This window comes from Geothermobacter hydrogeniphilus, assembly GCF_002898515.1.
GTDB lineage: Bacteria > Desulfobacterota > Desulfuromonadia > Desulfuromonadales > Geothermobacteraceae > Geothermobacter_A.
The window spans coordinates 1-115343 of the sequence record NZ_PPFX01000006.1 but is presented as its reverse complement, the minus strand read 5'-3'; the positions used below and the strand labels follow the sequence as shown (position 1 = coordinate 115343).

The window sequence follows — 115343 nt, the reverse complement described above, 5'->3', positions numbered from 1 at the left end:
GATTCCGCTGCCGACGGCGATAGCGATGTAGAGTTTCGGCGGTCCGGGCACAGCATCGAGCAGGAAGGCGGCGAGAAAGACCGCCACACCGACCTGGTGGGCGGCACGAACCAGCAGGGTGGCATTCAGCACCCAGTAGGGGCGCTCACCGATCCGGCCGGTGGGCACGCCGTTCAGGTAACCGTTGCCGGTCTTTTTTCCCTCCGCGCGGCGCAAATCTCTCCTCAGCTCCCACCCGGTTCCGCCGGGAAGACCGATCCGCTCTCCTCCCGCTCGACGCGCATCCGGGCGCTGTTGAGAGCCGTCTCCAGGGTGATGGTGTCCAGCACCGCCTTGGTGAGATCGTCAATCTCGCGGGTGATGCTCTGCAGCTCCTCGACCACCGCCTCCCCGGCCCGCCCCCGCGGGCTCGGGATGTCGAGTTCCGATTCCAGGGTTTCGAACAGCTCGATGACATCGAGCAGCGTGGTGCGGTTGGGCACCCCGGTGAAGCGATAGCCGCCGCCGGCGCCACGCACCGCCTGCACCAGGCCCGAACGCACCAGGGTACGCAGCACCTTGGCCAGGTGATGAGTGGAAATGGCATATTTGTCGGCAATGTCGGTCGCTGAAAGCTGCCGTTCGGGGTCGCCGGCCAGTTCCAGTACGGCATAGAGCGCAAACAGGCTCGCCTTGTGCAGTTTCATAAGGGCTTCTCGAGTTCGATATAGCGCCCGGTCCGCAGCCCCTGGCTGCGGAAGAAGGACAGGGTCAGCTTGTTCTCCCGGTCGACCATGGTCCGCACGGTGGTGACGCCGGCTTTTTTCAGCCGCCGGCAGATCTCATCGAACATCAGCTGTCCGACCCCCAGCTCCCGGGTGCGGGGCGAAACGCTGAGGGCGAAGACCCAGCCGCAGGGAGGCGAACCGAACTCCCAGGCCCGCACCTCGCCGATGATGAAGCCGACGGCCTCGCCCTCCCGTTCGGCGACGAGAAAGGTCCGGTCATCCCGCTCAGCGACCACGTAGCGGTCGAAGACGCCGCGCCAGTAGGCCGGCTTTTCCTCCGCCGCCCCCACCAGGTCGAGCGCCACCACGGCCTCGAAGTCGGACGGCCTGGCGTTGCGGATGGTGATCTGATCTGCCATGTTCATGGTCTGCTCACCGGTTTCGGAAACAGCTGCAAAAACTCGGTATTGTGGTACCACAAATGCCACTTGTGCGACAAGCGATTTCCTGCCACCCGGCCTCCGGTCCGGCCTCCAACCGGAAAAACACGAAAATGCGGCGTCTCCGATAACGCTGTTATATTTCCTTGACCTTAAATCAGTATTGGAGTACCTTTTTACACGATTCGCCATTCAAGAACCCGACCGACCGCAATCGACGGCCCAAAGGCCGTTCGAGACATTCTCCTGGCTCAGTGGGGTCATGGTGGATGAAGAGTGCTGTTCGCCGGCAATAACCTCGCTGATTCAGGATTTAAAAAGGGGCAAGCGCATGAGGTACGCAGAGACAGGCTACAATCTCGAAATCGATCTCTCCCGCGGGAACATCGAAAAGGTCGCCACCGATCCGAAGGAGACCGAACTCTATCTCGGCGGGCTGGGCACCAACGCCAAACTGATCTGGGACCGGGTTCCGCCCGAAGTGGAGCCCTTTTCCCCCGACAACCTGCTGATCTTCGGCGCCGGCCTGCTCTGCGGCACCCCGGCGACCGGCTGTAACCGCACCATCGTCTCGACCATCTCTCCCCAGACCCGGCTGCTGGCCTTTTCGATGATGGGCGGCTTCTGGGCCCCGGAGCTGAAGTACGCCGGCTACGACAAGGTGGTGCTGCGCGGCAAGTCGCCCGATCTGGTTTACATCTGGATCCACGACGACAAGGTCGAGCTGCGGGACGCCTCCCACCTGCGCGGCAAGGGCGCAGTGGAAACCGCGGAACTGATCAAGCAGGAACTGAACCAGCCCAAGGCCCAGGTGGCGGCGATCGGCATGGCCGGCGAGAACCGGGTCTATTACGCCTCCATCGAGCAGGGCCGTTCCAGTGCCAGCCGCGGCGGCATCGGCGCGGTGATGGGCGACAAGGGCGTCAAGGCGATCGTGGTCCGCGGCACCAGAGATCTCAACATCGCCCGTCCGGAAGAATTTCTCGGGCTGTGTAACGAGGTCCTGGACTATATCAAGTACCGCGAGGAGCACCCGATCCCGGGCGTGATGCCGATCCTGGCCGGGCTCGGCTCGCCGCAGGAGATGAAAGTCCACGACGAGAAGTGGCATACCGAAAACTTCATGTGGGGCAACTCCCGGGAACGGCGCAAGGGCTTCTGGACCGACGAGATCGCCAAAGAGTGGACCGAGACCATGGAGAAGGCCCGCACCCGGCTGATCAGCTGCTTCAACTGCCCGATGAAATGCGGGGCGACCATCTCCATGCCGGGCCTGCCGACCTACATGATGAAATGCTTCACCAAGCTCACCTACACCATGGGCGCCTTCTCCGATCTCGACTTCGGCCTGCGCATCGCCCAGAAGGCCACCGAGTACGGCGTCGACGGCTTCTCCGCCCCGCAGGTGATGGCCTTCGCCATTGAGCTGCTGGAAAACGGCATCCTCAGCAAGGACGATTTCCCCGGCATGCCGGAGGACAACGAGGGCCGCTTCTTCTACCTGCTCGACATGATCGTGCGCCGCGAAGGGATCGGCGACCTGCTCGCCAACGGCACCTACTGGGCGGCGAAGGAAATCGGCAACGGCGCCGAGGAATTCGCCCACAACAACATCAAGAAGACCGAGCAGCTGCCGCTCAAGCTGTCGATGCTCAACCCGATCTACTTCCTGATGTACTCCACCGGCGAGAAGATCAACATCACCCAGATCGAGGGCCAGTTCCCGCAGGCGCCCTTCCCGACCCGGGAGGCCCGCGAGGAGTTCGTCAAGGACTGGATCCAGGTGCCGGACGATCGCTTCAAGCAATATTTCGTCGACTGGGAGCTGCGCGGCGAGAACTCCATGCCCTTCTACCCGACCGTGGAGATGTGCTGCGACATCGTCGACTGGCAGGAGCGGATGCACTACATCGACGACGCCCTCGGCCAGTGCGCCGGGCTGTCCTCCTTCCCGCTGAAACCGCCCTACCACATCCATAACTACCCGAAGTTCATCTCCGCCGGGGCCGGTATCGAAATGGACGAAGAAAAACTGACCGCGGCCGCCAAGCGCTACCGGACCCTGGTGCGGGCGATCAACATCCGCCGCGGCATGCGGCGCAAGGACGAGAAACCGCCGGCAAACCACTGGAAGAAACGCTTCCCCGAACTCGAAGAGCAGCTGCTGGACGCCTACTACAAGCTCAAGGGCTGGAACCGGGACGGCATTCCGACCGCCGAGTCGCTGCGGGAACTGGGGCTCGACTATGTCAGTGAGGACTTCATCCAGCGGGGCATTCTGGGCGACGATGAAGCCGCGGACGCGACCGCGAACCAGCAAGCCGCAACGGCACAGTAAACGGGAGGGCGCAAGCCGTGACCAGCAAAAAGAAGACCATCAAGAACATCAAGATCGACGTCGACAAATGCAACGGCTGCCGGGCCTGCGAGGTGATCTGCTCGTCCTTCCACGCGATGCCGAAATACAGCAGCAACAACCCGGCCCGCTCGCGCATCCGGGTGATCCATGACCCGTTGCGGGACATCTACGTGCCGGTCTACGCCGGAGAATACGCTGTCGCCGAATGCGCCGGACGCGACAAGTACGTCATCGACGGCAAGGAATACGACGAGTGTGCCTTCTGCCGCGCCGCCTGCCCCTCGCGGGAGGAGTTCAAGGAGCCCGACTCCGGCCTGCCGCTGAAGTGCGACATGTGCGAAGGGGAGGACGAACCGCTGTGCGTCAAGTGGTGCCTGGTCGACGCCCTGACCTACGAGGAGCGGGAAGAGGAGGTCATCGTCGAGGAAGAGGAGGCACCGGACGAGATCGAGATCGGCCTCGAGACCCTGATCAACAAACACGGCCTCGACAAGCTCCTCGACACAGTGGAACAGCTGGCGAAGGACAAAAGCTAAGCCGGGAAGGACAAAGGCTCTTTTAACGGAGAGACGGAGAGGTGGAGAGAGAATCTTTTGGGTTTTAAAACTCCCAAAAGGGCCTTATGCTTTTCTCCGCCCCTCTCCCTCTCTGCGCCTCTCCGTTAGAAAACAGGTTTTCCTGGTGCCCTGGTGGCAGCCTTTCCCACAAACAAGACAGGTGACAGCGTGGAAACAGTAGCTCCCGAACAGGAAATCGTCGAGGTCATCAAGGAAAACGGCGGTGACTCATTCAAGTACTGCTATCAGTGCGGTCTGTGCGACGCGGTCTGCCCGTGGAACCGGGTGCGCGATTTCAGCATGCGCAAGATCGTCCGCCAGGCGACCTTCGGCCTGACCGAGATCGACCAGGAGGAAATGTGGCGCTGCACCACCTGCGGCACCTGCCCGCAGCGCTGCCCGCGCGGCGTGAACCAGATCGAGGCGGGGGTCGCCCTGCGCAAACTCGCCGCCGAGTATGATGTCTACCCGGGCAATGTCGCCCCGGTGCAGACCGTCATCGCCAACCTCACCTCCCAGGGCAATTCCCTCGGCGGTGATCGGGAACAGCGCGCCGAATGGGCCAAAGGGCTGCCGGTCAAGCCCTACGCCGAAGGGATGGACATCCTCTATTTCACCGGCTGCTACCTGAGCTACGATCCGCGCATGCGCCAGGTGGCGTCCGCCACCGCCGCCATCCTCAACAAGGCCGGGGTCGATTTCGGCATCCTCGGCGCGGCGGAGAACTGCTGCGGCGAAAGCATCCGCAAGACCGGCAACGAAGACCTGTTCAAGCGCCTGGCCAAGGACAACATCAAGGCCTTCATCGATCATGGCGTCAAGCGGGTACTGGTCTCCTCGCCCCACTGCTACCACACCTTCAAGAACGAATATCCCGAGTTCATGGTCAACTTCGAGGTGGTGTTCATCTCCGAACTGATCGCCGAACTGATCAACGACGGGCGGCTCAAGCTCAACGGCGAGTACCCGAAAAAGATCACCTACCACGACCCCTGCTACCTCGGCCGCCACAACGGCATCTTTGACGCCCCGCGCGAGGTGCTGGGCAAGATCCCCGGCCTGGAGCTGAACGAGATGGCCGACTCCCGCGAAAACAGCCTCTGCTGCGGGGGAGGCGGCGGCCATATCTGGATGGAGACCCCCAAGGAGGACCGCTTCTCCGATCTGCGCGTCAGGCAGGCGGTCGAGGTCGGCGCCGAGGTACTGGTCACCTCCTGCCCCTACTGCATCACCAACTTTACCGACAGCAGCCTGGACCTGGATGAGAGCGAGGCCCTGGAAATCAAGGATCTCACCGAAATCATTCAGGCGGTGCTCTGAGATAAAGGAAGAATCATGGCAAACACTGCAGTCGAAAGACCGGCGTTGAATCATTCCGCAGACAGAAACCGGGGCGACGTGCTGATCGTCGGCGGCGGCATCAGCGGTATCCAGGCCTCCCTCGACCTCGCCGAATCGGGATTCCGGGTTTTCCTGGTCGACAAGTCGCCGGCCCTCGGCGGCAAGATGTCGCAGCTGGACAAGACCTTCCCCACCAATGACTGCTCGATGTGCATCGAGTCGCCCAAGTTCATCGAATGCTCGCGCAATCCCAACATCGAGATCATGACCTACACCGAGGTCGACCGGGTCGACGGCGAGGCGGGCGATTTCCGGGTCACGCTGACCAAGAAACCGCGCTACATCGTCGAGGAGAAATGCACCGGCTGCAACATCTGCGTCGACTACTGCCCGGTCGAAATCCCCGATCCCTTCAACCAGGGGTTGTCGAACAACAAGGCGGTACACATCCACTTCTCCCAGGCGGTGCCGCTGGTCACCTACGTCGACCCCGAGACCTGCCTCTACCTCAAGGAAGACAAGTGCCAGATCTGCGTCGGCGCCTGCAAGACCAACGCCATTGACCTGCACCAGCGGCCGGAACAGTTCGAGGTCGAAGTCGGGGCGATCCTGCTCTCACCCGGCTACGACATCTTCGATCCGAAACTGCGTAACGACTTCGGCTACGGGCGGATGGAGAACGTCGTCACCAGTCTCGATTTCGAGCGGCTGCTCTGCTCCACCGGCCCCTTCGAAGGCGAGGTGCTGCGACCGTCCGACCATACCCACCCGAAGAAGATCGCCTGGATCCAGTGCGTCGGCTCGCGGCAGGTGGTCCCCGGCGGCAACAGCTACTGCTCGGCGGTCTGCTGCACCTACACCCAGAAGCAGGTGATCCTCGCCAAGGACCATGACAGCGGGCTCGACGCCACCATCTTCCACAATGATATCCGCGCCTACGGCAAGGATTTCGAACGCTTCTACCAGCGCGCCGCGAAGCTCGACGACGTGCGCTTCATCCGCAGCTATGTCACGGTCGGCCGGGAGATCCCGGAGAGCAAGAACGTCACCATCCGCTACGCGACCTTCGACGACGGGGTCAAGGAGGAGGAGTTCGACCTGGTGGTACTCTCGGTCGGGCTCAATCCACCGGCCGACGCCGAGCGCCTGGCGCGGACTTTCGACATCGAACTGAACGAGCACGGCTTCTGCAAGACCGACCCGGCCAACCCGATCCTGACCAGCCGCAAGGGGGTGTTCGTCAGCGGCGCCTTCCAGGGACCGATGGACATCCCCGAGGCGGTGGTCACCGCCAGCGGCGCCGACGCCCTCTGCGGCCAGCTGCTCAACTACCGCCGCGACAAACTGAGCCGCGAACGGGTCTACCCGCCGGAACGGGATGTCTCCGAGGAAGAACTGAAGATCGGGGTGGTGGTCTGTCACTGCGGCGCCAACATCGGCCGGGTGGTCGACATCCCAGCGGTGGTCGAGTACGCCTCGACCCTGAAGAACGTCTCCTGGGCGGGCGAGAACCTGTTCGCCTGCTCCACCGAGAACGCCAAGCAGATCTCCGACGCCATCGTTGAAAAGGGCCTCAACCGGGTGGTGCTGGCGGCCTGCACCCCCCGCACCCATGAGCCGCTGTTCCGCGACACCTGCCGCGAAGCCGGCCTCAACCAGTACTTCTTCGAGTTCGCCAACATCCGCGAGCACTGTTCCTGGGTCCACTCCAAGGAGAAGGAGAACGCCACCCAGAAGGCCAAGGACATCATCCGCATGTCGGTGGCGCGGGCCGCGCACCTGGAACCGCTGCAGGAATTCGACCTGCCGGTCAACAAGGCGGCACTGGTCATCGGCGGCGGCCTGGCCGGCATGACCAGCGCCCTGAACATGGCCGACCAGGGTTTCGAGGTCTACCTGGTGGAGAAGGACTCCGACCTCGGCGGCATGGCCCGCCGGCTCCACTACACCCTCGAAGGAATGGATGTCCAGGCCCACCTGCAGCAGCTGATCGGCAAGGTCTACCGCAATCCGCTGATCCACGTCGCCACCGACGCCGAGATCCGCGAGGTCTCCGGCTATATCGGCAACTTCGTCACCACCGTCGATCGCGGCGGGCGACTGCAGAAGATCGCCCACGGCATTGCCGTCGTCGCCACCGGGGCCGACCAGCATCGCCCCGACGAATACCTCTACGGCGAGAACGAACGGGTACTGACCCAGCTGGAACTGGAAGGAGAGATCGTCGCCGACAGCGAGCGGGTGACCAACGCCGGCAGCCTGGTGATGATTCAGTGCGTCGGCTGCCGCGAAGAGGGCCGCAACTACTGCAGCCGGGTCTGCTGCGGCCAGGCGGTCAAGAACGCCCTCAAGCTCAAGGAACGCAACCCGGAGATGGATATCCACATCCTCTACCGCGACATGCGCACCTACGGCTTCAAGGAGGATTACTACCGCCAGGCCGCCGAGCGGGACATCAAGTTCATCCGCTTCGAGCCGGAACAGAAACCGCGGGTCGAAGCGGCCGGCAACGGGCTGAAGATTACCGTCCCCGACCCGGTGCTGGGTCAGCAGCTGGAGCTGGAAGCCGATCTGCTGGCCCTGTCGGCAGCCGTGATACCGGCCGAAAGCAGCCAGGACCTGGGACGGATGTTCAAGGTTTCGATGAATCCCGACGGTTTCTTCCAGGAGGCCCACGTCAAGCTGCGGCCGGTCGACTTCGCCGCCGACGGCGTCTTCCTCTGCGGCACCGCGCAGTACCCGAAACACATCCACGAGACCATCAACCAGGCCTACGGCGCGGCCGGGCGGGCGGTCGGCATCCTCTCGGGAGATACGGTCACCGCCTCGGGCGCGGTCTGCGATGTCAATGAATACGCCTGCATCTCCTGCGGCGCCTGCATCAGCGCCTGCAACTACGACGCGATCAGCTTCTACCAGACCCCAAAGGGCCGCAAGGCCCGGGTCGAGGCAGTCCTCTGCAAGGGCGACGGGCTCTGCAACGCCAAGTGCCCGACCGGGGCAATCTACCTGAAGCACTACACCGACGATGAAATCTTCGCCCAGATCGACGAGGCGATTTCGTAAACAGGCACAAAAGCAATATCAGTAACCAGGATGCCAGGAGTGCAAAAAATCTTTCAACGGAGAGCCGCAGAGAAGCAAAGAAGGAGAGAAAATCTTTTGGATTTCAAAACTCCAAAAAGGTCTTATGCCTTCTCAGCATCCCCTCCATCTCCGCGCCTCTCCGTTAAGGAAAGGTTTTCCTGGCGAATCTGGCGCATAGGTAGCGACACTAACAATTTTCTCGGTGTCCTTCGTGGCTCGAGTGAGCGAAGCGAACGGGTGGTGACAAGGACTTTCACCACCTTCCAAACGACTGACAAGGGCTGAGTAAAAATGTACAGATGCAAGGCGGCCGAAATCCCGAGGAATAAGGCGTACCGGAAGGTACGTCGTTGACGAGGGATGAGGCCAGCGCCGCAGATGAGCGTTTTTCCTCAGCCCCAAAAGAAAGGAGGAAACCATGGCAGGATTTGAATACAAGCCCAGCGTCATCGGATTCTTGTGCACTTGGTGAGCGTACGGGGCTGCGGACCTGTCTGGAGTTTCCAGACAACAATATAGTACCGAAACCAAGATTATCCGGGTCATGTGTACCGGCCGGGTCGACATCTCCTTTGTCCTGCGCGCTTTTTCCAGGGGCGCGGACGGGGTCTTCATCGGTGGCTGCTGGCCGGGCGAATGCCACTACGTGACCGAGGGCAATTACGATGCCCTGTTCAACATGCACCTCTGCCGCAAGCTGCTGGAGCGGATCGGCATCAACCCGCTGCGCCTGCGCCTGGAGTGGATCGCCGCCTCGGAAGGGGCCCGCTACGCCGAGGTGATGAACGACTTCGGCAAGCAGCTCAAGGGCTTCGGCCCGCTCGGCAAGGGCGAGGGGATCGAGCCCGAGACCCTGAAGCTGAAGCTGGAGGCCCTCAACAAGATGGTTCCCTACATCAAGCTGGTGGAGCGAGAACGGCTGCGGGCACGGTTTGCCACCGAAGAGGAGTACGCCGACTATTTCGCCGGCGAGGATTTTGCGCGGCTGTTCGACCAGCTGCTGGTCGACAAGCTGGCCATCAGCCAGCTGACCCTGCTGCTGCGGCAGAAGCCGCTCAGCAGCGCGGAGATCGCCCGGGCCCTGGACCTGGAGCCGGGTGACGTCTCGCGGCACCTCAAGGAGTCGACCACCCAGGGGCTGGTGCGTTTCGACGCCGAACAGAAGTGCTTCGCGCTGGCGTAAAGAGACGCTGCCGCCAAGACGCCAGGAGCGCCAAGAGAGTCAAAAGCTTTAAGGGAGAGCCGGAAAGAAGAGCCAAGATCCTTTTGGGGCATGAAATCACAACCGGATATTGGCTCGGTCAGTGTTCTAACCTCAGCATCTCTGCATTACAAAGCCTTTTTTGGCGTCCTTGGCGTCTTGGCGGCACAAGATCTCACGGGTAGAAATTACATACAGCAAGCAAGAGGAACTCCATGGATATCGGAACCATCGATCAGATCATTGACAATCACCAGAGCGAGGCCGGATCGCTGATCCAGGTGCTGCTGGAAATCCAGAGCCAGAACAACTGGCTGCCCAAAGAGGCACTGACGCGGGTCAGCGAGCGGCTCAAGGTGCCGATGAGCCGCATCCGGCACATCACAACCTTCTACAAGACCTTCAGCCTGGTGCCCAAGGGGCGCCACGAGGTTCACGTCTGCATGGGCACCGCCTGTCACGTGCGTGGCGCCGAGCGGGTGCTCGACACGGTCAGGGAAGTGACCGGAGTCGGCCCCGGCGAAACCGACCCCGAGCTGAATTTCAGCGTCGAAACCGTCAACTGCCTCGGCTGTTGCGCCCTGGGACCGGTGATGGTGGTCGATGGTGAATATCACGGCAACGTGGAAACCGCCGAAACCGCAGAAGTGTTGAAGAAATGCACCTGCAGCAGTGAATGATGGTTTTGCAAATTTATCTTGCGATGCCATCAGTGAATAAGGAAAGACTATGCCAAGGATGAAATCAGCTGCCGAGCTGGAGGAATTCCGCCAGCAGATTCTCGCGCAAAGGGATGCCGACCAGCCCTGCTTCACCCTCTGTTCCGGCAGTGCCTGCCATGCCACCGGCTGCGGCCCGGTGGCCGCGGCGGTCGAGCAGGAGCTGGAAAAGCAGGGACTGACCGGCAAGGTCCGTTTCCGGCGCACCGGCTGTCACGGCTTCTGCGAACAGGGACCGGTCGCCGTCATCTACCCGGAAGGGATCTGCTATCTCAAGGTCAAGCCGGAGGATGTCGCCGAAATCATCACCGAAACCATCGTCAACAAGAAGGTGGTCGACCGGCTGCTCTATGTCGACCCGACCACCGGCGAGAAGGCGACCCTGGAAAACGAGATCCCCTTCTACAAGCACCAGCAGCGCCTGATCCTCGGCCTGAACCTGGAAATCGATCCGCAGAGCCTGGAGGATTACCTCGCCGCCGGCGGCTACCAGGCGCTGGTCAAGGCGCTCTTCGAGATGACCCCGGAACAGGTGGTCGGCGAAGTGAAGGAGGCCGGACTGCGCGGCCGCGGCGGCGCGGGTTTCCCCTCCGGCGTCAAGTGGGATTTCGCCCGCAACGCGCCGGGCGAGCAGAAATACGTGGTCGTCAACTGCGACGAGGGCGACCCGGGCGCCTACATGGACCGCTCGCTGATGGAGGGCAATCCCTACGCCGTCCTCGAAGGCTTGATGATCGGCGCCTACGCCATCGGCGCCAGTGAGGGCTATGTCTATATCCGCCAGGAATACCCGCTGGCGGTGGAAAACCTCGAGGTCGCCATCGCCAGGGCGGAAGAGCACGGCCTGCTCGGCCAGGATATTCTCGGTTCCGGTTTCGATTTCACCGTCAAGGTCCATCGCGGCGCCGGGGCCTTCATCTGCGGCGAGGAGACCTCGCTGCTCAAGTCCCTCGAAGGCATGCCGGGCGAACCGAATGCCCGTCCCCCCTTCCCGGCGATCAAGGGCCTGTGGAACAAGCCGACCAATATCAACAATGTCGAAACCTGGTCCAACATCCCCCTGATCATCAACCGCGGCGCCGAATTCTTCAACGCCATCGGCACCGAGGGCAGCAAGGGCACCAAGATCTTCTCCCTGGTCGGCAAGGTCAACAACACCGGGCTGGTGGAAGTGCCGATGGGCGCCACCCTGCGCGACATCATCTTCAAGATCGGCGGCGGCATCCCCGGTGACAAGGCGTTCAAGGCGGTGCAGACCGGCGGCCCCTCGGGCGGCTGCCTCCCGGCCGACCTGCTGGACACCCAGGTCGACTTCGACGAACTGACCCGGGCCGGCGCCATGATGGGCTCCGGCGGCATGATCGTCATGGACGAAGACACCTGCCTGGTCGATCTCGCCCGCTACTTCCTCGGCTTTCTCAGCGATGAATCCTGCGGCAAGTGCACCCCCTGTCGCGAGGGCATCCGCCAGATGCTGAAGATTCTCACCAGGATCACCAACGGCCAGGGCAAAGAGGGTGACATCGAGCGACTGCAGGACCTGGCCGAGACCACCCGCGGAGCCTCGCTCTGCGCCCTCGGCAAAACCGCCCCCAACCCGGTCCTCAGCACCCTGAAGCATTTCCGCGACGAGTACGAGGCCCACATCCATGACCAGCGCTGCCCGTCGCTCTCCTGCAAGCAGCTGATCGCCTTCCATATCGATCCGGAGAAGTGCCGGGCCTGCGGGGCCTGCCTGAGGAAATGCCCCGCCGAGGCCATCGACGGCGGCAAGAAGCGCATTCACGTCATCGATCAGGACAAATGCACCCGATGCGGCTCCTGCCTTGATGCCTGTCCCGCGGCCTTTGGCGCGGTCGGCAAGCTGTCCGGCGAACCCGTCCCCGCGCCTGTTCCCGAAGAACAGCGGGCCATAGGATGATGACGTCACAAAAACTCCCCAGTAGCTGCGTTGCTGCGTTTATCTCGCTGCTTCGACGTACGTAAGTACGTCTCATTGCTCAACAAACGCGCGCCTTGCTGCTGGCGTTTTTTGCTTAGCCAACATCATTGTTGTTTTCTTGCGAAAACACAAAGGAAGACCGACCATGAGTGATATTATTCTGCAGATCGACGGCAAAGAGGTTGCCGCCAAGCCCGGCATGACCGTTTTCGAGGCGGCCCAGAGCGCCGGGATCGCCATCCCCACCCTCTGCCATCATGAAAAGCTGGCCCCCTACGGTGCCTGCCGGATCTGCACCGTGGAAGCCGATGCCGGCGGCCGAACCAGTTTCGTCGCCGCCTGCCTCTACCCGGCGGAGAAGGGCCTGGTGGTCAGGACCCGGACCGAGCAGGTGAACCGGATGCGCAAGGTGCTGCTGGAGCAGATGCTGTCCCACGCCCCCGACTCGGAGGACCTGCTGGAACTGGCCGGGGAGTACGGCGCCGACCCCCATCGCTTTGAAAAGGAACCATCCTTCTGTATCCTCTGCGGGCTTTGTGTGCGATACTGCGCCGAGGTCAAGCAGAAGCACGCGGTCAGCTTTTTCGACCGGGGGGCGAAGCGGGAGATCAACTTCATCCCGGAGATCGCCGTCAAGGAATGCTGGGATTGCAAGGAATGCTTCCCCCTCTGCCCGACCTCGGCGCTGCAGGCCGCCTATGTGCTGACCGAATCGCTGCTGACCCCGCCGGAGGAACCGAGCAGTTGCGGAGGCTGCTCAAGCCGCGGATAACCGGGACACGCGCACCGAAACGGGTGACTGATGGAACGACCCTCCAACCGAAACATAGTCCGAATCATCCAGGGCCGGAGGGAAGAAGCGGCACGCCGGGTGGTGGAGGAATTCCCCCTGCGGCTGCGGGTCAACGACCATGACCTGGCGACCCTGGTCTGCTCACCCCACCAGCTCAATTACCTGGTCGCCGGCTTCCTGCGCCTGCAGGGCTTCATCGACAGTCTCGACGATATCATCATCATGGGCGTCTGCCAGGCGGACGCCCAGGCCGAGCTGCGGCTCAAACGTGAAATCCCCGGGCAGCTGCGGCCGATCCTGACCTCCGGCTGCGGCACCGGCATCACCTTCAACCTGCCGCAAAGCATCCTCCGTTCTTCCGCCGCCCTTTCCCGCAGCTACCGAACCGCGGACGTCTTCCACGTCATGCGGGAGTTGAACGACCGCGCCGAGCACTACCGCAACCACGGCGGCATCCATTCGGCGGCCATCGGCGACAGCGACGGCCTGCGACTCTACGCCGAGGATATCGGCCGCCACAACACCCTCGACCGACTGGCCGGCGAAGCCCTGTTCCGCAACCTCGACCTGCAGAACAAGCTGCTGGTAACCTCGGGACGGATCTCCACCGAGATGGTCGCCAAGGCGGCCCGCCTCGGCGTCGGCCTGCTGGCCTCGCGTACCTCACCGACCGACAAAGCGATCGACCTCTGCGAACAGGCCGGCATCACTCTGATCGGCTACCTGCGCGGCGACAGGATGGAAATCTTCAGTCATCCGCAGCAGCTGACGGTCTCCCTGAATCAGTGAGCTCCTTGTCGGCGGATAGCACACGTCATTGATCTGCCTGAGCTTCCCAAAAATCACCAGCGAACCTATGGGTGCGCTTAAGATTTCTGGAAATCTCTTGCAGACCAAGCACGTGCACTCTCCATCCAACAGAAACTCACTGATTCAGGGTCTCCTGAACGACCATCCCGCACATCCGTAGTAGGGGCGACCGGCCGGTCGCCCCTGGCCCATGGCGCTTGGAGAAGACAGGGGTCGTCCCCTTACGTTGACGTATGACCATATAAGGACTATATTTAGTTCTGTCAGCGAAGGGAGCGAACCGATGAAACTATCCGACCAGATCAAACCGATCAGTTATCTCAAGTCACATACCGCGGAGATTTTTCGCAACCTGGAAAAACAGGGGAGTCCGTTGATCATCACCCAGAATGGTGAAGCGAAAGCCGTGGTGCAGAATATTCACAGCTACGAACGGGACCAGGAGAGGCTGGCCCTGCTGAAAATCCTGGCCCTCGGCAATCGCCAGATCGAAGAGGGCCGGGTCCAGGCGGCTGAAGATGTTGTCGCCCGACTGAGATCCAAGGGGCTTGAGAGGTAATGGCCGGCAAGGTTTTTTTGACCGACGATGCCGCACACGACCTTGAAGAACTCTACGCCTACGTTGCCCGACACGACATGCCGGAAAAAGCCGATGACCTGCTCCGCCGGATAGAATCGGTTTTTTCCTGCCTGGCCGAGATGCCTCAGCGCGGTGCTTATCCCCGGGAATTGCAGGAACTCGGAATCCGGGAATTTCGCGAGGTCTTTTACAAACCCTATCGCATTATCTACCGAATCACCGGCGAGGACATCTACGTCATGCTGATAACCGACGGCCGCCGGGACATGCAGACCCTTTTGCAGAACCGCCTGCTGTAGAGGCGACCGGCCGATCGCCCTGCCCCGTACCTGAATCCGTGAGTTCCTGTTGGATGGAGAGTGCAAGTGCTTGGTCTGAATGAGATTTCCAAAAATCTGAAGCGCACCCATAGGTTCGCTGGTGATTTTTGGGAAGCTCAGGCAGGGCAATGACTTGTGCTATCCGCCGACAAGGGACTCACGGATTCAGGCCGTAATCACCCCGTAGATTTTTTCGTTGACATTAAATTGGTATTGAAGCACCATAATACCATAATGTTTCACAGAAACACTCCGGGAAGGCTGCGAAACCCGCCTCGCCTGCTATGCTTGAACCTGCAGCAGCGAGCGGTCACGAGCCGTCCCGAACCGTAGAGACACACCTAGAACCCGCCGGGAGAACCTGTATGGCTACCAAGTCCGTCAAGCAGATCGTCGACTTCTGCCAGGAGATCTACGCCGACCTGGATTTCACCCGGGCGCGGCAATGGAAGGAGGCCGAGCCGGGGCGCAAGGTGATCGGCTACATGCCGGTCTATGTCCCGCGGGAGATCATCCATGCCGCCGGCATGCTGCCGCTAGGCATCCTCGGCGGCGGCGCCGACATGGAAGTGATCCACGGCGACGCCTACTACCAGAGCTACATCTGCCGCATCCCCCGCTCGACCATCGACCTGGCGATCACCGGCAAGCTCGACTTCGTCGACGGCATGCTGTTCCCCTCGATCTGCGACGTGATCCGCAACCTGACCGGCATCTGGCAACTGATGTTCAAGGAGAAGTACGTCCGCTACTTCGACACCCCGCAGAATTTCCGCGACGAGATCGGCGGCCGCTTCTACGCCCACGAGCTGGGCGAGCTGCGCGCCGACCTGGAAGAGCTTGCCGGGCGGAAAATCAGCGACGCGCAGCTGAACCGCTCGATCGCCGTCTACAACGAGAACCGCGAATGGGTGAACCGAGTCTACGACTACCGGTCCGCGACCCCGTGGAAGGCCCCGGCCTTCGAGGTCTACCTGCTGATGCGGGCCGGGATGGTGCTGCCGCCGGAGGAGCACAGCGCGCTGCTGCGCGACTACCTGGCGGCGGCCGAGGCCGAGGACCGGCCGCTGCGCGACAACTGCCGGGTGGTGATGACCGGGTCCTTCTGCGAACAACCGCCGCTGAACCTGATCAAGTCGATCGAGCTGGCCGGCTGCTACATCGTCGACGACGATTTCATGCTGGTCAACCGCTGGCTGCTGGAAGAGGTGCCGACCGACGGCGATCCGCTCGCCAACCTCTGCCGGGCCTTTCTGCACCACAGTGCCGAAACCGCCGCCAAGTACGAGGCCGACATGGAGAAGAAGGGCAGCTACCTGCTCGGCCTGATCGAGAAGCGCGGCGCCGAGGGCGTGATCTTCGCCGCGCCGAGCTTCTGCGACCCGGCCCTGCTCGACCAGCCGATGATCGTCAGGCGGGTGGCGGAACGCAACATCCCCTACATCACCATGCAGTACGCCGAGAATTCGGGGCAGATGCAGCCGATCCGCGAACAGGCCGGTACCTTCGCCGATTCGATCAAGTTATGGAGCGCCTCATGAGTCAGGACGTCGTCAAATCCCCCTCGCAGCTCAAGCAGAAGGAGATGATCCGCCGCAACTACGACAAGATCACCAGCGGCGAGGTCAAGGTCTCCTCGACCTTCGTGCCGGGCAACCTCAACGAGCTGCTGATGTGTTTCGATATCGCCAACAACCTGCCGGAGATCAACGCCATCCAGAACGGCATGCGCAAGAAGTCGGGCGAGATGATCGTCGAGGCCGAGCGCAGCGGCCACTCCGAGGATGTCTGCACCTACGTCAAGGCCGACATCGGCATGATGGCCAGGGGCAACATCGCCCCCAACGGCAAGCCGATGCCCGATCCCGACCTGCTGCTGCTCTCCTACACCGGCTGCTTCACCTTCATGAAGTGGTTCGAGCTGCTGCGCGAGGAGTACCGGTGCCCGACGGTGATGCTGCATGTCCCCTACGCCGCCGACGGCCGGCCGACCCAAAACATGCGCGACTACATCGTCAAGCAGCTCAAGGAAGAGGTCATCCCGACCCTGGAACAGGTCTCCGGGATCAAGTTCGACATCGACCGGCTGCGCGAGTACCTGCGCAAGTCGGCCCGGGCCGAAGACGACCTGGTGTGGATGCTGGAGCAGGCCAAGCGCAAGCCCTCCCCCATCGACTGCTACTTCGGCGGGGTCTACTACATGGGCCCGATCTTCACCGCCTTCCGCGGCACCGACGACGCCATCGAGTACTACCGGCTGCTGCGTGCCGAGATCGAGCAGCGGATCGAACAGGGCCTGGGCGCCATGACCCCGGAGGGGGACATGCCGGAGGAGAAGTACCGGCTGGTGGTCGAGGGCCCGCCCAACTGGACCTCCTTCCGCGACTTCTGGAAGATGTTCTACGAGGAGGGCGCGGTGGTGGTGGCCAGCTCCTACACCAAGGTCGGCGGGGTCTACGACTACGACGGCTTCCGCCACGACCCGGAGCATCCCCTCGAAAGCCTGGCCGACTACTGCCTGGGGGTCTACACCAACCGTAACCTGCCGACCCGGGTCGACATGCTGGCCCGCAACGTCATCGAGTACGAGGCCGACGGGCTGCTGATCAACTCGATCAAGAGCTGCAACAGCTTCTCCGCCGGGCAGCTGGTGATGATGCGCGAGGTCGAGAAGCTGACCGGCAAGCCGGCCGCCTTCATCGAGACCGACCTGGTCGATCCGCGCTACTTCTCCGCGGCCAACGTCAAGAACCGCCTGGAGAGCTATTTCCAGATGATCGACCAGAAGCGCCGGGCCGGCGGCTCCGGACCCGCGGCTCCGGCAACCATGAATAAAAGGTCCTGAAGAACAGGACTGAAACCTGAAGCGTTAGGCACCAAGAGCACCAAGAGAGTCAAAACACATTTCAACGGAGAGGCGCAGAGAATGCAGAGATGGAGAGAAACCCAAAGATCTTTGGTTTTCGTTTTACCCTGAAAAGCCCCTGCTTCTCTCTGCGCGCTCTCCCTCTCTGCGCCTCTGCGTTAAAAGGATTTTTTTGGCGACTTGGCGGCAAGCAGTTTTTGTCGGGGTTACGGAACCGGCATTGACCGGGGTGCATCAATAAAGGACAGCTTATGCGGACATTTATCGGAATTGATTTGGGTTCGACCACCACCAAGGCGGTGCTGATGGACGAGAACCGCGAGATCCTCGGCCGCGGCATCACCAACTCCCGCTCCAACTACGATGTTGCCGCCGCGGTCACCAAGCAGGAGGCGAAGATCGCCGCCCGCTTCACCCTCTTCAAACAGCAGCTCGGCACGGCCGGCGGAGTGGAAGCGCTGCTCGAAGACCTGGAGCGGAGTTTCCGCCTGGAACAGTTTCTCACCGAACTGAAGCAGCTCGAAGAGACCTGCGACGGCTATCTCGACCAGCCGCGCTTCAAGGAGAACAAAGCCGCCCTGCGTGAAGCCCTGGCGCCGATCTTCCGCGCCATCGAGGCGGAGGCCCCGCAGATCTACGCCCGCGGCGCCGAACGCAAGTCGGACTTCTTCCGCGACCTGGCCGGGGCGCGTTTCATGAACATCGCCGGCAAGGTGGCCAAGGAGTCCGACATCAGCTTCGAAACCCTGCTCAACATCTACGACAAGTCGATCATTGATGTCGAGAGCCTGGTCCCCGCCGACGAGGAGGTCGGCCGGCAGATGCTCAAGGGACTGGCGCGGGCACTGCAGGACGCGAGCGACGTGGCGATCAGCGAAACCGAGGCCCGGGCGGCACTCACCAGGGTGCTGGCCATCGAGCTGGAGGAGACCTACGTGGTCGGCACCGGCTACGGCCGCATCCGTCTGCCTTTCCCCAAGGAGCATATCCGCTCCGAGATTCTCTGCCACGGCCTCGGCGCCCACATGATGTTCCCGGAAACCCGCACGGTGCTCGACATCGGCGGCCAGGACACCAAAGGGATCCAGGTGGATGAGAACGGCATCGTCACCAACTTCCAGATGAACGACCGCTGCGCGGCCGGCTGCGGCCGCTATCTCGGCTACATCGCCGACGAGATGAACATCGGCCTGCACGAACTCGGCCCGATGGCCATGAAGGCGACCCGGGCACTGCGGATCAACTCCACCTGCACCGTCTTCGCCGGCGCCGAGCTGCGCGACCGCCTGTCCCTCGGCGAGGACCGCGCCGAGATCCTCGCCGGTCTGCACCGCTCGATCATCCTCCGCGCCATGTCGATCCTCTCCCGCGCCGGCGGGGTGCACGACCAGTTCACCTTCACCGGCGGGGTGGCCAAGAACCAGGCCGCGGTGCGGGAACTGCGCAAGCTGGTGCAGGAGAATTACGGCGACGTCACCATCAACATCAGCGCCGCCTCGATTTACACCGGCGCCCTCGGCGGAGCGAGCTTCGCCCACCGGGCGGTGAATTGAACAGAAAAGAGCTTTGCCGCCAAGGCGCCAAGAGCGTCAAGGAAATCACAATCTTTTGGCTTTTCTTGGCGTCCTTGGCGTCTTGGCGGCAAAAGATTTCTTCAAGGCAGTTCCGGAAGGAGAACCGGCATGACCACCAGCATCGGCATCGACGTCGGCTCCGGCGTCATCAAAACCGTTCTTTTCCAGACGGAAGGCGACACCCACCGCTGGCTCGCCCGTCGCGACCTACGCATCCGCCAGAACGACCGCTTCGAGCTGATCGCGGAATCGGTCGAGGCGGTACTCGCCGAAACCGGCCTGCGCCGCGAAGCCGTCGACTACATCGCCACCACCGGCGAGGGGGAGAACGTCAGGGATGCGACCGGGCACTTCTACTCCATGACCACCCACGCCCGGGGCGCTATCTACCTCAACCCCGAGGCCCGGGCGGTGCTCGACATCGGCGCCCTCAACGGCCGGGCGATCCGCATCGACGCCCAGGGCAAGGTGCTCAACTACCGGATGACCAGCCAGTGCGCCTCCGGCTCCGGGCAATTCCTGGAAAACATCTCCCGCTACCTGGGCATCTCGCAGGATGAAATCGGCGAGCTGTCGCGGCAGTCGACCAACCCGGAGAAGGTCAGCGGCATCTGCGCGGTGCTGGCCGAAACCGATGTCATCAACATGGTCTCCCGCTCGATTCCGCCGAGCGACATCCTGCGCGGCATCCACGAATCGATGGCCGGGCGGTTGATCAAGCTGCTCAAGGCGATCGGCGTGGTCCAGGGGGTGGTGATGATGACCGGCGGCCTGGCCCTCGACTCCGGGCTGGTCAAGGCAATGCAGGACGGTATGGACGAACAGAAGATGGCCACCCGCATCGCCACCCACCCCGATTCGCTCTACGCCGGCGCCATCGGCGCGGCGATCTGGGGGGCCTTCCGCTACCACAAGCTGAAGGAGAAGGGGCAGCTGCCGAAGGCGTCCTGAGCCGCGATACTATTTATGAAAATCTCCCGCCGCCAAGACGCCAAGAGCGCCAAAAGATTCAAAACCGATTTAACGGAGAGGCGGGGAGGAGCAGAGCCAGAGAGAGAATCTTATGGGTTCAAAACCAAAAACTGCTTTTGGTTTTCTCTGCGTTCTCTCCCCCTCTGCGGCTCTCCGTTAAAAAAGGTTTTCTTGGCGTTCCTGGCGCCTTGGCGGCCAACCCTGGCCTGAAAAACCGGAGGAACGACAGATGAGCCAGCTGACATTTCGATCACTCCATCCTGATGACCTGGAAGCTGTCTGCGACATCGACAGCCGCATCGTCGGTCGCTCCCGGCGCGGATTTTACGAAAAGCGCCTGACCGTCGCCACGGCGTCACCGGAGACCTTCATCACCAGCGCGGCCCTGCAGAGCGGTCACTTGCGCGGATTCGCCTTCGTCCGGTTGCAGGAAGGGGAATACGGACAGGCCGGCAGGCTGGCGATCTTCGATGTCATCGGCGTTGATCCCGACGTCCAGGGGAAAGGTATCGGCAGCGCGGTTTTGGCCGCGATCGAACAGCGGATGCGAAAGCGGGACGTGGCACAGCTGCGCACCGAGGTCGACTGGAACGATCACGGCATGACCCGCTTCTTCTCCACCTCCGGGTTCAGCCTGACGGCGGGCCGGATCCTGGAACGCGACACCTCGCCGCTGGCCGAACCGGTCGCCGAGATGACCAGCGTCCGGATGGACGGCCAGTGGCGGGTCCACAGCGGTCCCGGAGGCAACGACTACGACACCCTCAGTCGCGACCGGGTGCTGACCCGCTCGCTGCAGGAGGCCGACCTGGATGACGTGGTACGCATCGACCGCAAGCTGACCGGCCGTGAACGCGGCGACTATTATCAGACCAAATTTCGTGAAATGCTGGTAGAATCGGGAATCCGGGTCTCCCTGGTCGCCGAGCGCGACGGGATCATCACCGGGTTCATCATGGCCCGAGTCGATTACGGTGAATTCGGCCGCGCCAGCCAGACGGCGACCCTCGACACCATCGGCGTGCATCCGGCGGAGCAGGGCACCGGCGTCGGCCGGGCCCTGCTCTCCCAGCTGCTGAACAACCTCGCCACCCTGCAGGTCGAGGCGCTGCGGACCCAGGTCGCCTGGGAGGAGTACGAGCTGCGGCGGTTCCTGCAGCGTTGCGGGTTTAACCCGTCCCAGCGTCTGCTGCTGGGCAAGACGATCATTTGAATCAGCTCGCCGCTGATCTGTTATTTCAACAGGGAGAAATCATGCTAACTCAGAAGATACTGGTTCCGCTGGATCAATCCTCCATTTCGGCCCGCACGGTTGAAGGGCTGATCGCCCTCAGGCAACACCTCACCCCGCCTCTGGTCCTGCTGCACGTCCTTGACCTGGAGCGGCTGGCGGTCAGAGGCTTCCCGGAAAAAAGCTACGCGGAATTCGCCGCCCGCGCCCGCCGGGAAGCCGAACAGTTCATCGCCGAACAGAAACAGCGTTTTATACAGGCCGGACTCGCCGTTGAAACCCTGCTCAAGGAAGGGGAAGTGCTGGAAACCATCTGCAAGCTCGCCGACAGCGGCGGCTATGAACTGCTCGCCATCGGCCGCAATCCGGTGAGCGAATTGCGTGATCTGCTGTTCGGCCAGGTTGCAAACAGTGTTATTCATAAGGTAAAGTGTCCGGTACTGGTTCTTTGAGCCTGTGACCGGCAACCGATCGACGGAGGGGTTAGCCCCCCTGGCATCCGTTCCCACCTGACACGGGTGAACAGACCCGGTTCGACCGGTACCCTGCAATGGGTGCGCCTCGGAATCCGGCAGATTCTTTCGGCGCCTCCTTGTCCATCCCGAAGGGAGGACCCTGATGTCAACACTCCCCGCCGGAGGCGAGTTCCTGCTCCGCCCTCCCGCTATCGCCCCTTTCGTTCCGGAGGATTTCACCACGGAACAACGGCAGATCGCCGCCACCACCAAAGCCTTCATCAACAACGAGATCCTCCCCGACCTCGACCGGCTGGAGCAGCAGGACTTCACCCTGTTGCGCGAGAAGCTGCGCCGCTGCGCCGAACTCGGTCTGTTCCTGGTCGACATCCCGGAAGAGTACGACGGCCTGGAACTCGACAAGGCGACCAGCATGCTGGTGGCGGAAACCATCGGTCCGAGCGGCTCCTTTGCCATCACCTCCAGCGGCCAGACCGGGATCGGCTCGCTGCCGCTGGTCTATTACGGCACCGCGGAGCAGAAACAGAAATACCTGGAGAAGCTGACCAGCGGCGCATGGATCGGCGCCTACTGCCTGACCGAGCCCGACTGCGGCAGCGACCCCTTAAGCGCCCGCGCCACCGCCACCCTGTCCAAAGACGGCTCCTGCTACATCCTCAACGGCGTCAAGCAGTTCATCACCAATGCCGCCTTCGCCGACCTGTTCACCGTCTTCGCCAAGATCTACGGCCGACAGTTTTCGGCCTTCCTGGTTGAACGACAGATGGACGGACTCTCCATCGGCCGGGAAGAACAGAAGATGGGGTTGAAAGGAACCTCGACCGCCCAGGTCATCCTGGAGAATGTCCGGGTTCCGGTTGACAACCTGCTCGGCGAGGCCGGCAAGGGACACAAGATCGCCTTCAACGTGCTCAACATCGGTCGCCTGAAACTGGCCGCCACCGTGGTCGGCGCCGCCAAGGGCGCCCTGGCCGAAGCCGCCGGCTACGCCGGGGAGCGCAAGCAGTTCGGCCGGCGGCTGATCGAATTCGGCGCCATCGGCGAGAAACTGGCCGACATGAGCGCCGCCCTGTTTGCCGCCGAATCGGTCCTCTACCGGGTCGCCGGCCTGCTGGACGCGCGTATCGCGGCCCTCGACCGCGGCGGTGACGACTATTACCAACACTACCAGCAGGCGATCGAGGAATATGCCGGGGAATGCGCCATCGCCAAGGTCCTCTGCAGCGAGACCCTGGCCCAGGTCGCCGATGAGGCACTACAGATTCACGGCGGCTACGGCTATATCCGCGACTACCCGGTGGAACGTTTCTACCGGGATCAGCGCATCAACCGGATTTTTGAAGGCACCAACGAAATCAACCGAATGCTGATTCCGACCCTGCTGCTGCGGCGGGCGGACGAGGGAAGGCTGGACCTCTGGCCGCGGGCGCAGGCCGTCAAGGACGCATGGGATTCCGACAAACGGGAGGAAACCGGACAGGAACTCCTCGCGAACGTCAAGACACTCTATCTGCTGTTGCTCGCATCGGTTCAACAGCGGCGCGGGGAACAGGAGATCCTGCTGGCGCTGGGGGACATGGCGGTCGACATTTTCGCCCTCGAAAGTTCCCTGCTCCGGGTTCACCGGGCCGTCTCGGGCGCCAGCGCGCAAAAGCGCTCACTGCTGGAAGCGGCCGCCGGCATCAACAGCTTCGAAATTACCGGCCGCCTCCGCCAGAGCGCCCTGCGCCTCAACGCCTACGGCAGCAACGACCCGGAACTGTTGCCGGGACAGATCGAACGGCTCTGCCGCTACCCGGGCACGGGCCTGCTGGCCGCCAAACGGAGCCTCGCCGCGGCAACCGGCGAAGCGGGGGGGTACCCATTCTGAGTTGAAAAAGTATGATTCCAAGATACCGTGAAAACCTTTTTAACGGAGAGACGCTGAGGAGGAGAGAACGCGGAGTCAAATCTTTAACCTGAATCAAGGTTTAACCCCAAAAAGATTTTCTCTCTGTCTCTGCCCCTCTCCGCCTCAGCGTTAAATCGTTTTTGACCCTTTTGGCGTCTTTTATATTTTTACCCCGCAGGAGGTCCGCCATGAGTTCCGCCGAATTCGCCGCCGTCGATTTTGCCCCGCCGCATGTCGCTCTCGAAGGATCCCCGGAGACCGGGTTCATCTTCTCCTCCGCGCTCCCGCTGCAGCCCTACCGGGAAAACCTCGGCCAGATGCTGCGCCACTGGGCCGAGAAAACTCCGGAGCGGCTCTTCCTCGCCGAGCGCGACAGCAACGGCGGCTGGCGGCGGCTGAACTACGCCGAGGTCAACCGGCAGGCGGATGCCATCGCCCAGGCCCTGCTCGACCGGAAACTGGGGCCCTACCGGCCGGTGATGATTCTCTCCGGCAACGCCGTTGACCACGCCCTGCTGATGCTCGGCTGCTTCATCGCCGGGGTGCCGGCGGTGCCGGTCTCGGTCCCCTACTCCCTGCTGAGCAGAGATCATCTCAAGCTGCGCTTCATCTGCGAAGAAATCTGTCCGGGGATGATCTACGTCGCCGACGCCGAACAGTTCGCGACGCCGCTTGCCGCTCTCAACCTGGACGGAATCGAGATTGTCGCCAGCCGGGGGTCCCTGCCGGAGCAGGCGACCACCCCCTTCGCCGACCTGCTGGCGACCCCGGTCAGCGTCGAGGTCGACAAGGCGCTGGCCCAGGTCGGCAGCAAAACGGTCGCCAAGATTCTCTACACCTCGGGCTCGACCGGGCAGCCCAAGGGGGTCATCAACACCCACGGCATGCTGTGCGCCAACCAGCAGATGCTGGCGCAGATCTGGCCCTTCACCGATCGGACCCCGCCGGTGCTGGTCGACTGGCTGCCCTGGAACCACACCTTCGGCGGCAACCACAACTTCAACCTGGTGCTCAACCAGGGCGGCAGCCTCTACATCGACGACGGCAAGCCGGCGCCGGGGCTGGTGGAGAAGACGGTCCGCAATCTCGCCGAGATCTCGCCGACCATCTATTTCAACGTCCCGGTCGGCTACGCCATGCTGCTGCCGTTCCTCGAGCAGGATGAAAAGCTGCGCAACAGCTTTTTCAAGGACCTGCAGCTGATCTTCTACGCCGGCGCGGCCCTGCCGCAGGATCTCTGGGAACGGCTGGAGAAAGCGGCCGTCCAGGCGACCGGCAGGAAGGTGATGATGACCTCCTCCTGGGGCTCGACCGAAACTTCGCCGCTGGCCACCGCCGCCCACTTCCCGCTGGAGAAGGCCGGGGTGATCGGCATCCCCTGCCCCGGCGTGGCCCTGAAGATGGTGCCCAACGGCGACAGTTTCGAGCTGCGCGTCAAGGGGCCGAACGTGACCCCGGGCTATTTCCGCCGACCGGACCTGACCACGGCCGCCTTCGACGAGGACGGCTATTACCTGATCGGCGACGCCGGCCGCTTCGTCGATCCGGATGAGCCGGCCAGGGGCATCTCCTTCGCCGGACGGGTGGCCGAAGACTTCAAGCTGATGAGCGGCACCTGGGTGCGGGCCGGCCTGCTGCGGGTGGCGGTGCTGGAGGCGGCCGCACCGGTGCTGCAGTTCGCCCTGGTCACCGGTCACGACCGGGAGGAGGTCGGCATCCTCGGCTGGCCGAACCTGGCGGCGTGCAAAAAATTGTGCGACGGCATCGCCGAGGAGATTCCGGCCGCGGAGCTGATCCGCCGACCGGAAATCATCGGGCACCTGCGCCGCGCTCTGGCCCGTTTCAACGCCGCGCAGCAGGGCTCGGCAACCCGCATCGGCCGCGTCATGCTGATGAGCGAACCGCCCGACAGCGACGCCGGAGAAATCACCGACAAGGGCTACATCAACCAGCGCGCCGCCCTGCAGCGGCGTCAGGCGCTGGTCGAGCAGCTCTACGCCAACCCGCCCGGGGCGGCGGTGATGCTCCTTTCCTGAAGGAGAGACAGGTCCATTGCAACAATTACAGGGGTTTTTCAACATTGACGGCGTTTCGCTGGAATACCGGCTGTTCCAGCCCCGGCAGGCAACTGACCCGACCCTGGTTTTCCTCCACGAGGGTCTCGGGTGCGTCGCCATGTGGAAAGATTTTCCTCTCCAGGTCGCGCGGCTGACCGGATGCCGGGTTCTGGTTTACAGCCGGGCGGGCTACGGCCGATCGGACTCCTGTCCCCTGCCGCGTCCGCTGTCCTTCATGCACGACGAAGGGTTGCGCGTGCTGCCGAAAGTCCTGACGGCAGCTGAAATCGAAAGGGCCGTCCTGGTGGGACACAGCGACGGCGCCTCGATCGCCCTGATCCACGCCGGCGGCCTTGCCGACCCGCGCCTGCGGGGACTGATCCTGATGGCCCCGCACGTGTTTGTCGAGGATCTCACCCTGGCCGGCATCCGCGCCGCGCAGGCCGCCTGGCAGACAACTGACCTGCGCGAAAAACTGGCCCGCTACCACGGCGATAATGTTGACTGCGCCTTCCTCGGCTGGAACCGGGCCTGGCTGGATCCCGATTTTGCAGACTGGAACCTGGAAAACTATCTGCCGGCAATCGACATCCCGGTCCTGCTGATTCAGGGCGAACAGGATGATTATGGGACGATCCGACAGCTGGAAAAAATCGTCACGCGGCTGCCACAACAGGCGAAAATGGTCATGCTGCCGGAATGCGGTCATTCGCCCTTTCGTGACAAGCCCACCGAGATCCTGCAGCTGATCGCCGAGTTCCTGCAGCAGCATTTTCTTTCTGCAGCAGCAAGTCCGTCACAGCCGGACGTCCTGATTTATTGACCGGCACGCTGCCCTCGGCATGAACACGCCGACCCCGAATGTTCCGCCTGGCGGAATCTCCTGTCGCCCCACCACTCACGCCTAACAGAACGCTGTTTTTTTACCGATATTTTCTTGACGCGAATATCTTCTTTAAAAATAACAATTTGCTCTCCCCCCAATAGTCAACACCCCCCTTGTCTCCCTGGTTATCGCACTAAATTGGCAAATCAACTGAAGCAAATTCTCCGACCCCCATCCAGGCGGGTTTTGCAATGCGAAACTTAGTTTTGAGTAACATTGTTTTATTTATTTGACATCGCCCCTCTTTCCTATAGATATTAGATATCAGTACCCCCTGCCCAACAATCAAAACTGCAAATGTTCATCATCCTGTCCTGACCGCAGAGCCGGGAGTTCATTTTCGACCCTGCCCGGCCGAACAAGGAGAAGGTTAAAATGAAGGACCATACCGTTGAAGTGGTCTCATCACCTGGCGGAGAGGTGTTGAAGTTCGCCCCGGTCTTCAATGTCGCGGTTCCCTTTATTGACCGCCACCTGGAGGAAGGCCGCGCCGACAAGGTCGTGATGCGCACCAACCGGGGTGTCGAGGTCAGCTATGCCGCGCTGGCCGAAAACGTCAACCGCTGCGGCAACGCCCTGCTTGACCTGGGGATCGCTCGGGGCGAGCGGGTGATCATGATCGTCAAGGACTGCGCCGAGTTTTTCTACTGCTTCTGGGGAGCGATCAAGGCGGGCCTGATCCCGGTGCCGGTCAACACCCTGCTGCGGACAAAGGACTACGCCTACATCATCGCCGACTCCGGCTGCAGCGCGGTCATCTATTCCCCGGAGTTCGCGGCGGAGGTCGAAACGGCCCTGGATCAGCTTGAATCCCGCCCTTCCCATTGCCTTCGGGTCGAGGGGACAGACAACAGCCTGCAGGCCCTGATCGCATCCGCGTCCGCCGATCTGCAGCCGGCGCCGGCCACGGCGGAGGACGACTGTTTCTGGCTTTACTCCTCGGGATCGACCGGCAATCCCAAGGGCGCCGTGCATCGTCATCGGGACATGGTGGTCACCAGTGAGTTTTACGGTGTCCAGGTCCTCGGCATCAGGGAGAATGATGTCTGCTTCTCCGCCGCCAAGCTCTTCTTTGCCTACGGCCTCGGCAACGGCATGACCTTTCCGTTATGGGTCGGTGCCGGCAGCGTCCTTTACGACGCCCGCCCCACGCCGCAAACCGTTTTTGAAACCATCGAGCAGTTCAAACCCAGCCTCTATTTCGGGGTCCCGACCCTCTATGCCGCCCAGCTGCAGGCCCTCGAAAACAGGTCCAGCGACCTGTCCTCGGTCAGGCTCTGCGTCTCCGCCGGCGAAGCCCTGCCGTCCGATCTCTTCAAGCGCTGGCAGCAGAAAACCGGGCTGGTCATCCTCGACGGCATCGGCTCGACCGAACTGCTGCACATTTTTATCTCGAATCGGGAAGAGGACATCAATCCCGGCTCCAGCGGCCGGCTGGTCCCCGGATATGAGGCCCGGATCCTTGATGAGAACGGCAACCCGGTGCCGCAGGGGGAAAGCGGTCGTCTCTGGGTCAGGGGCGACTCCACGGCCCGCTGCTACTGGAACAATCCGGAAAAAACCGCACTGACCATGGTCGACGGCTGGCTCGACACCGGCGACACCTATATCCGGGATCGCCAGGGCTACTACCACTATTGCGGCCGTAACGACGATATGCTGAAAGTCGGCGGCATCTGGTGCTCGCCGTTCGAGATCGAGGCCAAGCTGATCGAGCATCCCCGGGTCCTCGAAGTCGCGGTGGTCGGCAGGGCGGACGACGCCGGGCTGGTCAAGCCTGAAGCCCACATCGTCCTGCACAATCCCGACGACGCGGGCGAGAACCTGGTGACCGAGCTGCTGGCCCATTGCAAGTCCGGCCTGGCTCCCTACAAGTACCCGCGCTGGTTCCAGTTTGTCGCCGAGCTGCCGAAAACCGCCACCGGCAAGATTCAGCGCTTCAAGTTGCGTTCCTGAGCATCACCAGTGACCGGAGTCACAGCCGGGCAGCCGGCCTGCCTGTGACTCCGGATTGACGATCTGCGGAGGACACAAGATGAGCGAAAAGAACGAGACGGGAATCTCCAGACGTGATTTTGTCATCAAGGGGTCGGTCGCGACCGCCGGACTGGCCGCGGCCTCCGTGCTGGGCCCGGCAAGCTTTGCCATCGGCGGCCAGGCCAGGGTCAAGGTCGGCATCCTGCTGCCCTACACCGGCACCTATGCCAAGCTGGGCACCAACATCCGCGATGCCATGAAGCTGCGCTTTGCCGAAGCGGGCAACAAGCTCGGCGGACGGGAGATTGAATTTGTCGATATTGACAGCGAGGCCAAGCCGGCCAAGGCCCAGCAGCTGACCGACAAGCTGATCCGGAAGGAAAATGTTGATTTTCTGGTCGGCCCCGTTCATTCGGTGGTCGGCATGGCGATGGTCAAGATGGCGCGGGGCAAGGGCCCGATTACCGTCATCCCCAACGCCGGCGCCGACCAGTTGACCGGGGTCCTCTGTGCTCCCAATGTCTTCCGCACCTCCTTCTCCAGTTACCAGATGGGCTTCCCCGGGGGACCGGCGGTCCTGGATGACGGCCACAAGCGGGTGGTGCTGATGTACTGGAATTACGGTTTCGGCAAGCAGGTCGCCGCGGCCTTCAAGAAGTCCTTCCTGCCCGCCGGGGGCACCATCGTCAAGGAGATCCCCACCCCCTTCCCGAAGGTCGATTTCCAGGCCTACCTGACCGAACTGGCGGCGCTGAAACCGGACGCGGTCTACACCTTTTACGCCGGCGGCGGCGCGGTCAAGTTCGTCAAGGACTTTGCCGCCGCGGGACTGAAAAAATCGATCAAGCTCTATGGCGCCGGCTTCCTGACCGAAGGCCTGGGCGCGGCGCAGGGCGACGCCGCCGAAGGGGTGCGCACCATCCTGCACTATGCCGACACCCTGGACAATCCGGCCAACCACCGCTTCAGAAAGGCCTTCAAGGATGCCACCGGAGCCCGGGCCGATGTCTACGCGGTGCAGGGCTATGATGCCGGCGAACTGATCCTGCGAGGGATGGCCGCGGTGAAGGGCGATACCGGGGCCCGCGCCGAAATGATCCGGGCGATGGAAAGTGCTGAAATCGACAGCCCCCGCGGCAAGCTGCGTTTCTCTAAGTCGCACAACCCGATTCACGATATCTACCTGCGGGAAGTTGTCCAGGGTGAAAATCGTGTTGTCCGGGTCGCTGCCAGGGACCAGGACGATCCCGCCACCGGGTGTTCCAACGCGTAAAGTTGCACCCTTCACCCGGCACGGCTTGCTGAGCCGGGTGAAGGGTGCAGCTCCAGGACAGGCTGACAATGGAACTCTCTTTTTACCTGGTCCAGCTCCTCAACGCCATCCAGTACGGATTCCTGCTGTTCCTGGTCGCCAGCGGCCTGACCCTGCTGTTCGGCATCATGGGAATCATCAACCTGGCCCATGGTTCCTTTTACATGATCGGCGCCTACCTGGCCTACGGGTTGACGGAGATGACCGGCAGCCTCTGGCTCGGCATCCTGCTCGGGTTGCCGATTGCGCTGCTGGTGGGCTACCTGGTGGAGCGGTTCGCCATCTCCTTTCTCTACAAGCGTGACCACCTCTACCAGGTGCTGCTGACCTTTGCCCTGATTCTCATTTTCAATGAACTGCAGCAGATCCTCTGGGGCACCGATGTTCACGGCGTGGCGATTCCAGCTCCCCTGGCCGGATCGATTCCGCTGACCGAGAACCAGAGCTACCCAGTCTATCGCCTGTTTATCTCGGCCGTCTGCATCGCCATCGCCGGCGGCATGTCCTGGGTGATTCAGAAAACCCGCCTGGGGATGATGATCCGCGCCGGAGCGAGCAACCGCGAGATGGTCCAGGCCCTCGGCATCGACGTCAACCGGCTGTTCGCCCTGGTCTTCAGCCTCGGTGTGGCGCTGGCGGCGTTCGCCGGGATGCTGGCGGCACCGGTCGATTCGGTCTACCCGGGGATGGGAGAGAATGTGCTGATCATCTCCTTCGTCGTGGTGGTGATCGGCGGCACCGGCTCGATCAAGGGAGCCTTCATCGGCGCCATGCTGATCGGCCTGGTGAGCACCTTCGGCAAGGTGCTGCTGCCCGAGATGGCCAGTATCATGGCCTATGCGCTGATGGCATTGATTCTGCTGTGGCGGCCGCAGGGGCTGTTCGGGAGGGCCCACTGAGATGGCCGTAACCACCCGCTCCCTGACGCTGCCGGCAGCGCTGCTGATCCTGGTCCTGTTTCCGCTGTTCGGCTCAAGCTTCTACGTCGGGCTGTTGACCCGGATTCTCATCCTGGCCATTTTCGCCATGAGCCTCGACCTGCTGATCGGCTATACCGGCCTGGTCAGTTTCGGCCACGCCGCTTTTTTCGGCATCGGCGGCTACGCCCTGGCCATCGCCTTTCAGGATGCCACGACAATCCATCTCTGGCAGGCCCTGCCTCTCTCGCTGGCGGCGGCACTGGCCGCCCTGGTAGTCGGCTGGATCAGCATCCGCACCAGCGGCATCTATTTCATCATGATCACCCTGGCCTTCGGTCAGATGTTTTTCTACTACTTCTTCGAGTCACCCCGCTACGGCGGCGATGACGGCATCTTCCTGTTCTTCAAACCGGTGCTGATGATCGGCACCGAGAGCATTCTCAACCTGGAAAACGAGAACACTTTCTACTATTTCGCGCTGGGCTGCCTGGTGACCGGCTATCTGCTGCTGGCGATGATCCTGCGGGCTCCCTTCGGCAAGGTCATCACCGCCATCAAGGCCAACGAACACCGGGTCCGGGCCCTCGGCTACTCCATCAACCGCTACAAGCTGGTGAGCTTCGTGATCGCCGGAACCCTGGCCGGGCTGGCCGGTTTTCTCGAAGGAGCCCACAGCGGCTACGTCAACCCCTCCTACATGAGCTGGCACTCGTCCGGAATTGCCATTGCCATCGCCATCGTCGTCCTCGGCGGCATGGGAACCCTCTACGGCCCGATCGTCGGCGCCTTTATTGTCGTGCTGCTGCAGGATTTTCTGCCCTCGCTGACCGAACACTGGCAACTGCTGTTCGGCGGCATCGTCATCTCGGTGGCTCTGTTTCTGCCCCGGGGGGCGACCAGCCTGCTGCCGCGAATTCTCTCCCGGCGACAGACAACACGGCCCGACTCTCCGCCTCCGGAAGACGGCCCGCGGGAGCCTGCCGATGGCTGACACGATTCTGCGCACCGATCATTTGAGCAAGAGCTTCGGCGGCCTGGTTGCAGCCAGCAACGTCTCCCTCGATTTTGAACGGGGACAGGTCCACGCCGTCATCGGCCCGAACGGAGCGGGGAAAACCACCCTGATCAACCTGCTCTCGGGAGATCTGCAGCCCGATGACGGGTCCATCCTGTTCAACGGCAAACATATAACCCATCTGCCACCTGACCGGATTTCACAGCTCGGGATCGGCCGCAGCTACCAGAAAACCAATATTTTCAATGAGTTCAGCTGCTATGAAAACTGCTGGGTCGCCGCCCAGTCGCGCCTGAAGACATCGATGCGCTTTTTCAGGCCGGCGAGCCGCCTGAAAACGGTACGGGAACGGGCCGAGAAGGCGCTGGAACTCTGCGGCCTCAGCCGCCGCTGTGATACACGGGCGGCAGCGATGAGCTACGGTGAGCAGCGCCAGCTCGAAATCGGCATGATGCTGGCGACCGAACCGGAACTGCTGCTGCTCGACGAACCGCTGGCGGGGATGGGCAGTGAAGAATCACGCCGGGTGATCGAACTGCTGCGGCGTCTGGCTGAAAACCATACCCTGATCCTGATCGAACACGACATGGATGCCGTCTTCGCGATTGCCGAAAAACTCACCGTGATGGTGAACGGCCGGGTCCTGGAAACCGGAACCGTAGAGCAGATCCGCAACAGCCGGGCGGTGCAGGATGTCTATCTCGGCGAAGAGGAGGCCGACGGATGACGCGACCCGCGGAGGTGCCGATCCTTGAAGCCGAAGAGCTGCACACCTATTACGGCGCCAGCCACATCCTGCACGGCATCAGCCTCAGCATCCGGACGGGAGAAACCCTGTCCCTGATGGGTCGCAACGGCATGGGCAAGACCACCTTGCTGCGCTCGCTGCTGGGCCTGACACCGCCGCGCCGGGGAACGGTGAAGGTCCATGGCCGCGACATGACCGGCGCCCCGCCGCAGAAAATCGTCCGCCGGGGTATCGCCTTCGTCCCCGAGGACCGCGGCATTTTCCCCAACCTGACGGTCAGGGAAAACCTGGTCATGGCGGCCCGCCCCGGCCCCACCGGCCGCAGGGACTGGGATCTTACCCGGATACTCGACACCTTCCCCCGCCTGGCGGAACGCACGAGCAACATGGGCAACCATCTCTCCGGAGGGGAACAGCAGATGCTCACCGTCGGTCGGGCGCTGATGACCAATCCGGACCTGCTGATCCTGGATGAGGCCACCGAAGGGCTGGCCCCGCTGATCCGCAAGGAAATCTGGTCGGTGGTCCGGACAATCAAGCAGAGCGGCATCGCCGTCGTTATCGTCGACAAGGACATCAAGTCGCTGCTGAAATTGGCCGACCGGAACATCATTATCAGCAAAGGCCGGATTGTTTACGAAGGTGACTCGGCAGATTTAGCTGCGAAGCCCGAAATCCATACCCGGTACCTGGGAGTCTAGTACCCAGTAACCCATAAACTTTCGTATCTTGCTGGTTATTTGCCGCGCCAGCTACGTTGCACTTTACAGTTACATAGCTACGGCTATGCAACTGAAAGTACGCCTTGCCGGCTCGCCAAATCCCGGCGCAATCTTACGAAGTTTTATGGGGTACAGGGTACTAGGAAGTTGTCGGACTCCGGCAGCATGGAGGAGAGGTCTTATGTCCAGGAAAAAGAAGACGACTGAAGAACTCGGTTCGGCCCGCTGGGTGAAAAATCTGATCCATGAATTCTGGGCGACCAGCCCGCAGAACACCCTCGCAAACGGCACCGGCGAGAAGGCCTGGGACGAGCCGCTGGTCGGCTTCGCGCGTGCCAACCACCCCCTCTTCCGGCAATATGCCGCGGATTTCTCGCCCTTCTACTGGACTCCGGAGCAGGCTTTTCAACTGGCCTTCCCGGAGGATCCGGCAACCGCGGAGGAACTGAGCGTCATCAGCTGGGTGCTGCCGCAAACGGCCGCCACCCGGTCCGACCAGGGCCAGGCCGACAAGGTTCCCGCTGAGCGCTGGGCCCGGTCACGGGATTTCGGCGAACGCTTCAACTGCGCCCTGCGCCTGCACCTGGCCGCCACCCTGACCGCGGCGGGCTATCCGGCCGTCGCCCCGGAACGTCTCCCCGGTTTCGGATTCCAGCGCTCCGAACGTTTCGGGCTGGCCTCGAACTGGTCCGAGCGTCACACCGCCCACGCCGCCGGGCTCGGCACCTTCGGCCTCAGCGACGGGCTGATCACGCCGCGCGGCAAGGCGATACGCGTCGGTTCGGTCGTCGCCCGCATCGACCTGCCCGGCACCCCGCACCCCTACGACCATCATCAGGCCTGGTGCCTGTGGCACGCCCGGGGAACCTGCCGGGAATGCGTCCGTCGCTGCCCGGCTGACGCCATCAGCGACGCCGGACACGACAAGGACAAATGTTTCACCTACATCCAGCAGGTGACCGCCCCCTACGCCCAGCAGACCTTCGGCACCGAGGCCACCCCCTGCGGCCTGTGCCAGGTCGGCATCCCCTGCGAAGCGCGGATCCCGGCCTGACGTAGGGGCGGGTTTCGTGCCGGGCGGGTTTGAAACCCGCCCCTACGCCCCTACGGTTGTTCCGGATACAATTGGTCCATCTCCCATCGAACGGGATTGGTGCGGATGTATTCACGAATCCGGTTCAATTCGTCTTCATCGCGTACAACACGTTCCCAATAATTGCGTTGCCATAATTTCACACCGGGGGTGTTGCGGATTTCGTTGATACAACGTGCCGAAAATGTTTTGAACCCACGGACAATTTCCGATAACCCATGCCGTTTGATATCTGTAGGGGCGGGTTCTGTACGGGCGGGTTCTGTACGGGCGGGTTTCAAACCCGCCCCTACGGGTATGGGATCGATGGGCATCAATATGATAATCCCGTGAAAATGGTTGGGCATGATCACCGATTCATCCAATGTCACATGACAATAATGATTCGGCAAACCATGCCAGCAGTCTTTCACCACCCGGCCGAAATCATTCAACACCATCACCCCGTCCACAATATCCCCGAACAGACATTCCCGATTTTGCGCGCAGATAGTCACGAAATAGGCCCCAGGACGTGAATAATCGTAGCCGCGCAAACGAATCGAACGACGGTGATGGATATCAGGATTGTAATTCATGTCCCCCCCCCTTTCCGTACGGGCGGGTTTCAAACCCGCCCCTACACCCCGGGCGGCACCATTGTACGGGCGGGTTTCAAACCCGCCCCTACACCCCGGGCGGCACCATTGTACGGGCGGGTTTCAAACCCGCCCCTACACCCCGGGCGGCACCATTGTACGGGCGGGTTTCAAACCCGCCCCTACACCCCGGGCGGCACCATTGTACGGGCGGGTTTCAAACCCGCCCCTACACCCCGGGCGGCACCATGTACGGGCGGGTTTCAAACCCGCCCCTACACCCCGGGCGGCACCATGTACGGGCGGCACCATGTACGGGCGGCACCATGTACGGGCGGGTTTCAAACCCGCCCCTACGCGTTACGCGCACATCCTATCCAAAATAACTCCAATCTTCCAGCATAGGACAACCCTCGCGGGCCACCAATTCCACTCTGCGGAATCCAATTCCAAAATAGTTGACATCTCCTCCCGGCTCATGGCAGGATACGAACATTGTTTTAAGAACCTCCGCCCGCATCCTGTCCCGGCGAAGGAAAATGGACCATGAGCAACGAAACCGGCACCGAAAAATCTCCCCAGATCATCACCGCCCTGGCACGCGGGCTGAGCGTCCTGCGCTGCTTCGGCAAGGGGGACCGCTTCCTCGGCAACCAGGAAATCGCCGCGCGAACCGGCCTGCCGAAAGCGACCGTCTCGCGCCTGACCCAGACCCTGACGGCCCTCGGCTACCTGAACCACTCCAAACGCTTCAACCAGTACAGCCTCGGCGTCGCCGTCCTGTCACTGGGTTATTCCCTGCTCGGCAACTCCGACATCCTCAAGGCGGCCAGACCGCTGATGCAGGAGCTGGCCGACCATGCCGAGGCCTCGGTCTCGCTGGCGGCCCGCGACGGCCTGCACATGGTCTACCTGGAAAACTGCGTCGCCCACGCCAACATGATCACCCTGCGCATCGATGTCGGGGCACGTACCCGCATCGCCAACACCGCCATGGGCCGGGCCCTGCTGTGCGGCCTGCCGGAGCAGGAACGAAGCGAACTCATCGCCGAGATCCGCCAGGCCACCGCCAGAGAGGAGTGGCCGGCGATCAAGGCGGGCATCGAGCAGGGCGCCGTCGACTACCGGGAAAAGGGCTTCTGCTTTTCCCTCGGCGACTGGCGGGAAAACGTCAACTCCATCGCCGTGCCGCTGATCCACGCCGACGGCACGGTCCAGGCGATCAACTGCGGGGGACCGTCCTGGCAGCTCAGCGCCGAAAAGCTCGAACACGAAATCGGCCCGCGACTGATCGAAATCTCACGACGACTGGCAAATCTATAGGAGGCAAAGATGCAGTTTGGACTCACCGACGAACAGAAGATGATGCAGGACCTGGCCCGGGATTTCGCCCTCAAGGAGATCCAGCCCACCCTCAAGGAGGATGAGGCGAATCACCGCTACCGCCCCGAGCGGGTCAAGCAGATGGCCGAACTCGGCTTCTTCGGCTGCGCCCTGCCGGAAGAGTACGGCGGCAACGGCTTCGGCTTCCTGGAATCGGTACTGCTGGCCGAGCAGATCGCCAAGGTCAGCGGCTCGTGGCGCCTGCCCTTCAACATGCAGAACATCGGCCCGGCGGTGACGGTCAACAAGTTCGGCACCAAAGAGCAGAAGGAACGCTTCATCCCCAACTGGGTCAATGCCGACGCCTGCGGTTTCTTCGCCATCACCGAGCCCAACTCCGGCTCCGACGTCGCCAGCATGCGAACCACGGCAACCGACTGTGGTGACCACTGGGAACTCAACGGCCAGAAGATGTGGATTTCCAACGCCCACGTCGGTGACTGGGGCCTGGTTTACGCCTTCACCGACCGCGAGAAGAAATACAAGGGCATGACCTGCTTCATCGTCAACCTCAAGGACAACGAGGGGATCGTCACCGCCCCGATCGACACCAAGCTCGGCCTGCACTGCGCCCCGACCGGCGAAATCGCCTTCACCAAAGCGAAAATCCCCAAGGATTCGGTCCTCGGCGAGGTCGGCCAGGGCTTCCAGATCTGCATGTGGCAGCTCAACAACACCCGCATCAGCTGCGCCGCCGGGGCCTTGGGGATTGCCGGCGGCGCCATCGACGCCGCCATCGAATACGCCAACGAGCGCACCCAGTTCGGCAAGAAGATCGGCGCCTACCAGATGATCCAGGCCCAGATCGCCGACATGGTCGCCGAGCATGACGCCGCCAAGATGCTGGTCTACCGGGCCGCCTGGCTCAAGGACCAGGGACTGCCCAACCAGCAGCAGACCTCCATCGCCAAGCTCTTCGCCTCCGAGGCCGCGGTGCACGCCGCCAGCGCGACGATGAAAATCTTCGGCAGCTACGGCTTCTCGACCGAGTACCCGGCCGAGCGATTCCTGCGCGACGCCCAGTCGCTGCGGGTGGTCGAAGGAACCAGCAACATCCAGAAAACCATCATCGCCGGCATCGCCATGGGTGATGTACCCAATCGCTGACAGGCGACGAGTCAACAAAGGAGTCAACCATGGAAACCAACTGGTCCAAGGTTGTGGAAGTTTTTACCAGCGGTATCGTCGGCGTCTTCCTGGTGATGGTGCTGCTGCAGATCCTGACCCAGCTCAACACCAGGATCATCGACCTGATTGAACGCTGGAACAAGAACGAAGACGCGGGAGAATAAGCCATGCTGGACATCCTCAAGGACCTTATTTTTTCCAGCGGCGCGGTCAGCCTGACCGGCGGCAACATCGTCATGTGGCTGGTGGCCTTTGTCCTGTTCTACCTGGCCATCAAGAAACAGTACGAGCCGCTGCTGCTGCTGCCGATCGCCTTCGGCATCCTGGTCGTCAACCTGCCGCTGACCTTTCTGATGCAACCCGAACACGGCCTGATCTGGTTCTTCTATCATTACGGAATCCAGTTCGACATCATTCCGCCACTGATCTTCCTCGGGCTCGGGGCGATGATCGATTTCGGCCCGCTGATCGCCAACCCCAAGACCCTGCTGCTGGGCGCCGGGGCCCAGGCCGGACTTTACGTCACCTTCTTCGCCGCGATCCTGTTCGGCTTTGATCTGCAAGAGGCCGGTTCCATCGCCATCATCGGCGGGGCCGACGGCCCGACCACCATCTACCTGACCTCCAAGCTCGCGCCCCATCTGCTCGGTGCCACGGCGGTCTCGGCCTACGCCTACATGGCGCTGGTGCCGATCATCCAGCCGCCGATGATGAAGCTGCTGACCACCGAAAAGGAGCGCAAGATCGTCATGACCAAGCTGCGGCCGGTGAGCCGCCTGCAGAAGGTCTGCTTTCCGATCGTCACCGCCATGACCATCATGCTGGTGGTGCCGCCGGCCGCCCCGCTGATCTCGATGCTGATGCTCGGCAACCTGTTCAAGGAATCGGGCGTCGTCGAACGGCTGACCAATGCCTCCGCCAACGAGCTGATGAACATCGTCACCATCTTCCTCGGCCTGTCGATCGGCGCCACCATGACCGCTTCGACCTTTCTCAACCCCAAGGTGCTGTTCATCTTTTTCCTCGGGCTGTTCGCTTTTGTGGTCAGCACCGCAGCCGGGCTGCTGATGGCCAAGCTGATGAACCTGTTCCTCAGGGACAAGATCAACCCGCTGATCGGCGCGGCCGGGGTCTCGGCGGTACCGATGGCGGCCCGCTGCGTCCACAAGGTCGGCTCCGAGGCCAACCGGCGCAACTACCTGCTGATGTACGCCATGGGGCCGAACGTGGCCGGCGTCATCGGCACGGTGGTCGCGGCAGCCATTTTACTGAAAAACCTTGGTTAAAGGTCAGCCTCACGCTCGTTCGCTCTGCTCACTCAAGACGCAGAGGCACAGAGAAAGGCCCTGACGTCTCTGCGTGAGATAAAGGTTTTACAAGATCTTTCCCAACCAACGTAAAAAAGGAGAAAAACCATGGCTGAACTGATTGCTCCCATCGCCGGAAACGTCTGGAAAATCCTCGTGGCCGAAGGCGACAAAGTGGAACTGGATGACGAGATGATCATCCTCGAAGCCCTGAAGATGGAAACTCCCATCTACTGCGACGAAGGCGGTACCGTCACCGCCATCAAGGTCAAGGAAGGGGACGCGGTCAACGAAGGGGATGTTCTGGCCGTGATTGACTGAACCTGGCTGCAGGGGCGCCGCTTGCTGCGCCCTTCCCGGGATCGTCTTTTTGATGCTTTCGCAAAAAGCATCAATAGTGTTGGCTAAGCAAAAAGCGCCAGCAGCAAGGCGTGCGATTGTCGAGCAATGAAGCGTACTTACGTACGTTGAAGCAGCGAGACAAACGCAGCAACGCAGCTGCTGGTGAGTTTTTGCGACGCCATCCTTTTTGATCATCATCTGATCTCGGCCGTGGGCGCGGCAAGCAGCGCCCCTACCACGAAAGGGATTCATCATGTCACGCAAACAGACGCCATTACGCCCGTACTTTGAGAAAATGCCCGAGATCGGCAAGCCGCTCAGGGAAGGAGAGGTGCGCCGCTCCCAGGCCAACGTTGAACTGATCCGCGAGCAGGAAGAGATCATCGCCCGGGAACTTGAACGGGTGAAAAACGCCGGCATCCCCGCCGAGAAGGTTCACAGCCGCGGCGGGATGACCATCTACGACCGCCTCGACTACCTGGTCGACGAGGGCACCTGGTGCCCCCTGCACAGCCTCTACAACCCGGCAAACAATGAGGAGGGCTGTACCGGGGTTGTCAACGGCATCGGCAAGATCGAGGGCAAATGGGCGGTGATCATCGGCTTCGACAACAAGGTCATGGCCGGCGCCTGGATCGCCGGGCAGTCCGAGAACATCCTGATGGTCACCGACATGGCCAAGCGGCTCAACGTGCCGCTGGTCTGGCTGACCAACTGCAGCGGCGTCAAGCTGATGGAGCAGGAGACCGTCTACGCCGGCCGCCGCTCCAGCGGCGCGCCCTTCTATCGCCACGCCGACCTCAACCATCTGGGTATCCCGATCCTCAACGGCATCTACGGCACCAACCCGGCCGGCGGCGGCTACCAGGGCATCAGCCCGACCATCCTGCTGGCCCACGAGGGGGCGAATATCGCCGTCGGCGGCGCCGGCATCGTCGGCGGCATGAATCCCAAGGGTTACATCGACGAGGAGGCCGCCCGGGCGCTGATCGAAGGCACCCGGAACTTCAAGGGCAAGGTGCCGGGGCGGGTGGAAACCCACTTCGACCAGACCGCCTACTTCCGCGAAGTCCACGATACCGAGCAGGGCGTCCTCGACGGCATCAAGGACTACATGCGCAAGATGCCCGCCTATGACCCGACCGTGTTCCGGGTGGCGGAACCGGCCGCGCCGAAGCTGCCGGTCGAGGATCTCAACCTGATCCTGCCGGCCAACCAGAAGCGGCCCTATGACGCGATCCAGATCCTGGCGCGGCTGACCGACAACAGCGAGTTCATGGAATACCGTCCCGATTACGGCCGCGAGGTCTTTACCGGCATCGCCAAGATCGACGGTTTCCCGGTCGCCTTCATCGGCAACCGCCAGGGGATCTTCCCCGGCTATCCCGACTACGCCGAGGGCGCCTATCCCGGCGTCGGCGGCAAGCACTATCGCGAGGGACTGATCAAGCAGGGTGAGTTCGTCACCCTCTGCGGCCGCGACAACCTGCCGATCATCTGGCTGCAGGACACCACCGGTATCGATGTCGGCGACCTGGCCGAAGAAGCCGAGCTACTCGCCCTCGGGCAGTCGCTGGTCTATTCCATCGAACAGACCGAGCTGTCGATGATGTGCGTGGTACTGCGCAAGGGCACCGCCGCGGCGCACTACATCATGTGCGGTCCCCAGGCCAACAACAACAACGCCTTCACCCTCGGCACGCCGCTGACCGAGATCTACGTCATGCACGGCGAAACCGCCGCCGCGGCCTCCTACGCCCGGCGCCTGGTCAAGGAAGAGGATGCCGGCAACGACCTGGCCCCGACCCTGGAGAAGATGAACCGGATGATCCAGGACTACCAGGAGAAGTCGCGGCCGGCCTACTGCGCCATCAGCGGTTTCGTCGACGAGATCGTCTCGCTGCCGGAACTGCGCCGCTACATCCAGGCCTTCACCGGGGCCAACTACCAGAACCCGAAATCGATCACCCCGATCCACCAGATGCTGCTGCCCCGCATCATCAGGGGCTGAGCCCTGCTGACGGCTGGAGCCGCGGCAAACGCCGGCACGACGTCCCCCCTTTTCCCGGACCTCCTCTCCCGGGGAAAGGGGGGATTTAACTCCCGTCGATCTGGCCCGGCCCCGAAAGGAGTCGTAATTTGACCGCCAACCGTATCGCCGCCCATTACGCCCGCCAGAATCTCGAAGCGACGATCATGGCCGCCATCGAGAGCGCCGGCGTCGATCTGCGACACCTCTCCCCGCAAGACCTGGCCCCGCTGGACGAGTTTCATGTCGGCGGCCGCAGGGCGACCCTCGAACTGGCCCGGCGCCTGGACCTCGAAGCAGATACCCGGGTACTGGATGTCGGTTGCGGACTCGGCGGCCCTTCCCGCTGCCTGGCCCTTGAATTCGGCTGCCGGGTCACCGGCATCGATCTGTGCGCGGGCTACTGCCGCCTCGCCGAAACCTTTGCCCGTCATCTCGGACTGGATGAACGCGTCTGCTACCGACAGGGGAACGCCCTTGAGCTGCCCTTTGCCGACGGCAGCTTCGATCTGCTCTGGACCCAGCACGCGGCGATGAACATCGCCGACAAGGCCGGACTCTACGCCGAAATGTGGCGGGTTCTGAAACCGGGCGGGAAACTGGCCATCTATGATATCCTCAGCGGCAAGAGCGGGCCGGTGCACTTCCCGGTCCCCTGGGCGCGCGAGGCGTCCATCAGCCACCTGGCAACCGCCGGGCAGCTGCGGACGCACCTCGAAACCGCCGGTTTTCAGATCCTCGATTGGCGGGATACCACCGCACAGGGCCGCGACTGGTTCCGACGCCAGGGTGAACGGATCAGAAAGAACGGTCTGCCGCCCCTCGGCATCCACCTGCTGCTGGGCAACGATTTTCAGCAGATGGCCCGCAACCAGGTGCGCAACCTCGAAGAGGGGCGCATCGCCCTGATCGAAGCCATCGTTAAACGACCATAAAAGGATACTTTCATGTCCGAGGATCTCGCGAAAAAGACTGCCGGTACGGCCGCCCTTTACTTCAACGGCGTGGAGGGTGAAAAACCTTACGAATTGTGGAAATCCTTTGATCGCGGCCTGGCCCGTGACCTTTCGCTGTTTATCACCGGGCAAATGTACGCTCGCGAGGTGCTTCCGCACCCGACCCGGCAGCTGGTGGCCGTCGCCACCCTGACGGCACTGGAAAAGAGCGAAGAGCTGGAACTGCACCTCAAGGCGGCGCTCAACGTCGGCTGCAAACCGCGGGAACTGGCCGAAGTGATCTTCCAGACCGCGGTCTACGCTGGCGTCCCGGCCATGAACCAGGGGCTCAAGGTGCTGCGCGCGGTCCTGCAGCAGGCGGACCTCTGGCCGATCCCATGACTTAAACCTGATTCAGGTTAAACAACCCACAGGAACATCATGAAATTTACCGGAACCGATTCCTACGTTGCCACCGATGATCTCAACCTGGCGGTCAACGCCGCCATCACCCTCGGCCGCCCCCTGCTGATCAAGGGCGAGCCGGGCACCGGCAAGACCATGCTCGCCGAAGAGGTCGCCCGCGCCCTCGGCATGCCGCTCTTCCAGTGGCACATCAAGTCGACCACCAAAGCCCACCAGGGGCTCTACGAATACGATGCCGTCTCCCGGCTGCGCGACTCGCAGCTCGGCGACGAGCGGGTCCACGACATCAGCAACTACATCGTCAAGGGCAAGCTCTGGGAAGCCTTCGAATCGGAACAGCGGGCGGTGCTGCTGATCGACGAGGTCGACAAGGCCGACATCGAGTTTCCCAACGACCTGCTGCAGGAACTCGACCGGATGGAGTTCTACGTCTACGAGACCCGGCAGCTGATCCGGGCGAAGCACCGCCCGGTGATCATCATCACCAGCAACAACGAGAAAGAGCTGCCGGACGCTTTTCTGCGCCGCTGCTTCTTCCACTACATCCGCTTCCCCGACGCCGGGACCATGGCGCAGATCGTCGAGGTTCACTACCCGGGCATCAAGCAGAACCTGCTGCGGGCCGCCCTGGAAACCTTCTTCGGCATCCGTGAGGTGCCCGGTCTGAAGAAGAAGCCCTCCACCTCCGAGCTGCTCGACTGGCTCAAGCTGCTGGTGGCCGAGGATATTCCCCCCGAGGCCCTGCACAGCAAACAACCCGGCAAGGCGATCCCGCCGCTGCACGGCGCGCTGCTGAAGAATGAGCAGGATCTGGGGCTGTTTGAGAAGTTCGCGAGAAAGGCACGAAGCGCTTTTTAACGCCTGAATCAGTGAGTTCCTGTTGGATGGAGAGTGCAAGTGCTTGGCCTGAATGAGGTTTCCAAAAATCTGAAGCGCACCCATAGGTTCGCTGGTGATTTTTGGGAAGCTCAGGCAGATCAATGACTTGTGCTGTCCGCCGACAAGGGACTCACGGATTCAGGCAACGGAGAGCCGCGGAGAAGGAGGGACGCAGAGAGAAACAAAAGCCTCTTCTTTGATTTTAAAATCCAAAAAAGATTTCTCTCCGCCTCTGCGTTAAATGTTTTTTGCCTTTGAAAGATTCTACCCATGCTGGTCGACTTTTTTCTGCAACTGAAACAGGCCAAGATCCCGGTCACCATCCGCGAATACCTGGGACTGCTCGAAGCCCTCGACAAGCAGGTGGTCTGGGGCAACGTCGAGGATTTCTACTACCTGGCGCGGCTCTGCCTGGTCAAGGACGAGACCCACTTCGACAAGTTCGACCGGGTCTTCGCCCAATATTTCGACGGGATCGAGAACCTCGGCGAGGAGCTGGAGGCTGAAATCCCCGAGGAATGGTTGCGCAGGCTGAGCGAACTGATCCTCTCCGAGGAAGAAAAAGCACAGATCGAAGCCCTCGGCGGCTTCGAAAAGCTGATGGAGACCCTGAAAAAACGCCTGGCCGAGCAGCAGGAGCGCCACCAGGGCGGCAACCGCTGGATCGGCACCGCCGGCCGCTCTCCGTTCGGCGCCTACGGCTACAATCCGGAGGGTATCCGCATCGGTCAGCATGAGTCCCGCCACCGGCGGGCGGTCAAGGTCTGGGACCGACGGGAATTCAAAAACCTCGACGACTCGGTCGAACTCGGCACCCGCAACATCAAGCTCGCCCTGCGGCGGCTGCGACATTTCACCCGCGACGGGGCGCCGGAGGTCCTCGACCTGCCGGCCACCATCCGCGCCACCGCCGATAACGCCGGCTGTCTCGACCTGCAGTTGGTTCCGGAACGCCACAACAAGGTCAAGGTGCTGCTGTTCTTCGATGTCGGCGGCTCGATGGACGAACACATCCGGGTCTGCGAAGAACTCTTCTCCGCCGCCCGCAGCGAGTTCAAGAACCTCGAATACTTCTACTTCCACAACTTCATCTACGAAAGCGTCTGGCGCGACAACCAGCGCTACCGGGCCGAGCGGATCGACCTGCACGACCTGATCAACACCTACGGCTCCGACTACAAGCTGATCTTCGTCGGCGACGCGGCGATGAGCCCCTACGAAATTTCCATGGTCGGCGGCAGCGTCGAACACTACAACGACGAAGCCGGCTACATCTGGTGCCAACGCCTGCTCGACGCCTACCCCGACGCCATCTGGCTCAACCCCACCCCGCACGGCTGGTGGCACTTCACCCAGTCGATCGGCATGGTCCGGCAGATCATGGACAAGCGGATGTTTCCCCTCACCCTCGAAGGGCTGGAGCAGGGCATCCGGCTGCTGAGCCGGTCGGTGGGGTGAACCCGGTCGCAACAGAACACGTCCCCGACCCTTTTCCCCGAAGAACAGAACCATCCCCCCCGCACAACCCGCATACCGGCATCACCGCCCGTTCGGTTTGCCACCCTCCCCCTTAAATCTGACACCTGAATCAGTGAGCTCCTTGTTGGCGGATAGCCCAAGTCATTGATCTGCCTGAGCTTCCCAAAAATCACCAGCGAACCTAGGGGTGCGCTTCAGATTTTTGGAAACCCCATTCAGACCAAGCACGTGCACTCTCCATCCAACAGAAACTCACTGATTCAGGTGACAGTCCGAAACCAACGGCAATAATTTCAGCCTGTTGAATGTGAGATTTTTTTGAGATTGTATCGTTACAATGGATTGGATTTGGAACAGCGCGAGATGTTGTGAATTATTCTGTCACAATGGTCGGAGAAAATAGAACCCGTATGGGCGACCGTCCGGGCGCCCATACGGAGGCAGCGATAACATCAACGGCGGGATTTTCATTACGACGCATTCTGTCGCATAGCTGGAGAGGATAGGAACAACCATCCATAAATCGGGAGGGGACCATGACAATTCCCAGAAGATCATTCCTGAAAACGCTCTTGCTGTTGTTGCCGGCCGGATTGACCCGCACCGCCGCGGCCACCCCACAACGGCGCTATCGGCTGAACAGGTTTTCCGTCGCCGGGTTTCAATATTACGCCGGGCCGCGCCTGGTCGCCCGCATGGCTGCCGGCGCCGTGCTTGACCTGGTCGCCGAACCGGACAACCCCCATGACCGTTATGCCGTGCGCATCGACTGGCGCAGCCACAAACTCGGCTATGTGCCGCGCAGTGATAACCACCACCTCAGCAGGCTGTTGCGGCAGGGAGCGACATTGAACGCCCGGGTGCTGAAGGTCGACCCGCATACGGCCCCCTGGCAGATGCTGAAGGTCGAGGTGGAGTTGGAGGTTGGATGATGGAATTTTATGCGCATTCGACCGATTCGCCGGATAAGGAGGATTGGCAGCCGCTGGAAGAGCATCTGCGAGGGGTGGCGGAACTGGCGGAGAAATTTTCGGCGGCGTTCGGGGCCGGGGATTGGGGGCGGCTGGCTGGCCTGCTGCATGATGCCGGCAAAGCGACCAGCCGATTTATCGAACGCCTCGAAGGAAGTTCTCGGAGGGTTGATCATTCGACCTTCGGCGCGCGCCTGGCGGCAGAGGAGACCGGTCCGTTCGGCAAACTTTTGGCCTACGCCATAGCCGGACACCACGGTGGTCTGCCGGATGGTGGCACACAGGAATCAGAACTTCACTACCGGCTGAAACTCAGCAAGGTTCCGGATGATGTCGTCCTCCTCCCGGAGATTGAACTCGGCAACAAATTACGTCCGCCATTCAGAGCAGACCGGCAGCACGCCGGTTTCAGTCTGGCATTTTTTACCCGGATGTTGTTCTCCTGTCTGGTGGATGCCGATTTTCTCGATACCGAAAGGTTCTGTTCCCCGGAGAAAAGTGGCGCGCGCCCTGATTCGATTGCATCGCTTACCGACCTGCGGGACAAGCTTGATGCCCACCTGACTGACCTTGCCGTTCACGCCGAGCCGACAGCCGTCAACCGCCTGCGACAGGAGATCCTCGCCCAGTGCCGAAGCAAAGCCCGCTTGAAGCCGCAGATTTTTTCCCTGACCGTACCGACCGGCGGCGGCAAAACCTTGTCATCCCTGGCATTCGCGCTGGATCATGCGGTTGCGAACGGACAGAGCCGGGTCATCTATGCCATTCCCTTCACCTCGATCATCGAACAGAACGCAAAAGTCTTTCAGGATATTCTCGGCCGCGAGCAGGTGCTGGAGCATCACTGCAACTACAAGGAAAGTGACCAGCCGGAGGAAGCCGGGTACAATCGCCGGAGGGGTCTGGCAACAGAGAACTGGGACGCACCGCTGGTCGTGACCACCAACGTCCAGTTCTTCGAATCGCTGTTCAGCAACAAGCCGTCCCGTTGTCGCAAGCTGCACAACATCGCCGGCAGCGTAATCGTTCTGGATGAAGCCCAGACGATTCCCACCGAATACCTCGAATCCTGCCTGGCGGCGCTGCGTGAACTGGTCGAGCATTACCGTTGCACAGTGGTACTCTGCACCGCTACCCAGCCGGCGCTGGATGACAGCACTCTGCGCAACCGACTGCCGGCGATCTGTGAAATCATCGATCAACCACAGCGACTCTACCGTGACTTGTGTCGTACCCGGGTTGAGTTTGTCGGCCAATTGTCAAATGAAGCTCTGGTCGAAAAACTGGCCACAGAGGATCAGGTGCTCTGCATCGTTTCGACCAAGCCGCAGGCACGGGCGCTCTTCGAGCGGCTGCCGGAAACAGAGGGGAACTATCATCTTTCCACCAATATGTATCCGCAACATCGGCGTCGGGTGCTGAACAAAATCCGTCTGAGGCTGAAACAGGAAAAGTCCTGTCGGGTCGTTTCGACCTCCTTGGTTGAGGCGGGAGTCGATCTTGACTTCCCGGTTGTTTACCGGGCCATGGCCGGCCTCGATTCCATCGCCCAGGCCGCCGGGCGCTGTAACCGGGAAGGAAAGCTGAATGAGATTGGTCAACTTGGCCAGGTTTACGTCTACGAACCGGAGCAGCCGCCACGCATGCCCTGGGTCAAGCGTTGTGCCTCGCGGGCGGCCGAGGCGCTGCGCAGCCTGCCGGAGGCCGACCCGATCGGCCTGGAAATGATGCGGCGCTATTTCGCGCTGCTCTACGATGTGCAGGAACTGGATAAAAAGAAGATTTATCCACTGCTGAACCAGCTGACTCCGGAACTCTATTTTCCCTTTCGCGAGACTGCCGAGGCCTTCCGCTTTATCGAGGATGAAACCGTCGGAGTGATCATACCAGGCGAAGCCGAAGCGGAAATGCTTGTTCAGCAACTGCGTTACACAGAGTTTCCACGAGCGGTTCTGCGAAAACTGCAAACCTACACGGTCGCGGTGCGCTCCAGGGAATTTGCCGTACTGAATTCCGCCGGCGCGTTGGAGATGGTGGCGGAACAGTTTCCGGTGTTGAGGAATCTGTCCGCTTATCAGGACAGTGTCGGCCTTTGCATCGATGAAAGCGAAGTCTGGAACCCGGAAGAACTTATCTCATAATCAAGGAGGAAGCCTATGGCCTATGGAATCAAGCTACGGGTGTGGGGGGATTATGCCTGCTTCACCCGTCCCGAAATGAAAGTGGAGCGTGTCTCTTACGATGTGATGACGCCCTCTGCCGCACGTGGAATCCTGGAGGCGGTCCATTGGAAACCCGCGATCCGCTGGGTGATCGACAGGATTCATGTCCTCCGCCCCATCAAGTTCGACAATGTCCGTCGTAACGAAGTCAGTTCCAAGATCCCCAAGCCGAACCCCGTCACCGCCATGCGGGACAAGAAGCAACTCTATTTTCTGGTCGATGACGGCAAGAATCGCCAGCAGCGCGCCTCGACCCTGCTGCGTGACGTCGAGTATGTCATCGAGGCCCATTTCGTGCTGACCGACAAGGCCGGCCCTGACGACAACGAGGGCAAGCATCTCGATATCTTCAACCGGCGCGCGAAGAAGGGGCAGTTCTTCCATCAGCCCTGCCTTGGCTGTCGCGAGTTCCCCGCCTCCTTCGAACTGCTTGATGGCGAAATCCCTGAATCCTGCTATGCCGGCGAATCGAAAGACCTCGGCTACATGCTGCTCGACATCGACTTCGCCAACGAGATGACCCCCCTGTTTTTCCGCGCCACCCTGGAGAACGGTGTCATCTCACCACCGTCGCCCTTCTCCGAGGAGGTGCGAGCATGATTCTGCATGCCTTGAACAGCTATTACCAGCGGATGCAGGATGACCCCGATGCCGCAATGCCTGCCTTCGGCACCAGTATTGAGAATATTTCGTTTGCCCTGGTACTGGGAGAGGATGGTTCGCTGCGAGATATCGAGGATTTGCGGGAAGGAGGCGGAAAGAAGCTCAAACCGCGCAAGTTGCCGGTACCGGCTGCGGTAACGCGAACCTCCGGGGTCAAGGCCAACTTTATCTGGGACAAGGCCGCCTACATTTTTGGAACTGACGGCGATGGCGCAACGACTAAGAATCTTGAGCGCTTTGACGCCTTCCGCGAACTGCTGACCACAGTTTGTGGCGATCTTGAGGACCCTGGTTACCAGGCGGTGCTACGCTTTTTGCGGTCCTGGAATGCCGAGCAGACCGAAGGAGCGGTTTCCCGGTTCCAACCGTGGGAAGAGGTCTGCAACGCCAACCTGGTCTTTCGTCTCGATGGCACTCCGGGCTTTATCCATGATCGCCCGACGGTACATCAATGCTGGATCGAATACGGACAGACCGCATCCGATGCGCCCCTTGGGCAATGCCTGATCAGCGGTGAAGAAAATGCACCGCTGGCGCGGGTACATACGCCGATCAAGGGGGTACGCGGCGGACAGAAATCAGGCGGCTACATCGTTTCGTACAATGCTTCGGCCTTTGTCTCCTACAAACAGGACAAAGCCTCTGTTGCTGAAACCTCAGCCTTTGCCTACACCACCGCCCTCAACGCCCTGCTTGCCAGCGACAGTCGCCAGAAGGTCAGTATCGGCGACACCACCTATATCTTCTGGGCCGAGCGGAAAAATATTGCCGAAGAACTGTTCGCTGACTTCTTCGCCCCGCCGGAAGAAGAGGGAAAATCAGCACCGGCAAGCCGGGACGATCGGCAGACCGCCGCGAATATCAGAGGGCTGCTGAAGGCCGTACGCGATGGCCGCAGACCGGTCGATTTTCTGCCCGAACTCGACGAAAATGTGCGCTTTTATATCCTTGGACTGGCCCCCAACGCCGCACGGTTGTCGATCCGCTTCTGGGCGACCGACAGCCTGGGCAACCTGCTGACCCGGGTCAGTCGGCATTATGAACAGCTGGACATTGTCCGGCAGTACGACAGCGAGCCGGAATTTCCGCCGCTATGGCGCCTGCTGGTACAGACCGCAACCCTCGGCAAGGGAGAGAATATTTCACCCGTACTTGCCGGTGGCCTCACCCGCGCCATGCTTACCGGCAATCCCTATCCGAAAAGTTTATTGCCCGTTGTTCTCGACCGTATCCGTGCCGAGCAGGATGTAACCTATTTTCGCGCTGCATTGCTGAAAGCATTTTTGCTGCGCAATACAAAAATGGAGGAGGTGACCGTGTCTTTAAATCCCGAAAGGACAGATTTGCCCTATCTGTTGGGGCGGTTGTTTGCTGTTATCGAGAAAACCCAGGAGGAGGCGGTTCCCGGCTCCAATGCCACCGTCAAGGATCGTTACCTGGCAGCCGCTTCGGCAACGCCGGGCCTGGTGTTTCATCTGTTGCTGAAGAACCGGACCAATCACATCGCCAAATTGCGTAAAGACCCGGAGAGAAAAGGGCGGGCGGTGTACCTGGAGCGTCTGACCCAGGATATCATCGCCGAGTTCAACGACTACCCGAAAACTCAGGCCCCCGAACAGCAGGGGCTGTTCATGATCGGTTACTACCATCAGCGCAAAGACTTTTACACCAAGAAAACTCAGGAGGGATAAACCATGACCGCAATCGCCAATCGCTACGAGTTCGCACTGCTTTTCGATGTTGAAAACGGCAACCCCAACGGTGACCCCGATGCCGGCAATACACCGCGCGTCGATCCGGAAACCGGGTACGGCTTGGTCACTGATGTCTGTCTGAAGCGGAAAATCCGCAACCATGTCGCCCTCGCCAAGGAAGGGGCCGAGGGGTACAGCATCTATGTGCAGGAAAAGGCCGTTCTCAATCGCACCAACGAGATGGCCTACAAACAGTTTGACCTTAAACCGGAAAAGAAAAAATTGCCGAAAAATATTGAAGACGCGAAAAAAATCACCGGCTGGATGTGCGCCAATTTCTACGACATCCGCAGCTTTGGTGCTGTCATGACCACCGAGATCAACTGTGGTCAGGTGCGTGGCCCGGTGCAATTGGCCTTTGCCAAAAGCGTCGATCCGATCCTGTCACAGGAGGTCAGCATCACCCGCATGGCGGTGACCAACGAAAAAGACCTGGAAAAAGAACGCACCATGGGGCGCAAACATATCGTTCCCTATGGTCTTTACGTCGCCCAAGGCTTTATTTCTGCTCCCCTGGCTGAGAAAACCGGGTTTTCTGATGAAGATCTGGAACTGCTCTGGAATGCGCTGATCAACATGTTTGAGCATGACCGATCCGCTGCCAGAGGCCTGATGAGCAGCCAGAAACTGTTCGTCTTCAAGCATCAGGACAAGCTCGGCAACGCCCCCGCCCACAAGCTGTTCGACCTGATCGAGATCAAGCGCAACAGCCGCACCGAAGGTCCGGCGCGTTCGTTCAAGGATTACGATGTGACAGTCGGGGATGCTCCGAACGGGATCGAGATCATCGAAATGCTGTAATCCAGATCATGCGGGGTACAGCGTGTACCCCGCACCTGATTCAACTTGGGGGAATTGGACAATGACAGAAAAGCTGGCCATTTTCAAAGACAAGGAAATTCGCCGCACACTACACAATGACGAGTGGTGGTTTTCGGTTGTCGATGTCTGTGGCGTTCTGACCGACAGCTCAGATGCCGGTGCCTATTGGCGCAAACTGAAACAGCGGCTCAGGGCAGAGGCAAGTGAAGTCGTGACAAAGTGTCACGGGTTGAAATTAAAGGCAGCAGACGGCAAATACAGAACAACCGATTGCGCCAACACCGAAGGCATCTTCCGCATCATCCAGTCGATCCCCTCCCCCAAGGCCGAACCCTTCAAGCGCTGGCTGGCCAGGGTCGGCTACGAGCGGGTTCAGGAAATCGAAGATCCTGAACTCGGCACCGCCCGCACCCGTGAACTCATAACGGTTGTGACGCCATGGAGGCTCTGTAGAGACGCAATCAGTCGGAGAGGAGCGGCATGAACATTGCCAACGAGAAGCAGTTGGCGGCCCGAGCCACGGAACTGGGTAACAGCGCTGCGGCTTCGGCTTTTACCGAATTGGCAGAACTGGCTCGGTCGACGTCGCCTTTGGTCCGGAGGCTTACGGCTTCGGCACTCGGCAAACTGGCTGGTATTGTACCCACTGATGAAGCAGTGAAGGTGCTGCATCCCCTGCTGAGAGACCAGCATCCGCAAGTACGGCAGTATACCGCCAAGGCTCTGGGTGCGTTCGGCGCGGCAGCCAAGGTAGCCTTGCCGGACCTGCGCGATCTTTACAGTAACCCGGTTGAGCGGGACTATGTAAAACGCAGCGTTCTGGCAGCGGGCAAGTTGATCCGTTCGGCGCTCGATATCGCAGAGCAGCAAGCTGTCCACCTCTGCCAGCGCTGTGGAGTGAAGCTTGAACCGGACGAATACGTTCGCAGCCACAAGGCCTTTCAGAGGCCGTTCTGCAACTACTGTTTCGACGAGGTGTTTCTGGAAAGACGCAATTTCGAAACCAAGGTTGAGTTGCAGAAAAACATCCGCGCCAAGGACGGCACCTGGGTTCAATCGGACGGAGAACGGTTGATCTGCGAGGCGCTGGATGCGGAGGGGATAAACTACCGCTACGACGAACGCTTTCGCATTCTCGACGGCTATGCCATCCGCCCTGACTTCTATCTTCCGGAGTTCGATGTCTACATCGAGTACTGGGGGATGGATACTGCCGACTACAAGATCGGCATGCTCAAAAAACAGCAGCTCTACCAGCAACAGGGCAAGCGTTTGATCTCGCTCTATCCGGCCGACAAACCATGTATGCGCTCGACGTTGCTGGAGAAATTGCGGCAATACCGCTGACTTGCTTTGCCTCCGCGCCGTGACGTCAGCGAGAATACTCGATGCTGCCGAAAGCAACAGACGGCGTTAACGCATCTGTTCAATAACTTGCTGTTGGAGAAAAGGTAATGTACGCCGAATCCGACTACATCATGCTCTCGGCGCTGCAGCACTACCAGTTCTGCCCCCGGCAGTGCGCCCTGATTCACCTGGAGCAGCAATGGAGCGAAAACCGCTTCACCGCCGAGGGACGGGTACTGCATGAGCGGGCCGACAGCGGGACATCCCGGCAGGAGGGAGATATCCGCATTGTCCGTACTCTGCCAATCAGTTCGAAACGCTACGGTTTGAGCGGCCAGGCCGATGTGGTCGAGTTTCATGCCGACGGCAGCGTCTATCCGGTGGAATACAAACGCGGCCGACCGAAAAAGGATCTCTGCGATGAAGTACAGCTCTGCGCCCAGGCCCTCTGCCTGGAAGAGATGCTGCAGATCGCCATCGATCGAGGGGCACTCTTCTACGGACAGAAGCGCCGTCGCCGGGAGGTCGTTTTCAGTGCCGAATTAAGAAACATGACCGAGCAGACCATCCGGGCCACCCATGATCTGCTGGCCTTGGATGAAACCCCGCCGGCCATCCATGACGGCAGGTGCGACAATTGTTCCCTGCGGCAGATCTGCCTGCCTGGCAGTTGCAATGAAACCCGCTCGGTCGCCAAATATCTTGCTCAGATGCTGAGGGATCCGACATGAGAAAGATGCTCAACACCCTCTATGTCACCACCCAGGGGGCCTACCTGAACAAGGAGGGAGAGACGGTCGCGGTCAACATCGAACGCGAAACCCGGCTGCGTCTGCCGATCCACACCCTCAGCTCGATTGTCTGCTTCGGCCAGGTCACCTGTAGCCCGTTTCTGCTCGGGCACTGCGGTGAGCATGGCGTCGCAGTCAGCTTTCTGACTAGTTACGGAAAATACCTCGCCAGTGTTCAGGGCCCCACATCAGGTAATGTCCTGTTGCGCCGAACCCAGTACCGGCAGGCCGACGAGCCCGCCGCCTCGGCCGGACTGGCCAGGATGTTTGTCCTCGGCAAGGTCAACAACTGCCGCACCGTCCTCGGGCGCGCCCTGCGCGACCACGGCGACAAGTTTGATCGGTCGGCGCTGGAACTGGCCCATGCCCAGTTCGGCAGAACCTCCCAAAAGCTGCTGAAGGTGGATAATCTCGATGAAGTACGCGGCATCGAGGGACAGGCCGCCAGCAGCTACTTCGGACATTTCAATCAATTGATCGTCAATCGAAAAACTGACTTTCATTTCAGCGGACGCAGCCGCCGTCCCCCCAGGGACCGGGTCAACTGCCTGCTCTCATTCCTCTATACTCTTCTCTATCATGACACCCGTTCCGCCCTGGAAACAGTAGGTCTCGACCCGGCTGTCGGCTACCTGCACCGTGACCGCCCCGGCAGGCTGAGCCTGGCCCTGGACCTGATGGAAGAGTTCCGTCCGGTCCTTGCCGACCGGCTGGCGCTCTCGCTTATCAATCTGGGACAGGTGAAAAAGAAGGGGTTTCAAATCAAGGAATCAGGCGCGGTGCTGATGGACGACGAAACCCGCAAGCTGGTATTGACTGAATACCAGAAACGCAAACAGGCGGAGATCGAGCATCCCTTCATCAAGGAGAAAGTCCCCATCGGCATGCTGGTCTTTGTCCAGGCGCAGTTGCTGGCACGATATCTACGCGGCGATCTCGACGCCTATCCACCTTTTCTCTGGAGGTAGACCGATGATGGTTCTGGTCAGTTACGATGTCGCGACTTCGGACCGGGCTGGGGCGAGACGATTGCGTCGGGTAGCAAAGATATGCGTGAATCACGGGCAACGTGTTCAGTTCTCGGTTTTTGAATGCCTGGTTGATCCGGCCCAATGGGTTAAATTCAGACAGCAGCTGATTCAGGAAATTGACGAAGAACGGGACAGTCTGCGTTTTTATTTCCTCGGCTCCAACTGGAGGAAGCGGGTAGAACATGTCGGCGCCAAGCCCGGCATCGATCAGGAAGGGCCGCTCATCGTGTAGCGAACCCCAAGTGAGGGCGGTTTGACCGGGAGGTTCGCAAATAATCCAAGGCCTTAATTCTCAGATCTTTTTTAAAAATTCCGGACAAGGCAGTGAACAAATCACCTACCTACTCGGAAGGTTCGCAAAAGCAAGCTTAAAAAGCACCCGATTTTAGCAAGTTAAAGCAACACTGTCGCCCCCCTCGCGGGGGCGTGGATTGAAACAAGTGATCGAGGAATGTCGGGCTGCAGCCGGTTGGTCGCCCCCCTCGCGGGGGCGTGGATTGAAACAGATTGCGACAGGCAGGCCCGCCAGAAACGCGGCCGTCGCCCCCCTCGCGGGGGCGTGGATTGAAACTCCCCCAGCTGTCGGGGTCGGTGAGGTGGTAGGCGTCGCCCCCCTCGCGGGGGCGTGGATTGAAACGACGATGAGGGTCCCGCGCTTGACGCCTCTGAAGGGGTCGCCCCCCTCGCGGGGGCGTGGATTGAAACGCCGGCCACCGTGTCGATCGCCCGATACAGGTCGCGTCGCCCCCCTCGCGGGGGCGTGGATTGAAACCCGGTGGTGGTGTCGATTTTGACGATATTGTCGGGTCGCCCCCCTCGCGGGGGCGTGGATTGAAACGTCCAAGGTGATGCCGGTGACGTTGCCGCTGCCGTGTCGCCCCCCTCGCGGGGGCGTGGATTGAAACGTCCCGCCCGACAATCGGCAGCCCCAACTGGGGCGTCGCCCCCCTCGCGGGGGCGTGGATTGAAACTTGTCCGCCGAACTGAACACGTAAAGCAGGGCCGGTCGCCCCCCTCGCGGGGGCGTGGATTGAAACGCATTCGGTTGCGACGGTGATATGGGCCTGTATCGTCGCCCCCCTCGCGGGGGCGTGGATTGAAACTGGCCCTGGTTGGTCTCGGCGCCGACGATGAGGCGTGTCGCCCCCCTCGCGGGGGCGTGGATTGAAACAGCCGCGATAACCATCCTGATATCCCTGACCGCGGTCGCCCCCCTCGCGGGGGCGTGGATTGAAACAACCGTTTCTCGCTGGCTGTCTGGGAAAACCGTACGTCGCCCCCCTCGCGGGGGCGTGGATTGAAACAGCGCGGCGGCCATCTGTCGCACGTCATACCCCGTCGCCCCCCTCGCGGGGGCGTGGATTGAAACCACGCTCGGCAAAAAGTCGTGGCGTCGCCGGTTCGTCGCCCCCCTCGCGGGGGCGTGGATTGAAACTCGATGGTCACCTGGCCCTTGTCCTCACGCTGCGTCGCCCCCCTCGCGGGGGCGTGGATTGAAACATATCTAACCTGAAAGGATTTAAAACAATGACCAGTCGCCCCCCTCGCGGGGGCGTGGATTGAAACCAAAAGATCGCCAAGGAAGCAGGCCTCACCCAGGCGTCGCCCCCCTCGCGGGGGCGTGGATTGAAACATCTTCGACAACCTGCGCGATCAGGACCTTGCAGGTCGCCCCCCTCGCGGGGGCGTGGATTGAAACATTTTAAGTGCGCGGAAGTCGTCGAAAATGCTTAGTCGCCCCCCTCGCGGGGGCGTGGATTGAAACGCTATTGCTGTAGGCGTGTCCCCTTCAACCGTCTGTCGCCCCCCTCGCGGGGGCGTGGATTGAAACTTATTGACGAAGGCCGTAGTAGCATGAGGAGATCTGTCGCCCCCCTCGCGGGGGCGTGGATTGAAACACACTCGACCGGCATTAATCGTCTCACCGCAGAGTCGCCCCCCTCGCGGGGGCGTGGATTGAAACATGGCTGTTCCGGCTGACACTCACCCGGTCAGAGCGTCGCCCCCCTCGCGGGGGCGTGGATTGAAACACTGAGCAAACCATTTGAAGAACACAACCAAAAATGTCGCCCCCCTCGCGGGGGCGTGGATTGAAACTTGGTCGTTGTAGATCATTTCTCAATGTCCTTTCGTCGCCCCCCTCGCGGGGGCGTGGATTGAAACCACGCTGTCGGCAAATCCTGCGGGCCTGCGCCCTGTCGCCCCCCTCGCGGGGGCGTGGATTGAAACGTGGCAAACAGTCCTGACCATGTCACTGAAGAACGGTCGCCCCCCTCGCGGGGGCGTGGATTGAAACTAGTGGTCACACCTGCCAGCGTGGCAAGGTCCTGCGTCGCCCCCCTCGCGGGGGCGTGGATTGAAACAGCAATAGTGTTCCTTAATAGTTCACGGATTGTGGTCGCCCCCCTCGCGGGGGCGTGGATTGAAACGTGCTGCGGGCTTCAATGACCGCCAGGTTTTCAGTCGCCCCCCTCGCGGGGGCGTGGATTGAAACGAGGCGACACAAAACTATTTTGCTACACAGATAATCGTGTCGCCCCCCTCGCGGGGGCGTGGATTGAAACACGCGATCACCTCCCCGTTGATCTTGCCGTGGTTGGTCGCCCCCCTCGCGGGGGCGTGGATTGAAACCCTAAATCGGCCGGCAGTGGTCGTCTCCAGGGAGGTCGTCGCCCCCCTCGCGGGGGCGTGGATTGAAACCTTGCTTGGCCATACTTTGACGTTGGAGCAGGGGCTGTCGCCCCCCTCGCGGGGGCGTGGATTGAAACAAGCCGACAACCTGATCATCACCCCCAGCGCGCCGGACGATCACCAGAATCGCCCCGACATCAACAGCCACCGTTGAAAGCTTGATTTCTCCCTCAAAACAGCGCACATTCTGCGGATGAATTCTCCCGCGACCACTGCAGCAGACAACCGCTCCCGGCAGGGCGTCATCCTCGGTCTCGCCGCCTACACCGTCTGGGGCTCCTTCCCGATCTTCTTCAAGGCTCTGACCGGCGCCGCGCCGCTGGAGATCGTCTGTCACCGGATCTTCTGGTCGGCGGTTTTCCTCAGCCTGCTGGTTCTCCTCCGCAGTCGGCTCGGCGCCATCCGCCGGGTCTTTGCCGACCGGACGCTGCTGCTGACACTGTGTGGTTCGACGCTGCTGATCGCCTGCAACTGGCTGGTCTTCATCTACGCGGTGCAGGTCGGCGAGGTGCTGCAATCAAGCCTGGGCTATTTCATCACCCCGCTGCTGAGCGTGCTGCTCGGCTTCCTCTTTCTCGGTGAACGGCTCAGCCGCTGGCAGCAGCTGAGCGTGCTGCTCGCCCTGGCCGGGGTCGTCTCCCTGACCGTCCAGTACGGCCGACTGCCCTGGATCGCCCTGGTGCTGGCGGCGTCCTTCGGTCTTTACGGGCTGCTGCGCAAAATCGCCGAGGTTGACGCATTGATCGGCCTGACGGTCGAGACCCTGCTGCTGGCGCCCTTCGCCCTTGGCTTCATACTCTACCTGCTGGCTCAGCACCAGGCCGGGTTCCTGGGCGGCTCGCCGCGTCTCGACCTGCTGCTGCCCCTCTCCGGGGTGGTGACCGCCATCCCCCTGCTCTGTTTCATCGGCGCCGCCCGCCGGCTGCGGCTGGCCACCATCGGTTTTCTGCAGTACATCACTCCCAGCCTGCATTTCCTGCTCGCCGTCGCTCTCTACCGGGAACCCTTCAACCTGGCGGAGTTGGGAAGTTTTCTCTTCATCTGGGCCGGACTGGGGGTCTATTCGGGGGAAGCGCTGTGGAAGAGCCGGAGCAGAGGGGCGGCAGACTGAAGCGTTGAAGCTGACTGCAAACCGACGATAAAACCGACACCTGACAAACAACGGCTTGCCGCAAGTGCCTCCATGGTTTAATCTATACGTTAAACTTAAGTTGATCATTGCAGCCGAACAGGAGCTTGCCATGCCGATCACCAGCAGGGACATTGTCCCCCTCAAGGAAACTCGCGCCCGCCTGACCGAACTGGCCGAAGAGGCCTGCCAGGGCCGGGAAAAGATCATCACCCGCAATGGCAAAGCCTATGTCGCCCTGATCGATGCCCGCCGCCTCGACTATTACCACCGCCTCGAACGGGAAAACATCCACCTGACACTGCTCGAAGAGGCCGGTCGCGGTTGGGACGATGTCGAAGCGGGCAACCTCTGTTCGGTGGCAGAACTGAAAGCCCGCTACGGCCGCTCAAAATGAGCCGCAGACATATCCAGGTCACCCGCAATTTCCGTCGCAACCTGGATGAGATCGAAACCTTTTTGGCCGAGGCCGACGCTGCCTGGGCCTTCGAAGCCCTGCTGGACGATCTGTTTACCGATATCATCCCCCGGCTGGAGGTTCTTCCTGAACTCGGCAAAGACTTCCTGCAACGCCGCACATCCTCCCATGAGGCCACAACCCTCGTCGCAACCCTGCAACAGCGCCCCGGCGACAACGCCAGCGTACGGGAGTTGATCCGCGGCGACTATCTCATCCTCTACGCCCGACAAGGGAACAACCTGTATCTGCTGGCGATCAAACATCATCGCCAGCTTTCCTTCGACTTTCCGGAACGATGGGAAGATTGAGACACCCCTGCCTCCTGGGACATCCAACCTTAACCTTGTCCCCTCTCTGGCCGAAAAGATCCTGCATGCTACACTGTCTGCACAATCATCTCGCACGGAGGCATGAACCATGAAAATCGCGATTTCCACCGGCGGCGGCGACTGCCCGGGACTGAATGCTGTCATCCGCGGCGTGGTGCGCTCCGCCATCTTCCGCTACGGCTGGGAAGTGATCGGCATCCGTGACGGCCTCGACGGCCTGGTCCACGGCTGGGAGCCGATTCCCCTGGGTCTCGGCCAGGTCAAGGGCATCCTGTCGCGCGGCGGCACCATCATCGGCACCACCAACAAGGGCAACCCGTTCCGTTATGAAGTCGAGGAAAACGGGACCCGGGTGGTCCACGACCTCTCGGCCCGGGTCTTGAACAATTTCCGCGAAACCGGGGCCGAGGCGCTGATCATGGTCGGTGGCGACGGCACCCTCGGCATCGGTCGCCAACTGATGGATCTCGGCATCCCCTGTGTCTTTGTCCCCAAGACCATCGACTGTGACGTTGCCGCCACCGATTCGACTTTCGGCTATCACACAGCGGTCGGCATCGTCACCGAAGCCCTCGACCGCCTGCACACCACCGCCGAAAGCCACCGCCGGGCGATGGTGGTCGAGGTGATGGGCCGCTATGCCGGCTGGATCGCGCTGGAGTCGGGCATCGCCGGTTCGGCCGATGTCATCCTGCTGCCGGAAATCCCCTACGATCTCGATGCCGTCTTCAACAAGCTGGAGGGACGCAAAAAACTGGGCCGTAATTTTTCGGTGGTGGTGGTCGCCGAAGGGGCGCTGCCGAAAGAAGGCAGCCGCACCGTCGCCGTGGCGGCCGAAACCGATGGCCGCGCCGAACGGCTCGGCGGGGTCGGACAGGTGGTGGCGCAGCAGATCGAAGAGGGCCTGGGAATAGAAACCCGCACCGTGGTCCTCGGCCACGTGCAGCGCGGCGGCACCCCGTCCCACACCGACCGCATCCTCGGCTCGCGCTTCGGCGTCGAGGCGGTGGAACTGATCCGCCGCGGCGAATTCGGCCGCATGGTGTCACTCAAGGGGCAGCAGATCGTCTCGGTGCCGGTCGCCGAAGCGATCGACAACCTGCGCCTGGTCGACCCGGACGGGCAGCTGGTGGCGACCGCCGAGGCGCTGGGCATCTGCTGCGGGCGCTAGGAGACTGCGGCTCGGACCAGTCCGGCAGCCGCGGGCGCCCTTTCTACTTCACATCCCGCACGCACCGGACGTGATGGCGCGCCCGTTTGTATTTTTCGAGGCGTATCTTGCATTCACCCGGGTCATGCACTCCCGGCTTGTTCCTCAGCAGCCCCGGCTCCACGTACCAGAGATCATTGTAGGATGAATCGTCAACCAGAAAGGAAAGATAGGCGGCAATCTCGCAGGGAAGCCGCTGCAGCATGTCCTCCTTGATCGGCAGATGCCAGTCGTCGTAGCCTCCCAGTTTGAGATTCTTGCAGTATTTGTTAGCGGCGGAAAAGGTTACCTCGGGGTCCCGGTAGAAACACTGATCCGAGGAAATCATGTAGCGATCCTCGACCATGATTTTGTGCCCCTTGAATTTGACCACGCGATATTGGCGGCTGAAATATTTCTCAAACATTTCCGGCGAGTTTCTGCGGACACAAATGATTGCGGCAGACTGCTCATCATAAGATTGCATATCATTGTTACTGACCGCATACAATTGGTTCGCCTGGTAACGAGTGTCCCGACCAGAAAACTCCTGACGACCCCACAGCCACACCTTGAAATGCGCGGGCCAGGGGAGGGACGAATATTTGTTCCCCTTGCCAGCGACGGTGCTGAACTCCTGCATATCCGGCACCCGCCAGTCACTGTGCCCCGCCAGATCGAGATTTTCGCAATAGTTCCGGGCCTCCTGCTTCGTTCCCCACGCTTGGCCCTGGAGGTAAGGGTTGGCCAGGTAGCCCTTGCTAAGCGGGAAAGACCACATCAGCCCGTTATTTGGAGTACCGTAAGCCGGTTCCTGAGCAAACTCCTGAGCCTGTCGTCGCAGAGCCATATCCTTTTCCCGCTCTTCCCGCGCCGCTTTTTCCCGCGCCGCACGTTCCGCTTCCCGCTTTTCCTTCTCGGCATTGTAGGCCTCCTCGGCCTTCACCAGGTAAGCGATCGCCTGTCGATAATACCTGGCGTTTTTGCCGTTGCTCTCCACGTAATTGGTCAGGGTCTCGTAGGCCTCGTACTTCTTTCCTGACTCGAACAGGGCCTTGCCTTCAAAGTAGTCAAGGGAGGCGGGCGTCGCGATTCCCAGGCCACGGATCTCGTGTATGGTTTCCAGGGCCCGGGCATATTGCTGTTCCTTGAGTTGCTGGGTCAGTTTGGTCTTCAGCATGTCAAAACGGATCTCGGGAGAGAGCGCAAACAGGCTCCCGCTGCAGCAGATGACAATAAAGAGCGTGGCGATGACAATCCGTTGTCCTTGCAAAACATCCTCCTCAATCGATGTGAAGCGTGTAGGCCCGCCAGGACCTTTTCCGCGAAAGGTAGTGGTGCTCGGTGGCAACCAGCCGGTTGTCGAGATAAACGTAGAGCGTCACGTTGCCGCCATGCCCGCCGTAATGTTTCACCACCGCCTTGTAGGTGCCGGGATGTCGGCTCAGCTTGACGGAGATATTTTCCGGTCCGTAGCGGGTAGTGTTATCGACATCGAGACGCATGTTGCGGGTCGTCTTGTTGTTGTAGCTGCAATGATCGCCGCCCGGACCGTAGACGTGCAGGTCCATATCGGAACCGGTGCTGTCCCAGACCAGGGTGAAGCGAGCCTTGACCGGCGGCGTGGTGCTGTTCACCACGAAGCTCCGGTGCTCCTCCTTGGCGGCGCTGGTGTAGTCGATGTCGATGCGGTTGGCGCCGTTGAACAGCACCACCTTGTTGCTGAAGGATCCGTCTTGCTGCAGGTAAACAGGCTGCTCAAGACCATTGATCCGGAATACGACGGCAGACGTGTCGATCGACGAGACATTTTCGACCCGACCGCTGACGGTGATGACATTGGCGCGGGTGGTGCGGGGAATATCATGGACGGTTAATTTGATCTTCTCGGTCTCATCGAGCATATCTTCGAAGGATTCCGGTCCGGACGCGGTACCGTCACGCAACAGATCTTCGCCCGCGTCGACCCCGGTCTCGGTTTCCGCGAGGGCGGCATCGAGATCAGCGGCCTGCTGGCGGGCGCGCTGTTTTTTCTGCTCGTCACCCGGCGCTTTTCCGGTCTTGTCTGAATCTGGGGATCGCTTGCGTTGCTTGGCGACGAGCTCTTTTTCCACCCCCTGCAGATATTTGAAAATAAGGTTGTTAATACCATCGGTATCGAGCGTGATTTTGCTGATTTCGGCATCAAAGCAGTTCATCGAGGCGTGTTTGTAGAAGGCGACATAGTCCTTGAACAGTTGGATCGCCCGTGGCTTGCTGTCAACACCGATAAACAGCTTATTCCAGTCAGGACTGATGGGGGCGTTGAAACTCGCGTACTTGTTGAACAGGTCAACATCCTTCACCAGTTCGGCGGAGGTGTGCCCGAAATAGGGGTTCAGACCATAACCGGCATCGAGGAGCATGGCCTCGCCGGAGTCGGTGGCTCTCTGGTTCGGGATATGGGTGTAATAGCGGACCTTCATGTAGAATTCGGTCAGGTGCGCCTTCTTCAGCAGATCACTCTTTCGCTGCTGCATCCAGGCCCACAGTTCAGGGTTGTCTGTCGTGATGCCGGTCGGCTTGAACGCCACCCAGGCCTTGACCACCGGCTCTCCCGCCAGGACCGAAATCCGCCAGACAAAGACGTAGTCGAGGTCGATCCGGTACCCGATTGGCACCGTTCGCGATTTGCGCGTTTTTGCCGGGCGCAGGTTTTCGTCCAGCAGGCGGGTATAGTAATCGTAGGATTTGCTGACGGTCGTCGAGCCGACATGATAGCCATTGATCACCGGCCCGGACTCGGCCGCCCAGGCCGGTGCGCCGCCCGACAGCAGCAGGGACAGGACCAGGAACAGATATCTTAATTTCATGGCGCGGATCTCCAGCTTGCGGTGGTCACCATTTCGTTTCAACCCGGCGTTGAACCAAACCCGGCCCGAGTGCGCAAGGGCATAGTCATCCAATAATATAGATAATAGGGTTTTTGGCCAACAGGGAATTTTCCGGGGGATTCAGCCGCATGGTGTCACTCAAGGGGCAGCAGATCGTCGCCGTGCCGGGCGCCGAGGCGATCGACAACCTGCGCCGGGTCGACCCGGACGGGATGAAATTTGCGGGCAAACTCTTTGGATCCGGATAAGCCAGGTAGCAGTCGAGCAATTCTTCGTTGGCCGGCAGCCGCTGTAGCCGGCCAGAGACAGGCCACGGCAGTAGTTGTCCGCGTAGTGTCAGTTGCCGGACTTCAGGTTTGATCTGTCACCGCTGCATTTTCTGTACTGCTCCTGAAATTGATACTGTAGCCTGAATCGGTGAGTTCCTGTCGGATGGAGAGTGTAAGTGCTTGGTCTGAATGGGATTTCCCAAAATTTAAAGCGCACCCATAGGTTCGCTGGTAATTTTGGGGAAGCCCAGGCAGGTCAATGACTTGCGCTATCCGCCGGCAAGGGGCTCACTGATTCAGGTGTAGATCATCCGAAGTGTATGGCTCGCTTTGCCACATCAGGCCGGTTTGTGAATCAACCCAGACCAGCTGCTGCCGGTCAGCTGCACGTCTGGCAATAGCACGTCGACGCTTCTCGAAGTCCGATCCGCCAGCTCCGGTTCTGCTCGGCGTAGCGTTCAAATTGCTGCTAATTGTCCCTGCTTTTTGTTTCCAGCCGGTTGATTTCTTCCACCCGATCATCCGGCTCTGGAGTTACCGATTTCGGCCGCTCCACTTCACCCAGCAGGTCATCCATCTGGGCGGCAAAGGGCTTCTCGCTGAAGCGGGCGGCTTCCTCCTCTTCCCGTTTTTTGGCCTCCTGCTCCTGTTTTGCTTTTTCCCGCGCCGCACGTTCCGCTTCCCGCTTTTCCTTCTCGGCGTTGTAGGTCTCCTCGGCCTTCACCAGGTAGGCGATCGCCTGTCGATAATACCTGGCGTTTTTGCCGTTGCTCTCCACGTAACTGGCCAGGGTCTCGTAAGCCTCGTACTTCTTCCCTGACTCGAACAGGGCCTTGCCTTCAAAGTAGTCGAGGGAGGCGGGCGTCGCGATTCCCAGGCCGCGGATCTCGTGTATGGTTTCCAGGGCCCGGGCATATTGCTGTTCCTTGAGTTGCTGGGTCAGTTTGGTCTTCAGCATGTCAAAACGAATCTCGGGAGAGAGCGCAAACAGGCTGCCACTGCAGCAGATGACGATAAAGAGCGTGGCGATGATAATCCGTTGTCCTTGCAAAGCATCCTCCTCAATCGATGTGGAGCGTGTAGGCCCGCCAGGACCTTTTCCGCGAGAGGTAGTGGTGCTCGGTGGCAACCAGCCGGTTGTCGAGATAAACGTAGAGCGTCACGTTGCCGCCATGCCCGCCGCAATGTTTCACCACCGCCTTGTAGGTGCCGGGATGTCGGCTCAGCTTGACGGAGATATTTTTTTTCATCGTATGGAATCTTGACTCCATACACAAGTGCCAGGGAAAAAATCCGGGTCGGCTTGTAGGCCACCCAGCCGACGACAACCGGCTCCTGCATCAGCACCGAAACCCGCCAATTGAAGAGGTAGTCCATGTCAATGGTGTATTCGATCTTGATGACATGGGGCTCCGGTTTTGCCAGCGGACGCAGTTGCTCATCCAGCAGGGTCGTATGGTAGCTGTAGGTCTTGGTGATGCTGGTCTTTCCCTGGGCGAGACCAGTGATCTGCTGGGGTTTATCGTCGGCGATAACCTTCCCGGGCCATAGGGCAAGACAGCACAACAGGATAACAACAGTCCATTTCATGGTTTTTTCTCCAATTCCCGCCGCAGCGCCTCGGCCTTGGCAAGGTACTTCGAACCCGAATCCGCGTATTCGAACAGGTAGCGCTCCAGGCTCTGCCGAGCCTCGGCATCACGACCGGCCTTGTGCAGCAATGTCGCCTTGATGAAACCAAGACCGTCGCTCTGGTAGAGGCCCTGCTGCTCAAGCTGATCGATCAGCTTGACCGCCTCTGCGTAGTTCTTGTCGCGGACCATTGTCCGCAGGCGGATCATGGTCTCCTTGTGCTGCCGCTCCCGCTCCTGCCTGAGCTTGGTGGTGCGGACGATCTCCCGCTGATCGCGCTGTGCGACCAGGGTCTTGAACAGCTCGGGACGCCGGTCGATCTCTTCCTTGAGTTTTTTCAGCAGGATCGGAGCGATACCCTCGATACCGGCATCCCCCCGCTGACGAAAAGAAAAGCTGAACAGGTCTTCCCCGTCGGCATAGAGATGGACCTCGTTGCTGACCGCCGACAGGGGGAGAAAGCCCTTTTTCTGCCTGACATAGAGCATCAGGGTCGGTCGCTCCCAGACCTGAAAACGCAGCGGATAGCTGTCGATCTTCTCTGCCAGGGTGGACAGGGCGGCATTGACAACATACTCCTGGCGGCCGCGTACCCTCCCCTTGGCACCGGCGGGGATGAAATAGAGAGTGGTGCGCAACGGCCCCGAGTAGGGTGTCTCGCGCGCCAGGATCTGCTTCCGGTTGCGACTCTGCTCAGCCTTGAACTGCTGCAGGACCTGCCGGCGCTGTTCAAGCTCCTGCCGGCGCTGTTCAAGCTCCTGCCGCCGCCGCTGTTCTTCGACCAGACGCAGCCGTTCTGCCGCAATCTGCTCGACCTTCGCCCTGATCTGATCTGCCAGGTGCTGATGACCAAAGGCCCGAGCGACTTCAGCGGCAGTTTTTCCCCGGCTATCTACCTCGTTGAAATAGCTAGCCCGGGTCGGTGCGGCAGCATCGATGCCGGGTAAGGAGCAGAGCTTGAGGGCGATCTTTTCATTATCGAGGGCGGCGGCGTAAAAGAGGGTTGACGGATCGGCTTCGCTGATAAAGTCAACCATGGCCTCGGCCACAGCAATATGGGGCGGATAGTCCATCGCCTTGCTGAAGATCTCATTGGTCTGCTCCGTGCTCAGGCGGGTCACCCCCTGCGCGATCATGAAGACCCTGGCCACCTTGGGATACCCCAGGCTCATGGCCATCACCACCGGGTCGCCATCATATATTTCTTCCCACTGCAGACCATTGTCGAGCAGTACCTGAACCATCTCGGCAGAGCCTGTCTTCACGGCTTCGACAAGCGGAGAAGGACCAGATAAATCAGAAAGCTGCTCCAGCCCCCAGGACTCAAGCAGCAAGCGGGCCGCCCGAAAACTGCCGTTATGCACCGCCAGGGTGATCGGATAATCAAAAATGAATTCCCCCGCCAGCTGCCTATAGTCGGGATACTTTCCCAGCAACCGCTTCAGCAGGGCGACATGATCGTATTTCACCGCCAGCAGCAACAGGGCCACATCTTTGTTTTGCTGTGGGCGGATCACAATCCTGGTGGTCTCGACATCCCCCCGGGCTAGGGCGATGATTCGTCCCGTATAGCTGGATATATCGGATTGCGGTGAGGCGGCAATCTCATCCAGCAACGCCCAAAGCTGTGGCCTGATCTTGGACCGATCAGCGGTTGATGGCTCTTTTTCAGGGGGAATGGATGGGAGATTTTTGTCGATCTCCGCCGCCAGCGCCTGGCGCGTTTGCTGCGTTTGTTGTTGGGCCTCAACCGCCCAGGGCGCCGAGAACAGCAGGCAGGCAAGCAGAAAACCACAGACGCGTTTTGGATGGCATATTGCAGAAAACATAGCACCTCGATGGCAAGGGGCCGGCTCAGGCGGCAAGGGCATAATCATCAAATAATATAGATAATCGGGTTTTTGGCCAACAGGGAATTTCCGGAGAATTCAGGTGGGTGTTTTCAGGGATGCTGGTGCCACAGGCTGCCGGCGCCGAAGCGTTCCGCCAGATCTTTTGACTGTTCGCGTTTCGCCAGGCGCTCGCGGGCCCGTTCCGGGGCGCCGGCAAAGAGGAACTTTTCCAGCTCGGTTTCCGGGATCACCTCGGGCACCATCTGCTTCTCGCCATTGATGTCGAGGGCGACGAAGGTCAGGAAGGAGGTGGCGCAGACGGTCCGTTCACCGCTCAGCATGTCCTCGGCGACCACCTTGACGAACACCTCGACCGAGGTGCGGTGGGCCCAGCTGGCGAAGGCTTCGAGACAGACCGTCTGGCCGTTGCGGATCGGGTTGAGGAAATCGACCGAATCGGTGGAGGCGGTCACCACCGAGGTGCGGGCGTGGCGGGTGGCGGCGATAGCGGCGATATCGTCGATATGGAACATCACCCGACCGCCGAACATGGTGCCGTAGTTGTTGGTGTCCGGCGGCAGCACCAGCGAGGTCCTGATGGTCCGCGACTCGCGACAGAACTTGGCGGCTTTTCTGCTCATCATCTCGTCTCCTTTTGCGTCCCGGCATCAGCCGTTTCCAGGACCTTCGTCAGTATGGCGTCAAGCTCTTCCGCGACCGTCGCCGCGTCATCATAGGGCAGCAGGGCACTGCCGACCGGCACGACGGCGGAGGCCTCCCCCGGCTGCAGCAGGATGACCGGCTTACCGCACCCGCAGGCCAGCCCCAGGGCCAGCATGGCCTCGGGAGAACAGCCGGCGAGGTCGAGGATCACCAGCCGGCAGGCATGGAGCCGCCGGCAGAGTTCGGCAAAGCCATCGCTGTCCGCCAGAAATCCTTCGGCCCTGAAACAGCGGAATCCCCGCGCCGCCAGCGCCGGTTGAATGCCCCGGCGGAAAAGCGGGTCCCCGGCCGTCCCGGCGGGAACGACGACCAGGGCCAGGTCGTCTTCGGCCGGCGGCTCGATGGGACGGCCCTCCCGGTCGCGCGGGAAAAACCGTTCCAGCGGCCGCGGCACAACAGCTGCTTTCTCCAGCTCTTCAAGTTTCTCCTCCAGGCGCACAAGCTGCTGCCGGATGGTCCGGACCAGCCTGTCGACCGCCTCCGGCCGGATCGACTTGCCGCTGGGGGAAAAATCCACGTCCTTCAGCTTGAACAGCGGGACGGAAAGGAGTCGCTGCGCTTTCAGCGTCTCGGCGACCTGATTGTAGTCCTTGTTCCAGCTCGCAAACGGCCGCAGGTAGACGTACTGGTTCTGTTTGCGGTACAGGCGGATTTTGCCGAGGATATAATTAAGCTGTTCAATAACCCCGGAGAGTTGTTGAAGATCTGTCATGCGGCTCCTCCATCTGTCTCCTTCCGGCCGAACGGGCCGGGCTGCCGGAGTGCATATACAGCATATCGGGATTCCAGGCAAGGCGCGACTTTCGACCTCTTTTTCACCCCCGGCAAAATAAATTTGACAACAACAGTCTATTTGGCTATTTTGCCAAATATGAACACAATGCGCCGCCAACAACTCGAAGCCCGTGCCCGGGTCCTCAAGGCTCTGGCCCACCCCTCCCGCCTGCTGATGGTCGAAGAACTGGAAGCCGGAGAGCGCTGTGTCTGCGACCTGCAACAGCTGGTCGGTGCCGACATGTCGACGGTGTCAAAACACCTCGGCGTGTTGAAGAACGCCGGCCTGGTAACCGATGACAAACGCGGCAACCAGGTCTTCTACCGTCTACGGGTCCCCTGCGTGACCGGTTTCTTCGACTGCATCGAGGCGGTGCTGAGCGAGCAGGCAAGGTGCAGTTCGGCGGTGTGCGAGGGCAAAAACTAGGCAGCCAAGTCGCCAAGGGCACTTATCAACGGCGGCTAAAGGCGAAGGGCCAAAGGTCAAGGGGGAAAAGCGTCAGGACCTTTTGCCTTTAGCCCTTCGCCCTTGGCCGATTTTGATTCTCCTGGCGTCCTTGGCGACTTGGCGGCAGACTAGATTTTACGCAAGTATTTGGCAATTTGACCAATAAGGAATTTGTCTCATGAACTGGAAAACCGAATGGAAACCGCTCTTCTGGATCATCGTCGTGTTTACCGGCTGCTTCTTTTTGCCGGTGGAGGCGCCGCGGGTGCAGGGGGCGATCATGGAATCGCTGCACCTGGTCAAGTGGTACGCCCGTGAGCATGTGCTGCTCTGCCTGGTGCCGGCCTTCTTCATCGCCGGGGCGGTGGCGGTCTTCGTCAGCCAGCAGGCGGTGATGAAGTACCTCGGGCCGAAGGCGAACAAGGCGCTCGCCTACGGCGTCGCTGCGGTTTCGGGCACCATCCTCGCGGTCTGCTCCTGCACCATCCTGCCGCTCTTCGCCGGCATCTACCGGATGGGTGCGGGCCTGGGCCCGGCCTGCGCCTTTCTCTACTCGGGACCGGCGATCAACATCCTCGCCATCGTCCTCACCGCCCGCATCCTCGGCCCGGAGATGGGCATCGCCCGCGCCGTCGGGGCGATCCTCTTTGCCGTGATCATCGGCCTCGCCATGCACTTCTTCTTCCGCCATGAAGAGGCGGAAAAGGCGGCCGCCGCGCTGGCGATGGGCGATGATGACGACGGCCGGCCGCTGTGGCAGACCAGCCTCTACTTCGCCAGCATGGTCGGCATCCTGGTCTTCGCCAACTGGGGCAGAACCGATGATCCGACCGGCCTCTGGCATGACATCTACGCCGCCAAGTGGTGGATCACCAGTCTCTTCTCCATCGCCCTGGCAATGATGCTGGCGACCTGGTTCAAACTCGGTTTCACCCGCATCATCATCGCCGGCCTGCCGGCGGCGCTGATGGCGAGCCTTCAGCCGCAGCATCCGGCCCTGGCCTTCACCTTCGGCGTTATCGGCCTGTCGGTGCTGAGCAACCTGAAAACATCCCGCGACGGTGAAATGGGCCGCTGGTTCGACGAGAGCTGGGATTTCGCCAAGAAGATCCTGCCGCTGCTGCTGATCGGTGTGCTGATCGCCGGGGTGCTGCTCGGCCGCCCCGGCCACGAGGGTCTGATCCCGTCTGAGTGGGTCGCCTCGCTGGTCGGCGGCAACTCGCTGTTCGCCAATCTGTTCGCCTCGGTGTTCGGCGCCTTCATGTACTTCGCCACCCTCACCGAAGTGCCGATCCTGCAGGGGCTGATGGGTGCCGGCATGGGCAAGGGCCCGGCGCTGGCGCTGCTGCTCGCCGGTCCCGCTTTGAGCCTGCCGAACATGCTGGTGATCCGCAGCGTGATGGGAACGAAAAAGACCATTGTCTTCGTCGCGCTGGTGATGGTGATGGCGACCATCAGCGGGTTGATCTATGGAGCTGTTTTTTAAATCTTTCACCGCCAAGTCGCCAGGGACACCAAGAAAACCTTTTTCAACGGAGAGCCGCAGAGGGGGAGAGAACGCAGAGAAAGCCAAAAACAGTTTTTGGTTTTAAACCCATAAGATTCTCTCTCTGTCTCTGCCCCTCCTCGCCTCTCCGTTAAATGGGTTTTTGACCTTCTTGGCGGCCCTGGCGTCTTGGCGGCCCAACCCAAACCCCAAAAGGGAGATTCAAAATGAAAAAGATCCAGATCCTCGGAACCGGTTGTGCCAAGTGCCGGAAGCTGGCGGAGAACACCAGGCAGGCGGCCGACAGGATCGGCCTTGAGTATGAGATGGAAAAGGTCACCGACATCAACGACATCATGAAATTTGGTCTCATGGCGACACCGGGACTTGCAGTCAACGGCACACTGGTGTTGTCCGGCAAGGTGCCGAGCCCGGCCGAGCTCGAAAAGCTATTAGGGTGACACCATGAACACTTCATGGGCAACTTTGCTGACCCTCCTGCTCATGCTGTTGCTCCGGTCGCTGCCGGTCCATGCCGCCGAACCGACCATCGGCACCCTGCTCGAAGCCGTCGCCCGGCAGCCGGACATCCTGGCCAGCGATTTCAATGTGCAGGCAACCGATATCCGGCTCAAACAGGCTCACGCCGCATTGTTTCCGAAACTGACCGCCTTCAGCAGCTATGAAATGTACAACTCGCCGACCAACCTGCGGCCGATGACCCCGACCGAGGTCGATCTGAGCACTGGCACCTCGGTCCCCTTCTCCAAGCAGATCACCCGCTACGGCCTGCGGGTGGAGATGCCGCTCTTCATCAAGGAACTCTATAGCCTGGCCGACCGGGTCAGGCAGCTGCAGCAGGCGAGCCGGGCCGGTCACAAGCTGCGGCTGGTCACCCGCCAGGCTTCGGTCGTCACCCTTGACGCGGCGCTGGCTTTCAACAGCCACCTCGACAAGGCCATCTGCGCCCGCCTCGAATCGCTGCGCAAGACCCGCGACGACCTGCGGCTGGCGGTCGCCAACGGCCGCACCCCGGAGTCGGAGCTGCTGAAGGTGGAAACCCTGCTCAACGATCTGCGGAAACAGCAGAACGACCTGCAACGCCGAGCCCTCGAGCTGAAGAGCCAACTGCGGCAGCTGACCGGCATCCAGCTGGATCAGTTTGTCATGCTGACCCAGGTACGGCCGGTGGTCGAAGGGGATTTTCTCCGCCAGGTGCAGCAGCGGGCCGAGGTCGCCGCGGCGGAAAAGGAACTGCAGGGCGCCCGGGACCGGCACTACCCGGTGCTCACGCTGGAAGGCGCCGTCTCCAGCAACCGGGGAGAAGCCTACAATACCGGCAGCTCAATTGACCGCGACTATGATTATCTCGGCGTCAAGCTCTCCCTGCCGATCTTCGACCGCGGCCTGAGTACCGCCATCGACCAGGCCGAAATCCAGTTGCGCCGTAAACGGCAGCAGCTCGCCCAACTGAGCCTCGACCTGACCGCCGAAGCTGCGAGCCTGCGCGCGCAGCTGCCGGTGATCGCCCGCTCGAACCTGCTGGCCCGAACCACCCTCGACAACAACCGCCGCCTGCTCGACATCGCCAGGGTGGCCTTCCGCAACGGTCGCATGACCACTGAAGAATATCTCCGCTTTGAAACCCGGGTCCTCGATGCCGAGGCCGCCCTTCACCGGACCCACGTTGACCGCTGGCAGGTGATCAGCCGGCAAGCCGTCCTCTACGGCGACGAACTGACAGGAGTCGTCAAATGAAAAGAAAAGTTATCGTCATTCTGGTCATCCTGCTGGTTGCCGGGAGCGCCGTCGCCCTGCTGAAGAAACGCCGGGCCGATCTCGCCAGGGCGCCGGTGGCTGCCGTGCTGCCGGTGGTGGTTGACGCGGTCACACTGCAACCGCAATCGATCATCCTGACCCTGCCGGCCATGGGCGTGGTTTCTTCGGATATCTCCACCACCCTGTCAACCAAGATCAGCGGCCGGATCACCGGCCTCTACAAGCAGGAGGGCGACCAGGTTCACAAGGGGGACCTGCTGGCCCGCATTGACGACCGGGAATTGAAGGCGAAAAAAGAAGGCCTGCGGCTCAAACGCCAGAGCCTGGGCTACGATATCGCCGCCAGGCAGGAAAACCTCAAGGCGCTGCAGACGGCGCTGGAAAATGCCATTGAAACCCATGCCCGCACCAAGGAACTGCTCGATGTCAAGGGCGCCTCGGTCGAACAGTACGATAAGGAAGAAACCGAGATCGCCCAGCTGCGAGCCCAGCTGCAGAGTGCCAGGAGCGGCATCGCCATGTTGCGCTCCAGTATTAACGAGCTGCTGCAGAGTGAAAAGGAGATCGACAACCAGCTCAGCTACACCAGCATCATCGCGCCGATCGACGGCACCCTCAGTGCCCGTCTGGCGATGGTCGGCGACCTGGCGCTGCCGGGAAAACCGCTGCTGAAGATCGCCGCCACCGACGGCCTCTACCTCGATGTCAAGCTCCCCGCCAACATCCGGGCAAGCGCCATCCGCTACAACGGGCGGCAGTTTGACCTGACAGCGAAAAACCAGGCCGGTGCTGCCGGTCTGCGGGAATACCGCGCCCAGCTGCCGCTCGGCAGCTCCCTGGTTGAAGGGGAATTTCTCAACATCAAACTGGTGCTCTACACCGGCAACGGGGTGCTGCTGCCCAACGACGTACTGCTCTCCACCGAAGGACAGACCAGCGTGCTGATCTACCGCGACGGCAAGGTCGGCAAGACGGCGGTAACGGTGACCCGCCGGGGCAGTGAGGGGGTCATGGTCAACGAAAACCTCTCAGGGAAAACCCTGTTGCTGGCCAAACCGGACATCCTGCTGCGTGCCTCATCCGGCGTACCGGTCAGAATCCTCAACCACGGCAACGCCTGACGGGAGACACCATGTTTGACTTTTTCCATAAACGCCCCTACCTGCTCTACAGCCTGATCGCCGGGCTCTTTGTCCTCGGCATCTACGGCCTGATCGTGATGCCGAAAAATCTCTTTCCCGACAGCGACCGGCCGACCGTCATCATCATGAGCCAGGTCCCCGGCGCCACCCCCGGCGTAGTCGCGGCCACGGTTTCAAAACCGGTCGAGCAGGAGGTTTCGACCCTCTCGCTGATCCGCAAGGTCAGTTCGACCAATATCGCCGGGATGTCGATCGTCAGCGCCGAGTTCGAGTACAAAAAAGGCCTCGACGCGGCGGCGGTCGATATCAACAATGCCATCAACAGGGTGCGCGGCAAACTGCCCGCCGGGGTCAATCCGTCGATCTACACCGCCGGCTCCTTCGTGCTGCCGGTCGATGTTTTCGCCCTGTCACCCGCCAACCGGAACATGGATATCGATACCATCCGCAAGCTGGTGGCCAGCGATATCAAGCCGGCCCTGCTGCGCAATCCCGAAGTCGGCAATGTCGAGGTGTTCGGCGGCTTCGAAAGTGCCATCAATATCAATATCGATCCCTTTGCGGCCAGGGCTCACGGCATCTCCCTGGACAAGATCGCCGGTACCATCCGCGCCCTCGACCGCGACCTGCCGCTCGGTTTTTCCAAGGGGGACGATTCCTTCTTCACCGTCACCTACTACGGGGAACGAGACCGGGTCGAAGACCTGCAACACCTGCCGGTGGCGCCCAACGTCATCCTGGGCGATATCGCGACCATCAACTGGCAGCACCAGCGGCGCTTCTCCGGCTACCTCGGCAACGGCAGGCAGGCGATCGCCATCGCCATTCAGCGCGCTCCCGGCGGTTCGGTCCTCGCGACCAGCACGGCAGCACGGGCCGAGACCGAAAAACTCAAAACCCGCTATCCCAATATCCGTTTCGAGCTCGCCGACACCCAGCGCACGCTGATCAAGACCGCCAACACCAACATGCTCGAGGCGCTGCGCGACGCCATCATCTTCACCCTGCTGGTGATCCTGCTGTTCCTCGGCAACCTGCGCGCGGTCACCGCGGCGCTGGCCTCGATCCCGATGGTCTTCTTTGGCACCATCGCCATCATCTGGATGTTCGGCGGTGAGCTGAACCTGATCATCTACACCGCCATCATCCTCGCCCTGGGGATGCTGGTCGATGACGCGGTGGTGGTGCTGGAGAATATCGAGCGCCACCTGGCGGAACTCAAGGAAGATCTGCAGACCGCCATCGTCAACGGCACCAAAGAGGTCATCGCCCCGGTCTTCGCCGGCACCGTGGCGACCATCGCCATCATGTTCCCGTTCCTGTTTGCCGGCGACTTCCCGCAGCAGATCTTCCGGCCGCTGATCTCGACCCTGATCATCGCCCTGCTGGTCTCCTATTTTCTCTCGATCACCTTCATCCCGGCGATCTCCTTCTACCTCTACCGCAAGGGAACCGACAAGCTGCGCCTCGAGATCGGGCTGGAACGCCTCTACCAAAAGACCTTCGGGCGGCTGGTGCAACCCTACCTGGCGATCCTGAAATTCTCGGCCGGGGGACGCTCGCGCCTGCGGCGCACCCTGATGACCCTCGGCGTGCTGGTCATCCTGGCCCTCAGCATACGCAACATCATGCCGGTGATCGGCCGCGACCTGATGCCGCCGATGGATACCGGCATCATCAAGGCGCATGTCCGGTTCAGCGCCAACGAAACTGTCGAGACGGCGGAAAAACGCATCGCACCCTTCCTCGGCTGGCTGCATCAGCAGCCGGAAGTCGCAATGAGTTCGGTCAGCTTCGGCAGCGAACCAGGCGTACTCTCACTTGGCTCCGGATCACTACCGACCGAGACGACCATGACCATCAACTGCGTCGACCGTTTCCATCGCCAGGCGACGATCTGGCAGCTGGAGGATCGCTTCCGCCGCAAGCTGGCCGGGCTGCAGAACGTCAAGGCGGTCGATGTCTATGACTTCGGTGCCACACCGCTCTCCAGCATCAAGGCACCGGTCAACGTGCAGCTGCAGGCTGAAGACTACAACCTGCTGCCCGCCGCCAGCCGCAAGGTGGCTGCCGCCATGCAGCAGGTCAAGGGGCTGACCTCGATCAGCACCAGCTGGGACAAGGACTTCACCGAAGCCGAACTCGATATCGACAGCAATCGCGCCCTGGCCTACGGCATCACCCCGGTGCAGATCGCCGCGCAGCTGCCGCTGGCGGGCATCCCGGTCACCTTGAGCGGCAACCTGGTCACCATGCAGACCCAGTTCGTGCGGCTCTACTTCAACCGGCCGTTTGACAAGCGCCTGCAGGACCTGCGGCTGATCCCGATCCAGACCGCCAGGGGACCGGTGCCGCTTGAATCCCTGGCGAAGATCCGTTACCGGCTGACTGCCAACAAGATCGAACGCAATAACCTGCGCTACGCGGTCGATGTCAGCGGCTACCGCGCCAGGCGCGCTATCTCGACCCTGACGGGAGACACGGAGAAGGCGCTGCAAAGCATGGATCTCCCCGGGGTGGAAGTGCACCAGGAAGGTGACATGAAGCAGATGGGCGACACCTTCAAGCGCATGATCAAATCGATCGGCATCGGCGTGGTGCTGCTGCTGATGGCGCTGATCGCCATCTACCAGTCGCTGCGCATGTCGATCGTCATGATCCTGGTGCTGCCGCTGTCGATGATCGGCGCCTCCTGGGGGATGCTGATTTTCAACAAACCGAGCTGCATGCCGAGCCTGGTCGGCATCATGCTGCTGTTCGGCATCATCATCAAGAACTCGGTGCTGCTGATCGACTTCTACCAGCATTACCGCCAGGCGGGCAACGCCCCGTTCGATGCCGCGCTGGAGAGCGTCCGGGTACGTTTCCGCCCGGTGCTGATGACCGCCTTCGGCACCATCGCCGGGATGATCCCGATCGCTTTCGAATGGGCGGTCGGCCTGGAGCGCCTCTCGCCGCTGGCCGACGTCGCCATCGGCGGGCTGATCATCGGCACCATATTAACGTTGATATATATTCCAATTTTTGCATATAGTGTCGAATGGAAAACCATCGACCGGTAACACCGACGACCGGCATGGCAGTCATTGCCGCTGCTGGCCGAAGCCCCGGAACCCGTGGAGAATAAGATGAAGAAAATACCCGTTCTGATATGCCTGTTCCTGCTGCTCACCCCCGGCCTGCTGCCGGCAGCTGACGAAACCACCCTCAAGGCCGAGGCCGGCACCCTGGTCAAAACCTATGTCGCCAGGCTCAAGGGCGCGCTGCAGATGTCCATGGCGATGGGCGGTCCGGTGCGGGCGATTGACACCTGCGGCAAACAGGCACCGAAATTCGCCGCCGAGATGGAAGCCGCAAGCGGCTGGAAAATCGGCCGCACCAGCCTGCGCGCCCGCAATCCGGTCAATCGCCCCGACACCTGGGAAAAAGCAGGCATGGAGGAGTTTGAACGGCAGCACCGGGCCGGGATTCCGGTCGGCAAGCTGGTCAAAAGCGAGATCATGCAACAGGGGCAACAGCGACGGTTCCGCTTTCTCAAGGCGATCCCAACCGGCAAACTCTGCCTGACCTGCCATGGCGACAACATCGCCCCGGAGATCCGCCGGGCGCTGCGGCGCAATTATCCGCGGGACCGGGCGATCGGCTTCAAGGTCGGCGACCTGCGCGGCGCCTTCACCCTCAGCAAGCCGCTGGACTGAAGCCTCTGCGGTCACGGCCCCCACTGACCAACCCTTGGTGATCCGGTGGGGGACTCGGCTCAGCGGATCGATTCCCGACCATATTCCACATTTCCGAACTATTTCATTCCATCGTAAAATATGATGGAATACTATATTGACATTCATATATTGCGTTACTATATTTGTGCATATACACAAAACGAGCCCCTCGGGAATCCTGGCGGGGCGGGGAGGTCATCATGAAAATCTGTTTTCCGGTTGTCGAAAACCAGGGTCTTGAAAGCGAAGTCTACGGGCACTTCGGCTCGGCGCCGCAGTTTATTGTCGTCGACACCCGGAGCCGCGAAATCCGGGCGCTGAACAACAGTGACCAGCACCACGCCCATGGCGCCTGTCAGCCGCTGAAAGCCCTCGGCGGCCAGGATGTCGACGCCATCGTCGTCGGCGGCATCGGCGCCGGCGCGCTGATGGGGCTGAACCGGGCCGGGCTGACCGTTTACCAGGCCCAGGGGGTGACCATTGCCGACAATATCACCTGCCTCGCCGAGGATGAGTTGCCGGTGCTGACCCCGGACCGGACCTGTGGCGGTCATGGTCATGGCCACGGCGGCGGCTGTCACCACTGATCGATGTCTTCAGGGGCACTCCGCAGGGGTGCCCTATCTCACTGGAGCGAACCATGGCAGACACTTTGAGCATTGGCGTCGCGAAAACTGAAGTGCTGCTCCCGCGCGATTTTGCAGGTGACTGATGGCGCCCCGCCCGAAAAAACCGAGGAGATGCTGCAGCGCCCTGAGGGCTTTCGGAACAGTGATCTTCAAACCGGCCGGAACACCGCTGGTCGAACTGGAAAAAACCACTCTCTACCCCGATGAGACTGAAGCCATCCATCTCTGTGACAGCCTCGGGCTGACCCAGCAGCAGGCGGGGGAACGAATGGGGATTTCACGCGGCACGGTCCAGCGTCTGGTGGTCAGCGGTCGCAGGAAACTGATTGACGCTCTGCTGGAAGGCCGGGCCATTCTGCTCACGGCTGAAGAACGGGTGCCGGAAAGTAATTCTCCCGACGAAATCAGACAGTACTCCTGAATCAGTGGGTTTATGCCGGATAAAGAGTGCAAGTGCTTGGACTGAATGCGATTTCCAAAAATCTGAGGCGCACCCATAGGTTCGCCGGTGATTTTTGGGAAGCGCAGGCAGGTCAATGACTTGCGCTATTCGCCGGCGATTGACTCACTGATTCAGGAATACTGTTGAAACCCGGCATTTGGTTCAACCCCAGAACAAAGGAGCCACAGGTGCGCAACTTCACTTCTCTGCTGACCGCGTTCAGCTTTCTGGCCATGGCCTTTTCGGGGGCCATCGCCTTTGTCATGCCCCAGGGACGGATCGCCTACTGGAACAACTGGGCCCTGTTCGGCCTCGACAAGACCGCATGGAGCAATATCCACATCGCCACCGGATTGTTGTTCCTGATCGCCGGCATCATTCACACCTGCCTGAACTGGAAAACGCTGGTGAATTACCTGAGCAACCGGCGACGGAGCGGGTCCCGAAGTCGCGTGCCCCTGCTGGCAGCCGTAACCCTGACCCTGTTCTTCAGCATTGGAGCGGTCCTTGAGCCGCCACCCTTGCGGCAGTTGTTTGATTTCAACGCCCGGGTCAAAGAAGCCTGGATCGACTCCCCCGCCCAGAAACCACCGTTCGGGCATGCCGAACTGAAGCCGCTGGCCGAGTTGTGCGACAAACAGAAAATCAACCTGGACGAGGCCCTGTCGCGTCTTGTGGAAATGGGTTTTCAGGGCATCACCCCTGAAGCGACACTGAAGCAGATCGCCACGCTCAACCAGCGATCACCGGCGGAGATCTATGCTCTGCTCCGGCCGGCGGTCGCACCTGCGACTGGAAACCGTTACACCGCGGAACTGGTCGTTCAGCATTTTGACGGAACCGGCATCGGCCGCAAAAAGCTGGCCGAAATCTGCCGACAATTTTCCATCGGCCCTGAACGTGCCGCCGCAAAGCTTGCCGAGCGGAACTGGACGCTCAAAAGGAACGAGACAATCAAGGACGCCGCTGACCGTTACGGCGTATCACCGATTGAGATCCTGCAGACTCTGCTGAACGGCGAGAAGATCATTTAACACCGAAGGAGTTCTTTACATCATGTCCACAGAACCTCGAACCATCCTGATCGTCGGCGGCGTTGCTGCCGGAATGAAAACGGCTTCCCGCCTGCGCCGGCTTGACCCGCAGGCCCGGATCACCGTCATCGAACGCGGCCGAAATCTCTCCTACGGCGCCTGCGCCCTGCCCTATGTCATCGCCGATGAAATCGCGGAGCTGGATGAAGTTCGCCGCACACCCAACGGCACCCTGCGCGATGAAACCTTCTTCGCCAAGGTCAAGGGCGTCGAAGTCCTGACCGGCTGTGAAGCGGTCGCCATCGACCGGGAACGGCAGCAGCTCCGCGTCCGCCACCTGGACGATAGACGCGAGGAAGAACGGCACTACGACCAGCTGGTGCTGGCGACCGGCAGCCGGCCGATCATCCCGCCGCTGCCCGGTGTCGAGCTGGAGGGCGTGCAACCACTGAAAAGGGTTGAGGACGCCGCCGCCATCCTCGACCGGCTGCAACCGGGTGCCCGGGCGGTGATCGTCGGCGGCGGGCTGATCGGCCTGGAAATGGCTGAAGCCCTCCGCGCCCGGCAGCTGGAAGTACGGTTGCTGGAGATGCAGCCGCAGGTCCTGTCCGGTATTCTCGATGCCGACCTGGCGGAGCAGGTCCACCGCACCCTGCGCCTGAACGGCGTCGCCCTGCATCTCGGAGAAGCCCTGCAGGCCATCGAAGGCGAAGGCGGCCGGGCCGTGCGGGTCCGCACCGCGGGCGGCAGCTATCCCGCCGAGCTGGTGATTCTCTCCCTGGGGGTGAAACCGAACGTCGAACTGGCGCGGGAATCCGGCCTGGAAATCGGAATCAGCGGCGCCATTGCGGTCAACGAACATCTGCAGACCAGTGACCCGGCGATTTACGCCGCCGGCGACTGTGTCGAGAGCCGTCACCTGATCAACGGCAATCCGTTCTATCTGCCCCTCGGCTCCACCGCCAACAAACATGGCCGGGTGGTTGCCGACAGCCTCTGCGACCGGACAACCTATTTCCCCGGCATCCTCGGCAGCCTGCTGGTCAAGGTTTTCGGCCTCAATGTCGGCCGCACCGGCTTCTCGGAACAGCAGGCGCGGGAAGCGGGGTTCGAACCGGTCAGCATTCTCGCCCCCTCACCGGACCGGGTTCATTCGATGCCTTCCGCCCGACCGATCCTGACCCGTCTGACCGTCGACCGCGCCAGCCGTCGCCTGTTGGGCGCGCAGATCGTCGGACCGGGAGAGGTGGCCAAACGGATCGACGTGGTCGCCACCGCCCTCAGTTTCGGCGCCGGTCTCAACCGCTTTGCCCAGCTCGACCTCGGCTACGCGCCTCCCTTTTCCGGCGCCATGGATCCGTTGCACCAGGCGGCCAACGCCCTGCGCAACAAGCTCGACGGCCTGGCCGACAGCCTCAGCCCGCTGCAGCTGCGTCAACGGCTCGATGCCGGGGAGGAGCTCCTGCTGCTCGACGTGCGTTCTCCGGACGAATACGCCGAAGTACGCATCCCCGGCGCCATCCTGCTGCCTCTCGGCCGACTGCGGTCCGGGACAGCGGAGCTGCCGAAAGACAGGCTGATCGTCCCCTTCTGCAAAATCAGCCTGCGCGGTTACGAAGCAACCCGCATCCTGCTGGCGGCCGGATTCGAGAAGGTCGCCTACCTCGAAGGCGGGATCCTCGGCTGGCCGTTTGAACTGGAGCGGGGTTAGGGGGAGAGAAATACCGTGGTCTGAAACCGGGGGGCATTCCCTCCGATCCCGAATCGACGTCGATCAAAAAAAATCCCCGTCGACACCACTGACGGCGCCGACGGGGATTTTCATTCAGTAGATAGAGTCCGCCCGCTACTTGCCTTTTTCCATCATGTATTCAACCGCCGCCCGGACCTCGGCATCACTCAACTCGGCATGGCCGCCCCGGGCCGGCATGGCCCCCTTCCCCTTGATGGCGGTCCTGGTCATTGCATCTGTCCCCTCGGCAATACGTTCTTTCCAGGCCGCCTTGTTGCCCAGCTGGGGAGCACCGGCGATGCCGGTATTGTGACAGACGCTGCAGGCCTTGTGGTAAATCGCCTCCCCGTTCGGTGCGGCCCAACCGGCAACAGGAAGCGTCAGGGTCATCGCGGCAAGCAACATAATCAGTTTTTTCATCGGCACAGCTCCTTGGTTATGTCCTGAATCAGGGACGTGGTGTCAACTGTTCAACAGGATACTGCAGAAGCCTGCAATCGCAACCGGGGGACAAAAGACGGGAAACCGCCCATTGCGGACGGAGCTCTTTTCCCGTCTCAGCAGCAGCCCCCGCCACCGGAGGGTTCTTCTGCGGCCGGCTGGCAGTCGAAGGGGCCGTAATGCACCGAGCGGTCACCGACGATCTCGAAATGAGGTGCGAAACGGGTCTGCTGCAGCATCGCCGCGGTGTTGCCGCAGACCAGCAGCGGCTTGCCGGTCAGCAGCCGGTGGTGGTCGTCGAGGTCGAAATGATGCGGATGGTCCTCGATGGTTCCCCGGTAGATCGCCACCTGGCCGTAGTCCTCGCAGATATCCTCCAGACAGGCCAGCTTGAAGGCGCGCACGGTGATCGAATAGAAGTCGATCATGCCGGCCCTGGCTTCCAGCTCCGGGTTGTTCAGCTCGATGCGCCGGTTGCTGACCTGCCGGTAGTCGGGGCAGCCGAGCCCGACCAGCAGACGGCGAAAATCCTCGATGTAGAGCGCCCCGGCCAGGCATTCGCCGTGCAGCACCGGGTCACGACGGATCTCATCCGGCACCCTTCTGCCGGCGAAGACATCGGAAAAATAGAGTTCCCCGCCCGGCTTGAGGACGCGGAAGATTTCCCTGAAGACCCGCTCCTTGTCCGGAGAAAGATTGATCACGCAGTTGGAGATCACCAGGTCGACCGAGTTGTCCTCGATCCCTGCCGCGGCGAGGTCCTCGATGTAGCCTTGGCGAAAATCGACGTTCGGTTGTCTGAAGCCGAAACGTTCGGTCATGGTGGCGACGTAGCGCCGCGCCACGGCAATCTGCTCGTCGGTCATGTCGATACCGATCACCCGCCCCGTCTCCCCCACCAGGGCGCTGGCCAGATAGACATCACGCCCGGTTCCGGAGCCGAGATCAAGCACCGTGCAGCCCTCGATGGCCGGCGGAATCGGTGAGCCGCAGCCGTAGAACTTCTCCAGGATCTCGTCCTCGATCCGTGCCAGGATCTCCCTGTGCCGCGCTGGCAGCGATTCGCTGCTGCAGCAGGCGCTGGTCTTGAGGTCCTTCTGGCTGGAGAGGACCTTGCCGTAATAGTCCTTGACCTGGTCGATGGTGGTCTGGGAATCGTACATGGTGGTGACTTCTCCTTAGGGATTGGGATGGGTCATGGAAACAGGTTCAACCCGGCGCATGGCCCGCCAGGCAAAGACAGCCAATAACGCCCCCAGGACCGGAGCCGTCAGGTAGAGCCAGAGCAGGTGCAGGTGACCGCCGACCAGGGCCGGGGCCAGGGAACGGGCCGGGTTCATCGAGGCACCGGTGATCGGCCCGGCAAACAGGGCTTCCAGGGCGACGGTGCCGCCGATGGCAATCCCGGCCATGCGACCCTGCTCCTTGCTGCCGGTCGCGACCTGCAGAATCACCAGCATCAGCAGGAAGGTCAGCACAGCCTCCCAGACAAAGGCCAATGCCGCCGACACTCTCGGCAACGTCATGCCCAGGCCGACATTCTCGGGGAAGGTCCAGTGCAGCATCAGACTGGCCAGCAACGCCCCACCGACCTGGCTGCCGAGGTAAGCCGGCACCTCGACCAGCGGGATGCTGACAATCAGGTCCCCCCTGGGCTATTTGTATTTGTGTATTTAGGAACATTCCCCGTCCTCGCGGCGCAGAACCCAGTAGGCCCCGGCAACGGCCAGGATCAGGACACCGAGACCGATCATCAGGGCATAGGAGACGGTCTTGAAATCGACCAGAACCACCTTTCGCGCCAGAGCGAGCAGGGCGACCAGAAGGACCGCCTGAACCTTGACCAGGGGGGTCTTGCTGGTGATGTCGGGCAGAACGGTGTGGTTGAATTCCAGGGCGATAAGGACGGTCATGAAGGCGGCAAAGACCTTGAGGAAGCCCTGATGATCGAGGAGGTGATCGCCGCTGACGACAACCTTCCAGAGCTCGACACCGGCCGCCACCAGGGTCAGGATCACCGAGATTCCGACCATCAGGGTCAGGACCGCCACCACCACCTTTTCAAACCAGTGGTAGCTGCGGGTTCCGAAAATCAGCCGTTTCATCTGGGTCCTCCTTGCTTGGGGATTGATCTTTCGAGTCTGCCCCAGGCCGAGGTGACATGCAACCCCGTAGACGCTATTTCTGTCAGGCGGGACGGGTCCTTTCCAGGGAGCCATAGTACTTCTTCCGCAGCCGGAACGCCACGTTCACCAGCCCGATCAGCGCCGGCACCTCGACCAGCGGACCGATGACCGCGGTGAAGGCAACCCCTGAGTCGAGTCCGAAGACCGCCACCGCCACGGCGATCGCCAGCTCGAAGTTGTTGCCGGAGGCGGTAAAGGCGACGGTCGCGGTCCTGCTGTAATCCGCGCCGCTTTTGATGCCCATCCAGAAACTGACCAGGAACATCACCACGAAGTAGATCAGCAGCGGGATGGCGATCCGCACCACGTCGAGGGGGATGGAGACGATCAGCTCCCCTTTCAGGCTGAACATCACCAGGATGGTGAACAGCAGCGCCACCAGGGTGATGGGACTGATTTTCGGTATGAACGTCCGCTCGTACCAGTCACGCCCCTTCGACTTGACCAGCACCAGCCGGGTCAGCATCCCGGCAACGAAGGGGATGCCGAGATAGATGGCGACACTCTCGGCGATCTGGCCGATGGAAATTTCGACCACCGCGCCCTGCAGCCCGAACAACGGCGGCAGGACGGTCACGAAGAACCAGGCATAGACCGAGTAGAAGAGAACCTGAAAAACCGAGTTGAAGGCCACCAGGCCGGCACAGTACTCGGTGTTGCCCTTCGCCAGTTCGTTCCAGACGATGACCATGGCAATGCAGCGCGCCAGGCCGATCATGATCAACCCGACCATGTACTCCGGATAGTTGTGCAGGAAGACGATGGCGAGGATGAACATCAGGATCGGACCGATCACCCAGTTCTGGATCAGCGAGATGCCGAGAATCCGCTTGTTGGCAAACACCTCGCCCAGCTCCTCGTAGCGCACCTTGGCCAGCGGCGGGTACATCATCAGGATCAGACCGATGGCGATAGGGATGTTGGTGGTGCCGACGGAAAAGGCATTGACCAGGTCCTTGACGCCGGGAAACAGCCAGCCGGTCCCGACACCGACGAACATGGCGAGGAAGATCCACAGGGTCAGGTAGCGGTCAAGAAAGGAGAGTTTTTTGGTGAGTCCGTGTTGCATGGTGAAAAAACCTTTCAAAGATGAAAGACGGCTAAAGGCAAAGGGCCAAAGGCTAAGGGGAAAATCCGTGGTCAAAACCCTTCGCCTTTCGCCCTTAGCCCTTAGCCCTTAGCCCTTAGCCGATTTTGCTTGTAAAAAATTCCCCCAGCCGCTGACGAATCTCATCGCGCACCCGCCGGTAGACATTCAGTACCTCCTCCTCGCTGCCGGTCGCCTTCGGCGGATCGTCGAAGCCGATGTGGATCCGTTTGGTACTGCCGAAAAAGAGCGGACACTTCTCGTCGGCGTCGCCGCAGAGGGTAATGACGTAATCGAAAGGCTCACCCTGGAAGCGGCTGAGGTGATCGGAGCTGTTGCCGGAGATGTCGATGCCGACCTCGGCCATCACCCGTACCGCTTTCGGGTTGAGGCCGTGCGGCTCGGTGCCGGCGGAGAAGGCTTCGATCCGGCCGGCGAAGTCGTGGTTGATGAGGCCGTCGGCCATCTGGCTGCGGCAGGAATTGCCGGTGCAGAGAAAGAGGACGCGTGTTTTTGCCATCGGGGAAAACCTTTCAAAAATCTTGGGCCGCCAAGACGCCAAGAAAACCTTTTTTGATGCTTTTACAAAAAAGCATCAAGAGTGCTGGCTAAGCAAAAAGCGTCAGCAACAAGGCGCGCGTTTGTCGAGCAATGAGGCGTACTTACGTACGTCGAAGCCGCGAGACAAGCGTAGCGACGCCGTTGCTGGCGAGTTTTTGCGACGCCATCTTTTTTAACGGAGAGCCACATAGAGGGAGAGGACGCAGAGAAAACCAAAAACAGTTTTGGTTTTAAACCTAAAATGATTCTCTCTCCGGCTCTGCCCCTCCCCACCTCTCCGTTAAATGAGTTTTTGACCTTCTTGGCGCCCTTGGCGTCTTGAGTGAGCAACGCGAACGGGCGGCGTCATAAACATTCTGCTTCGCTTTTCTTCCGCAAATACTCCCACAGGGCCGCCAGGTCATCAGTGCCGCGCTCACAGGTTGCCATGCGTTCCAGCAGGGGGGCGAGGATCGCCGTCGCCGCAGCGTCATCGGCCAGCCGATAGTACATCCAGCTGCCCCGCCGCTGGTCGACCACCCAACCGCCACGACGGAGGATGGCGAGATGGCGCGAGACGGTCGACTGCGGCAGGTTGAGGACGGCGAACAGGTCGCAGACACAGAGTTCGGCATCCCGCAGCAGGTTGAGAATCCGCAGCCGGGTTTCGTCGCCGAGAGCCTTGATTTCGTCAGTGAGTTTTTTCATGGAAATAATGATATCCAGATATCCGAATTACTTGCAAGACATTTTCTTGCGTTTCCAGTTTTTCCTTGCACCCTGATGAAACATCTCTTACAATTTGCTCCGTTATGCAGAATGCGCACAACGGAAAAACCGACAGCTCCGATCTCACCGGGGTCTTACTGGCCGGCGGCAGAAGTCTGCGCATGGGGCGCGACAAGGCGCGGCTGCAAATCGACGGACAACCCCTCTACCGGCGCGCCCTCGACCTGCTGCGCCATTTCTGCGTCCGGGTGCTGATCGCCGGCGACCGTCCCGACCTGGAGGGCCCCGATCTGCCCTCGGTCCCCGACCTCTACCCCGGCAGCGCCCTGGGGGGGCTGTATACCGGGCTGCGGGCGGCGGAAACTGACTGGATCCTGGTCGCGCCCTGCGACATGCCCCGCCCCGACCCGGCTATTGTCGAACGGATGCTGGCACTGCGGCAAGGACGGGATGCCGTCGTCCCGCGCACCCCCGAAGGCTACGAGCCGGTGTTCGCTCTCTATCACCGGAACTGCCTCGGGCAGATGGAAGAGATGCTGCGCCAGGACCAGTACCGTATCTACGATTTCTACCAGCGGATCAACATCCGCTATCTCGATCCGCCGGAGCTGCCGCCGGGCTGGCAGCGTTCGCTGGTCAATCTCAACACTCCCGAGCAACTGGCCCGGTTCAAGGACCTTCAGGAAGGAGAAACAGCCATGACCCCACCGGTCGTCTCCGTGGTCGCCAAAAGCGGTACCGGCAAGACCACCTTGCTGGAGAAACTGATTGCCGAACTGAAACAGCGCGGTCATCGGGTGGCCGCCATCAAGCACGACGCCCACAGCTTCAGTATCGATCACGAGGGCAAGGACTCCTGGCGCCTGACCCGGGCCGGAGCTGACACCATGCTGATCACATCACCACAGCAGATCGCCATGGTGAAACAGAATCCCGCCGACAAGGAACCCTCCCTCGACGAGACCATCGCCACCTACTGCGGCGATGTCGACATCATCCTCACCGAAGGATTCAAACGCAGCAGCATGCCGAAGATCGAAGTCCACCGCCGGGCGCGCAGCGAACAGCTGCTGTGCCGGGGGAAGGAGCACGATCCAACCCTGATCGCGGTCGCCAGCGATGTCCGGCTTGAGCTGGACGTGCCCTGTTTCGACCTGAATGACGCGCCGGCAATCGTCGATTTCATCGAGGAGCGTTTTTTGCGGTAAATCTCAGATTTGGGGCCGCCAAGACGCCAGGGACGCCAAGAAAACCTTTTTTAACGGAGAGTCGCAGAGAGGGAGAGGACGCAGGGAAAATCAAAAACGGTTATTGGTTTTAAACCCAAAAGATTTTCTTTCTGTCTCTGCTCCTCTCCACCTCTCCGTTAAATGTGATCTTGGCCTTCTTAGCGCTCCTGGCGTCTTGGTGGCGAAAGGCTTGATTTCAATGAAAACCATCCGCGTGCGCAGCAAAGTCTGGCTGGAAGTCGATGGCGAGCCCCTGCTGGGCGACGGCCGGGAGCGGCTGCTGCAGGCCATCCAGCGAACCGGATCGCTCAACGCGGCCGCCGCCGAACTCGGCATCCCCTATCGCAAGGTCTGGTCACAGTTGCGACAGATGGAGGAGCATGCCCCCTTTCCCCTGGTGAGGCGGGTCAAGGGCGGCAAGGGGGGGGGATCAACGTCCCTCACCGAGCAGACGGTTGCCCTGCTGGCGCGCTATGCCCGGCTCAAACAGGGACTGGAGGCGATGGTCGACGAGAAATTCCGCGAGGAGGCACAGGATGATCTTTAGCTGCTCCCGGGCCCTCGGGATCCTGGGGTGCCTTGCCCTGCTGTTGATCCCGGTGATTGCCCCGGCGGACGAAATCACCGTGTTTGCCGGCTCCGCCTCCCAACCCCCGCTGGAAGAACTGGCCGCGGCCTACCGGCAGCAGACCGGCAACCGGGTCATTCTCCATTTCGGCGGTTCGGGAACCATGCTCAACCAGATCCGCCTGACCGGGGCGGGTGACCTCTACATCCCCGGTTCACCCGATTTCCTCAGCAAGGCACAGCGCTTTCAGCTGCTCGACCCGGGCGCGAAAATTCTCGCCTACCTGCTGCCGGCGATCATCGTCCCCAAGGGAAACCCGGCGAAGATCAGCGGCCTGAACGACCTGGCGCGGCCCGGCCTGCGGGTCGGCATGGCCGATCCGGAAGGGGTCTGCGTCGGACTCTACGGGGTTGAGCTGCTGGCCTTCAATCACCAGCTTGAAAAAGTCCGCCCCAACCTGGTCGGCATGGTGGAAAGCTGCGCCAAGGCCGCCGCCATGATCCCCTTGGGACAGGTTGATGCCGTCCTCGGCTGGCGGGAATTCGGCAGCTGGAACCCGGCAGCAAGCGAGGTCATCCTGCTGCGACCGGAGCAGATCCCGCGCATCGCCTACATCCCGGCGGCGGTGATCCGTACCAGTTCCCGCAAACGGGCCGCCGGGGATTTCCTGCGGTTCCTGACCGGCCCTGAAGGCGCCGCGGTCTTTGCGCGCTGGGGATATATCACCGATGAAACCGACATCCGCCGCCTGGCGCCACAGGCAACACTGGGCGGCGAGTACCCGTTGCCCGGAGACTGGCAATAATGACCCCCCATCACAACAGAGCCTTCCGGCTGGCCCTGGTTCTGCCGCTGGGCCTGCTGGCCGGTTATTTCCTGCTGCTGCTGGGAGGACAGGCGCCCTACCTGAACGGGTCGACCCTGCGCGCCGAACTAAGTTCGTCAACCCTGCTGGATGCCATCCGCCTCAGCCTGGTCAGCGCCACCATCGCCACCCTGGCGGCCCTGGCGTTTGCCGTTCCGGCCGGCTACGCCCTGGCCCGGCTGAACTTTCCGGGCAAGCGCCTGCTCGACACCCTGCTTGACCTGCCGGTGGTGCTGACTCCGGTCGCTCTCGGCACCCTGATCCTGATGGCGCTGAACACCCCGCCCGGTCGTTTCCTGCACAGCCTGGGGCTGACCCTGCCATTCACCGTCGCCGGGGTGATCGCGGCCCAGTTCACCGTCGTGGTGGCCATGGCGGTGCGGATGCTCAAGGCAAGCTTTGAAGAGATTTCACCCCGTTATGAACAGGTCGCGCGGCTGCTCGGCTGCAGCGCCGGCGGCAGCTTCCTGCGCGTCACCCTGCCGTTGGCACGACGCGGCATCATCGCCAGCTTCATTCTCTGCTGGGCCCGGGCCATAGGCGAATTCGGCGCCACGGTGATGGTCGCCGGCACCGCCAGGGGGCAGACCGCCACCCTGCCGAGCAGCATCTACCTGGCCATGTCGGCAGCCGATCTGTCGCGCGCGGTGGTCCTGATCCTGATCCTGATCCTGATCAGCTTCGCCGTCCTCTTCCTGGTTCGGCTGGTCGGAGGGCGACGGCCATGATCCGCGCCGAACAACTGCGAATCGCGTGCGGTGATTTCCGCCTGGGACCGGTTGATCTCAGCATCCCGGCCGGCAGTTACCTCACCCTGCTGGGCCCGTCCGGCGCCGGCAAGACCATCCTTCTCGAAGCCCTGATGGGATTGTTGAAACCCGCTGCCGGGAGGGTGCTTCTTAATGGCGAAGAAATGGCGGCGCAACCGCCGGAGCGGCGTAATATCGCCTACCTGCCTCAGGACCTGGCCCTCTTTCCCCACCTTTCGGTGCAAGACAACATCCTCTTCGGCAGCCGGGTGCGCCGCCTCGATCCGGCCGCCAGCCGGGACCGGCTGGCGGAACTGGTCGCCATGCTCGACCTTGAAGGCCCCCTCACGCGCCGGGACATCTCCACCCTGTCCGGCGGCGAAAAACAGCGCGTAGCCCTGGCCCGGGCGCTGCTGCCGAATCCGCAGCTGCTGTTTCTCGACGAACCCCATTCGGCCCTCGACGCCGGCATCACCCGCCAGCTGCAGATCAAACTGCGGCAGATCAATCGTGAACTCGGGGTCACCATCCTGCATGTCACCCACGACCAGGAGGAAGCCTTCATGCTCGGGGGGCAGATCGCCGTGCTGATCGACGGCAGACTGCAGCAGCTCGGCAGCAGCGACGAAATCTACTACGGACCCGCCAATCTGAGTGTCGCTCGCTTCCTGCGCCATCAGAACATCTTTTCCCTGACCGTCGCCGAACGGCTTCCAGATGGCCGGATGCGATTGCGGGGAGAGCTGGACCTGGTCTGCGCATCGGGACGGGATCTGCCGGTCGGCACCCGGGTGGCGGTCGGCATCCGCAACGAAGAGGTCACCCTGATCCGCCCCGACCGCCCGGTCGGGGATGACCTGCGGGACAACCTGTTCGCGGCGGTGATTGTCGACATCTTCGGATTTGGCGGCTATCATACCCTGGTTGTTAAAATCAGAGAGTCTCCGGCAACCATCGAACTCAATCTCCCCAACTGTGCTTTTCGCGACCTGGGACTGGGCACCGGCGACAAAGTCAGAATCAGCCTCAGGGCGCGCAGCCTCTGGGTCCTGCCGCCCGACGACGGAGAACCACGGGGACAACACTCATACATGGAAGGATGAAAGACAATGGCCACACTGGTTGCAACCTGCATCAGCAGCAACAAGGGAGAACGCAAGACCCCTGTCGACCAGGTCGAGCTGCGTCCCGACCACGGCATTGTCGGCGACGCCCATGCCGGGGACTGGCACCGTCAGGTGAGCCTGCTGGCCCAGGAGAGCATCGCCAAGATGCAGGCCCTGGGGCTCGATGTCGACAAGGGAGATTTCGCCGAGAACCTCACCACCGAAGGCATCGACCTGGTCAGTCTGCCGGTCGGCACTCGCCTGCAGATCGGCGCGACCCTGCTCGAAGTGACCCAGATCGGCAAGGAGTGCCACAACCGCTGCGCCATCTACTACCAGGCCGGTGACTGCGTGATGCCGAAGGAAGGCATCTTCGCCAAGGTGATCGAAGGTGGGGTGGTGAAACCGGGAGATGAGATTACCCGAATCGAACGTTAAAATCTGCCGCCAAGACGCCAGGAGCGCCAAGAAAACCTTTTTTCACGGAGAGTCGCAGAGAAAACCAAAAGCAGTTTTTGGTTTTAAACCCAAAAGATTTTTTCTCCGTCTCTGCTCCTCTCCGCCTCTCCGTTAAATGAGTTTTTGACCTTCTTGGCGTCCCTGGCGTCTTGGCGGCCCAATTTGATTTCAGGACTTTCCCATGATCAGCTACGATGAAGCCATCAAAATTGTTCTCGACACCGTCACGCCTCTGCCGCCGATCGACGTCCCTCTTGAAGCGGCGGTCGGTCATGTCCTGGCTGAACCGGTCAAGGCCTGCTGGGACCTGCCTCCGGCGGACAACTCAGCGATGGACGGTTTTGCCTTCGCCTACGCCGGACAGGACGAAGGCGGCACGCTGACCCTGATCGGCAGCGCCTTCGCCGGGCACCCCCTCGACCAGCCGGTCGCCGCCGGGGAAGCGGCGCAGATCACCACCGGCGCGCCGCTACCGCCGGGAACCGATACGGTGATACCCCTGGAAGAGGTGGAGGAACGGCAGGGATCCATCTCTCTGCTGAAAGCACCGATCCGCGGACAACACGTCCGCTACCGGGGAGAGGAATTCCGCAACGGGGAAGAACTGCTGTCGCCGGGCACCGAACTGCGCCCCGGTGAGATCGCCCTGCTCGCCTCGGCCGGCATCACCCGGGTCAGCGTTCATCCCCGGGCACGGGTGGCGATCCTCTCCACCGGCGACGAACTGGTGGAGTTGGGCGAGACGCCGGGCCCGGGCCAGATCGTCAACTCGAATCTGCCCATGCTCTGCGCCCTGCTGCGGGATATCGGCTGCGAACCGCTGCCGCTCGGCATCGGCCGGGACACCCCCGACGCCCTGGAAGTGGCGATCCGCGCCGGGCTGCAGGCCGATCTGCTGCTCTCGACAGGCGGAGTCTCGGTCGGAGAGAAAGATCACATGCAGGAAACCCTCAACCGACTCGGCTTCGAGCGCCGCTTCTGGCGAGCCCGCATCAAGCCGGGCAAACCGATCCTCTTCGGCACCCTGCAGGGCAAACCGGTTTTCGGTCTGCCGGGCAACCCGGCGGCCACCGGCGCCACCTTCGAAATCTTTGTCCGGCCCGCCCTGCGGCGCCTGGCGGGGCAGAATGACCCCCTGCCGCCGAAACTGCGCTGCACCCTGGCGGAAAAGGTCAAAGGCGGCAACAAGCGACGGAACTTCCTCTGGTGCCGGCTCGAAGAGGAGAACGGCCGCTACCGCGCCATTCCCTCCCAGCGCCAGGGCTCGGGCCAGAACCGCTCCCTGCAGGAGGCCTGCGCCCTGCTGCCGATCCCGGTTGAAAGCCCCGACCTGGAAGCCGGCAGCGAGGTGGAGGTGCTGCTGCTGAGGCTGCCGCCGGGACGAACCTGCTGAGAAGCGGCCTCGCGCAGAGGCGCTGAGACGCGGGAGATGAAAGATAGAGAAAAAACCCCAGCACCACTGCTTCAAGGCGGTCGAGATTCGTGCAGATGCATGGCGTCTCGCAACTAAAGGAGTGAGGTGTAGCGGCAGCTACTCCGCAGCGACTGAAGACGCGAGCAACGCAGCAGATGTGCGGATATCGGCCGCCCTCGCAGTACACCGCGGGGTCGCGGCCCCGCCCGCCGCCCTACTCTTTTGTGCGCACAAAAGAGTAGGCAGAAAAAGCGCCCCGAATGTCTTGCCCGCTGACGCGGGTGCCCTCCGTTCGGCAGACGTTTCGAGGCCGGGACGAAAACTCGGCTGCGCCTCAAACATTCGTCCGGCTCTTTCCCGAAACGCCCACCTCTCTCCGGCGGCGACAACACGGGGAGGACAAGTCAAAAAAATCAGAAAAAAGAACCGCCTCGATCCAGAAACCGGTCCGAGGCGGTCGAGATGTGTGCGGATGTCGGCCGCCCCTAACGCTGCAGCTGAAGGCGGTCGAGATTCGTGCATATGCAAGGCGTCTCACGCGCCGAGGAATGAGGCGTAGCGGCAGCTACGTCGGAATGACGAAACGCGGGAGCAACGCAGCAGATGTGCGGATATCGGCCGCCCCCAACACCACCGTTCCGAGGTGGTCGAGACGTGCGTAGCTGCAAGGCGTCTCACGGCTGAAAGAGTGAGGCGTAGCGGCAGCTACTCCGCAGCGACTGAAGGCGCGAGCAACGCAGCAGATGCGTGCGTATCGGCCGCCCTACCTAGAACCGAACGAAGAGTCCTCCGTAGGGTCCGTCCAACGTCGCATCAATAAACACCCCCGACTCATCCACCTCCATGTCGATGTAGCGGTAACCGGCATAGACCCCGACCAGCGGCAGCGGCGAAAACTCGATCTGGCCATCGGCGTCGAGCAGGGTGTTGCCATCGTATTTAAGGTAACCGACCCGCCCGACCAGGGCCAGCCAGTCGGCCAGACCGACGCGGGCACGGGCGCCGATGGTCGGCACCGGTGCCGAGATCGAATCCTGCTCGTTAAGAGCGCCGCTGCTGTCCCGCATCGAGACCTCGCCATCGATATACTTGACCGACAGTTCAGGTCCGAACTGCAGTCGCACCGGCAGGTCATCGATGTTGATGATGTGCCAGACGAGGCCGAAATCATACATGTCGATCTTGACATCGCTCGACACATTGGTGTTCACATTGAAAGTCTGGCCGTTGAAAATGATCTGCCGATTGAGATTGCCGTTACCGGAAAACTCGATCGGCAGATAGCCCGCCGACAGCCGGAAGGGGCCGAGATTCAGCGCCGCCTCACCGATGAAATCCTCGCTGTCGTCATAGTTGAGGTCGTTCTTCAGATTGATGCGGGTACCGGCCAGGCCGCCACCGTCGACGGCAAAATCTCCATCCGGAGAAAGGGAAATATAACCGGCCTTGACCGAAAGAATTTCATCGGCCGAAGCGGTTCCGACCGCCAGCAGCAATCCACAGAGCACCAGTAAAATCGAACGAAGTTGCATGATATGCCTCCTGAAAGGGAATGGTGAGCAAACTCCACATTGCAAAGGGCGAACCAAACCGCTAACATATTGATATCACGTAAACACAGACGCCGCGAGTCAATTGTCCGACATCAGGCCCGACACTTTACGACAGTGACTGAGGGCATCTGCCGCAATAGGAGCCGTAGCAATGAATCATGATTTCTGGCACCAGAGCTGGCAACGGGGAGAGATCGGCTTTCATCTCGACTACGATCATCCGCAGCTGCTGGCCAACTTTGACCGGCTGCAGGCATCCGCCGGGGAAACGATTTTCGTCCCGCTGTGCGGCAAAAGCCGCGACCTGATATGGCTGGCGGAGCGAAAACTGCTGGTGATCGGCGTCGAACTGAGCTCACTGGCGATCAAAGCCTTTTTCGATGAGCACGGGCTGCAGCCGGAAAGGGAAGATGTCGGGGAACTGCAACTCTGGCGGGCGGGAGCCATCCACATCTATTGCGGGGACTTTTTCGCCCTGCGGCAGCAACATCTGCGCGACGCCCGGCTGGTCTACGATCGCGCCGCGCTGATGGCCCTGCCGCCGCGGGTGCGTCATGATTATGCCGTCCGGCTGACAGAATGGATGCCGAGCGGAGGACGGATACTGCTGATCAGCAACAGCTATGACCAGCAGCTGATAGACGGCCCGCCCTTCTCGGTGCCCGCCGGGGAGATCGAACAGCTCTACGGTACGGCCTTCGATATCGAGATGCTGAGCAGTAAGGAAATGATCGACGCGCATCCCGGGTTGCGTCAACGGGGGCTGGATTCGTTCGTGGCGGAGACGTTTTTGTTGTGTAAGAGATAGAATCGCACCACCCCCTTGAAGGCGGTCGAGGCGTACCCGGATGCAAGGCGCATGAAGACTGAAACCGCAGACGTAGCGGCAGCTGCATCGAGGATTGAAGGCTGAGCGTAACGCAGCAGATGGGTGCTTCTCGACTGCCTTCGCACCAAAAGCGGGAGCGCCCGCCAGCGCCTCACTTTTCTTGCTTGCCCAAGAAAAGTGAGCAAAAGAAGGGCACCCGAATGTCTTGCCCGCTGGCGCGGGTTCCCTCCGTTCGGCAGACGCTTCGGGGCCGGGACGAAAACTCGGCTGCGCCTCAGACATTCGTCCGGCTCTCTCCCGAAACGTCCACCTCTCTCCGGCGGCGACAACACGGGGGAAACACCAAAACCAGTCAAAACACCCCCAGCACCACCGTCACAAGGTGGTCGAGACGTGCCCGGATGCAAGGCGCGCGAAGACTGAAACCACAGGTGTAGCGGCAGCTACATCGAGGATTGAAGGCTGAGGGCAACGCAGCAGACGGGTGCGTCTCGGCCGCCCTCGCAGCATGAGGTGTAGCGACAGCTACTCCGCAGCGACTGAAGACGCGAGCAACGCAGCAGGCGGATGCTTATCGGCCACCCCGACGCTTCCCCGGCCAGTTGTTGATGCTTTCACTGATCTGCCCCCACATCCCCCGCAGCAGCCCCAGTTCACCGCGATCCGGGCGGGCGCGGCTGATCAGCTGCCGCAGGCGGGTCAGGGTGGCTCCGGGGCAGGCCGGGTTGGTGAAACCGATCCGATCGAGAACGTCATCCATCTGCGCGTAAACCGCCTGCAGTTCCCCCTCTTCCGGCAGATCCCTCACCTCTCCGACCGTTCCCGGCCGACGATGCAGTTCATAGAGCAGCACCATCACCGCCTGGGCGAGATTGAGGGACCCGACCTCTTCGCTGCTGGCGATCCGCACTCCGGCGCCGCAGCAGGCGATTTCATCGCCACTCAGGCCGCGGTCCTCACGGCCGAAAACCAGCGCCGCCCGGGCCCCTGCGGGAAGCGCGCCCACCAGTTTCGGCAGGTGACTGCTCGGATGGAGTGTTCCCCGCAGACGACCGGCGCGCCGGGTGGCGGCGACACTCAGGTGAACATCGGCCAGGGCTGCCGGCAGATCGGGAAAACAGCGGGCCGAGCCGAGCAGGTGATTGCCGGCAACGGCGAACTTGCGTGCCTCGGGATGCAGGTACGGGCAGGGATTCACCAGGCGCAGGTCGGAAATACCGAAATTGGCCATCGCCCGGCAGACCATGCCGATATTGCCGGGATGCTGCGGTTCGACCAGCACGACACTGAGTGATTGGGGAAGAGGAGTCAGCATGGGCGTTATCATAGTCTGACAGATACCTGATCACCAGCGCTTTTACGCCCCGGACATATCATTAATATTACCAATATCTGTCATCGGCTTTATCTGTAATAACGATTGGACATTCCGGACCGGATTCAGTTTAATCCTGACTTGGGCATGAGAACCGAATTTTACCACCGAGGAGAACCTGATACATGAAACGTCTTGTTTTTCTGTTGCTCATCCTGCTGCTCGGCGTCAGCAGCGCCTGGGGGAAAACCGTCTCGGGAGAGGTGGTCATGACCTTCGACCTCTCCGGGCAGCAATCCGGCCGGGAAGCCAGGCTCTGGATTCCCTACCCGATTTCCGATGCCAACCAGCTGATCAGCGATATCCACTGGGAAGGTAATTACAGCGAGGCGGCCGTCTACACCGACCGGGAAAACAGCATCCCGATACTCTACGCGCGCTGGGCGGCAGACGCCGACAGCCGCCGGCTGACCCTCCGCTTCAAGGCCGAACGCAGGGAACAATTACGCCGGGACATCCCCCGGGCAGACGTTCCCCTCGACCGGGCCGCCTTCAGCCGCTACCTCGGCGCCACCAGCATGGGGCCGATCGATGGTCCGGTCAAGGCTCTCACCGACCAGATCGTTGCCGGGAAAAAGACCAACCTGGAAAAGGCCCGCGCCATCTATGACTGGACGGTGGACAATACCTTCCGCGACCCGAACACCCGCGGTTGCGGCCTCGGCAACGTGCCGCGCCTGCTTGACCGTCCCGGCGGCAAGTGCGCCGACATCAGTTCCATCTATGTCGCCCTGGCCCGTTCGGCCGGGATCCCGGCCCGCGAAATTCTCGGCATCCGGCTGGGAAAAAAGGATGGCCAGGACATCACCGGCTGGCAGCATTGCTGGGCCGAATTCTACCAGCCCGGTTACGGCTGGGTGCCGGTCGACCCGGCCGACGTACGCAAAGCGATGCTGAAGCAGAACCTGAAGCTCGATGATCCGCAAGTCGCCAAACTGCGCGAGGACTTCTGGGGCGGCGTCGATGCCTACCGTGTCCGTCTCTCCGAAGGGCGTGATATCGAACTCAACCCTCCGCAACAGGGACCGGCCGTCAACTACCTGATGTACCCCTTCGCCCAGGTCGGTGGCAAGACCCTGGACTGGCTCGATCCGAAGACCTTCAGCTACCAGATCACCTACCGGCAATAAGCCGCAAGGGGGCCGGCACCGACGGTGCCGGCCCCCTTGTTTCCTGCTCTACTCCAGAAACCAAACCTGTGGGCGGGTCCACCACCCCATGTCCCCGGCAAATGGCTAGAAATCAAGTCTCAACTCGCCGAGCACCTTCTGGATACGACGCTCGCCGCCACGCTGTTCAGTATAACTGAGCGACGAACTCAATTCCGACTTTCCAAGCAGCATCAGGGAAGCACCGAACTCAAAATAATCCTGGTGCCTGCCCTGTCCCTCGATGGTGAAATTCGCCTGGGTGCCCCCGGCAAAGGAACCGGTGAGTTCCTGATCATCGACACCGAAGTCATGATTCCAGGCAAGGCTCAGTTCAGGGACGAGGGCGCCGAAGGGAATGGCAAAGGGCCGATTGAAGCGCGCCCCGAAATCAGAAACCAGGGCACTGGTCGTGCGCTGGTCCGCGACCAGGCTGAAGGCTCCGCCCCCCTGCTCGGCAAAGCCGTCCTCATCCAGCGAAACATAGCTCAAACCTAGATAGGGCTGAATCAGCAACAGGTCTGCGTGAATATTGCAGCCGGCTTCCGAATAAAGCGACCAGCTCGTCCCGTTATGGTCACTGGTCGCGGTCTGCGGAGTTGCAAAGGCAATAAAATTGCGCTGGTTGTCATAGTCATGATGCCCCCAGCCGAGAGCTCCGTCCAGGTAGAACCGCGGATCAAAATAACTCGCATAGAGAGAGACAAAGGTACTGTCGACATCTCCGGAACCCCGCCCCCCGGAAATATCGACCGATGTGCGGAGAGCACCGAACTCCACCCCGGCAACCAGCTTGTCGCTGATCATCAGGTCGATGCCACCAGTTAAGCCACGGGACTCGAAGTCATAGGCATCGAAGCCATCAACGGCTGACTGATCTCCCCAGAGCCCGGTCGCATTCACCCAGAGACCATAGTTGAGAACAGACGGGGCGGGAGGGGCCAACAGCTGCCGCAGGTTGGCATCGGACCCGTTATAGGCAAGTAACAACGTCCCCCCCTGCCCCCAGTCAAGGTTCTTCGACAACTCCTGGGGAATCCCCCCGGTGCGGCGAATCGTCCGCAATCTCTGCAACAAGGGGTTGAACTGCTGGCGGGCAACGTCCAGGGTTGCGGTCGTCAGATAATTGTATTGATTCGGTACCAGAGGAGCATAGATTTTCGCCAGCGCCGCGACATCCGGCTGCGCGAACAGGGTGCTGATGTAGGGTGCCATGGTGTCCGACCCCCCGGCCAACTGCAACCGGTTGAAATATTCGGCCATGCGTTGCTGATTCGGCTCAAGCCCTTCGGGAGTAAAGGTTATCTTCAGTCCCAGGGCGAGGCTCTGCGGATCAGGCTGGAGCAGCTGGTAACGGACCACTGCCGAGGGAGCGACCTGAAAATCGAGACCCCCATCCGACAATCCCCCCGTGCCGCTGGCGATAACCGGCTGATAGCTCCCCGGCTGCAACAATTCAGAGTGCAGCGGATTAAGGACAACGCTTCCGTTCAAATCAACCTGGCCGTCAGACTCGAGCCAGTCGACTTGATTGTCCGAGAAATCGACATCGACCAGATAGCTTCCTGAAGCGTCCTGGCGGACCTCACCCGAGACAATGGTATGGGTAGCACGACCCAGGCCACCGGGAGAAAGACGCCCCTGGTTGATCACCGTATTACCACTGCCGACCGCCAGGCGGTCCCCGGGGCAGAGTTCCCCACTGACTCGGTTGAGCAGCTGGTTAGTCCCCGCGCCGAGATCGACATTGCCGAATAGCGTGCCGAAGTTATCGATCCGTTCATTCCCGCTGGTACCGAGAACGGCCGTTCCATCGACACCGTCGACTGTCAGCACCATGGCGTGGTTGCTCAGGGTGTTGTCCCGGCCACCGTCAAAATGGACTCCGACTCCTGTTCCTGAGCCACCCATCACCAGGGCGCCGTTGAGAGCCAGGGAGATATCTCCGTCTGGTCCGCCGCCCCCGCCGGCGCTTTGGACAAAGATGCCGGTCGAACCGAGGCCGGAAGAAATCACCTCATCGTTAAAAGCGAGAGTGATGTCACCGCCGCTGCCGCTGCCGCCGGCACTGCCGGCAAACAGGGTATCGACCATCCCGCCGCCGCCGCCGAGACTCTGGGCCAGAACCCCGTAAGCTTCGGCTCCGGACACCCGAACGGCCCCCTGCTGGGAGAAATTGAGGGTACCGCCGTTACCGCTCCCTTCCGTGCTCGGACTCAGCTCGATGTCAGCCGGGTCGAGGTCGGTGAACAAGGCCCCGCCGCCGCCACCGATCGACTGCAGAATGATGCCGTGAGAACGCTCGCCTGCTGTTGCCACCACACCGGTATTGGCAAACAGAATGGTGCCGCCATCACCGGCGGCCCCATTGCGGCCACCGATGGTGACGGCCAGAGAGTCGAGGCCGCTCAGGTGAGCGTCAGCGCCGCCGGCACCGATGCTCTGCATAACCAGACCGGTTGAATACGCACCCTCGGTGATGGTGTGACCAATGTTGGTGACATCGAGATTGCCGCCATTATTGTTGCTGCCCCCGTCAGCGCCGAGGGCAATGGTAGCCGTGGCACCGGGGTTGGCGGCCGCAAGCGGTTGGACACCCGCAAGGCGGAGAAGAGGAGCGGGTACCGTAACAGGCGTTGGGACTGTGGTGTCCTGTTGCGGAACAGTCTGGACGTTGACGATGATGTGGCCACCACCGCCGCCGACTGACTGGTAGGAAGCACCCTGGGCCTTCTCATTGGTGGTATAGATTATGCCCTCTTTCCTGGCGCTCAGATTGCCACCCTCACTGGCAAAGGTGTCCTGTGCCCCGGCCAGCAAGTCGAGAGAAAATTCTGTACCTTCTTCAAGAATGTCATTGAGCCAGGTAGTTCCGCCGCCGCCACCGATGGACTGAATCTGGGAGGCGACGAGCACCGATCCATGAACCAGTAAACTGCTGACCTGGTCAGTGGCAACGTCCCCGCCCGCCGCCTTCCAGGCCATCTTGGCACCCACCTGCACGGGGGCCATAATATGACCGACAAGATTACTGAGCACCGGATCGTTGGACGGCACTTCGATCCCGTCTTCGCCGATTTCAACCGCTCTCTCACTCACATCCAGGAACAGATTGAGGTTCCCGCCGCCGCCGTTGACGGTCTGGGCCTGGAAAGCATGACTGTTATCACCATACATGGTGATATCGCCCTTGGCATTCAAGGTCACATCGCCGGTCGTGTCAGCGGCCTTATCGATGAGATCGCGAACCAGCCCGAGAGTGATATCTGTCCCCAGCCCTGCGGCCATCCACAGCGGACTGCTGAGAGAATAATTCATGTTGCCGCCGCCACCGGCGACAGTTTGGGCATAGATGCCGTAGGCATTGTCACCATGGGCAATGATCGCACCGGTGTGATCGACGTTAACGTTGCCACCGGAACCGCCCGCACCGCCAACACCGCCGACACCGATATTCAGCAGCACCCCCTCCGGCACCGCACCCTTCCAGAACGGGTTGACCAGCAGGTTGTGGGACAGAGCGATGGCAAAGCCGCCGTTGCCGCCGCCACCGCCGACGCTCTGGGCATAGACGCCATAGGAACCGTCACCGAAGGTCTCGATGGTGCCGGAATTCCTGACCACCACGTTTCCGGCGTTGTTGCCGGAACCGCCGAAGCCGCCGAGGGCAACGGTGCTGACATGCTTTTGGGAGCCAATTGTTCCGGTTGCACCCATGCTGAGATCGCCGCTGATGGCGAGGCCGCCGTTGCCGCCACCGCCGCCGATCGACTGGGCGATGATGCCATGGGCATCCTTGCCGAGGGTGGTGATCTTCCCGGAATTCTCAACCAGGGTGTTACCGGCAACATCACCGGTTCCTCCAATGCCGCCGACACTCAGATCAAAAGTGACGGTGGTCTTGTCACCCTCACGCCCTTCGCCGGCAGCGCTGGTGGTAATCGTGGTGCTGCCGTTACCACCGCCGCCGCCGACGCTCATGGCCAGGATACCGTGTGAATTGTTGGCATAGGTCTTGATATCAGCGGCTTTTCCGGAGTCATCCATAAGGTTTTTAACCGTCACATCACCGGCAGTACCTCCCAGTCCGCCGACGCCGCCGATACCGAGGTAGATATCGTTGCCGGCCTTGCCCATCAGCGAACCGGTGACGACCGTGCTGCCGTTGCCGCCACCACCACCGATCGACTGCGCCAGAATCCCGACGGAATCTCCAAGAGTGGTGAGAATGCCGCCCTGATTGACAACGTCCACCTTGTCACTGCTGCCGCCGATACCGCCGTCTCCGCCAAGGGAGAGAGCAACATGGGCGCGCGGATCTTGGCCTGCTTTGTTATAAAGAACCTCGTTCATCACCAGACCACCATTACCGCCGCCGCCGCCCAGACTCTGGGCCAGGACACCGTGAGATTCATGCCCCCCGGTGGCAATCAGGCCGCTGTTGGTGACCTTGACAACTCCGGCCGTCATCCCCTGGCCACCCTTACCGCCAACAGCAACCCGCACGCTACTGGCTTCAGATTTGATCGAGGGGGTACTGCCACCGGCGCCGCCACCACTGCCGCCGCCACCACCGACTGACTGCGCCAGAATGCCGACGGAATTATCACCGGAGGTGGAGACGGTGGCAGAGCTGTCAACTGTCACCGCGCCACCGGCACCGCCGCTGCCGCCGGTGGCACCGATGGAGAGCGCCGCCGTGGCCGAGGTCAAAAAGCCCATCCCCCCACCACCGCCGCCGTTGCCGCCACCGCCACCGATCGACTGGGCGTAAATGGCGTGGGAATCTCTGCCTGCGGTCGCAACAATTCCTTCGGCGTTCAACACCACATTACCGGCCGAACCACCCTGACCGCCCTCCAGGCCGACAGCGACACTGAAATCCTTGGTCGCGGTCTCTTTTTCCTTGTTGGCCGGCAACATGGCCGCCACCGAGATGGTTGAGCTGTTGCCCCCGCCGTTGCCGATCGACTGAGCCAGCAGCCCGTAGGCATTTTCACCGTGCGTGCTGACCTGCCCTTTGGAACTCAGACTGACATCGCCGCCTTTGCCGCCGACACCGCCAAAATTACCGACGGAGACACCGATCTTGCCATTCTCGGAGGTATAGGCGGTATTCAAGGAGGTATTGCCGCCACCGCCGCCAATCGACTGGGCCAGAATCCCGTAAGAACCCCAGCCCCAGGTTTCGAGGTTGCCCGCGTAGTTGACATTCACGCTGTCACCGACGCCGCCATTACCGGTGCCACCGCCGACGGCAACGTTCAGGCCCTTGGTCCCTTCACTCTTGCCGTGATAGGCCAGGGACATGTTGATGTGCGCGTTACCGCCGCCGCCGCCGATGGACTGGCCGAGGAGGCCGAAACTGTTATTGCCGAAAGTGCTGATATCGCTGTAGTTATCCACCGCAACTTTGCCGCCATGGCTGGCGGCGGCGCCGAAGCCGCCGACAGCAAGAACCAGCCCGTAAGACTGAGTCTTCACTCCACCATCGGACGATCCGGCCAGACTGACGCCGAACTGGAAGTTCATGCCGGCATCGCCGCCACCACCACCAATACTGGACGCTTCAATGGCGGCGGCTCCTTCACCGATGGTGGTGATCTTGCCGGCCGCCCGGGTTTCACTGCCGCGCCTGACCGTGACATCCCCGCCATGTCCGCCCCCGAGACCGGAACCGCCGATGCCGACACTGGCCGGCGAACTGTTGCTGGCGACAAGGACATTCAGATTCATGCCGCCGTTACCGCCGCCGCCACCGATCGACTGCGCCAGGATGCCGCGGGAATAGTCTCCGGCCACCTTAATCGTTCCGCTTGAATCAACCTCCACCTTGCCGGCATCGGCCCCCTGCCCCCCCAGACCGCCGATACCGATATCGGCAGTGAAGTCCAGCGCCTCGCCGGAGTTGGAGGTATCACTGAGGCTGCCGGCGATACTGGCGTTGAAACCGCCGTTGCCGCCACCACCGGCAATACTCTGGGCCAGAATGCCGTGAGTCCAGTCTCCGACTGTTTCGGTATCACCCGTGTGGCTGACAGTGACATTGCCGCTACGCGCGGCCGCGCCGCCGAAACCACCGAGGCCGAAGGTCACCGAAGGGAGTTTTTCTTTTGCGATGGAGAAACCGCCGCTGACATTCACCCCGCCGTTGCCGCCGCCACCGCCGATCGATTGGGCCATGATGCCGGCGGAGTGTTCCGGTTCGGTCGGACCGACGATGGCATCAACAAGCGCCTTGACGTTGGCATCACCGGAGGTCAACTCATCGACCGCGCCGACCACCGCATCGACAATCGTCTGCAGAATGATCTCGCCATCGTCCAACGGGTCAATATCCCCGGACGCCGCAAAGATATCGGTGCTGCTGGCGACCTTGACGTTACCTCCGGTACCGGCCGTACCGGCCAGACCGCCGACACCGATGCTGATGGGAGAATCGGTGACCAGGCCGCCACTGACGTTGAGGGTGCCGTTGCCGCCGCCACCGCCAATACTCTGGGCAGTGATAGCCGAATAGCCGTCACCGTAAGAAGAAATCGTGTCAGTGGTGCCATTACCGGTGGTCGTGACGTTCACGTCTCCAGCGTTGCCACCGCCACCACCGAAACCGCCGACACCGACGAACAGGGCATGGCCATCGCTCTTGCCGGTGCCGATGGAAAGCCCGGCGCTGACATTCACCCCGCCGTTGCCGCCACCACCGCCGATCGACTGGGCGAGCAGCCCGTGGGAGCCTTCGCCCTCATTGTACGCATAGTGAGCAGGGACAATGACACCGGTGTCGGTATCAGCCGTTTCGGGAACCCAGGTTCGCGGCTGCGCCACGATGGTGCCGCTGTAGTCTACGTTGACGTTGCCGGCATTGCCGCCACCGCCGCCGAAACCTCCCACCCCGATAGAGGTTGCCAGCGCGGCCTGCTTGTCAGCGCTTTTATAAGAGACCGCCAGGGACCCGGCGACATTGAAGCCACCGTTCCCGCCGCCGCCACCGATCGACTGGGCGACCAGTCCACTGGAGCTGTTCCCTTCCGTGACCACTTGGCCGGTAACACCAAGATCGACATTGCCGGCGTTGCCACCACCACCGCCGAAGCCACCGACCCCCAAGCCGACGGCCAACCCGGTTTTGCCGGTAATATTCACCCCGGCACCGACGTTGACACCACCATTGCCGCCGCCACCACCGATCGACTGAGCAATAACCGCAGAGGAATTGTCGCCGCTGGTTCCGATCTGCGAGTATGTCGCCGTCGTTGCAATCGTGCTGCGGACATTGCCGGCGTTGCCGCCGCCGCCACCAAAACCACCGAGGCCGAGACCACCGGTGCCACCATAGTCGATGGCGAAATTGATCCCGGCAGAGACGTTCACCCCGCCATTGCCGCCGCCGCCGCCAATCGACTGGGTGAGAACAGCGGCGGAATCATCCCCAGTCGTTACCACGCCTCCGGTAACCGAACTGATCGACTGAGCTGCGTTCCCGCCGCCACCGCCGAACCCGCCAACACCGAGAGCGGCATTGCCGCTGCCGGTCTTGGCACCGGTAAAGGTTCCGGTCACGTTCACGCCACCGTTGCCGCCGCCACCACCGACCGACTGGGTAAGAATACCGGCAGAACTGTTCCCCTGAGTCTGGACATAGCCACTTAGGGTATTCTTCGCATCGGCCCCGCTGCCACCGCCACCGGCGACACCACCCACTCCGACAGCCACGACACCAGTGCCCGTTTTCGCCGCCGAGAGCGCACCGGTTACATTAACCGCGCCGCTGCCGCCACCGCCGCCAAGCGACTGGGCGGCCACACCAAAGGAGTTCTCACCAACGGTATAAATCTCACCAGTCACGCTATTCGTCACCCCGGCGGAAAAACCACCACCGCCACCGACTCCGCCAAAACCGAGACTGACCGCGCCGCTTCCAGTACCTGCCAGGGCCACGGTGCCGTTCATTGAGAACAGTCCACTGCCACCGCCACCACCAACGGACTGAGCAAGGACACCACCGGAATCGGCTCCAAAGGTCAGGATGTCGCCGGAGACGCTGTTGGTAACGCTGTCAGCTGTGCCACCGTTACCGCCGAAACCGCCGACGGAGATGGAAGCACCGCCAGCAGCGGTTTTTGCGCCGGTCATAAATCCTGCGGCCGAAAAACCACCCAAACCACCACCGCCGCCAACGGACTGAGCGATGACCGCTACCGCTTTATCGCCGGAGGTTGTCACGTCGCCCGTAAGTGTGGAGTTCACTCGCCCGGCATTGCCACCGCCGCCGGCCATGCCGCCGACACCGACAACCGCACCACCACTGCCAACGCCTGAACCCGCCCCGGAAACGCTAACATTGAAGCCGCCGTTGCCGCCGCCACCACCAACGCTCTGGGCCAGCAGGCCAACGGAATTCTCGCCGGCAGTGACGATCTCGGCCGTCACAGCGACCGTTACATCGTCCCCATTCCCGCCAGCCGCGCCGCCACCACCAACGCCGACGCCACCGGCGCCACTGCCATACCCCGCCACCGCCGCAGAGACATTGACATTGAAGCCACCGTTGCCGCCGCCACCACCAACGGATTGGGCCAGCACCCCAACCGAATCCCTGCCTGCGGTTCCGATGACACTGGTCAACAACGGATCATCATTGGTAACGGTCAGGTTTACCGTCGAACCATGCCCACCCCCGGCACCAAAACCTCCGATACCGACTCCGACCGATCCGGTACCGTACCAGGCGCCAGAACCGGAAAGATTGACATTAAAACCACCATTGCCACCGCCACCGCCAACCGACTGGGCGAGAATTCCAGTTGAGGAATCACCCAGGGTCGAAACATTCCCCCTGACGGAACCGGTGACTGCCGCACCATCACCGCCACCCGCGCCGCCGCCACCAACACCGACACCACCGGCACCACTGCCGAAATAAGCTACCGCGCCGTTGCCGGCAACACTGAACCCACCGTTGCCACCACCTCCGCCAATCGACTGGACCAGAAAGGCAGTCGAATTGGAACCGAGCGTCGCGATATCCTTTTCCGCCGTGGCATTGACACTGCCGGCATTGCCGGCCAAATCGCCGAAACCACCGACACTGAAATTCACTGCTCCGGTTCCGAACACCGCCCCGGCACCACCGACACTGACACTGAACGCTCCATTGCCGCCACCACCACCGACGCTCTGCGACAGCATCCCGATGGAATCGTCACCATGGGTCAATATCGTCTCTTTGGCATCGGCTGTAACAGCACCCCCAGCACCACCACCGCCACCAACCCCGCCGATACCGGCAGAGACCTCGGCACTGCCGAAAAGACCGACCCCGAGCCCCCCGACAATACTGAAGCCGCCATTGCCGCCGCCACCGCCGATCGATTGGGCAATCATCCCGCTGGACTTAGTGCCAAAGGTCTCAATCGAGCCGAGGCTCTCCAGGGTCAGTGCACCACCATCACCAGCCGCACCACCGGAGCCGCCAACGCTGACATCCACATTGCCACCACCACCGATCGCGCCGTTCAGACCGGCGGCAATGCTACCACCGGCATGACCTCCGCCACCACCGACGCTCTGGGCAAGCAGACCGATTGAATGGTCCCCGCGGGTGATCAGCCGACCGGCATAGTCAGCTACCACCGCGTTGCCATTGCCGCCGCTACCACCCGTTCCACCGACGCCAACGTTCACTCCAATGGCAAACCCGCCAGCCGCGGAACCGCCGGCCGCGACGGTCAGACCGCCATTGCCGCCACCACCACCGATAGACTGGATGATCACGCCATCCGCACCATCACCGGAAGTACTGACAGCGCTGTCAATATGTGCGGTCACCTTTCCGGCCGCTCCGCCGCTGCCGCCGGAGCCACCGACACCGACGGTAATCGGTACCGCCGCCCCCATGAGTGCAACACTGCCACCGGCGGAGACAACCGTGCCGCCATAACCACCACCCCCACCAATGCTTTGCACCACGACACCGTCGGACTGGCTGCCTACCGTGGTCACAATGCCCTTCTCGGTCACATCAACATCACCACCGACACCCCCGGAACCACCGGAGCCGCCCACGGATACAGAAAGCGCGCCACTCAGTACGGCGCCGCTCCCGGCACTCCCCGCCACCGTTGTGCTGCCGTTGCCGCCACCGCCCCCGACCGATTGAGCCAGGAACCCGGTCGATGCCTCGCCAGTGGTCTTAATATCACTCTCCACATCGACCGCAACGCTGCCACCCGAACCGCCGGAACCACCGGAGCCGCCAACCGCCACACTGACAGCCATGCCGTCGCCGGAAGAAATCGTACCGGCGACGGTTGTGCCGCCGTTACCGCCACCACCGCCGATCGACTGCACAACAACAGCGGACGCGCTGTTGCCGGTCGTGGTCACTTTACCTTTGCCAGTAAGTCTCAGTCTGCCGCCCTGGCCACCTGCGCCACCCGAACCACCGATAGCAACGGAAACGGTTGCAATGGAACCGAGACTGCCCTGAACAGCATTGCCACCATTACCACCGCCACCACCGACGGATTGCGCCATAATCCCGGTCGAACGATTGCCTTTGGTAGAAATGACAGAAGGCGTCTCAGAACCGTTGACCATGAGGGTATTCAGATCGACCCTGACTTCGTCGCCCCCCCCCCCGGCCGCACCACTGCCGCCAAGGCTGAAACCGACAAAGGCGGAACCGGAGTAACCAGAACCACCGTTGCCGCCGCCACCGCCGACGGATTGGGCGAAAAGCCCCGTTGAATCCGCGCCGTCGGTAAAAATTTCGCCGCCATGAGTCACCGAAACCTTGCCACCGTGGTTACCGGTTCCGGCGCTGCCGCCGATGGTGACCACGCCACCGGCGGTGCCGCCGTCACCGCCGCCACCACCGACGCTCTGGGCGAACACGCCGAAAGATTTGTCGCCCGTGGTCTGAATCTTCCCGCCGGTATTGACGCTTACGGCAGCACCCTTGCCGCCGCCGGTGCCGGTACCACCAATGACAATCGCGCCCCCCGAGGAGGCACCAGTTCCGCCACCGCCGCCAATCGATTGCGCATAGACTGCGGTCGCCTGCACGCCGCTGGTGGAGATGTCACCGTTGCTGGCCACCACAACTTCACCGGCGTCGCTCCCGGAGGTACCGGAGCCACCAATGGCGACCAGTCCACCACTCCCGCCGCCAAAACCACCGCCACCACCGATGCTCTGGGCGAAGATCCCGCGCGCAGAGTCACCGGAGGTGGTCAGTTTGCCGTCACTTTGAACCACAACTCTGCCGGCCGAACCACCATTGCTGCCGACGCCGCCGAGGGCTACGACTCCACCGGCGCCGGAGCCGATACCACCGCCACCGCCGATACTTTGAGCGAAAATCGCATCGGAACGCAGGGCGGAGGTGATGATATCTCCGCCGGTATTGTTGGTCACGGTTACCGCGCCGCCATTGCCACCGGCAGTGCCGCTGCCGCTGAGCGCCACAAGCCCGCCCGAACCACCGCCGGATCCGCCGCCGCCACCGACACTTTGAGCAAAAATACCGCGGGAATCATCATGATAGGTGGTCAACAGACCGCTGTTGGTCACCGCCACTGCCGCGCCGTTTCCCGAACCACCGCCATGACCGGCCAGCCCCACAACTCCTCCAGAGCCGGAACCGTCGCCGCCACCGCCGCCGATACTCTGGGCAAAGATCGCGTCCGATTCACTCCTGCCGCTGTCAGCCGCCGCTCCGGTGGTCACAGAACCACTGTTGGTCACCCTGACGACGCCACCGTTACCACCCTGAGATCCGCTGCCGCTGAGCGCAACCAGGCCGCCGGAGCCGGCACCGGAGCCACCGCCGCCACCGACACTCTGGGCAAAAACGCCCCGGGAATTGTCGCCGTCAGTCGTCAGGACCGCGGCATTGGATACACTCACGGACGCCCCGTCGCCGCCACCACCACCATGGCCGCTGATTCCGACCACCCCACCGGATCCCGCACCGGCACCACCGCCACCGCCGATGCTCTGGGCGAAAATGGCTTCCGAGCCATCGCCACGGGTGCTTATTGTCCCGCCGGCCTGGTTAGTGACCAAGATCGTACCGCCGTTTCCAGCCCCGCCGCCGAGGCTGCCGAGGGCGACCAGCCCGCCGGCCCCCCCACCCGAGCCGCCACCGCCGCCAACACTTTGGGCAAAAATGCCGCTGGATTCGCCGAAGAAGGTCTGCAAGACTCCGCTGTTGGTGACCCTTACCCCACCGCCGTTGCCGCTGCCGCCGCCGGCACCGCTGACCCCGACCACGCCGCCGGAACCTGAGCCATTTCCGCCGCCGCCGCCGACGCTCTGGGCAAAGATCGCATCCGCCTCTGATTTACCAGTCTGCCCGGCCTGACCGCTGCTGATTGAACCGGAATTCACAACCCACACAGTGCCGCCATTTCCGCCACCGGAACCAGCGCCGCTCAATGCGACCAGGCCGCCGGCGCCGCCACCGGTTCCGCCGCCGCCACCGACACTCTGCGCAAAAATGCCGCGGGCCTGGTCACCGACGGTCTGCAGACTCCCGGCACTGGTCACGCTGACGTTTCCACCTTTGCCGCTACCGCCGCCGGAACCGCTGATGCCAACCACGCCACCGGCACCGGCACTGGAGCCACCACCACCGCCAACACTCTGAGCGAAAATGGCGACCGAACGCGCGCCCCGGGTGCTGATATCGCCGCCGGCCTGATTATTCACGGTTACCGAGCCGCCGTTACCGGCCCCGCCGCCATGACTGCTGAGCGCAACCAGCCCGCCGGCGCCGCCGCCTGAACCGCCACCACCACCGACGCTCTGGACAAAGATGCCGCGGGCATCATTGCCAAAGGTCCGCAGGGCGGCGGCATTGGTTGCACTGGCAGCACCACCATTGCCGCTGGCCCCGCCAGCGCCGCCGACACCGACCACGCCACCGGCAGCCCCCCCGGAACCACCGCCGCCACCGATACTCTGGGCAACAATGGCATCCGAATTATATCCCTGGGTGGTAATAGCTCCTCCGCTCTGGTTGTTCACAATAACGGTTCCGCCGGAGCCACCGGCCGAGCCGCTGCCGCTGAGCGCGACCAATCCGCCATTCCCGCCGCCGGACCCACCACCGCCACCGATGCTCTGGGCAAAGATGCCGCGGGCCCCGTTGCCCTCAGTACGAACCACGCCGTTATTGGTGATGCTGACCCTGGCCCCATCACCGCCGGCCGCGCCGGAACCACCGGTTGCGACAATGCCCCCAGCCGAACCCGCATCACCACCGGTGCCGCCGATACTCTGGCCGAGAATGCCGTGGGCACCCTTGCCTGAGGTCCAGATAAGGCCAGTATTGTTGAGCGTCACATCCCCACCATCCCCCCCGATGGAACCACTGGCGGTGGAACCGACGATGCCCCAGCTGCCGCCGCTGGAACCACCGTTGCCACTGACACTGAGACCGTACATGCCGTGGGCATCGGTCCCCGTAGAGCGGATGTCGGCGTGGTTGGTCGCGGTGACATTGCTGCCATCGCTGCCGTGGCCACCGCTGCCGCTGCCGGACCAGAGATAGCCACTGCCGCCATCTCCTGCCTTTCCACTTCGACTGTAAGCAAAAATGCCGTATTTCGCCGTCCCGGAGGTGGTGATATCCGCGCCGCCACTATTGGTGATAAGGACGGTTCCGCCCTGGCCGCCATCACCGCCGGGCTGACCGCCCCAGAACGACCCGTAGGAATCCCCCCCCTTGCCGCCATTGCCACCGATGCTGCCGGCCTCAAAACCGATCTTGTCGGTGGTGCTGACTGCAGTGGAATTGGTGTAATTCAGCGTGCCGCCGGTGCCGCCATCGCCCCCGGCGGTCGGGGGGATAAAGAGCGTGCCCCAAGCGCCGTTGCTGCCACCGGTTCCGACCTTGACGACACGGATCCCGCCGGGACTGGCCTGGGTTGTATTCTGGGCGGCTGCCCCGGCGGAACCTCCCGACCAGGGGGAAGCATAATCAATGGCCGAGGTTGCCGCGGTCGGATCGGCCTGGGGGCGAAGCTGGACGGTTCCGGTCACCGGATCGGTAGAAACCACCTCCAGGGTCACCAGGTTACGATTGGCATCATAGGAATAGAGCAGATCCCCGACCTGGTTCTTGACCAGAACAAGGTAATCATCAGAGGTCCTCACATAGGCCAACTCCGTCGAACCGGAGGCAGCCGGGTCCGGCATCAACGCGACCACAACCACATCCTGTCCGGTAACGGGATTGGTCACGGTGTCGCCGATCTGGGTCGCCTGGGTGGGAGCGGCAGCAAAGGATACGCCGGCAGGCAAACACAACAGCAAGACGCAGACAAGAGCAGACAACCCGGTCGCTGAAACGGGACACTTTCGACGCAAAACCGAAAAAATGGAATTTATGCAGACATAGCGGTGCGTAAGAGCTCCCATGAGCAATCTCCTCCTGACAGCGACGAACTCCGCCGCCGCGCAAAATATAAAATTGGCCTCATTAATTGTCAGCCAGATTGCACAGTTTAAAATCCCAACCTCACAAAAACCTTACAGCGCAATAATTTTTCGGCTTTTCCGGGATTTTTCAGAATGCGGGGGGGGCTGAATCTATATGACGTGAAGAAGGGATGTATCGGCAGAGGAGGGTTCTGCAACAATGACGTTAAGCAGTTCGGAAATTTCGTCGGCAGGGTAGTCCTCGGCCTCAAGCAGGAGCTTGAATTCCTGCAGGACCTGACGCGCACGAAGAGACGAGGTTCGGCCGCAGAGACGGTAACGAAGGGCATGCAGGCGGTCGTTGAGCGGTTCGCAGCGCAACGCTTTTTCAACCAGGGCGACAGCTTGAGGCAGGCGCTCCGCAGCGACCAGCAGGTCGCTCCAGACCAGAGACAAGTTGGTCAGGGCGCGACAAAGATCACCCCGCATAGCGCGGATTTGTCCTTCTCCGGCAATCCCCGGGGCAAAATGACCCCGCCAAAGCGCCGCGGCCGCGGTGAACGCATTACCGGCCTGCCAATCTTCCTGCAGCCGATGATGCTTGAGTCCACGATCGACAGCGGTGAGAAATTCGCAGGCATCGATCCGGCAGTGGTTGAGCCGCAGGACCCCCCGTTCACGTTGCAGGTAACATTGGGCATTTTTCCCCGGCAAGACCCGATTCAAGGTCTTGCGCAAGCGTGAGACCAGGGTATCGAGAGCACTGTTGGCGGTCTCCTCCGGGCTTTCAGGCCAAAAATAGAGCTGAATAGTCTCGGTGGGAACTTTGAATCCCGGGGCGGTGATCAGCAGGCAGATCAGCTCGCGTTGCGCCGGAGTCAAATCCTCAACCGCCAGCAGCAATATCCCGGCCTGGCGAATCCGGAAGCAACCGAGGGTCTCTATCTGGAGCAAGGGGACCAGAGAGCCATCGTCCAAAACGGCACAGTCAAGCCGCTCGGCGGCAAGACTTCTGACATAATCCGGTTCTATCGCCCGGGCGACGGCAAGGCTGAAAATATCAGCCATGGCTGCCGAACTCCAACCCCAGAAATGCCGGTAGCTGTTCTGACGCATCAACCGCATACCGTTGGCGATATCCTCAACAGCCTGCGACTCCGCATCCCGGCCCAGATGAACCGAAGCCCGATGCAGCAGTCCACAGGCCTCAAGATATTCGGTCGGCATCTGTCGGGCGGCTTCGATTCCTTGATCCAGAAGTTGCAGAGCCCGGTCCCACTTACCGCAATGGGCGTTGATCAAGCCGGTCATCAACTGGTTGAGAGTCATGAAGTAGGCTCCACCGGAAAGTTCCCGCAGCCGCTGCGATTCCTCTGCCGCCTCCAAAGCGGCCCGGGGGCATTCCCCCTGCATCGCCAGAATCAACCCCTGCAACTGCAGCACCAGACTCTGCAGATGTGGGCTCAAGGGCGGCTGCCACAGCCGGGCCCGCTCCGCCAGAACCAGGGCCTCCTCTAATCGTCCCTGGTTGATGGCGATATCCATCTCCCAGACCTGGCAAAAGGGCCCGGCAATCGACTGGGACGCCATTTCGTTGCCGACGGCTTCGATAAACCGTTCCTTCTGTTCGAAATAATTGGCGAAATCACCGTCATGAAACAGGAAATTGAACAGCATCATGCGAATGGTCAACCGGTTGAACAACCCGACGTCGGGACGACAGGCGTAAGGGGAGGCCTGTTCCAGATACATTTGTGCAAGACTGGTATGACCGGCGAAGATCTGGATATAGCCTTTGACCATCAGCAGGGCCGCTTCTAAATCAGGCTGTTCTTCCTGCCGGGCGAGGTTCAGACCCAGCGTCGCAAATTTCGTCGACTGTTCAATATCGGCATGGAACAGCAGATACCCCATGGCAAGGTTGCGGGCAACCAGAATAGTCTGATGCGGATCAAGGGCATCACCCATCTGATAAAACAGCTCCGTTGCTCGTTGTAGCCACTTCTCCCCGACGCGGTAGTGACCGGTGGTGGTAATGTGGGTGGAGATGATATGGCTCAGACTGAAGAGTTCACCAACCGGGTTCCGTCGCGTGGCAAACAGCGCCAGCGCCTGGTTGAGAAGCGGCAGAACCTCACCAGGGGCACTGTCCAGCTGGGCAAGGGCGAGGTATAGACAAATCCAGCCATAGTCGTTCCGGCAGCAGACCGGCACCTGCTGAAGCAGTTGCTCCAGGGTGGCTGTCTGACTGGTCTCCAGCAGGGTCATGCCCACATCTCGCAGCAGGTTGTCAACCTTCTCCCAGGCATTGGCCAACAGCAGGTAACGCAGCGCCTGCATCATGCTCTGCCGCTGCAGACAGAATTGGCCGGCCTGCAGACAGATGCCCCGAATCACGTCCGGATTCAGTTCTTCCTTTGCCTGCTCCTGCAGAAATTGCTGAAACAGGTGATGGAGACCGAACAGGGCATTGTCATTATCCAAATGGTGGACAAAATGATTACGCCGAGCCAGCGCCGCAAGCTCTCCGGCAATGGCATCACTGCCGGTCAGTTCAACCGCCAAATCGACTGGAATCGACTCCAGCAGGGACAGGACCATCAGCGACCGGTGCAGCTCCGGGGGGAGGGAGGAGAAAACTTCCTCACGAAAATAACCATGGAGATCCTGTTGTCCAAGCCGGATTGGCAGTGGCCCGGCAGCAGACTGCCGCTCCATCTGCATAGCGAGCAGATGGACGCCCATGACCCAGCCGGCGGTGGAGTGAAAAATTCTGCGACAGGTCTCATGGTCGATTTCGCGATCAAAAACCTGGTGAAACAGATCGGTAATTTCATCCTCCGTCAGGGCCAGGTCCTGGTTATCAACGCGACAGAGATGACGATTGCGAACAAATTTCCCGCTACTGAACTGCGGCAGAGGTTCGCGGGAAGCAAAAACAAAATGGAACCGCGGCAGCACTTCCTCAAGCAGGCCGGACAACAGCTGCAGACTGGCCTGATGCGGAATCAGGTAGTGCAGGTCATCAAAGACCATGTAGAGGTCCTGATCGAGACAGGCGTCGAGATCGTTCAACAGCAGATTGAGTCGTTTCGGCAGTTCGAAGAAAACGAATTCCCCTTCGAGCAATTTAGCCGTGGCGACAGATGGGAATTGCGGGAACCGAGAGTGGAGACAGGCGAGAATCGCCCGCAGAAAGAACGCGGGATCGGCGTCTTCGGGCCCAACCTGATACCAGACCGAAGCGGCACCGACTCCGGCCAGAAACTGCTGAATCAGTGTTGTTTTACCCTGTCCGGCCTGAGCTTCGATAACCAGCGTCGGTAGCGCTGAACCCTTACCGCGGAGCAACCGCCCGACCAGCCGCTCGCGGTGAAGCAACCGAACGGCACCGGAGCGCGACGGGTAGAATTTATCGGCCGGGACCTGGGAGTAAAATGTGCCGATCGTCATCATCCCTCCGGTTCGGCAGTCGAATAAATGCGCCATCGACTCCCTGTATGCCCGTCTATTCATTGAGAACCGGACAACAACGTGAATTGCAATAGACCGTCTACACAACTCCCTGAAAAAAATCTAATAACCGAGCCTCTTGCAAAACTACATTCGACTCTCTGAATATATGTAGCGCAACAGCATA

Annotated in this window: 92 protein-coding genes, 1 pseudogene and 1 CRISPR repeat array (1 of these 94 running past the window's edge); of the genes and pseudogenes, 71 read left to right on the top strand and 22 right to left on the bottom strand. The window is 61.3% G+C overall.

From position 1 onward, the window contains the following. The 3 genes in view from C2E25_RS04475 to C2E25_RS04465 are tightly spaced (at most 8 nt apart) and all read right to left on the bottom strand, a layout consistent with a single transcriptional unit that may run on beyond the window. On the bottom strand, window positions 1–216 hold the 5' portion of the coding sequence (locus tag C2E25_RS04475; protein WP_233189334.1) for a hypothetical protein. 201 nt of this gene lie to the left of the window's left edge; only the first 216 of its 417 coding nucleotides appear in the window; it begins with the start codon at window positions 214–216; its stop codon lies off the left edge, out of view. 8 nt (window positions 217–224) lie between these two features. Beyond that, a complete protein-coding gene (locus C2E25_RS04470) occupies window positions 225–686 on the bottom strand; it encodes an Rrf2 family transcriptional regulator (RefSeq protein WP_103114589.1) in 462 nt (153 codons plus the stop codon). Next, window positions 683–1126: a GNAT family N-acetyltransferase gene (locus C2E25_RS04465; RefSeq protein ID WP_103114602.1), complete on the bottom strand. Its 444-nt coding sequence runs from the start codon at window positions 1124–1126 to the stop codon at window positions 683–685. The genes C2E25_RS04470 and C2E25_RS04465 overlap by 4 nt, the downstream gene beginning before the upstream one ends. 352 nt (window positions 1127–1478) lie before the next feature. On the opposite strand from C2E25_RS04465, the gene C2E25_RS04460 reads away from it, so the two are divergent. The 27 genes from C2E25_RS04460 to C2E25_RS04330 all read left to right on the top strand — a co-directional run bounded on the left by C2E25_RS04460 (window position 1479) and on the right by C2E25_RS04330 (window position 34557). Continuing rightward, window positions 1479–3485, top strand: a complete 2007-nt coding sequence (locus C2E25_RS04460) for an aldehyde ferredoxin oxidoreductase N-terminal domain-containing protein (protein ID WP_103114588.1) — start codon at window positions 1479–1481, stop codon at window positions 3483–3485. A 17-nt stretch (window positions 3486–3502) separates the two neighbouring features. Beyond that, window positions 3503–4042: a (4Fe-4S)-binding protein gene (locus C2E25_RS04455; RefSeq protein WP_103114587.1), complete on the top strand. Its 540-nt coding sequence runs from the start codon at window positions 3503–3505 to the stop codon at window positions 4040–4042. 189 nt (window positions 4043–4231) lie between these two features. Further along, a complete protein-coding gene (locus C2E25_RS04450) occupies window positions 4232–5383 on the top strand; it encodes a (Fe-S)-binding protein (RefSeq protein WP_103114586.1) in 1152 nt (383 codons plus the stop codon). A gap of 15 nt (window positions 5384–5398) precedes the next feature. After that, window positions 5399–8470: an FAD-dependent oxidoreductase gene (locus tag C2E25_RS04445; protein WP_103114585.1), complete on the top strand. Its 3072-nt coding sequence runs from the start codon at window positions 5399–5401 to the stop codon at window positions 8468–8470. Between the two features lie 439 nt (window positions 8471–8909). After that, the gene (locus C2E25_RS04440; protein ID WP_103114584.1) at window positions 8910–9674 is read left to right on the top strand and encodes a hydrogenase iron-sulfur subunit; all 765 of its coding nucleotides are present in this window, start codon (window positions 8910–8912) and stop codon (window positions 9672–9674) included. A 233-nt stretch (window positions 9675–9907) separates the two neighbouring features. Next, entirely contained in the window at window positions 9908–10372 is a 465-nt protein-coding gene (locus C2E25_RS04435) for a complex I 24 kDa subunit family protein (protein WP_103114583.1), read from the top strand. A 49-nt stretch (window positions 10373–10421) separates the two neighbouring features. Then, window positions 10422–12332 carry an NADH-quinone oxidoreductase subunit NuoF gene (nuoF, locus tag C2E25_RS04430; RefSeq protein WP_103114582.1) on the top strand — a complete coding sequence of 637 codons (1911 nt, stop codon included), beginning with the start codon at window positions 10422–10424 and terminating at the stop codon, window positions 12330–12332. 166 nt (window positions 12333–12498) lie between these two features. After that, window positions 12499–13125 (top strand): 2Fe-2S iron-sulfur cluster-binding protein, encoded by a 627-nt coding sequence (locus C2E25_RS04425; protein ID WP_103114581.1) that lies wholly within the window; start codon window positions 12499–12501, stop codon window positions 13123–13125. Window positions 13126–13155: 30 nt separating this feature from the next. Beyond that, a complete protein-coding gene (fdhD, locus tag C2E25_RS04420; protein WP_103114580.1) occupies window positions 13156–13935 on the top strand; it encodes a formate dehydrogenase accessory sulfurtransferase FdhD in 780 nt (259 codons plus the stop codon). 304 nt (window positions 13936–14239) lie between these two features. Beyond that, window positions 14240–14515 (top strand): type II toxin-antitoxin system Phd/YefM family antitoxin, encoded by a 276-nt coding sequence (locus C2E25_RS04415; RefSeq protein ID WP_103114579.1) that lies wholly within the window; start codon window positions 14240–14242, stop codon window positions 14513–14515. Continuing rightward, the gene (locus tag C2E25_RS04410) at window positions 14515–14835 is read left to right on the top strand and encodes a type II toxin-antitoxin system RelE/ParE family toxin (protein ID WP_103114578.1); all 321 of its coding nucleotides are present in this window, start codon (window positions 14515–14517) and stop codon (window positions 14833–14835) included. Before C2E25_RS04415 ends, C2E25_RS04410 begins: the two co-directional genes overlap by 1 nt. Window positions 14836–15221: 386 nt before the next feature. Further along, a complete protein-coding gene (gene bcrC / locus C2E25_RS04405) occupies window positions 15222–16397 on the top strand; it encodes a benzoyl-CoA reductase subunit C (protein ID WP_103114577.1) in 1176 nt (391 codons plus the stop codon). Next, window positions 16394–17701 carry a benzoyl-CoA reductase subunit B gene (bcrB, locus tag C2E25_RS04400; protein WP_103114576.1) on the top strand — a complete coding sequence of 436 codons (1308 nt, stop codon included), beginning with the start codon at window positions 16394–16396 and terminating at the stop codon, window positions 17699–17701. The genes bcrC and bcrB overlap by 4 nt, the downstream gene beginning before the upstream one ends. Before the next feature lie 272 nt (window positions 17702–17973). After that, window positions 17974–19275 (top strand): benzoyl-CoA reductase subunit A, encoded by a 1302-nt coding sequence (gene bcrA / locus C2E25_RS04395; RefSeq protein WP_103114575.1) that lies wholly within the window; start codon window positions 17974–17976, stop codon window positions 19273–19275. A gap of 129 nt (window positions 19276–19404) precedes the next feature. After that, window positions 19405–20247 carry a benzoyl-CoA reductase subunit D gene (gene bcrD, locus C2E25_RS04390; protein WP_103114574.1) on the top strand — a complete coding sequence of 281 codons (843 nt, stop codon included), beginning with the start codon at window positions 19405–19407 and terminating at the stop codon, window positions 20245–20247. A gap of 250 nt (window positions 20248–20497) precedes the next feature. Beyond that, window positions 20498–21481, top strand: a complete 984-nt coding sequence (locus tag C2E25_RS04385) for a GNAT family N-acetyltransferase (RefSeq protein WP_103114573.1) — start codon at window positions 20498–20500, stop codon at window positions 21479–21481. Window positions 21482–21522: 41 nt separating this feature from the next. Further along, complete coding sequence (locus C2E25_RS04380) at window positions 21523–21951, top strand: universal stress protein (protein WP_103114572.1); 429 nt, start codon at window positions 21523–21525, stop codon at window positions 21949–21951. Between the two features lie 166 nt (window positions 21952–22117). Continuing rightward, window positions 22118–23845: an acyl-CoA dehydrogenase family protein gene (locus C2E25_RS04375; RefSeq protein WP_103114571.1), complete on the top strand. Its 1728-nt coding sequence runs from the start codon at window positions 22118–22120 to the stop codon at window positions 23843–23845. 209 nt (window positions 23846–24054) lie between these two features. After that, the gene (locus C2E25_RS04370; protein WP_103114570.1) at window positions 24055–25902 is read left to right on the top strand and encodes a feruloyl-CoA synthase; all 1848 of its coding nucleotides are present in this window, start codon (window positions 24055–24057) and stop codon (window positions 25900–25902) included. Window positions 25903–25918: 16 nt separating this feature from the next. Next, window positions 25919–26746 carry an alpha/beta fold hydrolase gene (locus C2E25_RS04365; RefSeq protein ID WP_103114569.1) on the top strand — a complete coding sequence of 276 codons (828 nt, stop codon included), beginning with the start codon at window positions 25919–25921 and terminating at the stop codon, window positions 26744–26746. Between the two features lie 438 nt (window positions 26747–27184). Further along, entirely contained in the window at window positions 27185–28765 is a 1581-nt protein-coding gene (locus tag C2E25_RS04360) for a benzoate-CoA ligase family protein (protein ID WP_103114568.1), read from the top strand. 79 nt (window positions 28766–28844) lie between these two features. Beyond that, window positions 28845–30059 carry an ABC transporter substrate-binding protein gene (locus C2E25_RS04355; RefSeq protein ID WP_103114567.1) on the top strand — a complete coding sequence of 405 codons (1215 nt, stop codon included), beginning with the start codon at window positions 28845–28847 and terminating at the stop codon, window positions 30057–30059. 68 nt (window positions 30060–30127) lie between these two features. Continuing rightward, window positions 30128–30997 carry a branched-chain amino acid ABC transporter permease gene (locus C2E25_RS04350; RefSeq protein ID WP_103114566.1) on the top strand — a complete coding sequence of 290 codons (870 nt, stop codon included), beginning with the start codon at window positions 30128–30130 and terminating at the stop codon, window positions 30995–30997. Between the two features lies 1 nt (window position 30998). Next, window positions 30999–32009: a branched-chain amino acid ABC transporter permease gene (locus tag C2E25_RS04345; protein WP_103114565.1), complete on the top strand. Its 1011-nt coding sequence runs from the start codon at window positions 30999–31001 to the stop codon at window positions 32007–32009. Further along, window positions 32002–32760, top strand: a complete 759-nt coding sequence (locus tag C2E25_RS04340; protein WP_103114564.1) for an ABC transporter ATP-binding protein — start codon at window positions 32002–32004, stop codon at window positions 32758–32760. Before C2E25_RS04345 ends, C2E25_RS04340 begins: the two co-directional genes overlap by 8 nt. After that, on the top strand, window positions 32757–33482 hold the full coding sequence (locus C2E25_RS04335; RefSeq protein ID WP_103114563.1) for an ABC transporter ATP-binding protein: 726 nt from the start codon (window positions 32757–32759) through the stop codon (window positions 33480–33482). The genes C2E25_RS04340 and C2E25_RS04335 overlap by 4 nt, the downstream gene beginning before the upstream one ends. A gap of 202 nt (window positions 33483–33684) precedes the next feature. Further along, window positions 33685–34557 (top strand): 4Fe-4S ferredoxin, encoded by an 873-nt coding sequence (locus tag C2E25_RS04330; protein ID WP_103114562.1) that lies wholly within the window; start codon window positions 33685–33687, stop codon window positions 34555–34557. 50 nt (window positions 34558–34607) lie between these two features. Here the strand turns inward: C2E25_RS04330 and C2E25_RS04325 are convergent, their stop codons facing one another. Next, a complete protein-coding gene (locus C2E25_RS04325) occupies window positions 34608–35174 on the bottom strand; it encodes a transposase (RefSeq protein ID WP_103114561.1) in 567 nt (188 codons plus the stop codon). Between the two features lie 546 nt (window positions 35175–35720). On the opposite strand from C2E25_RS04325, the gene C2E25_RS04320 reads away from it, so the two are divergent. From C2E25_RS04320 to C2E25_RS04210, 24 genes and pseudogenes are all read left to right on the top strand, one after another. Next, the gene (locus tag C2E25_RS04320) at window positions 35721–36497 is read left to right on the top strand and encodes an IclR family transcriptional regulator (protein ID WP_103114560.1); all 777 of its coding nucleotides are present in this window, start codon (window positions 35721–35723) and stop codon (window positions 36495–36497) included. 9 nt (window positions 36498–36506) lie between these two features. Beyond that, window positions 36507–37664: an acyl-CoA dehydrogenase family protein gene (locus C2E25_RS04315; RefSeq protein WP_103114559.1), complete on the top strand. Its 1158-nt coding sequence runs from the start codon at window positions 36507–36509 to the stop codon at window positions 37662–37664. 29 nt (window positions 37665–37693) lie between these two features. Continuing rightward, window positions 37694–37849 (top strand): hypothetical protein, encoded by a 156-nt coding sequence (locus tag C2E25_RS17440; protein ID WP_158247121.1) that lies wholly within the window; start codon window positions 37694–37696, stop codon window positions 37847–37849. 3 nt (window positions 37850–37852) lie between these two features. Beyond that, window positions 37853–38971: a sodium ion-translocating decarboxylase subunit beta gene (locus C2E25_RS04310; protein WP_199177361.1), complete on the top strand. Its 1119-nt coding sequence runs from the start codon at window positions 37853–37855 to the stop codon at window positions 38969–38971. Between the two features lie 129 nt (window positions 38972–39100). After that, on the top strand, window positions 39101–39313 hold the full coding sequence (locus C2E25_RS04305; protein ID WP_103114558.1) for an acetyl-CoA carboxylase biotin carboxyl carrier protein subunit: 213 nt from the start codon (window positions 39101–39103) through the stop codon (window positions 39311–39313). Window positions 39314–39587: 274 nt separating this feature from the next. After that, window positions 39588–41345 (top strand): acyl-CoA carboxylase subunit beta, encoded by a 1758-nt coding sequence (locus tag C2E25_RS04300; protein WP_103114557.1) that lies wholly within the window; start codon window positions 39588–39590, stop codon window positions 41343–41345. 128 nt (window positions 41346–41473) lie between these two features. Next, window positions 41474–42298 (top strand): class I SAM-dependent methyltransferase, encoded by an 825-nt coding sequence (locus tag C2E25_RS04295; protein WP_233189333.1) that lies wholly within the window; start codon window positions 41474–41476, stop codon window positions 42296–42298. A gap of 12 nt (window positions 42299–42310) precedes the next feature. Next, entirely contained in the window at window positions 42311–42700 is a 390-nt protein-coding gene (locus C2E25_RS04290; RefSeq protein ID WP_103114556.1) for a carboxymuconolactone decarboxylase family protein, read from the top strand. A 39-nt stretch (window positions 42701–42739) separates the two neighbouring features. After that, the gene (locus C2E25_RS04285) at window positions 42740–43582 is read left to right on the top strand and encodes an AAA family ATPase (RefSeq protein WP_103114555.1); all 843 of its coding nucleotides are present in this window, start codon (window positions 42740–42742) and stop codon (window positions 43580–43582) included. A 291-nt stretch (window positions 43583–43873) separates the two neighbouring features. Next, window positions 43874–45061, top strand: a complete 1188-nt coding sequence (locus tag C2E25_RS04280; RefSeq protein WP_103114554.1) for a vWA domain-containing protein — start codon at window positions 43874–43876, stop codon at window positions 45059–45061. A gap of 557 nt (window positions 45062–45618) precedes the next feature. After that, a complete protein-coding gene (locus C2E25_RS04275) occupies window positions 45619–46014 on the top strand; it encodes an HIRAN domain-containing protein (protein ID WP_103114553.1) in 396 nt (131 codons plus the stop codon). After that, window positions 46011–48194 (top strand): CRISPR-associated helicase Cas3', encoded by a 2184-nt coding sequence (gene cas3 / locus C2E25_RS04270; RefSeq protein WP_199177360.1) that lies wholly within the window; start codon window positions 46011–46013, stop codon window positions 48192–48194. Before C2E25_RS04275 ends, cas3 begins: the two co-directional genes overlap by 4 nt. A gap of 15 nt (window positions 48195–48209) precedes the next feature. Next, the gene (cas5c, locus tag C2E25_RS04265) at window positions 48210–48875 is read left to right on the top strand and encodes a type I-C CRISPR-associated protein Cas5c (RefSeq protein WP_103114552.1); all 666 of its coding nucleotides are present in this window, start codon (window positions 48210–48212) and stop codon (window positions 48873–48875) included. Further along, window positions 48872–50629, top strand: coding sequence for a type I-C CRISPR-associated protein Cas8c/Csd1 (gene cas8c / locus C2E25_RS04260; RefSeq protein WP_103114551.1), 1758 nt, complete (start codon window positions 48872–48874; stop codon window positions 50627–50629). The genes cas5c and cas8c overlap by 4 nt, the downstream gene beginning before the upstream one ends. Window positions 50630–50632: 3 nt before the next feature. Continuing rightward, complete coding sequence (cas7c, locus tag C2E25_RS04255) at window positions 50633–51493, top strand: type I-C CRISPR-associated protein Cas7/Csd2 (protein ID WP_103114550.1); 861 nt, start codon at window positions 50633–50635, stop codon at window positions 51491–51493. A gap of 61 nt (window positions 51494–51554) precedes the next feature. Then, a pseudogene (locus C2E25_RS04250) lies at window positions 51555–51932 on the top strand (Bro-N domain-containing protein); the annotation flags it as partial. A gap of 62 nt (window positions 51933–51994) precedes the next feature. Then, window positions 51995–52861 (top strand): HEAT repeat domain-containing protein, encoded by an 867-nt coding sequence (locus tag C2E25_RS04245; RefSeq protein ID WP_103114549.1) that lies wholly within the window; start codon window positions 51995–51997, stop codon window positions 52859–52861. Between the two features lie 107 nt (window positions 52862–52968). Beyond that, window positions 52969–53592, top strand: a complete 624-nt coding sequence (gene cas4, locus C2E25_RS04240; protein WP_103114548.1) for a CRISPR-associated protein Cas4 — start codon at window positions 52969–52971, stop codon at window positions 53590–53592. Next, a complete protein-coding gene (cas1c, locus tag C2E25_RS04235; protein WP_103114547.1) occupies window positions 53589–54620 on the top strand; it encodes a type I-C CRISPR-associated endonuclease Cas1c in 1032 nt (343 codons plus the stop codon). The genes cas4 and cas1c overlap by 4 nt, the downstream gene beginning before the upstream one ends. Window positions 54621–54624: 4 nt before the next feature. Then, window positions 54625–54915, top strand: a complete 291-nt coding sequence (cas2, locus tag C2E25_RS04230) for a CRISPR-associated endonuclease Cas2 (RefSeq protein ID WP_103114546.1) — start codon at window positions 54625–54627, stop codon at window positions 54913–54915. A gap of 174 nt (window positions 54916–55089) precedes the next feature. Beyond that, window positions 55090–57451: direct repeats of the CRISPR family, unit length 32 nt; unit sequence GTCGCCCCCCTCGCGGGGGCGTGGATTGAAAC. Window positions 57452–57567: 116 nt separating this feature from the next. Next, window positions 57568–58485: an EamA family transporter RarD gene (gene rarD, locus C2E25_RS04225; RefSeq protein ID WP_103114545.1), complete on the top strand. Its 918-nt coding sequence runs from the start codon at window positions 57568–57570 to the stop codon at window positions 58483–58485. A gap of 130 nt (window positions 58486–58615) precedes the next feature. Beyond that, window positions 58616–58900 carry a type II toxin-antitoxin system Phd/YefM family antitoxin gene (locus tag C2E25_RS04220; protein ID WP_085010744.1) on the top strand — a complete coding sequence of 95 codons (285 nt, stop codon included), beginning with the start codon at window positions 58616–58618 and terminating at the stop codon, window positions 58898–58900. Continuing rightward, on the top strand, window positions 58897–59271 hold the full coding sequence (locus C2E25_RS04215; protein ID WP_103114544.1) for a type II toxin-antitoxin system RelE/ParE family toxin: 375 nt from the start codon (window positions 58897–58899) through the stop codon (window positions 59269–59271). Before C2E25_RS04220 ends, C2E25_RS04215 begins: the two co-directional genes overlap by 4 nt. Window positions 59272–59380: 109 nt before the next feature. Next, complete coding sequence (locus tag C2E25_RS04210; protein WP_103114543.1) at window positions 59381–60463, top strand: 6-phosphofructokinase; 1083 nt, start codon at window positions 59381–59383, stop codon at window positions 60461–60463. A gap of 43 nt (window positions 60464–60506) precedes the next feature. Here the strand turns inward: C2E25_RS04210 and C2E25_RS04205 are convergent, their stop codons facing one another. From C2E25_RS04205 to C2E25_RS04170, 7 genes are all read right to left on the bottom strand, one after another. After that, window positions 60507–61754, bottom strand: coding sequence for a DUF1566 domain-containing protein (locus C2E25_RS04205; RefSeq protein ID WP_103114542.1), 1248 nt, complete (start codon window positions 61752–61754; stop codon window positions 60507–60509). 10 nt (window positions 61755–61764) lie between these two features. Continuing rightward, window positions 61765–63333, bottom strand: a complete 1569-nt coding sequence (locus tag C2E25_RS04200) for a hypothetical protein (protein ID WP_103114541.1) — start codon at window positions 63331–63333, stop codon at window positions 61765–61767. A gap of 759 nt (window positions 63334–64092) precedes the next feature. Then, complete coding sequence (locus tag C2E25_RS04195) at window positions 64093–64674, bottom strand: hypothetical protein (RefSeq protein WP_103114540.1); 582 nt, start codon at window positions 64672–64674, stop codon at window positions 64093–64095. A 10-nt stretch (window positions 64675–64684) separates the two neighbouring features. Continuing rightward, window positions 64685–64873: a hypothetical protein gene (locus tag C2E25_RS04190; RefSeq protein ID WP_103114539.1), complete on the bottom strand. Its 189-nt coding sequence runs from the start codon at window positions 64871–64873 to the stop codon at window positions 64685–64687. 336 nt (window positions 64874–65209) lie between these two features. After that, window positions 65210–67084, bottom strand: a complete 1875-nt coding sequence (locus tag C2E25_RS04180; protein ID WP_103114537.1) for an ankyrin repeat domain-containing protein — start codon at window positions 67082–67084, stop codon at window positions 65210–65212. A gap of 113 nt (window positions 67085–67197) precedes the next feature. Beyond that, window positions 67198–67728 carry an acyl-CoA thioesterase gene (locus C2E25_RS04175; protein ID WP_103114536.1) on the bottom strand — a complete coding sequence of 177 codons (531 nt, stop codon included), beginning with the start codon at window positions 67726–67728 and terminating at the stop codon, window positions 67198–67200. Beyond that, entirely contained in the window at window positions 67728–68522 is a 795-nt protein-coding gene (locus tag C2E25_RS04170) for a hypothetical protein (RefSeq protein ID WP_103114535.1), read from the bottom strand. Before C2E25_RS04170 ends, C2E25_RS04175 begins: the two co-directional genes overlap by 1 nt. A gap of 159 nt (window positions 68523–68681) precedes the next feature. Between C2E25_RS04170 and C2E25_RS04165 the strand changes: the two genes are divergently transcribed. The 11 genes from C2E25_RS04165 (at window position 68682) to C2E25_RS04115 (ending at window position 80974) form a co-directional block, all read left to right on the top strand. Continuing rightward, window positions 68682–69011 (top strand): ArsR/SmtB family transcription factor, encoded by a 330-nt coding sequence (locus C2E25_RS04165; protein ID WP_103114534.1) that lies wholly within the window; start codon window positions 68682–68684, stop codon window positions 69009–69011. Window positions 69012–69210: 199 nt separating this feature from the next. Beyond that, window positions 69211–70518: a permease gene (locus C2E25_RS04160; protein WP_103114533.1), complete on the top strand. Its 1308-nt coding sequence runs from the start codon at window positions 69211–69213 to the stop codon at window positions 70516–70518. A gap of 227 nt (window positions 70519–70745) precedes the next feature. Further along, window positions 70746–70979, top strand: a complete 234-nt coding sequence (locus C2E25_RS04155) for a thioredoxin family protein (protein ID WP_103114532.1) — start codon at window positions 70746–70748, stop codon at window positions 70977–70979. A 4-nt stretch (window positions 70980–70983) separates the two neighbouring features. Then, on the top strand, window positions 70984–72276 hold the full coding sequence (locus C2E25_RS04150; RefSeq protein ID WP_103114531.1) for a TolC family protein: 1293 nt from the start codon (window positions 70984–70986) through the stop codon (window positions 72274–72276). Next, window positions 72273–73418, top strand: coding sequence for an efflux RND transporter periplasmic adaptor subunit (locus C2E25_RS04145; RefSeq protein ID WP_103114530.1), 1146 nt, complete (start codon window positions 72273–72275; stop codon window positions 73416–73418). Before C2E25_RS04150 ends, C2E25_RS04145 begins: the two co-directional genes overlap by 4 nt. A gap of 11 nt (window positions 73419–73429) precedes the next feature. After that, on the top strand, window positions 73430–76501 hold the full coding sequence (locus C2E25_RS04140; RefSeq protein ID WP_103114529.1) for an efflux RND transporter permease subunit: 3072 nt from the start codon (window positions 73430–73432) through the stop codon (window positions 76499–76501). A 66-nt stretch (window positions 76502–76567) separates the two neighbouring features. Next, window positions 76568–77137, top strand: coding sequence for a Tll0287-like domain-containing protein (locus tag C2E25_RS04135; protein ID WP_103114528.1), 570 nt, complete (start codon window positions 76568–76570; stop codon window positions 77135–77137). A gap of 221 nt (window positions 77138–77358) precedes the next feature. After that, window positions 77359–77745 carry a NifB/NifX family molybdenum-iron cluster-binding protein gene (locus tag C2E25_RS04130; RefSeq protein WP_103114527.1) on the top strand — a complete coding sequence of 129 codons (387 nt, stop codon included), beginning with the start codon at window positions 77359–77361 and terminating at the stop codon, window positions 77743–77745. Between the two features lie 124 nt (window positions 77746–77869). After that, window positions 77870–78208, top strand: a complete 339-nt coding sequence (locus C2E25_RS04125) for a DUF134 domain-containing protein (protein WP_103114526.1) — start codon at window positions 77870–77872, stop codon at window positions 78206–78208. Between the two features lie 209 nt (window positions 78209–78417). Continuing rightward, the gene (locus C2E25_RS04120) at window positions 78418–79263 is read left to right on the top strand and encodes a DUF4405 domain-containing protein (protein ID WP_103114525.1); all 846 of its coding nucleotides are present in this window, start codon (window positions 78418–78420) and stop codon (window positions 79261–79263) included. A gap of 22 nt (window positions 79264–79285) precedes the next feature. Further along, on the top strand, window positions 79286–80974 hold the full coding sequence (locus tag C2E25_RS04115; RefSeq protein ID WP_103114524.1) for an FAD-dependent oxidoreductase: 1689 nt from the start codon (window positions 79286–79288) through the stop codon (window positions 80972–80974). A gap of 135 nt (window positions 80975–81109) precedes the next feature. Here the strand turns inward: C2E25_RS04115 and C2E25_RS04110 are convergent, their stop codons facing one another. The 7 genes from C2E25_RS04110 to C2E25_RS04080 form a co-directional block, all read right to left on the bottom strand. Continuing rightward, complete coding sequence (locus C2E25_RS04110; protein WP_103114523.1) at window positions 81110–81415, bottom strand: c-type cytochrome; 306 nt, start codon at window positions 81413–81415, stop codon at window positions 81110–81112. A gap of 137 nt (window positions 81416–81552) precedes the next feature. Continuing rightward, on the bottom strand, window positions 81553–82599 hold the full coding sequence (locus C2E25_RS04105; protein ID WP_103114522.1) for a methyltransferase domain-containing protein: 1047 nt from the start codon (window positions 82597–82599) through the stop codon (window positions 81553–81555). 15 nt (window positions 82600–82614) lie between these two features. Continuing rightward, window positions 82615–83061, bottom strand: coding sequence for an aquaporin (locus tag C2E25_RS04100; protein ID WP_269845097.1), 447 nt, complete (start codon window positions 83059–83061; stop codon window positions 82615–82617). A 48-nt stretch (window positions 83062–83109) separates the two neighbouring features. Further along, on the bottom strand, window positions 83110–83541 hold the full coding sequence (locus tag C2E25_RS04095; protein WP_158247120.1) for a phosphate-starvation-inducible PsiE family protein: 432 nt from the start codon (window positions 83539–83541) through the stop codon (window positions 83110–83112). An 82-nt stretch (window positions 83542–83623) separates the two neighbouring features. After that, on the bottom strand, window positions 83624–84691 hold the full coding sequence (gene arsB / locus C2E25_RS04090) for an ACR3 family arsenite efflux transporter (protein WP_103114519.1): 1068 nt from the start codon (window positions 84689–84691) through the stop codon (window positions 83624–83626). 115 nt (window positions 84692–84806) lie between these two features. Further along, window positions 84807–85229, bottom strand: a complete 423-nt coding sequence (locus C2E25_RS04085) for an arsenate reductase ArsC (RefSeq protein WP_085010765.1) — start codon at window positions 85227–85229, stop codon at window positions 84807–84809. A gap of 386 nt (window positions 85230–85615) precedes the next feature. Next, window positions 85616–85957 carry an ArsR/SmtB family transcription factor gene (locus tag C2E25_RS04080; RefSeq protein ID WP_103114518.1) on the bottom strand — a complete coding sequence of 114 codons (342 nt, stop codon included), beginning with the start codon at window positions 85955–85957 and terminating at the stop codon, window positions 85616–85618. 104 nt (window positions 85958–86061) lie between these two features. Between C2E25_RS04080 and mobAB the strand changes: the two genes are divergently transcribed. The 7 genes from mobAB (at window position 86062) to glp (ending at window position 92347) form a co-directional block, all read left to right on the top strand. After that, complete coding sequence (gene mobAB, locus C2E25_RS04075) at window positions 86062–87186, top strand: bifunctional molybdenum cofactor guanylyltransferase MobA/molybdopterin-guanine dinucleotide biosynthesis adaptor protein MobB (protein ID WP_103114517.1); 1125 nt, start codon at window positions 86062–86064, stop codon at window positions 87184–87186. Window positions 87187–87406: 220 nt separating this feature from the next. Then, window positions 87407–87754 carry a winged helix-turn-helix domain-containing protein gene (locus C2E25_RS04070; RefSeq protein WP_103114516.1) on the top strand — a complete coding sequence of 116 codons (348 nt, stop codon included), beginning with the start codon at window positions 87407–87409 and terminating at the stop codon, window positions 87752–87754. Then, window positions 87744–88580 carry a molybdate ABC transporter substrate-binding protein gene (gene modA, locus C2E25_RS04065; protein WP_103114515.1) on the top strand — a complete coding sequence of 279 codons (837 nt, stop codon included), beginning with the start codon at window positions 87744–87746 and terminating at the stop codon, window positions 88578–88580. Before C2E25_RS04070 ends, modA begins: the two co-directional genes overlap by 11 nt. Next, window positions 88580–89368, top strand: a complete 789-nt coding sequence (locus C2E25_RS04060; protein WP_103114514.1) for a molybdate ABC transporter permease subunit — start codon at window positions 88580–88582, stop codon at window positions 89366–89368. The genes modA and C2E25_RS04060 overlap by 1 nt, the downstream gene beginning before the upstream one ends. Then, on the top strand, window positions 89365–90492 hold the full coding sequence (locus C2E25_RS04055) for an ABC transporter ATP-binding protein (RefSeq protein ID WP_103114513.1): 1128 nt from the start codon (window positions 89365–89367) through the stop codon (window positions 90490–90492). The genes C2E25_RS04060 and C2E25_RS04055 overlap by 4 nt, the downstream gene beginning before the upstream one ends. Window positions 90493–90498: 6 nt before the next feature. Continuing rightward, on the top strand, window positions 90499–90933 hold the full coding sequence (locus tag C2E25_RS04050) for an MOSC domain-containing protein (RefSeq protein ID WP_103114512.1): 435 nt from the start codon (window positions 90499–90501) through the stop codon (window positions 90931–90933). A gap of 202 nt (window positions 90934–91135) precedes the next feature. Continuing rightward, window positions 91136–92347, top strand: coding sequence for a gephyrin-like molybdotransferase Glp (gene glp / locus C2E25_RS04045; RefSeq protein WP_103114511.1), 1212 nt, complete (start codon window positions 91136–91138; stop codon window positions 92345–92347). Between the two features lie 788 nt (window positions 92348–93135). Here glp and C2E25_RS04040 read toward each other — a convergent pair. Then, the gene (locus C2E25_RS04040) at window positions 93136–93900 is read right to left on the bottom strand and encodes a hypothetical protein (RefSeq protein ID WP_103114510.1); all 765 of its coding nucleotides are present in this window, start codon (window positions 93898–93900) and stop codon (window positions 93136–93138) included. Window positions 93901–94072: 172 nt separating this feature from the next. On the opposite strand from C2E25_RS04040, the gene C2E25_RS04035 reads away from it, so the two are divergent. Next, window positions 94073–94729, top strand: a complete 657-nt coding sequence (locus C2E25_RS04035) for a thiopurine S-methyltransferase (RefSeq protein WP_103114509.1) — start codon at window positions 94073–94075, stop codon at window positions 94727–94729. 592 nt (window positions 94730–95321) lie between these two features. On the opposite strand, the gene C2E25_RS04030 is transcribed toward C2E25_RS04035, so the two are convergent. Further along, window positions 95322–96065: an RNA methyltransferase gene (locus C2E25_RS04030; protein ID WP_103114508.1), complete on the bottom strand. Its 744-nt coding sequence runs from the start codon at window positions 96063–96065 to the stop codon at window positions 95322–95324. Between the two features lie 185 nt (window positions 96066–96250). Between C2E25_RS04030 and C2E25_RS04025 the strand changes: the two genes are divergently transcribed. Beyond that, window positions 96251–97255, top strand: coding sequence for a transglutaminase-like domain-containing protein (locus tag C2E25_RS04025; protein WP_103114507.1), 1005 nt, complete (start codon window positions 96251–96253; stop codon window positions 97253–97255). A 105-nt stretch (window positions 97256–97360) separates the two neighbouring features. Here C2E25_RS04025 and C2E25_RS17435 read toward each other — a convergent pair whose 3' ends face one another. Beyond that, complete coding sequence (locus C2E25_RS17435; RefSeq protein WP_158247119.1) at window positions 97361–111586, bottom strand: autotransporter outer membrane beta-barrel domain-containing protein; 14226 nt, start codon at window positions 111584–111586, stop codon at window positions 97361–97363. A gap of 288 nt (window positions 111587–111874) precedes the next feature. Then, complete coding sequence (locus C2E25_RS04015) at window positions 111875–115156, bottom strand: BTAD domain-containing putative transcriptional regulator (protein ID WP_233189330.1); 3282 nt, start codon at window positions 115154–115156, stop codon at window positions 111875–111877. Window positions 115157–115343 lie beyond the last annotated feature (187 nt).

Excerpts from the sequence above, each read along its gene's own strand:
- C2E25_RS04470 (WP_103114589.1), bottom strand. The coding sequence starts at position 686 with ATGAAACTGCACAAGGCGAGCCTGTTTGCGCTCTATGCCGTACTGGAA.
- C2E25_RS04465 (WP_103114602.1), bottom strand. The coding sequence starts at position 1,126 with ATGGCAGATCAGATCACCATCCGCAACGCCAGGCCGTCCGACTTCGAG.
- C2E25_RS04460 (WP_103114588.1), top strand. The coding sequence starts at position 1,479 with ATGAGGTACGCAGAGACAGGCTACAATCTCGAAATCGATCTCTCCCGC.
- C2E25_RS04445 (WP_103114585.1), top strand. The coding sequence starts at position 5,399 with ATGGCAAACACTGCAGTCGAAAGACCGGCGTTGAATCATTCCGCAGAC.
- C2E25_RS04435 (WP_103114583.1), top strand. The coding sequence starts at position 9,908 with ATGGATATCGGAACCATCGATCAGATCATTGACAATCACCAGAGCGAG.
- nuoF (WP_103114582.1), top strand. The coding sequence starts at position 10,422 with ATGCCAAGGATGAAATCAGCTGCCGAGCTGGAGGAATTCCGCCAGCAG.
- C2E25_RS04425 (WP_103114581.1), top strand. The coding sequence starts at position 12,499 with ATGAGTGATATTATTCTGCAGATCGACGGCAAAGAGGTTGCCGCCAAG.
- fdhD (WP_103114580.1), top strand. The coding sequence starts at position 13,156 with ATGGAACGACCCTCCAACCGAAACATAGTCCGAATCATCCAGGGCCGG.
- C2E25_RS04415 (WP_103114579.1), top strand. The coding sequence starts at position 14,240 with ATGAAACTATCCGACCAGATCAAACCGATCAGTTATCTCAAGTCACAT.
- C2E25_RS04410 (WP_103114578.1), top strand. The coding sequence starts at position 14,515 with ATGGCCGGCAAGGTTTTTTTGACCGACGATGCCGCACACGACCTTGAA.
- bcrC (WP_103114577.1), top strand. The coding sequence starts at position 15,222 with ATGGCTACCAAGTCCGTCAAGCAGATCGTCGACTTCTGCCAGGAGATC.
- bcrB (WP_103114576.1), top strand. The coding sequence starts at position 16,394 with ATGAGTCAGGACGTCGTCAAATCCCCCTCGCAGCTCAAGCAGAAGGAG.
- bcrA (WP_103114575.1), top strand. The coding sequence starts at position 17,974 with ATGCGGACATTTATCGGAATTGATTTGGGTTCGACCACCACCAAGGCG.
- bcrD (WP_103114574.1), top strand. The coding sequence starts at position 19,405 with ATGACCACCAGCATCGGCATCGACGTCGGCTCCGGCGTCATCAAAACC.
- C2E25_RS04385 (WP_103114573.1), top strand. The coding sequence starts at position 20,498 with ATGAGCCAGCTGACATTTCGATCACTCCATCCTGATGACCTGGAAGCT.
- C2E25_RS04380 (WP_103114572.1), top strand. The coding sequence starts at position 21,523 with ATGCTAACTCAGAAGATACTGGTTCCGCTGGATCAATCCTCCATTTCG.
- C2E25_RS04375 (WP_103114571.1), top strand. The coding sequence starts at position 22,118 with ATGTCAACACTCCCCGCCGGAGGCGAGTTCCTGCTCCGCCCTCCCGCT.
- C2E25_RS04370 (WP_103114570.1), top strand. The coding sequence starts at position 24,055 with ATGAGTTCCGCCGAATTCGCCGCCGTCGATTTTGCCCCGCCGCATGTC.
- C2E25_RS04360 (WP_103114568.1), top strand. The coding sequence starts at position 27,185 with ATGAAGGACCATACCGTTGAAGTGGTCTCATCACCTGGCGGAGAGGTG.
- C2E25_RS04355 (WP_103114567.1), top strand. The coding sequence starts at position 28,845 with ATGAGCGAAAAGAACGAGACGGGAATCTCCAGACGTGATTTTGTCATC.
- C2E25_RS04350 (WP_103114566.1), top strand. The coding sequence starts at position 30,128 with ATGGAACTCTCTTTTTACCTGGTCCAGCTCCTCAACGCCATCCAGTAC.
- C2E25_RS04345 (WP_103114565.1), top strand. The coding sequence starts at position 30,999 with ATGGCCGTAACCACCCGCTCCCTGACGCTGCCGGCAGCGCTGCTGATC.
- C2E25_RS04340 (WP_103114564.1), top strand. The coding sequence starts at position 32,002 with ATGGCTGACACGATTCTGCGCACCGATCATTTGAGCAAGAGCTTCGGC.
- C2E25_RS04335 (WP_103114563.1), top strand. The coding sequence starts at position 32,757 with ATGACGCGACCCGCGGAGGTGCCGATCCTTGAAGCCGAAGAGCTGCAC.
- C2E25_RS04330 (WP_103114562.1), top strand. The coding sequence starts at position 33,685 with ATGTCCAGGAAAAAGAAGACGACTGAAGAACTCGGTTCGGCCCGCTGG.
- C2E25_RS04325 (WP_103114561.1), bottom strand. The coding sequence starts at position 35,174 with ATGAATTACAATCCTGATATCCATCACCGTCGTTCGATTCGTTTGCGC.
- C2E25_RS04320 (WP_103114560.1), top strand. The coding sequence starts at position 35,721 with ATGAGCAACGAAACCGGCACCGAAAAATCTCCCCAGATCATCACCGCC.
- C2E25_RS04315 (WP_103114559.1), top strand. The coding sequence starts at position 36,507 with ATGCAGTTTGGACTCACCGACGAACAGAAGATGATGCAGGACCTGGCC.
- C2E25_RS17440 (WP_158247121.1), top strand. The coding sequence starts at position 37,694 with ATGGAAACCAACTGGTCCAAGGTTGTGGAAGTTTTTACCAGCGGTATC.
- C2E25_RS04310 (WP_199177361.1), top strand. The coding sequence starts at position 37,853 with ATGCTGGACATCCTCAAGGACCTTATTTTTTCCAGCGGCGCGGTCAGC.
- C2E25_RS04305 (WP_103114558.1), top strand. The coding sequence starts at position 39,101 with ATGGCTGAACTGATTGCTCCCATCGCCGGAAACGTCTGGAAAATCCTC.
- C2E25_RS04300 (WP_103114557.1), top strand. The coding sequence starts at position 39,588 with ATGTCACGCAAACAGACGCCATTACGCCCGTACTTTGAGAAAATGCCC.
- C2E25_RS04290 (WP_103114556.1), top strand. The coding sequence starts at position 42,311 with ATGTCCGAGGATCTCGCGAAAAAGACTGCCGGTACGGCCGCCCTTTAC.
- C2E25_RS04285 (WP_103114555.1), top strand. The coding sequence starts at position 42,740 with ATGAAATTTACCGGAACCGATTCCTACGTTGCCACCGATGATCTCAAC.
- C2E25_RS04280 (WP_103114554.1), top strand. The coding sequence starts at position 43,874 with ATGCTGGTCGACTTTTTTCTGCAACTGAAACAGGCCAAGATCCCGGTC.
- C2E25_RS04275 (WP_103114553.1), top strand. The coding sequence starts at position 45,619 with ATGACAATTCCCAGAAGATCATTCCTGAAAACGCTCTTGCTGTTGTTG.
- cas3 (WP_199177360.1), top strand. The coding sequence starts at position 46,011 with ATGATGGAATTTTATGCGCATTCGACCGATTCGCCGGATAAGGAGGAT.
- cas5c (WP_103114552.1), top strand. The coding sequence starts at position 48,210 with ATGGCCTATGGAATCAAGCTACGGGTGTGGGGGGATTATGCCTGCTTC.
- cas8c (WP_103114551.1), top strand. The coding sequence starts at position 48,872 with ATGATTCTGCATGCCTTGAACAGCTATTACCAGCGGATGCAGGATGAC.
- cas7c (WP_103114550.1), top strand. The coding sequence starts at position 50,633 with ATGACCGCAATCGCCAATCGCTACGAGTTCGCACTGCTTTTCGATGTT.
- C2E25_RS04245 (WP_103114549.1), top strand. The coding sequence starts at position 51,995 with ATGAACATTGCCAACGAGAAGCAGTTGGCGGCCCGAGCCACGGAACTG.
- cas4 (WP_103114548.1), top strand. The coding sequence starts at position 52,969 with ATGTACGCCGAATCCGACTACATCATGCTCTCGGCGCTGCAGCACTAC.
- cas1c (WP_103114547.1), top strand. The coding sequence starts at position 53,589 with ATGAGAAAGATGCTCAACACCCTCTATGTCACCACCCAGGGGGCCTAC.
- cas2 (WP_103114546.1), top strand. The coding sequence starts at position 54,625 with ATGATGGTTCTGGTCAGTTACGATGTCGCGACTTCGGACCGGGCTGGG.
- rarD (WP_103114545.1), top strand. The coding sequence starts at position 57,568 with ATGAATTCTCCCGCGACCACTGCAGCAGACAACCGCTCCCGGCAGGGC.
- C2E25_RS04220 (WP_085010744.1), top strand. The coding sequence starts at position 58,616 with ATGCCGATCACCAGCAGGGACATTGTCCCCCTCAAGGAAACTCGCGCC.
- C2E25_RS04215 (WP_103114544.1), top strand. The coding sequence starts at position 58,897 with ATGAGCCGCAGACATATCCAGGTCACCCGCAATTTCCGTCGCAACCTG.
- C2E25_RS04210 (WP_103114543.1), top strand. The coding sequence starts at position 59,381 with ATGAAAATCGCGATTTCCACCGGCGGCGGCGACTGCCCGGGACTGAAT.
- C2E25_RS04200 (WP_103114541.1), bottom strand. The coding sequence starts at position 63,333 with ATGAAATTAAGATATCTGTTCCTGGTCCTGTCCCTGCTGCTGTCGGGC.
- C2E25_RS04190 (WP_103114539.1), bottom strand. The coding sequence starts at position 64,873 with ATGAAAAAAAATATCTCCGTCAAGCTGAGCCGACATCCCGGCACCTAC.
- C2E25_RS04180 (WP_103114537.1), bottom strand. The coding sequence starts at position 67,084 with ATGTTTTCTGCAATATGCCATCCAAAACGCGTCTGTGGTTTTCTGCTT.
- C2E25_RS04175 (WP_103114536.1), bottom strand. The coding sequence starts at position 67,728 with ATGAGCAGAAAAGCCGCCAAGTTCTGTCGCGAGTCGCGGACCATCAGG.
- C2E25_RS04170 (WP_103114535.1), bottom strand. The coding sequence starts at position 68,522 with ATGACAGATCTTCAACAACTCTCCGGGGTTATTGAACAGCTTAATTAT.
- C2E25_RS04165 (WP_103114534.1), top strand. The coding sequence starts at position 68,682 with ATGAACACAATGCGCCGCCAACAACTCGAAGCCCGTGCCCGGGTCCTC.
- C2E25_RS04160 (WP_103114533.1), top strand. The coding sequence starts at position 69,211 with ATGAACTGGAAAACCGAATGGAAACCGCTCTTCTGGATCATCGTCGTG.
- C2E25_RS04155 (WP_103114532.1), top strand. The coding sequence starts at position 70,746 with ATGAAAAAGATCCAGATCCTCGGAACCGGTTGTGCCAAGTGCCGGAAG.
- C2E25_RS04150 (WP_103114531.1), top strand. The coding sequence starts at position 70,984 with ATGAACACTTCATGGGCAACTTTGCTGACCCTCCTGCTCATGCTGTTG.
- C2E25_RS04145 (WP_103114530.1), top strand. The coding sequence starts at position 72,273 with ATGAAAAGAAAAGTTATCGTCATTCTGGTCATCCTGCTGGTTGCCGGG.
- C2E25_RS04140 (WP_103114529.1), top strand. The coding sequence starts at position 73,430 with ATGTTTGACTTTTTCCATAAACGCCCCTACCTGCTCTACAGCCTGATC.
- C2E25_RS04135 (WP_103114528.1), top strand. The coding sequence starts at position 76,568 with ATGAAGAAAATACCCGTTCTGATATGCCTGTTCCTGCTGCTCACCCCC.
- C2E25_RS04130 (WP_103114527.1), top strand. The coding sequence starts at position 77,359 with ATGAAAATCTGTTTTCCGGTTGTCGAAAACCAGGGTCTTGAAAGCGAA.
- C2E25_RS04125 (WP_103114526.1), top strand. The coding sequence starts at position 77,870 with ATGGCGCCCCGCCCGAAAAAACCGAGGAGATGCTGCAGCGCCCTGAGG.
- C2E25_RS04115 (WP_103114524.1), top strand. The coding sequence starts at position 79,286 with ATGTCCACAGAACCTCGAACCATCCTGATCGTCGGCGGCGTTGCTGCC.
- C2E25_RS04110 (WP_103114523.1), bottom strand. The coding sequence starts at position 81,415 with ATGAAAAAACTGATTATGTTGCTTGCCGCGATGACCCTGACGCTTCCT.
- C2E25_RS04105 (WP_103114522.1), bottom strand. The coding sequence starts at position 82,599 with ATGTACGATTCCCAGACCACCATCGACCAGGTCAAGGACTATTACGGC.
- C2E25_RS04095 (WP_158247120.1), bottom strand. The coding sequence starts at position 83,541 with ATGAAACGGCTGATTTTCGGAACCCGCAGCTACCACTGGTTTGAAAAG.
- arsB (WP_103114519.1), bottom strand. The coding sequence starts at position 84,691 with ATGCAACACGGACTCACCAAAAAACTCTCCTTTCTTGACCGCTACCTG.
- C2E25_RS04085 (WP_085010765.1), bottom strand. The coding sequence starts at position 85,229 with ATGGCAAAAACACGCGTCCTCTTTCTCTGCACCGGCAATTCCTGCCGC.
- C2E25_RS04080 (WP_103114518.1), bottom strand. The coding sequence starts at position 85,957 with ATGAAAAAACTCACTGACGAAATCAAGGCTCTCGGCGACGAAACCCGG.
- mobAB (WP_103114517.1), top strand. The coding sequence starts at position 86,062 with ATGCAGAATGCGCACAACGGAAAAACCGACAGCTCCGATCTCACCGGG.
- C2E25_RS04070 (WP_103114516.1), top strand. The coding sequence starts at position 87,407 with ATGAAAACCATCCGCGTGCGCAGCAAAGTCTGGCTGGAAGTCGATGGC.
- modA (WP_103114515.1), top strand. The coding sequence starts at position 87,744 with ATGATCTTTAGCTGCTCCCGGGCCCTCGGGATCCTGGGGTGCCTTGCC.
- C2E25_RS04060 (WP_103114514.1), top strand. The coding sequence starts at position 88,580 with ATGACCCCCCATCACAACAGAGCCTTCCGGCTGGCCCTGGTTCTGCCG.
- C2E25_RS04055 (WP_103114513.1), top strand. The coding sequence starts at position 89,365 with ATGATCCGCGCCGAACAACTGCGAATCGCGTGCGGTGATTTCCGCCTG.
- C2E25_RS04050 (WP_103114512.1), top strand. The coding sequence starts at position 90,499 with ATGGCCACACTGGTTGCAACCTGCATCAGCAGCAACAAGGGAGAACGC.
- glp (WP_103114511.1), top strand. The coding sequence starts at position 91,136 with ATGATCAGCTACGATGAAGCCATCAAAATTGTTCTCGACACCGTCACG.
- C2E25_RS04040 (WP_103114510.1), bottom strand. The coding sequence starts at position 93,900 with ATGCAACTTCGTTCGATTTTACTGGTGCTCTGTGGATTGCTGCTGGCG.
- C2E25_RS04035 (WP_103114509.1), top strand. The coding sequence starts at position 94,073 with ATGAATCATGATTTCTGGCACCAGAGCTGGCAACGGGGAGAGATCGGC.
- C2E25_RS04030 (WP_103114508.1), bottom strand. The coding sequence starts at position 96,065 with ATGCTGACTCCTCTTCCCCAATCACTCAGTGTCGTGCTGGTCGAACCG.
- C2E25_RS04025 (WP_103114507.1), top strand. The coding sequence starts at position 96,251 with ATGAAACGTCTTGTTTTTCTGTTGCTCATCCTGCTGCTCGGCGTCAGC.
- C2E25_RS04015 (WP_233189330.1), bottom strand. The coding sequence starts at position 115,156 with ATGACGATCGGCACATTTTACTCCCAGGTCCCGGCCGATAAATTCTAC.